This is a genomic window from Arthrobacter crusticola, assembly GCF_004357995.1.
In the GTDB taxonomy this organism is placed as follows: domain Bacteria; phylum Actinomycetota; class Actinomycetes; order Actinomycetales; family Micrococcaceae; genus Arthrobacter_D; species Arthrobacter_D crusticola.
Window position 1 is genome coordinate 112,605 of sequence record NZ_SMTK01000001.1, and the last position, 115,343, is coordinate 227,947.

Consider the following 115,343-nt stretch of genomic DNA (forward strand, 5'->3'; position numbering starts at 1 on the left):
CTCACGGCGCTCGGCATCCCCGGCACCCGGGTCTCCATCGCACCCTGCGGGGTCGACCTTGACCTGTTCTCCCCCTCCGGCCCAGCGGCACCCCGCGGGCGCACGCACCGGATCGTGTCGGTCGGGCGCCTCGTCCCGCGCAAGGGCATGGACCTGGTGATCCGCGCCCTGCGGATCCTCGCCGACGGCGGGTACGACGTCGAGCTCGTGCTCGTCGGCGGCCCCGGGAACGCTGCCCGGCTTGAGGAGGATCCGGAGGCACGGCGGCTGAAGGCCTTGGCCGCCGACCTGGGGGTCGAGGACCGGGTGGTGTTCGCCGGCCAGGTGGGGCGGGAGGAGATGCCCCCGGTGCTGCGCAGCGCCGATGCCGTCGTCTGCGCCCCCTGGTATGAGCCCTTCGGCATCGTCCCCCTCGAGGCCATGGCGTGCGGGGTGCCGGTTGTCGCCGCGGCCGTCGGGGGACTTGTCGACACGGTGGTCGATGGACGCACCGGCAGGCACGTTCCGCCGCAGGACCCCGGTGCCATCGCGGGTGCGGTGGGGGAAATCCTCGACAGCCCCGATTGGGGCGCCGAACTCGGCCGGAACGGCTACCGGCGGGTCCGGGCCCGGTATTCCTGGAACCGGATTGCCGCGGACACCGAAAAGGCATACCTGCTGACGCTGCGCAGCTCACGCCTGACCGATGAGGCGCAGGGGCTTCCCCTGCCGCGCCCGCTGGAGAGCACGGGAGGGAGGGCGCTGTGACCGCCGAATACCTCAACACCGGCCGGCCCCTCGGAACCCTGCCGGCCCACGACCGGGACCTTCCGGCCGGACTCGACGGATTCTCGGACGAGCGGCACGCGCATTCCCTCAAGGCCGTCGTGGACCACCTCGCGGCGGTCCTTCCCGCCCTCGAATCCCTGCGCGCCGAGGCGGACCACCTCGCCCGCTGGGGCGTGGAGCTGGCCGGGCGCCTGCTGGCCGGGAGCCGGCTGCTCGCCGCAGGAAACGGAGGGTCGGCTGCTGAGGCACAGCACCTCACCGCCGAGCTGGTGGGACGGTTCGACGGCGAGCGCGAGCCGTTCTCGGCGATTTCCCTCCATGCCGAGAGTTCGGCGGTGACCGCGATCGCCAACGACTACGGGTACGACCAGCTTTTTGCCCGCCAGGTGCGCGCCCACGGCCGTCGGGGCGACGTGCTGATCCTGTTGAGCACGAGCGGGAAGAGCCCGAACCTGCTGCACGCGGTGGAGGCGGCCCGGGCGGCGGGCATCACCACCTGGGCCCTCACCGGTCCGGCGCCCAACCCGCTCAGCTGCTGCGTCGACGACTACGTTGCGGTGGAGGCGGCCTCAGCCAACGCCCAGGAGGGGCACCTGATCGCCCTGCACGCGCTCTGCCGGGCGTTCGATTCGGAAGTGCGCCGGTACCGGGAGGAGCGGCCATGAGGATCCTGGTGATCGGCGATGTCCTCCTCGACGCCGACCTGTCCGGGGCGGCCGAACGCCTCTCCCCAGACGCCCCCGTGCCGGTCGTCGACGTCGACAGCGTGCAGCGGCGGGCCGGCGGCGCCGGGCTGGTGGCGCGGATGCTCCAGCGCGACGGCCACGACGCCGAACTGGTCACGGTGCTCTCCGATGATGACGCCGCGGTCCTCCTGCGCGCCGAACTCGAGGGGATCACCGTGACCGCCGGTCCGTCCGGGGCCCCCACCCCGGTGAAGACCCGGGTCCGGGCCGCCGGGCACCCCGTGGTGCGCTTTGATGAGGGGTGCGCGCCGGCGCCGGTGCCGGCCTGCACCCCGGAGATGGTGGCCGCCCTGGAGCGCGCCGAGGCGATTGTGGTGGCCGACTACGGCCGGGGGCTGCTGCTCAACGAGGACCTGCGCCGGGCCCTGGCGCGGCAGGTGGGGCGGGTCCCGGTGGTCTGGGACCCCCACCCATCGGGGGCCGACCCGCTGCCCGGAACCACCGCGGTGACGCCCAATTTGGCCGAGGCGCTCCGGTTCGCCGGGGTCGACGGCGAGCGGACCGCCGCGGCGGCCGAGGCCGCCGACCGCCTGCGCACGCGGTGGAAGGCCCGGGCGGTGGTGGTGACCCTGGGGGAACGGGGTGCGCTGGTCTCGGCGGAGAATGCCCTGCCCCAGGCCGTGCCCGCCCCGAAGGTCACCGCCCCCGACCCCTGCGGCGCAGGGGACCGGTTCGCCGCCACCCTCGCTGTCGCCCTGGCCCGCGGGTACCCCCTTGATGCCGCCGCGCAGGAGGCGGTGGCGGCCGCGGCCTCCTTCCTGGGCGCCGGCGGGGTCTCCTCCCTCCGCGCCGTCCGGGAACCGGAGGTACTTTCAGTCCCCGGCGCGGACGCCCTCGACACGGCCCGGCGGACGCGCGAAGCGGGCGGCACGGTGGTGGCCACCGGCGGCTGCTTCGACCTGCTCCACGCCGGCCATGCCCGCACCCTCGCCGCCGCCCGCGGGCTGGGTGACTGCCTCATTGTGTGCCTGAACTCGGATGCCTCCGTGCGCCGCCTCAAGGGCGAAAGCCGGCCGATCATGGAGCTTCAGGACCGGGTGGAGCTGCTCCTTGCCCTTGAGTGCGTCGACGCGGTGCTGGTCTTCGAGGAATCGACCCCGGAAAACGCCTTGGAACGCCTGCGGCCCGACATCTGGGTCAAGGGCGGCGACTACGCCGCCGCCGACCTGCCGGAGGCGCGCCTCGTCGCCGGCTGGGGCGGCAGGACCGTCACCGTTCCCTACATTCCGGCCCGTTCCACCACGAAACTCGCGGCCGCGCTGGCCCGCGTGGGCTGAGCAGGCCCCGCTCCAATGACGGCCCGGTCGAACCGCCGGGCCGGGAGCACCTCCGCAGCAACCGAAAGGAAGAAATGACACCTCCAACAACCGACCAGCGGTCCCCGATTGCGTTCAACCCCGGACGGGTGCTCGTCACCGGGGGAGGCTCCGGCCTCGGAGCCGCCGTCGTCGAGGCCGTCCTCGCCGCCGGCGGCACCCCGGTCGTGCTCGACCTCGACGTCAGCCGGGTCTCCGGGGTCAAGGCCTTCGAAGTCGATGTGGCCGACCGGAACGCGGTCGAGGCCGCGGTCCGGGAGGCGGGCGAGACGCTCGGCGGCCTCGACGCCGTGGTGACCGCCGCCGGCATCGACCGCTGCGGAAAGCTCGAAGAGGTCCCGGCCGAGCAGTGGGAGAAGGTCCTGGGCGTCAACCTGCTCGGCACCGTCTCCACCGTCCGGGCCGCCCTGCCCTACCTCCTGCCCGTCCACGGGCGGGTGGTGACGATCGCCTCGACCCTCGGCATCCGTGCGGTGGCCGACGCCACCGCCTACTGCGCCTCGAAGTTCGGCGTCGTCGGCTTCTCCCACGCCCTCGCGGCCGAAACCGCCGGCCGGATCGGGGTCACCACCATCATCCCGGGCGGCATGAAGACCCGCTTCTTCGACGACCGCGACGAACAGTACAAGCCGCAGGACGACTCACGGCTCAACGACCCCGAGCGGGTGGCGGCCGCCATCCTGTTCGCCCTCTCTCAGCCGCGGGGCTGCGAGGTGCGCCAGATGCTCATCTGCCACGAAGAGGAAGGGTCGTGGCCATAAGCTGCCGCACATCCTCGTAGACGGCCTCGGGCCGGACGGACCCGACCAGCGAGTCGTCGTGCTCGCACCGTTCGGCCGTCCAGCCCACCTGGGTCACGTCCACCCCGCAGGTGGAGCAGGCGATGACCCAGGCGAGGTGGACCCGGTGCAGCGTGCGGCCGATGGCGCCGGCGTTGATGACGTTGCCGATCCAGTAGACCCCGACGGTCGGGGTTCCCACGGCCTGGGCGAGGTGGCGTGGTCCGCTGTCGTTGCCGACGACCACGGTGCTCGCGGCGAGCACCCCGGCCAGCTGGCCCAGGTCGAGGTCTCCGGCAAGTGAGGTGATCGAGGCGCCCGGCGCCTGCCGGCGTACGAGCCGAAGGATCTCCCGTGCGGCCGGAAGGTCGGTTTCATCCCCGACGACGAGGACCCGGGCGCCGTCGGCGGCCGCGAGGGCGGCCACTGCGGCGAAGGATTCCGCCGGCCAGCGCCGACGGGGATCGGTCGCGCCCGGATGGAGGGTCACCAGCGGGGCGTCCCCGGGCACGAGCCGGGCGGCGCCGTCGAGTTCGTCCGCCCGTACCGCGATCCGCGGCTCGAGGATCCGCGGTTCGGCCCCCGCGAGGCCGGCAACCTCAAGGGCACGGAAGACCTCGTGCTGGTAGTACACGTAGGGAATGGTGCGCTCGAGCGCCACGGCGTCGGGGGTCCGGGTTCCGATTGTGTGCCGGGCGCCGAGGCGGAGCAGGAACGGATTCGAGTTGCGCCCGCCGCCGTGGATCTGGACGGCCAGGTCGAAGTTCAGCACAGCCATCCGGTCGAAAAACTTCTCTACCGCCAGCGGGTCGGCCGTCCCCTCGCGGATGCCCGGCGCCACCGGAACGATCTCGACGTCGGACACCGGGCCGGGGCGGTCCCTGAGCAGCGCGGCGGCGAGCGGGGTGCCCAGCAGGGTGATGCGTGCCTGGGGATACCGGGCCTTGAGGGCGTCGATGGCGGGCACGGCGAACATGAGGTCTCCGAGGCCTCCACCGCGCAGTACCGCGATGCGCTGGACATCCTCGAAGGCCGGACCCACCCGTCCGACTCCCCGGGCGGTCGCTTCAATGTTTTCGGCCACCGCCGGTAGGGCGTGGTTCATGATCCCCTCCTGATTCGACTCCGGGCCATATCCCGGGTCCGTCCCGGCGCCGACGCACCGTCTCCACCCGGCCGTGTTGAGGAAACCATAGGGTCCGGCAGGGACGCAGGACAATTTCTAAATCCCCCGCGCCGGGGCTGTGTAAATGCATGGACGCCGGGGTATTGGTCTAGCTACCCGCCGGATTTCGAGAGACGCCGCGGGCCGACCGGAGAACCTGCCAAGGAGCGCGATGTCCACCAATTCCCACGTCGATTCGCCCCCAGGGGCCGACGCGATCACCGTGCTGGATCCCCGGGACGGGACGGTTGTTGGAACCCTCGAACCCTCAACGCCGGAGCAGGTGGAGATCGCCCTGTCACTGGCCCGCACCGTCCACCCCGAGTGGGCAGCCACCGCCCCGGCGGTCCGAGGCCGGCACCTGCGTTCGGCCGCCGATGCCCTGCGGGCCGCGGCCCCGGAGCTTGCGGAGCTGAACGCCCGCGAGACGGGACGGCCCGTGGAGGAGGCGTTGGCCGGGGTGCACGCAGGGGTGTCGGCCCTTGAGCAGTACGCCGAACTGGGGCCGGTGCACCGGGGTCGTGCCCTGCGCGGGGCGGTGCTCGCGGCGGACTACACCGTGGCAGAGCCCCGTGGAGTCGCCGTCCTGCTGACCCCCTGGAACGATCCGGTGGCCGTCGCCGTGGGGTTGATCGCGGCGGCGCTGGTGACGGGCAACACCGTGGTGCATAAACCCAGCGAGCGCTGCCCCCACCTCGGCGTTCGGCTCGGGGAGGTCCTCTCTCAGGCCTTCCCCTACGGGGTGCTCATCACCCTCACCGGCGGAGCCGAGGTAGGGGCCCTCCTGACCCGGCAGAGCGGGGTCGACGTCTTCGCCCACGTCGGCTCAAGCGCCACGGGGGAGCGCATCGCCCGGGTCGCCGCACTGACCGGAACGCATGTGCTGCGGGAGAACGGCGGCAATGATCCGCTCGTCATCGACGCCGACGTAGACCCGGTGTGGGCCGCGGAGCAGGCCGCGGTCGGTGCCTTCGCCAACAGCGGGCAGATCTGCACGGCGGTTGAGCGGATCTACGTGCACCGCGAAATATCCGGGCGCTTCGCCGAGGCGCTCGTCGAGCAGGCCCGGCGCCGCAACGACACTGGAGCGTTCGCCCCCCTCGTTGACACGAAGCTGCGCGAGGAGGTTCACGCCCAGGTTTCCGAGGCGATCACCTTCGGCGCGGTGCGGGCCATCGGGGGGAGGATCCCGGAAGGCCCGGGGGCACACTACCCGGCCACGGTGCTCCTGGGCTGCACCGAGGTGATGCGGGTGATGACCGAGGAGACCTTCGGCCCGGTCGCCCCGGTGACCGTGGTCGAGAGTTTCGAGGAGGGCCTTGCCCGCGCCGCCGCCGGCCGGTACGGCCTGGCCGCGACCGTGCTGACCGGCAGCATCGCCAATGCCCAGCGGGCCGTCGCCACCCTTCCGGTGGGCACCGTGAAGGTCAACGCCGTCTTCGGCGGCGCCCCCGGCGGCTCGGCCCAACCGCGGGGCATCAGCGGCGAGGGGTTCGGCTACGGGCCTGAACTGCTCGACGAATTCACCCGGGTCAAGGTGGTGCACATCAGTTCCCCTTCGGCGCGGACACGCTGATGGGCGGCCTCGAGGAGGTCCGGGGCCTGGCGGGCTGGGTTCCGCTGCGCATCGCCGCGATGTCGCCGGTCATCACGGTGGTGGGCGATGTGATGCTCGACGGCTGGTTCAGCGGCACCATTGAGCGGCTCTGCCGGGAGGCACCGGCGCCGGTGGTGGAGCTCGACCGCCGGGACTACGCGCCGGGCGGCGCGGCCAATACCGCGATGAACCTCGCCGCCCTCGGAGCGCGGGTGCGCCTATGCGGGCTTACGGGCGCCGACGACGCCGGCGCTCGACTGCGCCGACTGCTCACCGAGGCGGGCGTTGACGTCACCCACCTCGTCGAGGATCCGGCCATCACCACGACCACCAAGTACCGCATCCTCGGCGGCGACCAGGTGCTGCTGCGCCTCGATGAAACCCCCCGGAGCGTGCCGGCTGGTGCCGCTGCGCGGGTGGCCGCCGAGGCCGCCGCCGCCATCGCCGGCAGCGACGCCGTCATCGTATGCGACTACGGCTCCGGCGTCCTCGACGGGCAGGTCCGCGATGCCCTCGCCGCCGCCCAGGGTGACCGGCTGACCCTCGTGGACGCCCACGACCCGGCCGCGTGGGCCGCACTGCGCCCCGACCTGGTCACGCCCAACGCCCGCGAGGCGGCGGGACTGCTCGGGGAGCGGCTCGACCCTCGGGGAGACCGGGCCCGGGCGGTGCGCCAGCGCAGCGCCGACCTGCTCGAGGCGAGTGGAGCGGCCGCCGTCGTGGTCACCCTCGACCGCGACGGCACGGTACTGCTGACCGCCGACGGCGAGTTCCACCGCACCTGGGCGAGGCCTGCGACCGAGAAGCAGGCCTCCGGCGCGGGGGACACCTTTGTGGCATGCCTGGCCGCCGCCCGCGCCGCCGGGCTGCCGCTGACCACCAGCCTCGACCTCGCCCAGGCAGGCGCCGACATCGTGGTGCACCGCGCCGGCACCTCGGTCTGTTCGGCCGCGGACCTGGCCCAGCACCTCGGCAGCTTCGCGGGAACGGCGCTTGAACCGGACGAGCTGCTGCAGGCCATCCGGCGGGAGCGGGCCGAGGGGCGGAGGATCGTGCTCACCAACGGCTGTTTCGACGTACTCCACCGCGGCCACACTGCCTACCTCAACCAGGCCAAGCAGCTCGGCGACGTGCTCGTCGTCGCCGTGAACGACGACGACGGGGTGCGGCGGCTCAAGGGCCCCGACCGCCCCATCAACCCCGCCGCCGACCGGGCCGGCGTGCTGGCCGCCCTCAGTTGCGTCGACTATGTCACCGTGTTCAGCACCGACACCCCGGTGCCCCTGATCGAGGCCCTGCGCCCGGACATCTACGCCAAGGGCGGCGACTACTCCGAGCAGATGCTCGCCGAGACACCGGCCGTTGAGGCGTGCGGCGGGACGGTGCGGATCCTCGACTACGTTCCCGAACGGTCCACCTCGGCGGTGGTGCGGAAGATCCGCGGGCCGGGTCCGGTGGTGGAGGGCGCGTCGTGACCCGGCGCTGGTCGGCGGACTGGGGTGTGCCGGCCAAACCCGCCGACCCGGAAATCGACGTCCTCATCCCTTCCTTTGCCCGGCCCGCCGAGCTGGCCGTGACCCTCGCCGGCCTGGCCGCGCAGGACACCCCCGACTTCCGGGTCATCATCAGTGACCAGACCGAGGGCGCCCCGGCGTGGGAGCACCCCGCGGTGCAGGCGATGGTGCGGGTGCTCCGCGCCCAGGGCCGCGCCGTGCAGTGCGGGCGCCACTTGCCCCGCCGGGGCCTGGCCGAACACCGCAGCCATCTCCTCGGCCTTGCGGAGGCACCCTGCGTGCTGTTCCTGGACAACGACGTGTGGCTCGAACCGGGGACGCTGCAGCGGATGCACGCTGCACTCGCCGCCTCCGGCGCCGGGTTCGTCGGCTCCGCCGTCCAGGGCCTGTCCCACCTTACGGACGACCGCCCGCAGGAACGCGCGCCCCTTGAGTTCTGGGAGGACGGCCGGGTGGTTCCGGAACGGGTGCGGCCCTCGAGCCCCGGCTTTGCCAGATGGCCGCTCCATAACGCCGCGAACCTCGCCCATGCCGCCGCCGGGCTGGACGTCGAACCGGGAGCCTGGCTGCTCTACAAGGTCGCGTGGGTCGGCGGGTGCGTCCTGTTCGACCGGAGGGCGCTGCAGCAGTGCGGCGGGTTCGATTTCTGGGAGGACCTTCCGCCCGCCCACGCCGGTGAGGATGTCACGGCGCAGTGGCGCGTCATGGAGCGCCACGGTGGAGCCGGCCTGCTGCCCTCCGGGGCGGTGCATCTTGAGTCACCGACGACGGTCATCGACCGCGCCATAGACGCTGCCGGGGTGATCCTCGGCCAGTGAATCGATCCATCAACAGAAGGGACGCACGCAATGGCCAATCCAAGCCCGATCGATATCCAGAAAGCACTCGGGGGAATCGACTACCCCGTATCCAAGGACGACCTGGTGAAGCACGCCGAGGGCTCAGGCGCCGGTGACGACGTGATGGAGACCCTGCGGGGGCTGCCCGACCGGGAGTATGACTCCCCAACGGACGTCAACAAGGAGGCCTCCAACTCCTGAGCGCCCGCTCCGGTCCGGGCCTCGACCGGCCACGGCCGGGGGACGGGCACGGTCCGGCCACCGGCCGGACCGGAGTGGAACGGTGTGCTTACGGTGCCCGGGAGCCGCGGCGTCATGCTGGCCGGTTCCCGGGCACCTTCCTTGTTTGGCTTTCCGGTCGATGGGACACTGACTGTTGGCAGCGGCCGGGAGGCCTGCCGGGAGGCAGATGATTCATGAACGAGGTTGTACGGTTCGGGTCGGCGTCAGGCCGCTGGCTGTTGCTGGCATCCATTCTGGGGTCGGCAATCGCGGGGATCGACGCCACAGTCGTCAACGTGGCGCTTCCCGCGATCGGCGAGGAATTCAATGCGCCCTTCGAGGTCCTGCAGTGGACGATCACGGCCTATACGCTGACCCTGGCCGCCTTCATCCTGCTGGGCGGATCGCTGGGCGACCGGTACGGCCGCAAGCGCGTGTTCGTCATCGGCGTCGTATGGTTCGCCGTGGCTTCGCTGCTGTGCGGGCTGGCCCCCAACGCCGGCACCCTGATCGCCGCGCGTGCCCTGCAGGGGATCGGAGGGGCCCTGCTGACCCCGGGCAGCCTGGCCATGATCCAGGCATCATTCGTCTGGGAGGACCGCGCGCGGGCCATCGGCGCCTGGTCGGGACTCGGAGGTGTGGCGACGGCCATCGGGCCCTTCCTGGGCGGCTGGCTCGTCGAAAGCGTCTCCTGGCGGTGGATCTTCCTCATCAACGTGCCGATCGCCGCCGTCGTCGTCATCATCTCCCACCGCCACGTCCCGGAAACCCGAAACCCCTCGGCCACCGGTGCCCCGGACTACCTCGGCGGTCTGCTGGGGGCGGGGGCGCTGGGCGGCTGGACCTACGCGCTGATCGACATCCCCACCGCCGGGCCTCTGGCCGCGCCGGTGGTCACCGCGGCCGCATTCGGCACGGTGTGCATCATCGCTTTCTTCATCACGGAGAGCAGGCTGGCCCGGCCCATGCTGCCGCTGGGCATCTTCGCGGTGCGCCAGTTCAGTGCCACGAACGCCGTCACCTTCCTCATCTACGGCGCCTTCGGGGGCATCTTCTTCCTGCTCGTCGTCCACCTGCAGGTCGTCGCCGGCTTCTCTCCGCTTGCGGCGGGAATCGCGCTGCTGCCGGTGACCGTGCTGATGCTCCTGCTGTCCTCTCGGGCCGGTGCGCTGAGTGTACGCATCGGGCCGCGGTTTCCCATGGCGGCGGGCCCGGCCATCTGCGCGGTAGCCGCGCTGATGATGCTGGGCATCGGCGAGGGCGCGTCCTACTGGGTCGACGTCCTTCCCTCGGTTGTCGTCCTTGGGCTCGGACTTTCCCTGCTGGTCGCACCGCTGACCTCCACGGCGCTGTCCTCCGTGCCCGACGCGCAGGCCGGCCTCGCCTCCGGCGTCAACAACGCTGTCGCCCGCGCCGCAGGCCTTCTCGCCATCGCGGTGCTTCCGGCCCTCGCCGGACTGTCAGGGGACGCCTACACGGATCCGCCGGTCTTCGCCGAGGGGTTCCGGTTCGCGGCGATGGCGTGCGCCGGGGTCCTTGCCGCCGCGGCGGTCCTGGCCGCAGTCACGATCCGCAACCCCGCACTGCCCGAAGGGGCGGATCGCTCGGCACAGCCGGAGTCGAAGGCGCCGATGCCCACAGACGCCACCGGTGCTGGAACCGCCGACACCAGCGGTGCCGGGGCCGGCCGCGCTGCCGGTGCATGGACTACCGGGTCCGCTGTGACCGGTGCCGCGACCCTGCGCCACTGCGCGGTGGACGGCCCGCCGGCGGCTGTGTGCGCGGCGGTCCAGGAGTTGCGCCACCACCCCGACGACTAGCGCCGCACTACCGGTCCGGCTGCTGCGGACGCTCGCGCCTCATCCAGATGACCACGACGTACAGGACGATGCAGGCGACGATGATGCGGCCGAGGTTAGGCCCGGACAGGGCCGTGTCGATAACGATGATGGCGAGGATGATGCTGCCGATCAGGAGCCGTGCCGTGGAGCGCCCGCCGGAGCGCGGCAGCTGCGGCCAGGGATGGAAGTCGAACCGCTGCGGGTCATCGGCGTTGGATTTCACGCGGAGCTCCTGAAGGCCGGGAGGAGTCGGTTGCGGCCCCACGGGTTGCGCTGTGGCGTCGCACCTACCTTACAACGAACGGAACCCGGCAGCTGGCGAGAGCTTGCCGGGTTCCTCGAAGCCCGCTGGGAGCTTCTGTCTTAAGCATAGACCCAGCCAGGTCCCGCCTCTTACCACCGGCCGCGGGCCCCCGCGACCCCCGCGGGCCGGGCAGGGCAGGGCGGCGGCACCGACTACCTGACTTCTCCGCTGCGGGAACGGGTAGCGCCTACCCGGGACCCCAAACCTTCGGCACTCGTAGCGTTGTTTTATGGAATACAGGGAGCATAGGTGTCAGTGTTGCGGGGAACTGGCGGAGACGGTGTTCTGCGAGGACTGCTCCGATCACGCCTAGGAGACGTCCTCTGGGAACCAAAGGGTCACATAGCCGGCCTGTTCTTCCATTTCGGATTGACCGCATCGACACTCATCGTCATCGCGCGGGTGGTGCCAGCAACCTACGTTGTCCGTGGTTGCGGTGTAGACGGCGCGGCGCCCGCCCATGCGCTCACCAAGTTCGAGCGCGCGTGGTCGCACCAATTCTGACCTCGGTGGTCAGCCTGAAACTCAGAGTGAGCCCGATCTGAGGCAAAAGAGAAGCGGCCCCCACCCGACATGATGTCGAGTAGGAGCCGCTTTCCTCCCTGTGCACCCCACCGGGACTTGAACCCGGAACCCATCGATGGAGATTTTATAGGGGTTTGACAGTTTCAGGATTGAAACTTCTGTGCGCAGAGTTCCTTGATCTGACGCGGATTTTGGCTGCGGGGGCGCCATTCCCCTCGGAATGTTTCATTCAGAGAACAGGTGTTGCAAGAATAAGCGTGCAGCGGAGGGGCGTTTTCCCCTCATCCGTCCCGGTGGAGGTTGCGCTGCGGGATCTCCCGGCGCCGGCACGCGCCCGCCTCCACCCCTGCATGCCTGGGCTTGGAGTGCTCGATCCACTGCATCCACACCAGCTCCTTCGTCCATGCCATGGCGATGCCCTTCACCGTCTGCTTGGACTTGTTTTCGTAGGCGAGATCCGCCCACAGTGGTGGCGCCTTCTCCCTCGTCCAGTGGACACCCTCGGCGGGCTGCTCGAGCTGGACCGAGGGAGTGAAGCGGTCAGCCGGCGGCGGGATGCCGTGCCAGGAGCTGTGCGAAGCGCTCATCCGTTACGCGGCGAGGAGTTTTGGTTCGTGCAGGTGTATCTCTCCGCCGGAGCGGGGGGTGATTCTCACCCGCAGGCGTGCGGTGTCGCGTAAGGGCAGAGTCAGGTAGTGGTTGATGTCGGCGAAGTTCGCACTTTTCGGCAGTGTGGCGTCACGGGTGATCAGCAGGCGAGACGGGGATGCTGCATCGAGGATCTCGATTCGGACCGATGCCCCTGTAGTGGACCGCAATGGGATGCGTAGTTGCCGGGTCGAGCCAGCATAGGAGCCGACATTGACGTCCTTGGAGAGACTCGTGGATCCTGATCCCCGTCTGGCGTACCTGGTCCCACCCTCGGTAAGCAGTGCCCAGTTCGCCGTGGACCCGTTCCAACCGTTCCAGCCGCCACTGAAGCTGGCAGTGGAGGAGAGCATATTGTGGCGCTGAGCGCTGCCGAATTTGGCGGCCATCATGCCGGTGCTTGAAAGGACCTCCAGCCTTCCAACTCGTCTCTCAGCGGCGCACCAGGCGAAGAACCCTTCGATTGCGTGCAGATCGATGGGATCTATCAAGTTGGGGTGGTACATGAAGTTCACCCCTCGGCCCGATTGCGCAGCGGCCCGCACGAAGTCCGGCCCGCGGTTCGCATAGGGGGCGTTCTCTATGTTGATGTGCACTGCTCCAACCGCGCTCATCGGGTCGCCGTTCATTGGCCACGCGCCAGGGATGTAGCCGGTGGACACCGCGTGGTTGGCGATGATCACCCGGCCCGCCAGATACCGCTGGTAATCGGACTGGATCCGGCCTCCGTCAAAACCTCCATACCGTGTACCGCCGACGCCCGGTGGAACGAACATTTCCACGGGCAGCTTCGGCATGGCCTCCTCCAAGTCCCACTTGGAGTGGACGATCTCGGCTCGGAGCTCCGTACTCGTGGCGGCATCCCGGTGGGTCGCGCCGTGGTTACCGATCTCGAAGCCGTTCTCAAGGGCGAGTTTCTGGATGCCCGGGAAGGTCAGTAGGTGGCTTCCGTCAGCCCCTACTTCGCGTTGGAGCGATTTCGATCCGAAGGCGAGGGTGACTGGTATGTCGTATTTGCGGTGCAGCGGGAGGAGCAAAGACTGGAACTTGTTCAGGTGGTGATCACACCGGAAGGACACCGCTGGCTTTCCGCCCGTGCCGATCGGGCCTCCACGGCGTGCAAGGAACGCGTCCACCAGTGCCTGGTTCGGAACGAACGGATACGCCTGGGCCCGCGCCTTGGCGGCGTGGAATTGGCCACCGGCGGCGGCAAGGACCACGGCGAGGGCCGAGGACTTGAGCAGAGTCCGGCGCGAAGTTGTGGCGGAAGCTTGCAAGCTGGAACTCCTGGTGCACTGACGGCGGGTGACTGCCGCGCCGCGTCATGCACTGTGGGTTGGCTCCGTCAGCCTAACCGGCGCCTTCCTGAAAATCCACGCCCGACTCCCCGAACCGCGGTCGCAGGGTTATGCGCTGACCGTCCGTCTCGTCGTGTAGCCCTTGTATTTCTCCATATCGGTGCTGATGATCCGGGCTGGGACTCCTGCGACCACGCAGTTGTCGGGCACTTCAGAGGTGACGACAGCGTTGGCACCGCCCACGACGTTGCCGATCTTCCCGCCTAGGCATTTGGCGCCCGATGTAGACCTTGTTACCAACGACCGGGGTGCTGTCGCCGCGGGATCCGAGCGTAACGTTCTGGCCGGTCAGGCAGTTTTTGCCGATGATGGTGTCCGGGTGCAGGACCGTGCCCAGGCTGCTGTAGCCAAGCCGGGTTCCTTCGCCGATCTTCACCTTGAACGGGATGCGGGCGCTGTATTGGTTGAAGATGAAGCGTTGGATGCAGTAGGCGCCCACGGTTGGCCCTTCGAGGTGCGCGGTGTGGGACATGCGGTACAGGTCCATCACTCCGAAGCGGTGCAATTCCTTGGAGAGCGCGTCGACCGAGCCGTTGTCGATCGTGAAAGTCTCCACGCCGGGGGTGCTGGCCGGCATGGGCCTTATGTCCGATCGGGAGCGTTCCGGCGGGGATTTCCGTTGGTCCGAAGATGGGCAGGTCGAAGAAGGTGCCGCCGGCATGCTGGCCGGTTGGGTCGATGAAGCAGTGCACGGTGTGCTTGACGGCGAGGACCTGTGCGGCGAAGGCGATCAAGAGGGCATCGTTGGTTTCGCGGCGCTTGTCAGCCCGCCGGATGAAGTAGGCGATGACCGGGCCGATGACACCGCAGACGGCGACGAACGCCGCGCTGGCCGCGCTGATGAGTCCAGAATCCACACGTCTTGTCCTCCCCATCGCGGGCAATAAACAAGCACCCACGGTGTGTGCTTCTCTGGAGGGGCCTAGAAGGCCCCTAGTATTTCGTCTCGCATCCACTCATAGGCCGGCGGAGCGTAGTGGTAGGGCTCCGGGCCCCACTTGTGAGTTAACGAGGACACCGCCAGTTTGTCGGGGAGCCTCTTTGAGAGGAGGCCTCGCCGACGAAGGTGTGTGTAGTAGGGGCGGTAAAGCTCTCCTGCTTCAGAGGCGGACATCCCTCGGAAGGACACGACCTCTTCGCCGGTGTCAGTGCGCGAGGCCCACGGTGTCTCCATAACCAGGGTGCGTTCCCTCAACCCGACTTCATTGATGGACGCGACGAGCTTGTCGGCCGCCCGCTTCCACAGGTTGAAGTGCTTCTCGGTGCCGAACTTGATGAGGGACGGGCCCTTCTCCAACGAGCCAAGGCGCCCGCTTGCTCGGAGTTCCCGCGAGTTGGTGATGTAGGTCTTGTCGGGCAGCGCATAGACGCCGAGGCGGTCGCTGAGAAGATCAATCAGAAAGATGTCAGCGGAGGGGCCCAGCTCGCGGACCTGCCGAAACAGAGTGGAGTTGATGTCCCCGTCGAGTGAACGATTTTGGAAAGCCGAGGCTAGCTTTCCTTCCCCAAGAAGGGCTGTCGGTGGTGACGCTGCACTGATCAGTGACTGCCGGGCGACGTAGCCGGTGAGGGTATGGCCCTCACCGAGATAGTCGAACGTGTCCCTCATGACGCATCCGCCATAAATCAGTACGTTCCTCAAATGATCTCCCTCGTTCTACAGTAAGTGCTTTCCGCCTGGCGGCACGATTAGAAGTGCTTGCCGATTTCTCCCGCCAGCAGGGTGGCAAACTTCCCGTGCCCATACTGGTTCAGGTGGAGCTCGTCATAGAACCAGGTCGGATCGCCCCCGACAAGGGAGTGGAAGTCGATCACCCGTGTCCCCGTTGCGGCGGCTACCTTCACGACCGATTCGACTACGCCGAGGCGCCGCTCCCGCTGCTCTTGGAAGAAGACCCTGTCGCGGCGGTACAGGTGCCGCAGGAGCTCATCGGTGTTGAAGTCGCCCTCGCGGAACGGGCTCACGGCGAGGACGAGATCCAAGTCGAGCGACTGCGCGGCGTGGACCACCATGCGCAGCAGCCGCTCCGTGGCGTCGGTTCCCTGCGGGAGCGTCCCGGAAGGTTCTTTGCCGGGAACGATGGGCGTGCCCCGGAAGTGGGATGTCCAGTAATTCGCCGTCTTGCTGAGGTGGTCCACGTCGGACTGCCCGACGAAGAACAGAACCTTCCCGCCGAGGCCGACGATTGGGTAGACCTTGTTCACGAGGACATTGAGCAGCTGGAGTGTGGTCGATCCGGAGTACCCACCGTTGAGGATCCGGTAGTGGGGTAGCGCCCTTTCAACGACCGAGGAGAACCGGGCGTCCTCATCAACGAAATTGGCCTCCACGAAGGAATCTCCAAGGAAGACCAGCGGGGTCGCGGCCGGGTCGATAGGATTGCCGGTCATCTGGAAGCCATCTTCGTCCATGCGGGCGCGGAAGGGGCCGGCGCCCAGGGTCCCATCTGAGCGGTCCAGGAACTCCTCTGTGGGGACCTGCATGACGTCCTTGTTGGGATCCGATTCTTTCAGCCGGATACTCCGAAGTCTGCCCACGCCACGTCCCCCAAATCAGTCCAACACTTCTTATGGAGGATACCGCAGGGGTGAATGCTAGACCGCCACCCCTGGGGCATCAACCCATACGCCAGTTGCTTCGGCCCAGATGAGCTTGAGCATGGTTTCATCAAGGTATTGGTCTGCGACGACGTTGGCGGGCCGGTTCGCTGCGGTGCCCGCGGCGTTCTGCGTTTTCCATCTGCCGCTCATCTTCAGGTAGCTGAGGCCCGGGCTGTGATCGGACCACTTCGACCCGTTTTTGAAGGACGTAGCCGACTTCAGACTTCACCCATGCACGCCCTCCCGCGCCGCTGTCGGCGCCGGAGGGGTGCGTCGAGGATGACACCATGCCGGGTCTATGGTGGGGGAGTCCGATCACTGCGGGAGGGCGGCTCACCGTCGAGCCGTCCTGGTCCGCCGAGGAGGGGCACAAGGGGGCCCATCTCGGCCCCGGATGCGTTGACCCCGATGGATGCCGGCGCGCTCATCCAGGCGCTGACGAAGTTCTAGTAAGACTCGTGGAGTAACAAGCAAGCGTGCAGTAAGTGTGCACCTGCCCCTGAAAGGGGGACAAACGAAAGCGGCTCCGACCGGGCGTTTTGCCTGGTCGGAGCCGCCTTCTTCCCTGTGCACCCCCCGGGACTTGAACCCGGAACCCATTGATTAAGAGTCAATTGCTCTGCCAATTGAGCTAGAGGTGCGTGGCGTCGAGACGGTCGTTTTTTGCAAGTCCGTGTCATCCGCAACAGCATGAAACTCTACCAGCACTCCTGCGGAATCGAAAAATCGAGGGGACCGGCCGTTCAGCTCACGCTCAGGGCCGGCTGCTTCAGGGGCAGGCAGAAGACCATGGACGTACCCTCGCCGAGCCGGCTCCGGCACTCGATTCCGCCATCGTGCTGTTCGATAATTTCCTTCACAATGGCCAGGCCGAGTCCCACGCCCGGAATCGCCGCACGCACCGCCTCCGGGCTTCGGAAAAACCGGGTGAACACGTTGCGGCAATCGGCCTCGCTCATTCCCATCCCGGTGTCGGCCACGGTGCACAGCAGCCGGCCGTCCGCGGATCGTGCGGAGACCGTGACAGTCCCGCCGCGCGGAGAGTACTTAATCGCGTTTGAGATGAGGTTATCGAGCACCTGCCCGATCTTCCCGGGGTCACACACGACGCGCAGGCCGTCCGCCAGTTCGGTGTCGAGCAGTACTCCCGCCTCGATGGCGCGGGGTGTCGCCGACGCGATGGCCTGGGAGACCACCTGCACAAAGTCGATGGGGGAGGGATCGAGGGCCGTCGGGCCGTCGGCGGTCCCCAGCAGGTCGTTAACCAGGCCGAGCAGCCGCTGGGCGTTGCGGGAGACGACGTCGAGCCCGGCCACCATCGGCGCGGGCGCGCCGTCGACGCCCGAGAGCATTTCGACATACCCGACGATCGACGTCAGAGGGGTGCGCAGTTCGTGCGTGATGTTGGAGATGAAGGCCTGCTTGGCGTTCAGCGCCGACATCAGTTCGGTCACGTCGCTGAAGGTGACAACCGTGCCGTCGTGGCGACCGTCGTCGGACCTCATCCGGGCAGCGGACGCCGAGAGGGTCTTCTGCTCGGGGCCGGTGCCGATCCGCACCACTTCCTTCGAGAAGGTCTCGCCCCCGACCGCCCGGTACAGCGGACGCCGTTCCGGCGGCAGGACGGTGGTTCCATCCTCCTCGAACATGGGGGCGGCGGCCTCGCCGTGGACGGCGCCGGCCGGCGCCGCGGTCGAGGGCATCAGCCGCCGGTGCTTCTGATTGGCGAGAATCTCCTTGCCTGAGGAGTCGACGGCGAGCACCCCGACGTCGACGGCGTTCACCACGGTGTGGAGCAGCCGTTCGCGCCGGGCGCTGGCCTGAAGGAGCGAGCGGAGTTCCGCATCCTTGCTCTCAAGTATCCTCCGCTGGCTCCTGAAGCCCCCGGTGATGGCGCTGATGGTGATGCCGATGGCCAGCATCATGATGGGCAGGAGCATGGGCCGGGCCAGTTCCTCGGCGGTGACGGGCCCACGCAGGAACTGCGGCAGCCACACCACGGCCAGGGAGCCAAGAACTCCGGTGAGGATCGCGGCGCGGGGGTGGATTCCCGAGGCTGTCAACCAGATGACAGGGAAGGCGGCGAGGAGTCCGAGGGCCGTGAATTCGGTGCCCGCTCCTTCGCGCATCAGGGCGATCGGGATGAATTCGAGGACCGGTATGGCGAGCGTCGCGGCCGGGGGGAGGCGGTGCCAGGGAACGGCGGCGCAGAGCACGAGCAGCAGCAGGTGCATCAGCATGCACAACTGCAGCAGGGTCCCTGCAAGGAGAGCCGGCGCGAAGACGGCCACCACGGCCAGGAGGATCAGGGCCGTCGCGGTCAGGGGTACCTGGCTGAGCAGCATCCGACGGCGGGGGGAGAGCCGCTCGAAGTGCTCCGGGTTGAACGTGAGGTACGACAGGGCTCGATCCAAGCTGCGGCTCCGGAGGTGGCTGAACGGCGGTGGGCAGGCGGCAGCTCATTCGCAGGCGGCGCCGGTCCTTGTATGATCACACACGCCTGAGCGGCGGCGGCGCCGCCGCACCGTGCGGTGCACTCCGGCCGGCGGCGCCGTTAGGCTGGCCCGATGGAGACCAGCGGCAGGCCCGGCCACGCGATTCGAACCCTCACCGTCCCCTCGGAGGACCTGCGGGAGGCCCTCGCTCCCGCCGCAGGCGCCATCCGGCTGGCGGTCTGGGACTTCGACGGCGCCCCGGCCGGGGTTGACCCGGCAGAGGTCGACGCCGTGGTCCTTCCCTACACGGGCAGTCCCGACCTGCGATCCGCCCTGCCCGCGGCGCCGGGCCTAAAGCTCGTCCAGACCCAGACCACCGGCTACGACGGGGTGACCGACCTCGTCGGGCCCGGGGTCGGCATCGCCACCGCGTCGGGAGTCCACGCCGCCGCGACAGCTGAACTCGCCGTCGGCCTGGCCCTGGCCTCGCTGCGCGGGATCGACGACGCCGTTCGTAATCAGCGCGAGGGCCGGTGGCGCCCCCGGCGGTACCCGGGACTCGCCGACCGGCGCGTCCTCCTGGTCGGCGTGGGCGGCATCGGCCGGGAGATCAAGCGCCGCCTCGACGCCTTCGACGTCGTTCTCACCCGGGTCGGCAGCTCAGCCCGCGACGACGAGTCCGGGCATGTCCACGCGGCCTCCGAGCTCGTGGCACTGGCGCCCGACCACGATGTCGTCATCGTCATCACTCCGCTGACCGAGGCGACCCAGGGGCTGATCGGGGCCGAGGTGCTCGCTGCGCTTCCGGACGGCGCCCTGGTGGTCAATGTTGCCCGCGGCCCGGTGGTCGACACCGAAGCGCTGACGCGGGAGGTGGTGGCGGGCAGGCTTCGGGCCGCCCTCGACGTCGTGGATCCCGAGCCGCTGCCGGCGGAGCACCCATTGTGGCGGGCCCCCGGTGCGCTGATCACCCCGCACGTCGGAGGCAACTCCGGGGCATTCTGGCCCCGCATCGTCCGGCTCCTTGAGCGCCAGCTTCACCTGCTGGGCGCCGGCGCCGCCCCTGAGAACCTGGTCCAGCGCGGTCCGTGGTCCTAGGGCCTAGGCGAGCCCGATGAAGGCCTCCATGAAGGCGTCGAAATCGATCCGGTCGACGTCCTGCTCGAGGACGATGCCGTTGCCCGGACCGACATCCAGCACGGGTTGGTCCTCGACGGCGAAACGGAAGACCTTTCCCGTGCTGGTGCCGACCTCGTAGGTGTTGTCGTCCCACATAGTCGCATGCGCCAGGTTCGTCATATTGACCTCCACCGGTGACCCTGCGCTGCTGAGGTCCGCAACCCGCACCGGCGCGATCATCAGCTCGGCCGGCTTCCAGCGGTAACCGAGCACGTAGGACGTCCCGTCAGGCGCTGGAGCCTCGCCCTGCTCCGGTTCCTCCGGTGCGGCAAAGACGAGGTTGTAGGCGCCGTAGTTCGGGATCTGTGAGTCGAAGATCCGGCGGAGGGCGTTCTTTAGCCCCTGGCCGCCGGAAAGATGCTCTGGGGACGATGCGGGCTCGGACGTCATGTTCCGCCAAGGAGTTAGGGTGCCAGCTGGTGGGTCGGCCGCGGGATCGAACCCCCGGGCCGCGGGCGCTCGCCCGCTGCGGCCGATTGTACCGGAGGCAACCTTCCGGATCGAAGGTTGCCCGGCGCGAATCGCCATGCGGTAACAGCCCGGAAACAGAAAACAGGAACCCGCGACTGTTACCCATAGACTTTCAGGCATGACCGTGACTACCCCTGACATCAAGCCAAGAAGCCGTGCGGTAACCGATGGAATCGAGCGGGCGCCGGCGCGCGGAATGCTTCGGGCCGTCGGCATGGGCGACGACGATTTCGTCAAGCCGCAGATCGGCGTTGCCAGTTCCTGGAACGAAATCACCCCCTGCAACCTCTCACTCAACCGGCTCGCCCAGGGTGCCAAGGAGGGCGTGCACGCAGGCGGCGGATTCCCCATGCAGTTCGGCACCATCTCCGTGTCCGACGGCATCTCCATGGGCCACGAGGGCATGCACTTCTCCCTCGTCTCCCGCGAAGTCATCGCCGACTCGGTCGAGACGGTCATGGAAGCCGAGCGCATCGACGGCTCGGTCCTCCTTGCCGGCTGCGACAAGTCCCTGCCCGGGATGCTCATGGCCGCCGCCCGCCTCGACCTGGCCAGCGTCTTCCTCTACGCCGGCACGATCATGCCCGGCTGGGTCAAGCTCGAGGACGGCACCGAAAAGGAAGTCACCCTGATCGACGCCTTCGAAGCCGTCGGTGCCTGCGCCGCCGGGAAGATGTCGGTGGGGGACCTCACCCGCATTGAGAAGGCGATCTGTCCCGGTGAGGGTGCCTGCGGCGGCATGTACACCGCGAACACCATGGCCTGTATCGGTGAGGCCCTCGGCATGTCCCTTCCCGGCTCCGCCGCCCCGCCCTCCGCGGACCGCCGCCGCGACCACTTCGCCCGCCAGTCCGGCGAAGCCGTTGTGAACCTGCTGCGCCTCGGCATCACCGCCCGCGACATCATGACCCGCAAGGCCTTCGAAAACGCCATCGCCGTCACCATGGCCTTCGGCGGCTCGACCAACGCAGTCCTTCACCTTCTCGCCATCGCACGTGAGGCCGAGGTCGACCTCACCCTCGACGACTTCAACCGCATCGGGGACCGCATTCCCCACCTGGGCGACCTCAAGCCCTTCGGCCGGTACGTCATGACCGACGTCGACAGGGTCGGCGGCGTCCCCGTCATCATGCGTGCACTGCTCGACGCAGGGCTCATCCACGGCGACGCACTGACCGTCACCGGCAAGACCGTGGCCGAGAACCTCGCGGAGATCAACCCGCCGGACCTCGACGGGAAGATCCTGCGGGCCATGGACAACCCCGTCCACAAGACCGGCGGCATCAGCATCCTCAAGGGATCCCTCGCCCCCGAAGGCGCCGTAGTGAAAACCGCAGGGTTCGATGCCTCCATCTTCGAAGGAACCGCCCGCGTGTTCGAACGCGAGCAGGGAGCCCTCGCCGCACTCGCAGAAGGCACCATCAAGGCCGGCGACGTCGTCGTCATCCGCTACGAAGGACCCAAGGGCGGCCCGGGCATGCGTGAGATGCTCGCCATCACCGGGGCCATCAAGGGCGCAGGGCTCGGCAAGGACGTCCTCCTGGTCACCGACGGGCGCTTCTCCGGGGGAACCACCGGCCTGTGCATCGGGCACGTGGCCCCCGAGGCGGTCGACGGCGGTCCCATAGCGTTCATCCGCGACGGCGACCGCATCCGCGTCGACATCCCCAACAAGAGCTTCGAGCTGCTCGTTGACGAAGCCGAGCTTGAGGCCCGCAAGGTCGGTTGGGAGCCACTGCCGGCCCGTTACACCAAGGGCGTCCTGGCCAAGTACGCCAAGCTCGTCCACTCGGCCTCCGAAGGGGCATACTGCGGCTAGAACCTCCCAGGGGTGCCACGCGCTAAGCGCATGGCACCCCTGGGGCCCTCGGTTCGACGCCTTATTGTGGGTGGCTGGCTTCCTGCCTTCCTCACCAGCCACGCGCTAAGCGCATGGCACCCCTGGGGTCCTCGGTTCGACGCCTTATTGTGGTGGCTGGCTTCCTGCCTTCCTCACCAGCCACGCGCTAAGCGCGTGGCAACCCTGGGGCCCTCGGTTCGACGCCTTATTGTGGCGGCCGGCCCAGTGCCTCTGGCGCCAGCCGCGCGCCCCGGGCGCACGGCTTCCCGAATCAGTTAGTGTCCACTAACCGGACGCCTTGTCCAGCATATGAGACAGCGGGGAGTGCTGTTGACACTGCACAACCCGTACGAGGAGACTTCCAATATGCAGTCAGTGAACGTAATCGTCGTCCTTACCAAGCGCGTGGCTTAAAGCCCGACCGGTAGACCCTACGTCACGCGCAACCCCTCACCAGCCCACCAGGCGGAGGGGTTTTTTGTTTCCACAGGACAAATCGCGCACCAACTGTCCAGCACGTCAATGCAGTACACGTTCCGAAGGAAGTTTCAGATGTCCAAGGGATCGCCCATCAGCCCGGCGCTGATGGCAGCAAGGCCGGCCGCTCCTGCAGCCCCGGGCAGGGACACCGCCCAGACGGCGCCGGTGAGCGCAGTCCGGGGACCCAACAACGTTGTGCCCCCCACCGAAATGCTCGGCTCCTCGGCGATCGTCCGGTCCCTCGAAGAGCTCGGCGTCGACGACATCTTCGGACTTCCCGGCGGAGCCATTCTGCCGACCTACGACCCGCTGATGGCCTCCACGAAGCTGCGCCACATCCTGGTCCGGCATGAGCAGGGCGCGGGGCACGCCGCCCAGGGCTACGCCATGGTCACCGGCCGCCCGGGAGTCTGCATCGCCACTTCCGGCCCCGGCGCGACAAATCTGGTTACCGCGATCGCCGACGCCCACATGGATTCGGTGCCCCTCGTCGCCATCACCGGTCAGGTCGCGAGCGGGGTCATCGGCTCGGACGCCTTCCAGGAGGCGGACATCGTCGGCATCACCATGCCGATCACCAAGCACTCCTACCTGGTGACCAATGCCAACGACATCCCCCGCGTGCTCGCCGAGGCCTTCCACATCGCCTCGACCGGCCGCCCGGGACCGGTACTCGTGGATATCGCCAAGGACGCCCAGCAGGGCAAAATGACCTTCTCCTGGCCGCCGAAAATCGACATCCCCGGCTACCGCACGGTGGTGCGCGGTCACTCGAAGCAGGTCCGCGAGGCCGCCCGCCTGATTGCCGGCTCCACCCGGCCGGTCTTCTACGTCGGTGGCGGAGTCATCAAGGCACACGCCGCCGCGGAACTGAAGGAGCTCGCCGAACTGGTCGGCGCGCCGGTCGTCACTACGCTCATGGCCCGCGGTGTGTTCCCGGATTCCCACCCCCAGCACGTCGGGATGCCCGGCATGCACGGCTCCGTCTCGGCCGTCACCGCCCTGCAGCAGTCCGACCTGCTGATCACCCTGGGCGCACGCTTCGATGACCGGGTCACCGGGGTGCTCTCCAGCTTCGCGCCGGGCGCCAAGGTCATCCACGCGGACATCGACCCCGCGGAAATCTCCAAGAACCGCACCGCCGACGTGCCCATCGTGGGATCGGTCAAGGAGATCATCCCCGAACTCATCTCCGCCGTCCGTGAGCAGTACGACGCCGGGGCAACTCCCGACATCTCGGCCTGGTGGAACACCATCAACCGGCTCCGTGAAACGTACCCCATCGGCTTCACCCAGCCCGACGACGGACTCTCGGCGCCGCAGCAGGTCATCAAGCGCATCGGTGAGCTCACCGGCCCCGAGGGGGTCTATGTTGCGGGCGTCGGCCAGCACCAGATGTGGGCAGCCCAGTTCATCCAGTACGAGCGCCCGCACGCCTGGCTCAACTCGGGCGGGCTCGGCACCATGGGTTATTCGGTTCCGGCCGCCATGGGTGCCAAGGTCGGCAATCCCGACCGAGTGGTCTGGGCCATCGACGGCGACGGCTGCTTCCAGATGACCAACCAGGAACTCGCGACCTGCGTCATCAACAACATCCCGATCAAGGTCGCCGTCATCAACAACTCATCCCTCGGCATGGTCCGGCAGTGGCAGACCCTGTTCTACGAGGGCCGGTACTCCAACACCGACCTGAACACCGGGCACGACACCGTGCGCGTGCCCGACTTCGTCAAACTCGCCGACGCCTACGGGTGCGCCGGCCTGCGCTGCGAGCGTGACGAGGACATCGACGCCACCATCCAGCAGGCCCTGGCGATCAACGACCGGCCCGTCGTCGTCGACTTCGTCGTGAGCCGCGATTCGATGGTGTGGCCGATGGTGCCCTCCGGAGTGAGCAACGACCTCATCCAGATCGCCCGCAATATGACCCCCGTCTGGGAACAGGAGGACTAGCCATGACCCGTCACACGCTCTCCGTACTCGTCGAGGACGTCCCCGGTGTCCTGACCCGCGTCGCGAGCCTCTTCGCCCGCCGGGCCTTCAACATCAACTCCCTCGCGGTCGGCCCCACCGAGATTCCCGGCATGTCCAGGATGACCGTCGTGGTCGAGGCGGAAGGTGATCTGCTCGAGCAGGTCACCAAACAGTTGAACAAGCTCATCAATGTCATCAAGATTGTCGAGCTCACCTCCGAACAGTCGGTGCAGCGTGACCACATCCTGGTCAAGGTGCGCGCCGATGCGGCAACCAGGCTGCAGGTCACCCAGGCCGCCGACCTGTTCCGGGCCTCCGTCGTCGACGTGTCCACCGACTCGTTGATCATCGAGGCCACAGGCACCCCCGAAAAGCTCAGCGCCCTCCTGTCGGTGCTCGAGCCGTTCGGGGTGCGGGAGATCGTCCAGTCCGGCACCCTCGCAATCAGCCGCGGGGCGAAGTCGATGAGCGACCGGGCGCTCCGCAGCGCCTGAGCCCGCACCGCCCTTTTCACCCATCAAGTTTTCCAGGTAATCCACTAGAGGAGATATCCACGTGACCGAGTTGTTCTACGACGACGATGCCGACCTTTCCATCATCCAGGGCCGCACCGTGGCCGTCATTGGATACGGCAGCCAGGGCCACGCCCACGCGCTCAGCCTGCGCGACTCCGGCGTCGATGTGCGCGTCGGGCTGAAGGAAGGATCGAAGTCACGTGCCAAGGCCGAGGCGGAGGGCCTCCGGGTCCTTTCCGTCGCCGAGGCCACCGCCGAAGCCGACCTCATCATGATCCTCACCCCGGACCAGGTGCAGCGCCACGTGTACGCGGAGGACATCGCGCCGAACCTCCAGGCCGGCGACGCCCTGTTCTTCGGCCACGGCTTCAACATCCGCTACGGCTACATCCAGCCGCCGGCCGACGTCGACGTCGCTCTCGTCGCACCCAAGGGCCCCGGGCACATCGTGCGCCGCGAGTTCGAAGCCGGGCGCGGGGTTCCCGACCTGATCGCCGTCGAGCAGGATGCCTCGGGCAAGGCCCGTGAGCTCGCGCTGTCCTATGCCAAGGCCATCGGCGGTACGCGTGCCGGCGTCATCGAGACCACCTTCACCGAGGAGACCGAGACCGACCTCTTCGGTGAGCAGGCGGTGCTCTGCGGCGGCGCGTCGCAGCTCATCATGTACGGCTTCGAGACCCTCACCGAGGCCGGGTACAAGCCCGAGGTCGCCTACTTCGAAGTGCTCCACGAACTGAAGCTCATCGTCGACCTGATGGTCGAGGGCGGCATCGCCAAGCAGCGCTGGAGCGTGTCCGACACCGCCGAGTACGGTGACTACGTCTCGGGCCCGCGGGTCATCGACCCGTCGGTGAAGGAAAACATGAAGGCGGTGCTGGCCGACATCCAGAGCGGTGCCTTCGCCAAGCGGTTCATCGATGACCAGGATGCGGGAGCCCCCGAGTTCGCCGCCCTGCGCAAGAAGGGCGAGGACCACCCGATCGAGAAGACCGGACGGGAACTGAGGAAGCTGTTCTCCTGGATCCAGACCAACGACGACTACACCGAAGGTTCGGTCGCCCGCTAGGCGCCGGGGCAGCACCACGCTGCCCAGCCCCCGCTGGGGAACAATCAGGACACGAAGGCCGGGCTCACTGCTGAGTAACATAGCGGGCCCGGCCTTTCCTGCACCCTAAGCTGGCCGTACACTCCACCCGCCCCGCATTGCAGCAGTGAAGGATCATTCCTGTGGAAAAACCCGTAGTTCTCCTCGCCGAAGAACTCTCGCCCGCCACCGTCGAGGCCCTCGGCCCGGACTTCGAAATCCGGAGCACCGACGGTGCCGACCGCACCCAGCTCCTCGCGGCCCTGGGCGACGTCGACGCCGTCCTGGTCCGCTCGGCCACGCAGATGGACGCCGAAGCCATCGCGGCTGCGCCGAAGCTCAAGGTGATCGCCAGGGCCGGGGTGGGCCTGGACAACGTGGACATCAAGGCGGCCACGCACGCCGGAGTCATGGTGGTGAATGCTCCAACCTCGAACATCATTTCGGCCGCGGAGCTGACAGTGGGGCATATCCTCAGCCTCGCCCGGAACATCCCGCAGGCCAGTGCAGCGCTCAAGGCGGGGGAGTGGAAGCGCTCCCGCTACTCCGGCATCGAGCTTTATGAGAAGAAGATCGGCATCATCGGCCTCGGCCGGATCGGGGCCCTCGTTGCCGCGCGCCTGCAGGGATTCGGGACCGAGATCCTCGCATACGACCCCTATGTGACCTCCGCGCGGGCCGCGCAGCTGAACGTGCGGCTCGTGACCCTCGACGAGCTCCTCACCGAAGCCGATTTCGTCACCATCCACATGCCCAAGACGCCCGAAACCGTCGGCATGCTCGGCGAGGAGGCGTTTGCGAAGATGAAGGCCAGCGCGTACGTCGTCAATGTCGCGCGGGGCGGGCTGATCGACGAGCCGGCGCTCCATGCGGCGCTGGAGCGCGGCGAGATCGCAGGCGCCGCCGTCGACGTGTTCGTCACCGAGCCGAGCACCGACCTCCCCTTCTTCAAGCTCGACAATGTGGTCGTCACCCCGCACCTTGGTGCCTCCACCGCCGAGGCCCAGGAAAAGGCAGGCATCTCCGTTGCGAAGTCGGTCCGGCTCGCCCTCGCCGGGGAGCTCGTGCCCGATGCCGTCAACGTCGCTGGCGGCATCATCGACCCAGCCGTCCGCCCCGGTATCCCGCTCATGGAAAAGCTCGGTCGGATCTTTACGGCACTGACCCATGACTCGCTCACCCAGATCGAGGTCGAGGTCGCCGGCGAAATCGCCTCGCTGGATGTGAAGGCCCTTGAACTCGCGGCGCTCAAGGGGGTGTTCACCGACGTCGTCTCGGATCAGGTCTCCTACGTGAACGCCCCGGTGCTCGCGGAGCAGCGCGGAATCGCCACCCGGCTGACGACGACGCCGGAATCGGAGGAATACCGCAACGTCCTGCGGATCCGCGGCGCGCTCTCGGATGGATCACAGATCTCGGTCGCGGGAACCCTCACCGGCCCCAAGCAGATCGAGAAGCTCGTCGGCGTCAACGGGTACGACCTGGAGATTCCGATCAGCGAGCATCTCCTGGTGCTGCTGTACACCGACCGCCCCGGCGTGATCGGCGCCCTCGGCCGGCTGCTGGGCGAGAAGGACATCAATATCGCGGGCATGCAGGTGGCGCGGAACAAGGAGGGCGGCCAGGCGCTGTCACTGCTCACGCTCGACAGCGCGGTTCCCCAGGACGTGCTCGACGCCGTCAAGGCCGAGATCGGCGCGACAGTGGCACGCGAGGTCGACCTGCAGTCCTAATCCGCGCACCGTCGGCCCTCAGCCGTCCCGAAAGGAGACCGATGGCGGTCCACACCCTGCCCGCCGGGCGGAGCACGGTCCTTCAGTCGTTCAACCGATCGGTTCCTCCCGTGCTCGAAGTCCACCCGGGCGACACGGTCGTGGTGTCCTCTCTCGACGCCTCGGGCCACCTGGAGGCCCCGACGTCGCCGGGGGAGGCGAAACCCCTGATGTTCCCCGACCGCCTGGGCCACTGCCTGACCGGGCCCATCGCGGTCAGGGGCGCGGTGCCGGGTGACGTGCTCGCCGTGTCCTTCACCGCCCTGACGCCGGGGGAGTGGGGATGGACGATTGCCGGCCACCGCCGGGACGCCCTCGCCAGTGCCCTCGGGATGGACGAGGCCGAGCCCCAGTGGCTCCTGTGGGACCTCGATCCCGCACAGGGCACGGGAGTGAACCAGCTGGGGCACGCGGTCGGGCTGAGCCCGTTCCTCGGCGTCGTCGGCATGCCACCCAACGAGCCGGGGGAGTTCCAGACTGTCCCGCCGCGGGCCGCCGGCGGTGGCAATATCGACTGCCGCGAACTCACCGCCGGGTCGGTCCTCTACCTGCCGGTGACCGTGCCGGGGGCGATGCTCTGCGTGGGCGACGGGCACGCCCGCCAGGGGGACGGGGAAGTGGGCGGTACGGCGATCGAGTGTCCCATGACCTCGGAGCTGGTGCTGGACCTGGCGGCGGATCCGGCGCTGCAGTCGATCCATGCGGTTACACCCACCGCGCGGATCACTTTCGGTTTCGATTCCGATCTGAACGCCGCCAGCGCAGAAGCCCTTGGCGCCATGCTGACGTGGATGCAGGCCATGTATGGGCTGGATCGCACGAGAGCCCTGGCCCTGGCGAGCACCGTCGTTGACCTGCGCGTTACGCAGATTGCCAACGAGGTGTGGGGCGTCCACGCCGTGCTCGGCCGGGACGCGCTGCGGTGAGCAGCCCCACCCGGGGCACGCCCGGAACGGAATCGGGTTTCGACGGCGGACAGGGTAATTTCGTAGAGTGACTTCTCCCGGTTCAAACACTCCGTTCTACATCACCACGGCGATCTCCTACCCCAACGGCGTCCCGCACATCGGCCACGCCTACGAGACGATCGCCACCGACACCATGGCCCGGTTCAAGCGGCTTGACGGCTATGACGTCCGCTTCCTCACCGGTACGGACGAGCACGGGCTGAAGATGCAGCAGACGGCGGACAAGGAAGGTATTCCGGTCCGGGAACTGGCAACGCGAAACGCGAAGGCCTTCCGGGCGATGAACGACTCCCTCGGGATTTCCTATACGCGCTTCATCCGCACCACCGACGAGGACCACTATGCGGCCGCCTCGGAGATTTGGCGCCGGATGGAGGCGAACGGGGACATCTACCTGGATAAGTATTCGGGCTGGTACTCCGTGCGGGACGAGGCCTTCTGGCCGGAGGACGAGACCGAACTGCGCGAGGACGGCATCCGCTACGCCACGGAGACCGACACCGAGGTCACGTGGACCGAGGAAGAAAGCTACTTCTTCCGGCTGGGCTCCTACCAGCAGCGGCTCCTCGACTTCTATGAGAAGAACCCCGAGTTTGGTGCGCCCCAGTCCCGCTTCAATGAGGTCATCAGCTTCGTGCGGGGCGGCCTGCAGGACCTCTCGATCAGCCGCACCACCTTCGAGTGGGGAGTGCCGGTACCCGGCAGTGAGAAGCACGTCATGTACGTCTGGGTGGACGCCCTCACCAACTACCTGACCGGTGTCGGGTTCCCGGATACGGAGTCGGAGTCCTTCCGTAGGTACTGGCCCGCCGACGTCCATGTTATCGGCAAGGACATCTCGCGCTTCCACGCCGTGTACTGGCCGGCGTTTCTCATGTCGGCAGGGCTCGAGCTGCCCAAGCGCGTCATGATTCACGGCCACCTCCACAACAAGGGGGTCAAGATGTCCAAGTCGCTGGGCAACGTCGTCGCACCGCAGGACTGGGTGGAGCAGTACGGCCTGGACCAGGTCCGTTTCTTCCTCCTGCGCGAGGTTCCCTTCGGCGCGGACGGCTCCTACAGCCACGAGGCTGTGGTGGGCCGGATGAACTCGGACCTGGCGAACAACTTCGGCAACCTCGCGCAGCGCTCCCTGTCGATGGTGGCCAAGAACTGCGCCGGGATGGTGCCCTCACCCGGTTCCTTCACGGAGCCCGACGCCGCGCTGCTTGCCGACGCCGGGGCGCTCCTGGAAACGTGCCGATCGGCCTTCGAGAAGCAGGAGTTCTCCCGCGCGCTGGAGGCGATGTGGACCGTGCTGGGGGACACCAACGCCTACTTCGCCGAGCAGCAGCCGTGGGTGCTCCGCAAGACCGACCCAGAGCGCATGAACACCGTTCTCTATGTGACCCTTGAAGTGCTGCGCATCGTCGCGGTGCTGTCCCAGCCGGTGATGCCGACGAGCGCCGCCCAGCTCCTCACGGTGCTGGGACAGGGCACTTCTGACGGCGACCCGCTGCGGGCCTTCTCGGCACTCGATACGGCGCTGCAGCCGGGCACCGAACTGCCTGCCCCGACCCCGATCTTCCCGAAGTACGAGGAGCCGAGCGAGGGGTAGCAGCCGGCCAGCACGGTCCTAGTTCGAGAAGAACCGCTCGACGGCCGTTTCGCGCATGAGGCGGGCCACCGTCTGTTGCTGCTCCCGGGCCGCCGTGAGGAGCCGCTTGAGTTCGGTTGGATCAAGGGCGGGCTCACGCCTGCCGGCGGGCGTGTCAGCCACGAACAGCAGAGTGTCCCAGAGCGCTTCTTTGCCACGCAGGAGCGACTGCAGCGCTTCAAACTCCAGCTGGGCTCCCTCACCGGATTTCCGCCGCAGGAGATTGATGGGGTTCACCGAGGAGATCAGGGCGCCGCTGTGGGCTGCCGCCATCTTCAGCCTGCCCGGACGGTGTCCTAGCGCGTAGATGAGCCGTACGAGCGTGTCCCGTTCTCCGGAGATACCGCGTGCCAGTTCGGCGAGCTCAGCACCGCTTGCCGTGCCGTCCCAGGAACGGCTGGCCGCTTCGAAGAGTCGAACTCCGTTGGTCGCGCCCAGCAGATGGGTGTCGAGGTAACCGAACAGCGTTTCCTTATCGAGGCGCGTCCGGAGGGGCGCCTGCTCGTGATCGTTCATATTCCTATCCTTGTTGTTCCATCGCAGGGTGCAAATCGGAGGCAACGGCAATGCGGGCCGCTAGCTGCGGGCGGCAGCCGGGGATGAAGCCTTCAACGGCAGTTCGATGCGCACAGTGGTCCCTTCGCCGACGGTGGAGTCGACGGTGATCGAACCGTTGTGGGCAGTCATCGTCCGTTGGGCTATCGCCAGTCCGACTCCCGCGCCGGGAACTGCGCCGTCGGTCGCGTTCGAGGCGCGGAAGAAGCTTTCGAAGAGGCGGGGGATATCGGCTTCGGGGATACCGATGCCGGTGTCGCGCACCACCACTTCGGCCGGGCCCGCTTCCGAGCTGCAGAGGGTGTTGACCTCGACCACACCGCCCGGTCCGGTGAACTTCACCGCATTGGAGATGACCAGCCCAACTGCTTCCTTGAGCTGGTCGTAATGTCCGGCGACGAGGATGCTTTCTTCACTGGGCGGGCAGAGAAGGGACACGTTTTTCGCCGCAGCAGCGGCAGAAAGGTCCCCGGCGGCTGAGACAACGACATGGCCAAGGTCCACGGAGAGGTGGCCGTGCGGCTCATCAAGCGTGGGCGAGAGGGCCGTGATGTTCTCAATCAGGTCGCGGAGCCGGGTTGTGTTGCGCTCGACCGTTTCAAGCATGCGCCGGGCCCCTTCGGGCAACGGACCGCCTGAGCCGTCGAGGATCATCTCAAGGTAGCCTGCCATTGACGCGAGCGGTGTCCGCAGCTCGTGGTTCACCGTACCTACGAAGTCGCTTTTGGCCTTATTGAGGCGCCGGAGTTTCTCGACGGCCTGCTGCTGCCGGGCGATCAGCTGACCCTGGATCAAGCCGTGGGCGAAGTTGCCGAGCACGTGCTGGGTCAGCGAGTTCTCGACCGGGGTCCACTCAAGGGGTCGGTGGTTATTGATTAGCCAGACAAGCCCGAACGGTGTGGTGCCTTCCCCGAGGGCGACGACGACGCCGCTCGTAATGCCGGACAGATCGGCGAGATCCTCGAAGACTGACATGCCCGCCGATACAGAGTCCGTTGCGGGAGGGAAGCGTTCGCCGGTGGAGCTTTCCCACAGTCGGAGCGCCAGGGCCTTGGCCCTTCCCGAGTGGGCCAGGGATGGAACCTCCATGGGGTCAGCATCCGAACTTGACCAGTGCGAACTCAGGTCCGCCACGCGGTCGTCGGGGAAAATCTGGAGGTAGACGGAGTCGGAGCCGAGTGCGCGGCCGAGCCCGGCGAGGAAGTTTCCAACCATGGTTTCGAGGCTGTTGGCGGCGCGGATGCCTGCGGAAATTTCACGCATCCGTTCGCGGAGCAGGGACGCAGATTCGCGCTGGACCCGGTGCTGGCGGCGTCGGGCGATGGCGGACGCGGCGCGCTGGATAATCTCGCGCTCCTGGTACGGCCGAAAAACGAAATCGGTGATCGGATTCTCGAGCAATCCTCCGGGCTCCAGCGGCGAACTGTCGGGCAGGAGGAGGATGACCGGAAGCCCAGCGAAGCGGGAATCGGATTCAAGGACACCAAGGAGTGCCCGACTGCTTTCGTCGGCCAATTGAAGGTCAAGGAAAACAATGTCGGGTGTGCTTTGACGGAGGGTGCCCAGAAGTGCCGAACCTGAACTGACAGAGACTGCGGCGTAACCTGCCTGCTGCAAAATGGCACACAGATCTTGGCCGTCCTCACCGCTTGGCGATGCGACGACGGCCGTGCCGCCGAACCCGGCCCAGCTAACGTCTTGCTTGCTCACGGCGTCCCTTCCGCATGTCGCTTGCGCTCACCCTATCCGAAGGCCTGTCCGGTGTCAGGTTCATGGGCACCCGATCGATGGGTCTATTTCCAACTCCGGCTGAAAATACACGCTCACGAACCGCCACGTATTTTCAGCAACGCCGAGCGTAGCGATGCGAGTAAATACCCGGAGTCCTCCGAAACAGTCGAGTATTGCTCACTCGCGACTATCCCTCGGGCCATTTCTAGCCTGAGTAAGTAATCAAAAACTGATGATTCTGCTGGGGAAACATCAAGGTTTTGAGTCGGTCTCACACGGCATTCGAGCGTTCTCTTGCAACGCCATGCGTCACCGGATTTCAGCCCCCAGGAGTGGTCAGTAAAGCCCCCATCTGGTTGGAGAGCTGCCATGAAGTCAATCCTTACAACTGTCGGGCTCGTAGGCTTCGCCTTCGCAGCCAGCACCGCTCCCGCCTACGCGGCGCCTCCTCCGAAGAGTAATCCCTGCCAATCGGCAGGCATCACGGGCGTCGGCGCCCAGGCCACAGCGGGGAACGGGGCGAGGTGTTCTGGCGGCGGCCAAGGGGGAGTGCCGGAACAGCCGGCTACGCCCGCTCCGCCCGCAAGTCCAGCGGCCCCGGCCGAGCCCGCCGTTCCCGTGGTGCCGGCGATTCCTGCCGTCCCAGCGGTTCCTGCTACGCCGGTCGAACCCGTCGTTCCCGCGGCCCCGGTTGAGGTTGTTGCTCCGACGGTGCCGACCATTCCCGTTTCTCCGGACCAGGTAGGCAATGCGGCCGGTAGCAAACCGAACGCGGGAAATCCCGGCGGTGGCGGCAACGGCAACCCAGGCGGCGGGGGCAACGGCAATCCCGGCAACGGTGACCCCGGCAACGGCGGCGGCAACAGTGACAGCGGTGGCGGTGACAACGGCAATCCCGGCAACGGTGACCCCGGCAACGGTGACTCCGGCAACGGTGACCCCGGCCACGGCGGCGGCAACGGCAATCCCGGCAACGGTGACCCCGGCAACGGTGACCCCGGCCCCGGCGGCGGCAACGGGAACAACCCCGGCAACGGCGGTGGGGACAGCGGAAATCCCGGCAACGGCGGCGGCGACGGCGGCAACGGGAACAACCCCGGCAACGGCGGTGGGGACAACGGCAACCCCGGCAACGGCGGTGGGGACAACGGCAACCCCGGCAACGGTGACCCTGGCAACGGTGACCCTGGCAACGGGAACAACCCCGGCAACGGCGGTGACAACGGCGGCGGCGACGGCGGCAACGGGAACAACCCCGGCAACGGCGGTGACAACGGCGGCGGCGACGGCGGCAACGGGAACAACCCCGGCAACGGCGGTGACAACGGCGGCGGCAACGGCGGCAACGGCAACCCCGGCAACGGTGACCCCGGCAACGGCAACCCCGGCAACGGCGGTGACAACGGCGGCGGCAACGGCAACCCCGGCAACGGCGGCGGCAATGGGAACAACCCCGGCAACGGTGGTGGGGACAGCGGAAATTCCGGCAACGGCGGTGGGGACAACGGCAACCCCGGCAACGGCGGCGGCAACGGTGGTGGGGACAGCGGAAATTCCGGCAACGGCGGTGACAACGGCGGCGGCAACGGGAACAACCCCGGCAACGGGGACAACCCCGGCAACGGCGGTGACAACGGCGGCGGCAACGGGAACAACCCCGGCAACGGCGGTGACAACGGCGGTGACAACGGCGGCGGCAACGGCGGCGGCGACGGCGGGAACGGCAACCCCGGCAACGGCGGCGGCAACCCCGGCAACGGCGGTGGGGACAGCGGAAATCCCGGCAACGGCGGTGGGGACAACGGCAACCCCGGCAACGGCGGCGGCGACGGCGGCAACGGGAACAACCCCGGCAACGGCGGCGACGGCAACGGCGGTGACAACGGCGGCGGCAACAACGGCGGCGGCAACGGGGACAACCCCGGCAACGGCGGTGACAACGGCGGCGGCAACAACGGCGGCGGCAACGGGGACAACCCCGGCAACGGCGGTGACAACGGCGGCGGCAACGGTGACGGCTGCGGCGACAACAACGGCGGCGATAACAACACCGGTGAGGGCAACAACGGTGGCGGCAACAACACCGGTGAGGGCAAGAACGACTGTGGGGAGAACCCCGGTGGGGAGAACCCCGGTGGGGAGAACCCCGGTGGGGAGAACCCCGGTGGGGAGAACCCCGGTGGGGAGAACCCCGGTGGGGAGAACCCCGGTGGGGAGAACCCCGGTGGGGAGAACCCGCAGCTTCCCGGAACTCCGGAGTCGCCCTCCGTACCCGAAGCTCCTGAAGTGCCGCAGGCCCCTCAGTCCCCAACCAAGCCAGGAAAAACCGTCGTGATCACGAAGGTCCCAGTGAAGACTCCGGGCACCGTCACGGTGCGGACTGTGGTCGTGCCCGTTTCAACTGGGACGGTTCGCACCAACCGGGGCCTCAATGTTCAGTCGGCTGCGATTGCGGCATCGGATGACCCGGGTCAGGTGTGGTTGGGAGGGCTTGTCGTGGCGGGCCTGACCGGTGCGGGCCTCGTGGCCGGCCGAGTCGTTGAGCGGAAGCGGAACGCTAGCTTCTAGCAGGCACGAACCAGTCAGTACGAATGGGGACGGGCACCCGAAAGGGGCCCGTCCTCATGTCTGCAACGAGAGCGGCATCGTGGGGGACCCGGTAGCCCCCTATGCCGATGTCTCACAAAATGAGACTGATTGTCCGCAGGGCGGCCCGCTTCGTAATCTGGGTCGATGGACCCCTCAACTGCTCGTATCGACCTCGCGATCATCCCCGGAGACGGCATCGGCCCGGAAGTCACGGCGGAAGCGGTGAAGGTGCTCTCGGCGGTACTGGCCGATGAGGTGGAACTTGCGCTTACCGAGTACTCCCTCGGAGCCCAGCACTGGCTCGCCACCGGGGAAACGCTCCCAGAGGAAACCCTCACCCGGCTGCGTGCCCACGATGCGATCCTCTTTGGAGCGGTGGGTGCGGCACCGGGGGATAAGCGGATCCCCTCGGGGCTGATCGAACGCGAACTGCTGCTCAAACTGCGATTCGAACTCGATCACTACGTCAATCTGCGCCCCTCCAAGCTGTACCCGGGGGTGGGCTCGCCCTTGGCTGCCCCAGGAGCCGTCGACTTCATCGTGGTGCGGGAGGGCACTGAGGGCCCCTACGCCGGCAATGGGGGCACCCTGCGCGGCGGGACGAATCATGAGATTGCCACGGAGGTTTCGCTCAATACGGCACACGGGGTGGAACGGGTTGTGCGTGACGCCTTCCGCCGTGCGAGCGAGCGCCCGCGCCGGAAGCTGACCCTGGTCCACAAACACAATGTGCTGGTCTTCGCAGGCCACCTCTGGAAGCGGACGGTGGAAGCTGTCGCGCTGGAGTTCCCCGAAGTCACCCACGACTACCTGCACGTCGATGCGGCGACGATTTTTCTTGTCACCGATCCGTCACGGTTTGACGTCATCGTGACCGACAATCTCTTCGGCGACATCCTGACCGATCTCGCCGCGGCCATTAGTGGAGGGATCGGCCTAGCGGCCTCAGGAAACCTCAACATGGACCGCACGGCGCCCTCAATGTTCGAGCCGGTCCACGGTTCCGCCCCTGACATCGCAGGTCAGCAGAAGGCGGATCCCACGGCCGCTATCCTCTCGGCGGCGCTCCTGCTGCGGCACCTGGGCCAGAATGCCGCGGCCGAGCGCATCGAGCGTGCGGTTGAAGCCGACATCGCGGGCCGCACTGGAGCACCGCGCACGACGTCGGCGGTGGGCGATGCGATTGCCGCCGCGGTGTCCTAAGGTGGTTAGGAACCATTAACCCAGCGTCGGCGAAGCAGCCGGCACTGATCACTGACCGAATAGCCTCCCGGAGCGCCGCTCCGCACGGAGCAGGTCACGCGCGGAGGAATCATGACAGCCACCGATCTGGAGTTCGCCCAGCATCTCTCCACCACTCCCAAAACCGTGGAGCAGCGCGAGGCCATCCTCGCCGATCCGGGGTTCGGCAACCACTTCACCGACCACACAGCGATCGTGGATTTTTCGGTCGACGCCGATGGAAAGGGCGGATGGAGCAATGCGCGGGTCGAACCCTACGGACCCATCGCACTCGACCCCGCCGCCGCCGTTCTGCACTACGGCCAGGAAATATTCGAGGGCATGAAGGCGTACCGCCATGCCGATGGTTCAATCTGGACCTTCCGTGCGGACGCCAACGCCGCACGCCTCAACAGGTCGGCGGCTCGACTCGCCCTTCCCCAGCTTCCGGAACCGATCTTCCTCGAATCTCTGCGCCAGCTGGTTTCAGCCGACCGTGATTGGATTCCGACCGGTGAGGGAGAGAGCCTGTACCTGCGACCCTTCATGATTGCCACGGAGGCGTTCCTCGGGGTCCGGCCCGCACGGGAAGTTTCGTTCCGCGTCATCGCCTCGCCCGCAGGAAACTACTTCGGAGGAGAGCTGAAGCCGGTTTCGATCTGGGTATCCCGGAACTTCGCCCGCGCCGGACGGGGCGGAACCGGCGCGGCGAAATGCGGAGGCAACTACGCGGCTTCCCTCGCGGCCCAGCTCGAGGCGGAAGCCAATGATTGCAAGCAGGTGCTCTTCCTTGATCAATTCAACGACAACGCCGTCGAAGAGCTCGGCGGCATGAACGTGTTCTTCGTGTTCAAGGACGGCTCACTCGTCACTCCGGCGTTGTCCGGCACCATCCTGGAGGGCGTGACGCGCTCCTCGGTGATTCAACTGGGCCGGGACCGCGGGATGAACGTCGTCGAGCGCAAGATCACTCTCGACGAGTGGCGCGACGGTGTTGCCACCGGCGACATCACCGAAGTCTTCGCCTGCGGCACGGCAGCGGTGATCACCCCAATTGGGCAGCTGAAGGACGGCGACGAGATTATCGGCGCACCTGATGCCCGTCCCGGTGAGGTGACCATGTCCATCCGCAGTCAGCTGCTAGGAATCCAGACCGGCACCGCCGAGGATGTCCACGGCTGGTTGACCAGGCTGGTTTAGATCCCGCTTCTTGGGCGGCGCAGCTTCACAGTTGTGCCGCCCAGGGCCTGCGCCCGCGGCGGAGGCTCAATGCTGCCTCGTCGGCTAGGCCGGCAGGCTGAGATACCGGTGGGTGGCGAGCAGGGCTTTGATCTCCTCGATCGGCAGCGGCCTGCTGAAGTAGAACCCCTGGCCGCTGGCGCATCCCATGGCCCGCAGCTGGTCGGCCTGTTCCTTTGATTCGATGCCCTCACAGACAGCCTCAAGTCCGGCTGCCCGGATCAACTGAAGCACTGCAGAGACGAATCCGAACTGGCCGGGTTTGGTATCAAGATCGACAAGAAGCGAGCGGTCGACCTTCACCATACTGACGGGCAGCTCGCGCAGGTAGCTGATTGAGGAATAGCCTGTCCCAAAATCGTCGATCTCGATCCCCACCCCAAGCTGCTGGAGGCTGAGAAGCGAGTACATCTCCACTTCGCCCCGCGTCACGATCGCCGATTCGGTGATCTCAATGACCAGGCAGGAGGCAGGGACCCCTGTTTCCCGCAGGAGGCCGCGCACATAGTCGACCAGGTCGAGCTGCTTCAGCTCAACAGCGGAGAGGTTCACCTGAAGCTGGAAGTCGTCGTCAAGCTGGAGCTCACGGCGCCATTCGGCAAGGTGGCGCAGAGACGTCGACATCACCCACCGGTCGAGGTCATGAATGACTCCGATTTCCTCGGCGAGGGGGATGAAGACGTCCGGTGGGATGAGCCCGCGCACCGGGTGCTGCCAACGCACCAGCACCTCAAGCCCGATAATGCGGCTTGTCGCAAGTTCAACCAGCGGCTGGAAGTGAAGAACCAGTTCTTCCCGACGGATGGCGGCCCGGAGTTCTGCCGCCATCTGGCTACGGAGCTGCCGCGAATACTGCATCACCGGTTCGAACACCTTAATGATGTTGCGGCCTTCGCGCTTGGCGGCGTACATCGCGGTGTCTGCATCGAGCAGCAGGTCATCCGCACTCTGCTGGGGGTCTCCAAGCCGTACCCCGATGCTCGCTCTCGGATGAACCTGCAGGTCCTCCAGCTCGATGATCTCGCCAAGGACTTCGAGGGCGCGTCGTGCCACGCGCATGCAGATCTCCATGCTGGCGGCCGGGAGGAGAATCGCGAACTCGTCACCGCCGAGACGCGCGACGACGTCGCTCGCACGCACAACGCCGTTGAGCCGGACGCCGACTTCCTGGAGTACGCGGTCACCCGCGTCATGCCCGAAGCGGTCGTTGACGTTCTTGAAGGAATCGAGGTCAAGGAGGATCAGCGCCGGCGGGGGCGCCCCGTTCGCCGTCTCGGCTAGCGCGTTTTCAAGGGCTTCCATCAGGGCCACCCGGTTCGCGAGGCCGGTGAGGGCATCGGACATCGCCATTTTCTTCATATCCCGGTGTGCCTGGCGAAGCATCGCCGTACGGCTCTCAACCCGCTTCTCGAACTGGTCGTAGACCTGTTCGAGCTCCTCCGCAAGGAGGTTGAAGCCGGTGATCACCGCATCAACTTCATCCCTTGCATCCGAGGGCTCGATCCGGCTGCTCAACTCGCCGCGCGAAAGTCGGACGATGCTGTCAACCAGCTGGCCTAGCCGCGGATCCTTGTTTTCGGCGTTCATCTTTTTCAGGGTACCGGCAGGAAGCCCGCGAGCCATGCAAGCGCTTCGCTCCGCGATGCGAAGAAGGCGACAGGACTTTTGGCATCCTTGCCTCCCATGAGGAAGTTGCCAAGCACTCGGTCGACAGGGCTCGATCCCAGGACTGCAACGGCCACGGATACATGCGCTGCACCCAAGACCACGCGGGCATTCCGATCAATAGATTTCACTCCGCGGATATCGATGAGCAGCGGCCGCGGTACGCCCGCGGCGAGCGCCCGCGCCTGCTCCGCCTTGGATTCCGCGAGGCGCCGGGAGATATGCTCACCGGCCGGTAGCGTTATCACCGTAATCCCCTCCGCGGACATGGTTTGCGCTCCGGCCCGTGGCGCATCAGCGCCAACGTCGTCACCGTCGCCGAGCTTGTCGGCAACATTGTCGATTGTTATCCCATCGGTCATCGGTCCCCCAACCTTTCCCGTGCTTGAATTCAGCGAACCGAGGCGCGCCTACGGCGGTCCTTGCCGTCACGCATGTCGCGGTTCAGCCGCCGGTCGCCGTGATACAGGATTGACGCCCAATCGGCGTCTCCCTCCTCCCTGGCAGGGATGGTCGGTGCTGCTGTTGGAACTGACTTGGGTTTGACGTACAGCCAGTTCAACACTCCCAGCCCGACGTCGACGGCCGAGTTCTTGATGCCAATGTAAGCGCGTATGGCACCTGCGGCGAGTACCGCATTCAGGCCGGCGAATACGGCGTTACCCCAGTGTCCCTGACTCGTGTCCCTGACCAGCGTCAGTATCGAGAACGCGACGATCAGGTAGGGGACAAGGACGTAGAGCCCCGGCGCCGCGGTACGGTTCTTTACCTTGGGCGTGCGGACGAACGGGATCTTGTCACCGGTGAATGCCTGCTGGATCGACTTCAGGACGCCGGCGAGATTTACCGGGAGAAGGACGAGGTTGAACCCGTAGATTCTGAAGATATCGGAGAAGCGGTGGCCACAATCACGTAGATCGCTGCCCATCGCCAGGAAATAGGGGAGGGCGGCAAGGAAAACGACGGGGCTGAGCAGCCTGCTGTCGTAGGGATAGGCAAGGAGGAACAGGAGGCCGAAGCTTGCCCAGGAAATGGATGCCATGTAGTTCACCCGCAGGAGGATCTCCCTCAGAAGGACCGGCTCGCGTTTGAAGCGGCGTCCCCTTACCTGGTCCCACAGCTTGGGAAGGATCAGCAGCCCACCGTTGGCCCAGCGGCGGCGCTGCACCACCAGCGAACCGAAGTCCGGGGGCGTGGCACTGTAGCTCAGACGTTCGGGATAGTTCATCAGGGTCCATCCGTGGGACCCGAGGTCGACGCTTGACTCGGTGTCCTCGATGACCGTCCGGTCCTGAATGTAGGTCTTGATGTCGAATCCGCCGACGTTTTCGACCTCGACGATGTCCTCGACAGCCTTTTTCCGGATCACGGCGTTGGCGCCGACCCAGAAGGTCGCCCCGTAGTAGGACATGCCCTGGTGGAGGATGTGCTGGATATCCGTGGTTGCACCGGCCACCCGCTCGATGCGGGTCGGTGCGCCGCGGAAGGAGGAGTATGGGGTTTGGGTCACCGCGACACGTTCATTGCCCGGCGATTCCAGCAGGTACACCAGGCGCAGGCAGTAATCGCGCAGCAGGAGCGAATCGGCATCGAGGGTCAGCAGGTAGGTGGTGTCAGGAATGTCGAGATCGGCTGGGCCGCCGGCCGGTGCGGGCCGGAGCACTGTGCCGTTTGCGGCTTTTTCCTCAACCCACCGCTGGCCCATCAGGGAGATGTAGGCGTTCAGGTTCATCGCCTTGTTGGCCTCGTGGGACAGGGAGGCGTACCGCTTGCGTTCGAACGTCGCCAGCTGGGTGGTGAAGATGCGGACAAGCCGCAGGTAGAGCTCGCGGGTCCGCTCCGGTTCGGGGGCCTCGTTCTGGCTAAGCGCGGCGTTGAGGGCGAGGATGGTCAGCCGCAGTTCGCGTGCGAGGCCCATCAGGACGAGATCCACGAAAAACTCGTCGACGTGGTCATCCACGCGCTCGGACTCCGCCATTCCCTCGAGCCACGCCGCCGCGGCCTCATACTCGGCGATCAGCGCGGGCAGCTCTCCGGCGCCCGTGGACCCGGCGCCGTGTCGGCTGTCGAAGTCTGCGAGGACCTGGGTAGCCCGCGCCGCTGGTTCAATAAGGCTCGCCTCGATATCCACCGTCAGGGCGCGGGTAGCCTCCAGCTTTCCGCGCGCGGCCGGGTCTGTCGGGTTCGTCGGGTCATCCACCAGCAGGACAACCCGCAGATCGGGGAATTCCTGCAGGGCCGCGGACCACAATGTGGCGCGGACTACGCGCGGTTCCTCGGCGTAGGACGGAACGAGGACGGTGATGCCGTGCTCGTATGAAGCGAAGTGGCGGTCAAGCTCCCCGCGGGGAACCCGCCGGTGGTCGCGGAACCGGTACAGGGCGCCCTGGCGGGCAAGCAGGTACATGAGGGCCGAAAACGTCAGGAAGGTTACGACGATGAGGTAGGAAACCGCTTCGAACTGGAAACGGAATCCCGCGTCGGGGTTTTCGGCAAACTGCCGGAGGATCGTGGTGACGACATAGGTGAGCCAGGCGAGAACCGTCACCACAATGCCCAGCCGGCCGAGGGCGATCTTCCGGTTCGATGGAGTCGGATGAACGATCGACAAAGGCTCGGACCGTCGTTCCGCTCCCCACTGGCGCCGTCGCACGGGGCCTTGATCCGGCTCTGTGGAGCGCGGAACGGTAATTGAATTAGACATATGCTCCCCAGCATCCATACAGCAACAGCAGCGTCCTTCAGCAGGCGCATGATCGTTGCAAGACTTGTCCATAGGAGGACAGGATCCTTGTTATACCAGAGATCACTGACAGCGTACTCGTTGGATGGCGCTGTCCCGGATCCGGTGCCCGCGAAGCAGTTCCACCTGTGTGACGTGCGTAACAATAGCACCGATGGCGTCCCCTCTCCGACGGCGCTACACTTCACTGTCGGCCTTCGCTGGGGAGGCCATCATATTGGGGGCACGTTGTCCAAGCGTTTTCCAGGCCGCCGGCTTTCCGCCCTGCGGCTCCTCTTCCTTGTGTGTGTCTCAGGTGCCCTCGTGACCGCATCCGTCGTGGGTTGGACCCGCTTCGATGATGCCCGCGCCGCTGCGAGCGGCAAGCCGTTCTTCGCCGGATATGTCGACGCGACGGCCACACCCTTTTATGCCTTCGAGAAGCCGCCGACCAGGCAGGGCAGGAATATCGTGCTCTCCTTTGTCGTAGCTGATCCGGCCGATGACTGCGAACCGTCCTGGGGCGCCGCGTACTCCCTTGACGAAGCCGAATCGACGCTGGATCTGGACCGCCGGATCGCCCACCTATCCCGCAGCGGCGGGGAGGTGTCGGTGTCCTTCGGCGGCCTGCTCAACACCGAGCTCGCTGCCTCGTGCACCGACGTCCGGAAGCTCACCGCCGCCTACGAAGCCGTCATCGACCGGTACGACATCACCACGATCGACCTGGATGTTGAGGGCGGAAACCTCGCCAACACTGAAGCAGGAAAACGCCGTGCCGAGGCCGTCGCAGCGCTTCAGGAGGACCGGGCAAAGAGTGGCGCCCCGCTCAACGTCTGGCTCACTCTTCCCGTGGCGCCTTCGGGCCTCACGGCTGAAGGGACGGACGCCGTCGCCCAGATGCTTGCGGCGAAGGTCGATCTCGCCGGCGTGAATGTCATGACCATGGACTACGGGGCATCCAGGACCGAAGGTACGAGCATGCTCGAGGCGTCGGTCGCAGCAGCGAGGGCAACCCACAGCCAACTGGGCACGCTGTACGGGCGGGCCGGTATCGATCTGGGGCCGCAGACCCTCTGGCGCAAGATCGGCCTGACGCCGATGATCGGTCAGAACGACGTTGTCGGCGAGGTGTTCGACACCGATGCGGCCGTGGACTTCAACCGGTTCGCCAAGGAGAACGGCATCGGCCGGATGTCGATGTGGTCTCTGAACCGGGATGGAAACTGCAGCGCCAATTATGCGGATCTCACGGTGGTATCCGACGGGTGCAGCGGGATCGACCAGAACGGACTCCAGTTCGCGGAGCTCCTGGGTGACGGGTTCGAGGGCCGTGCATCGACGCTCGTGAAGGGCCCCACTGTGTCGGAGCCCATTGCGACGCCGGTAGCGGACGACCCCGAGACGAGCCCCTACCCGATCTGGGAGGAGGAGGGCACCTACACGGAGGATGACCGCGTTGTCTGGCACGGGAACGTCTATGTTGCCAAGTACTGGACGCGGGGAGACATTCCCGACAACCCCGTGCTGCAAGCTGAGGAAACTCCGTGGACGATCCTCGGGCCGGTGCTCCCGGGGGAGAAACCTCTGCCGCAGGTGACGGCACCGGCCGGAACCTACCCCGTCTGGAACCCCAAGACCGTGTACCTCAAGGGCGAGCGCATTCTCCTCGACGGCGACGTCTTCGAAGCGAAATGGTGGACTCAAGGGGACAGCCCTGAGGCTGCTATGCAGGGCTCGGACGGGTCACCCTGGAACAAGTTGAGCAGCAGCGAGCTCGCCGAACTACTGAAGAAGGACCCCGGCGGCGTGGCCGGAGGATAGGGCCCCGTCCGCGGATGCCCTTGTGGCCGGTCGACGACACCCCTGAGGCTCGCTCGGCGTGCCGGGGCACCGTAGCCAGCGGCAGGGGAGCCGGGGCGGGGCTCAGGGGAGTCACCTCCCCGTTCGGCATGCCGGCGCAGAGTGGAATGCGGACCAGAAACGGCAGTGACGCGCAGTGAAGCAGTTAACGTAGAAGGCCCCGACCGGGGTGGGAGTAATGGGGGGAAACGCCCAGCCCGGCCAGGGCTTAGATAAGACTCTACACAACTAGCTACCCTCAACCGCAAGTCCGCTTCGCTCAGAGGGGAATTCGTAACGCTGGACGGCGGCCGGCGGCCGTGCTGTGTCGGGAGCCGGCCGGCTCAATCAAAGCCCTGGACCTTGTGGATAAGTTGTCGTGCAGCGGCGGCCCGGTCATTGGCGCCGGACTGGACGAAGAGCTCCTCGCTCGCTTCGAGGTTCAGCAAGGCTTCAAGCTCGATGTGCCGGGCGTTATAAGCCTGGCCCAGCAGGAAGCGCGCCTCGGCGGCGGTGTGGGTAGCGAGCAGAGACTCCTGCGAGGTCACTGCCCTCAGGCGTTCGATCGCTGCATCGAACTGGCCGGTCAGTACGAGCCAATGCGCACGGGTCAATGCCAATTCAAGCCGGTCCCGTTCACTGCCGCCGACAATCGAGCTGGCCATTTCGGCGCGGTCAATGCATTCAAGTGTCTCAGGCTCAACGACTCCCGCGGCCAGGCGCAGCGCAGCAGAAGCACGGTTGAAGCGGGCCCACAGATCAAGATCGTTGGTCGGCGACAGGTTCTCAGCTGCGAGGCGGTGATACTTGGTTCCGTCTTCAACGCGCTGAAGGAGGAATGCCACGTTGCCGATGGCCCAGTAGCTCATCCCCGACGTCTGCTTGCTGGGGTTGTCCTCAAGAAGCTCGGCAAGGACGAGGCATTCGGTCCAGGCGTCGTTCAGCTGGTCGCTGTCGGCAAGCGCCGCGATCAACGCATTCTGCGCCTCGATGTGCAGTTCCTGTTGCCCCGGAATGCGCGCGGCGCTTTCGGCCGCACGACGGGCTTCCACGACCGCATCGGCGAGGTCGCCGGAGCCCTGCAGCGCCAGCGAGGTCATTGTGCACACTCGCGCGACGAGAGCCGCTGATTGCCCGGTCATAGGGTGATGCTGGAGGGTGCGGGCAACCATTGCTGATTCTCTGACGAGTCCCTGTTTCCGGAGACTTTCGGCCTGCAGGAAGGTCATGTTCCACCAGGCGTTGTCGTCTTTTAGCTCGGCGGCCATGGCAGCCGCCTGCTCGGCGATCCGCTGCGTCTGCTCGTAATCCCGCTGGTTCCATGCACTGCGTGCTTGCAGTTCGAGGAGGACCTGCTCTCCTGTTATTTCCTGCAGGACCTTCACCACCTTCAGCTCGCGGACGGGGCCTGGCGGCACCGTCCAACAACGTGGGCCACACGCGGCCGGGCGCCCCGTGATGGCCAGCATGGACCCCTGAAATTAAATAGTCAAAAATTGTTACGATTGTGACTGGTGTGGCGGAACAACATTTCGTAGACTGAATCTGCTATAGCAAGGCAGAAGACCGCTTATGTCTTTTGCTTCCATCTCACCTTGAGGACAAATTATGAAGAAGCTCACCTCCGCACTCCTGCTGTCGGTACTTTTCGTCGCCGCAGGAAGCTCGGCAGCCGTTGCCGCCGACTCCACGTCGACGAAGTCGGGCTCGACCACCGTCAGCACCGATCGCATCAACAACTGGCCGTACTGATTCTTTCTCCAGTCGGTTCCAAAGGGAACCGATTGAAAGTAAAGAAAGACCCTAGCCGGACCTGTCCGGCAGTGTGATAAGGGCCGTGAACCCGCCTCCTGGGGGGCGAGTTCACGGCCTTTCCGCTGCCCGGGGTCGGCTGGAATGAACCTGTAGCCTAGGACAATGCGTATAGCCCGCTTTGTTGTAGATAACGATCCAATGTTCGGCGTCGTCGAAGGCCCAGACGGCAGCGAAGAGCTCGCGGTGATCAACGGTGACCCCTTCTACTCCGGCATCCAACTCACTGGCGCGCGTCACCTGCTGGCCGATGTCCGCCTGCTGGCCCCGGTGATTCCCCGCAGCAAGGTGGTTGGCATTGGCAGGAATTACGCGGACCACGCCGCCGAACTAGGCAATGAGGTTCCGCCGGCTCCACTGATGTTCCTCAAGCCCAACACCTCCGTCATCGGGCCCGGCGACCCCATCCTGCTCCCTTCCTTCTCGGATGAAATCTCCTACGAAGCGGAACTGGCCATCGTCATCGGGCGGATCTGCAAAGACGTACCCCTCGAACGGGTCGACGACGTCGTCTTCGGCTACACCTGTGCCAACGACCTCACCGCGCGTGATGCCCAGCGCACCGACGACCAGTGGGCGAGGGCCAAGGGCTTCGACACCTCCTGCCCCATCGGGCCCTGGATCGAGACCGAGCTTGACCCCGAAAACCTCGCGGTCAAGGGAAGCCTGGACGGTGAGCTGCGCCAGGACGGGTCCACCAGCCAGATGATCTGGGGGGCGAAGGAACTCGTTTCCTACGTATCCCAGGCCTTCACCCTGCTTCCCGGCGACATCATCCTCACCGGGACGCCGGCCGGAGTGGGACTCATCAGCGAGGGCCAGCGTTACGAAGTCGAGGTCGAGGGAATCGGGCGGCTTTCAAACCCGGCCCGCCGCTGACTCCGGTGCCCGCCGGGCCCGGTGGCCGGGGGAGAAGGGGCCGGCTACTAGAATTGGGCCATCATGACTACTGCAGCCGAAATCCCTACTGTCAATGACTCAACCCCGGTCCGCGTGCGGTTCTGCCCGTCACCCACGGGCACGCCTCACGTCGGGTTGATCCGTACCGCCCTCTTCAACTGGGCGTATGCCCGGCACACCGGCGGCAAACTGGTCTTCCGGATCGAAGACACCGACGCCGCCCGCGACAGTGAGGAAAGCTACAACCAGCTTCTCGACGCAATGCGGTGGCTCGGGATCGACTGGGATGAGGGCGTGGAGGTTGGCGGCCCCCATGGGCCGTACCGGCAGTCACAGCGCGGCGACCTCTACCAGGACGTGATCGCGAAACTCGTGGAGGCCGGACACCTCTATGAGTCCTTCTCGACGCCAGAAGAGGTCGAGGACCGTCACCGGTCTGCCGGGCGCGACGTCAAGCTCGGCTACGACAACTTCGACCGCACCCTCACCGAGGTTCAGCGCGAGGCGTTCCGCAGCGAGGGCCGGGGCGCGGTGCTCCGGCTGCGGATGCCCGATGAGGACATCACTTTCACTGACCTGGTGCGCGGCGAGATCACCTTCAGGGCCGGAAGCGTTCCCGATTTCGCCGTCGTCCGCGCGAATGGCGCGCCGCTCTACACGCTGGTCAATCCTGTCGACGACGCCCTGATGGGAATCACCCATGTGCTGCGCGGGGAGGACCTCCTCTCCTCCACCCCGCGGCAGATCGCCCTCTACCGTGCCCTGATCGATATCGGTGTCGCACGCTACATGCCGCTGTTCGGGCATCTGCCGTACGTCATGGGCCAGGGCAACAAGAAGTTGTCCAAGCGCGATCCGGAGTCGAACCTGTTCCTCCACCGCGACCGCGGGTTCATTCGGGAAGGGCTGCTCAACTACCTCTCCCTGCTGGGATGGAGTCTCTCCGCTGATGAGGACATCTTCAGCGTCGAGCAGCTGGTGGAGAAGTTCGACGTCCGCGACGTCCTGGCCAACCCCGCCCGCTTCGACCTGAAGAAGGCAGAGGCGATCAACGGCACCCACGTCCGGCTGCTCGACCCGGCGGATTTCCGCGCGCGCCTCGTTCCCTACCTCCAGGCCGCCGGACTGGTGGGAGAACCGGTGACGGAGCGGGAGGAACGAATCATCGCCGAGGCCGCGCCGCTGGTCCAGGAACGGATCACCCTGCTCGGCGAGGCCCCCGAAATGCTTGGTTTCCTCTTCAAGGACGACAATGCCATCGACGTCGCCGACGACGCACGGAAGGGCCTGCCGGAAAACCTCGCCGAGGTCCTTGCCAAGACGCTCGAGGCTCTCGAAGCCGTGACCGACTGGGATGCGGAGTCAATCCAGGGTGCCCTGCGGGCTGCCCTGGTGGACGACCTCGGCCTCAAACCCCGCCTTGCTTTCGGTCCGGTGCGCACCGCCGTGTCAGGCCGCCGCATCTCCCCGCCCCTGTTCGAGTCAATGGTCATTCTCGGCCGCGACTCCTCGCTGGCGCGGATCCGCGCCTTCGCCGGGGCGGGCGACTAATGAGCAAGGGTCCGGGGGAGGGGACGCCGGACATCGAGGGAGTGCTCTTCGACATCGATGACACGCTGGTCGACCTTGAGACGGCCATGGGCAGGACCCTCCACCACATCGCAGGGGATGCCTTCGGCCACCTGAGCGATGATGACTGGGCCGAATACAAGCGGCTCTTCACCACGGACCCCCAGGGCCACTATGACGCCTTCCTGTCCGGTCAGTTGACGTTTGCCGAGCAGCGGCTTCGACGCGCCCGCCACGCCCAGGCCGCCTTCATCGCGGATCCACTCGAGGGGGAGGCCGCCCACCGGTGGACCAGCGCCTACGAGGCGACGCTGCCGCTGCATTTCCGGCCGTACGACGACGTGATGCCCCTCCTCGACGAGCTCCAGGCCCGGGGCGTCCCGTACGGCGCGGTGAGCAACAATGTGCACGACTACCAGCGGGCCAAGCTTGACCGGTCCGGGCTCAGCCGGATCCGGGTGCTGGTGGGGATCGATGCCGTCGGAGTCGCGAAACCCGACCCGGCCATCTTTCATGAGGGTGCCCGCCGCCTAGGCACGGACCCTGCCCGCACCCTCTATGTCGGCGACAACCCTGCCATCGACGCCCGGGCTGCGGATGCCGCGGGTCTGGTCGGCGTCTGGCTGGACCGGCGTGCCGCCGGTTCACCCGCCACTTCCGGGGCGTCCGACGCCCCGGAAGCGGGGGCGGATGAGGCCGGAACGGCGGCGGAGGGGCTGCGCAGGATCACTTCCCTCGACGCCGTTTTGCAGTTCCTGCCATCTTTCCGGTAGAGTTATTTCTCGGCGCGGAGCGGTAACGCGGCCCGGAGGCCTGTACCACTGGGCTTCGGGGAGTGCCATTGGGGTATGGTGTAATTGGCAACACACTGGTTTCTGGTACCAACATTCTAGGTTCGAGTCCTGGTACCCCAGCGCAGTAAAATGCAAGCAGCAAGACAAAAGTAGGATAAAGTAGTACAGCAGTAAAAGCAGTTTGAAGTAAAGCAAGATCAAAGTACTGGCCCCATCGTATAGCGGCCTAGTACGCCGCCCTCTCACGGCGGTAACGCGGGTTCGAATCCCGCTGGGGTCACAAGCGTCCTTATTCAAGGACATCGGAAGAGACGCCCCGGACATTCCCCGAATGTCCGGGGCGTTTTTGCGTCCGGGGGTCATTCTGTTTGCTCCAGCAGGAAAGTAAGCAAGCTGGCAGAATGGAAAGATGAATGCATCCCTCACCGCCGCCGACGCCCGCGGGGTGGCGGGATTCCTCCGCGAAGTACATGGTGCGCTGCTGGGCGCCGGGTTTCCGCTCTCCCTGGCAGGAGCCCCCGCAGCGCGCGCAGCGGCGGCTGCGGCCGCCGCGCAGCTGGACGACTACATCCTTCCGCGGCTCGACCGGCTCGACGCTCCGCTTCTTGCCGTCATCGGAGGATCGACAGGGGCCGGCAAGTCCACGCTCGTCAACGCCCTTATCGGGCGGCCGGTGACCCGAACCGGAGCGGTGCGGCCAACGACGCGGCAGCCCATCCTGCTCCACCACCCCGCCGAAGCCGAATGGTTCACCTCCCAGCGGGTGCTGCCCTCGCTCAGCCGGGTCCAGGCAGGCGCTGGCGAACTCGCCCCCCAAGACGCCGCCGGAGCCGCTGCAGGAACCCTCCTCCTGCAGGGTGAGGCAACCGTTCCGCGGGGGCTGGCGATCCTTGACGCCCCCGACATCGACTCAATCGCAGACGAGAACCGACGGCTCGCCGGGCAGCTGCTTGCCGCGGCCGACCTGTGGATTTTCGTCACCACAGCCAACCGCTACGCCGACGCCGTACCGTGGAAGCTCCTGGCTGAGGCGGCCCGGCGCGACATCCTCCTGGCCGTGGTGCTCGACCGGGTGCCGCCGGGGGTCGAGGAGGAGGTCCGCGAAGACCTCATGACCCTCCTCACGGCCGAGTCCCTCGGGCACGCCCCGATCTTCGTCGTGCAGGAGTCGGGCCTCGATGAGGATGGAATGCTGCCCGCTGGGTCGGTCGATCCCATCCGCCGCTGGCTCGGGGCCTTGGCCGCCGACGCGGAGGGGCGCACCGACATCGCGCGCCGCACCCTGGCCGGAGCGGTGCGCGCCCTTGCCGGACGCGTCGAGGAGGTCGCTGAGGCCGCCGAGGCCCAGCAGGCGACCGCTGACCGCCTCTCCGGGGCGGCGGAGGCCGCCTATTCGGAGGCCCTCGCTGCGATCCTCCGCTCGACCGAGGATGGAACAATGCTGCGCGGGGAGGTCCTCGCCCGCTGGCAGGACTTCGTCGGCACCGGTGAGTTCATGCGCGGCATCGAGACCCGGGTGGGATGGCTGCGGGACCGGATCACCGCGTTCTTCACCGGCCAGCCTGCCCCGGCGACCACGGTCGCAGCGGCGATCGAGACCGGGCTGCACTCGGTCATTGTCGAAGAGTCGGCGAAGGCGTTCGAGCAGACCGAGCAGTGGTGGCGCAGCGACGACGCCGGCCGGGCCCTCCTTGCCGGGCGGGGCGCCTATGTCAGCGACGAATTTTCCGCCGAGGCCGCACGGCAGGTGAGGGAGTGGCAACAGGATCTGCTCGAGCTGGTCAGTACCGAAGGCTCCGACAAGCGCTTCGCCGCACGGATGCTTTCCTTCGGCGTTAACGGGGTGGCGGTGGCGCTGATGGTGGTCGTCTTCGCCTCCACCGGTGGCCTGTCCGGTGCCGAGATCGGCATCGCCGGCGGCTCGGCCGTCGTCGGCCAGAAACTCCTTGAGGCCGTGTTCGGCGAGGACGCGGTCCGCAGGCTGGCCAAGACCGCGCGCGACAACCTTGAGCGCCGGTGCCGTGCCCTGCTCGACGAGGAGAAGGACAAGTTCATCGTCCTCCTCGCCCCGGTGGCAGGGCAGACACCGCCTGAAGCGCTTTTCGCCTATGCGCGCCGGCTCGCCGGAACCGACCTCACCGGTGCCCCGGGCCCCACGGCCGGTGGCAGCCGGTGAGCCGGCACCGCGGTGCGGGGTCCACGAGCGGTCTGCATAAGCAACTTGAGGCACTCGACACTGTGCGCGGGCTCGCCGAAGGGCGGCTTCCCGACGAGAACGTACAGGACCTCTTCGGCGTGCTCGACCGGGCCAGCAGCCGCCGCTCGTTGTCGGCAGACCACACTGTCATCGGAATCTTCGGTCCCACAGGGAGCGGCAAATCGTCGCTGATCAACGCACTCAGCGGCACCGAGGTGGCGCGGGTCGCTGCCCGCCGTCCGACCACCTCGAAACCGCTGGCTGTGGTGTGGGGCGCCGCGGGAAGCGGCCCGCTCCTTGACTGGCTGGAAGTCGACGAGCGCCACGAGATGCCGGCGGACTCCGCGCTGCTTGGCGCGGACACCGGCGGGCTGATCCTGCTTGACCTTCCCGACTTCGACTCGACCGCCGCAGCCCACCGGACCATCGTCGAACGCATGTCGGGCCAAGTGGACGTGCTGCTGTGGGTGGTCGATCCGCAAAAATACGCCGACGCGGCACTTCATCATGACTTCCTCGCCCCGCTGGCCTCCCACGGCGCGGTGACCCTCGTCGCACTGAATCAGGCGGACCGGCTTTCCGGCCGCCAGCAGGAGCAGGTGACGGCCTCACTCTCCGGCATCCTGGCAGAGGAAGGTCTTCGCGGCGTGCGGGTCTTTCCTGTCTCCGCCCGGACCCGGGACGGCCTCGAAGACCTCGCCGGCGCCATCCGGCAGATCGCCGGACGGAAGCAGGCTGCCAACGCCCGGCTGGCAGCCGATGTCGCCGCGGCCTCCTCGCAGCTTGCCCCGTTCGTCGGGCCGGAGGACCTGCCCGTACCCGGCAAGGCGGCCCAGGCGGACCTTTCGACTCGCCTCGCCGCAGCCGCCGGGGTTGACGCCGTCGTTGACGCCGTCGTGCGTTCCTACCGCCGTGATGCCCACGCAGCGACGGGTTGGCCCGTGACCCGCTGGTTGGGTTCCTTCCGCTCGGATCCGCTCCGGCGGCTCAACCTGCGCCGGAGCGACGTCGACGCGGCCCTGCGCCGGACCTCGATGCCCGCGGGAGCGCCGGCCCAGCGGGCACGGGTCGATCAGGCGCTGCGGACCTTCGCTGACACCGCAGCGGGATCGGCGGTTGAGCCTTGGCGCTCCGCCATCCGCTCGGCAGCGCGCGCGACTGTGCCCACGCTCCTCGACGGACTCGACCAGGCCCTCGCCGGGACCAACCTCGATACCGGTCGAAGGTCGTGGTGGTGGCCGCTGGTGGGCCTGCTCCAGTGGCTGGCGCTGGCCGCCCTCGTCGTCGGCATCGGCTGGCTGGGGGTCATGGCCGCGATGGGGTTCCTTCAGTTCGACGTCCCGGACGCTCCCTCAATCGAGGGCTTCCCCGTGCCCACCCTGCTGATCGCGGGTGGTGTTGCCGCGGGAATCCTCCTGGCAATACTCGCCTCGGTCATCGCCCGCTTTGCGGCCAAGGCCCGCGGACGCAAGGCGCGGCGCCGGCTCCGGGCCGCCTGCGCGAAGGTGGCCGAGTCGGTGGTCGCCCAGCCGGTGAGCGCCGAAATCCGCAGGTACAACGACTTCCGGGCGGCGCTCGAGACGGCGGGGCGCGCGAAATGACCGGGCAGCGGCACACCTGACGGGCCGGATGCGGCGATGACGGCCAGCGCGGGCTGCGGCCGCAGCGCTTCAGGGGGACGCAGGCGCGGTGGGTGCGGCGACGCAGGGATCAGGACGGGGGTCAGCTCGCCATCGCGGCTGAGACCTTCACCAGCGTCCGCAGGTTGCGGGTGGTCGTCACCGCCTTGAAGCGGCCCCGGGCCGTGATCTTCCCCAGTTCCGAGTCGAGGGTTCCTCCCCGCGCGGCCTGCCAGGCGACGGCGTCGGGTCCTAGCACCGTGAGCGCCTCGCCGGCGGCCCGGGCCGCGGCGGCGAGCTCCTCCACTGCCGCGGGATCCGAGCTCAGGGTGACGTAGGCGTGCACCGCGGGGTCGTCGGCGGGGAAGGGGCAGGCCTCAATGATCTCGGTGAGCCGTCCCGCCGGCAGAACCACGACCCAGGCGTCGTAGCCGAAAGCCAAGCGCAGGCGCTGTTCGATCGCGTCCTTGAGTTCCTGCGCCCCGAGGGCCGAGGAGCAGACGAGATTTCCGGAGGCCAGCAGGGTGCGCGGATGGGAAAGCGGAAGCCCTTCAAGCGCCTTGAGCAGGTCCGCCATCCGGATGGTGGTGCCCTGTACGTTGACGCCCCGAAGGAAAACGGCCCAGGGCACGGCCGCCCCGGCGGAGCCGGCCGTCACTCGTTGGCCGCTTTGCTGACGGCGAGGGTGAGTTGCTGCGCCGCTTCGGTAACGACCTCGGCGTGGATCCGTCCAGGCTGGCGGGTCAGCCGTTCCATCGGCCCCGAGATTGAGACAGCGGCCACCACGCGGCCCGACGGACCCCGCACGGGTGCGGAGACCGAAGCGACGCCCGGCTCGCGTTCACCAAGGCTCTGAGCCCAGCCGCGCCGGCGCACGCCCGCGAGCACCGTCGGGGTGAAGCGCGCATTCTGCAGCCCTTTGAGGAGCCGGTCGTGGTCCTCCCAGGCGAGCAGGCACTGGGCGGCCGAGCCGGCCCTCATCGAAAGCTGGGTTCCAACCGGAATGGTGTCGCGGAGTCCGGCCGGGCGCTCGGCGGAGGCGACGCAGACACGCCATTCGCCCTGCCTCCGGAACAACTGGGCACTCTCGCCGGTGGCATCGCGGAGCTGCTGCAGGACCGGGCCCGCCGCGGCGATGAGGCGGTCTTCACCGGCCGCGCTGGCCAGCTCCACCAGGCGGCTGCCGAGGACGAACCGCCCCTGGATGTCTCGGCTGACCAGCCGGTGGTGCACGAGGGCGAGGGCAAGCCGGTGCACCGTGGGCCGGGCGAGTCCCGTTGAAGCCACAAGCTGCGCCAGCGTCGTCGGACCGGCCTCAAGGGCGTCCAGGACGGTTGCCGCTTTATCAATGACTCCCACACCACTAGAATTGTCCATAGACTGATATTGCCGTCTCAGTATCTGAGACGCAAGTCGATCCGCTGGCGTGTCGGGCGGCGTCACTGGAACAGTTGGGATCGAAGGCTCCGCAGGGCAGGCGAACAGCAGGTTCGCGCCAATGCGGACGAGCGGTGGAGGGAACACCATGGGCAAAACACTGGCAGAGAAGGTCTGGGACTCGCACGTCGTCCGCAAGGGCGAGGTCGTCGGCGCCGAGGCGCAGCCCGACCTCCTGTACATCGACCTCCACCTCATTCACGAGGTGACCTCGCCTCAGGCCTTCGAGGGCCTGCGGCTGGCCGGACGGCGGCTCCGCCGGCCCGACCTCACCATCGCCACCGAGGACCACAACACCCCGACCCTGGATATCGATAAGCCGATCGCCGACCCCACCAGCCGGACACAGATCGAAACCCTAAGGGCGAACTGCCGCGAATTCGGGGTCCGCCTTCACTCCCTGGGCGACGCCGAGCAGGGCATCGTTCACGTCGTCGGCCCGCAGCTCGGCCTCACCCAGCCGGGCCTGACGGTCGTCTGCGGAGATTCCCACACCTCCACCCATGGCGCCTTCGGGGCCCTGGCCATGGGCATCGGCACCTCCGAGGTGGAGCACGTCATGGCCACGCAGACGCTGTCGCTGCGGCCCTTCAAGACGATGGCCATCACAGTCGAGGGCACCCTTAAGCCCGGAGTCACGGCGAAGGACATCATCCTGGCCGTGATCGCGAAGATCGGCACCGGCGGCGGGCAGGGCTACGTCCTCGAATACCGCGGCTCGGCGATCCGTGCGCTCTCCATGGAAGCACGCATGACCATCTGCAATATGTCGATCGAGGCCGGGGCCCGTGCCGGCATGGTCGCCCCCGACGAGACCACGTTTGCATACCTCAAGGGGCGTCCGCACGCCCCCGAAGGTGCCGACTGGGACGCCGCCGTCGAGAACTGGCGCGGGCTGGTCACCGACGACGACGCGGTGTTCGACGCCGAGGTGTACCTCGACGCCGACGACCTCGAACCGTTCGTCACCTGGGGCACGAACCCCGGCCAGGGAGTCTCGCTGTCCCAGGCCGTGCCCGCGCCCGCGGACTTCGCCGACGAAAACGACCGCGCCGCCTGTGAACGTGCCCTTGAGTACATGGCGCTCGAGGCCGGTACCCCGATGAAGGAGATCCGGGTCGATACGGTGTTCCTCGGCTCGTGCACCAACAGCCGGATCGAGGACCTCCGCATCGCCGCCGACATCATCCGCGGACGCGTTAAGGACCCGGACGTCCGCATGATGGTCGTTCCAGGTTCCGCCCGGGTCCGCCTTGAGGCCGAGGCGGAGGGCCTGGACCGGGTATTCAAGGACTTCGGGGCCGAATGGCGGTTCGCGGGCTGCTCGATGTGCCTGGGCATGAACCCGGACCAGCTGGCGCCGGGGGAGCGGTGCGCCTCCACCTCGAACCGGAACTTCGAGGGACGGCAGGGCAAGGGCGGACGCACACACCTCGTCTCACCCGTCGTCGCCGCCGCGACGGCGGTGCGCGGGACCCTCAGCTCGCCGTCCGACCTCGGCCCAGTCCCGCCGTCGGGCAGCGGACTGGGCGCCCCTGGCGCCTTCGCGACCACCCCGTCCGCCACCCCAGCCGCCTAGGAGCGCCGCCATGGAAAAAATCACCACGCACACCGGCATCGGTGTTCCGCTGCGCCAGAGCAATGTGGACACCGACCAGATCATCCCCGCCGTCTACCTCAAGCGGATCACCCGGACCGGCTTCGAGGATGCGCTCTTCGCGGCTTGGCGCAAGGATGAGAACTTCATCCTCAACCGGGAGCCGTACACGCGAGGTTCGGTGCTCGTCGCGGGCCCCGACTTCGGCACGGGTTCATCCCGGGAGCACGCCGTGTGGGCGCTCAAGGATTTCGGCTTCCGGGCCGTGCTCTCCTCCCGCTTCGCCGACATCTTCCGGGGCAACTCGGGCAAGCAGGGACTCGTTGCCGCCCAGGTCGCCCAGGACGACATTGAACTGATCTGGAAGGTGCTCGAGAACGAGCCCGGTGCCACGGTGACCGTTGACCTCCAGGCCCGAACGGCCGTGTGCGGTCCGGTGAGCGCGCCGTTCCAGATCGACGACTACACGCGCTGGCGGCTGCTTGAAGGGCTTGACGACATCGGGCTGACCCTTCGCCATGAGCCCGATATCACCGCATTTGAGGCCACCCGGCCGAGCTTCCGGCCCACTACCCTTCCGGTGCGCACCTAGCTCCGGCCCGGCGCGCCGCCTCCTCTTCCAGGGAGGAAAAATGCTCAGTGCACCCGTTCCGGACCGCCTGCGGAACGGGTGTGATCCTGATTGCGTTAAGGAATCTTCCCTGTCGATCCGCGGTTCCAACCGTTGGGCAAGGCAAGAATGAACTAGCCTTGCATTTCAGTTCGGTTCGACAAGCTCCTATGCTGTACACGGGCAATCACGTTCTGCGGGGGCATATTTGTATGAGGAAATTAGGTATTCATGGGTAACGTTCTGACCATCCGCGGTGGGGTTCCTCTGAACGGAAAGGTCTCCGTTCGCGGAGCGAAAAACCTCGTGCCGAAGGCCATGGTGGCGTCCCTGCTGGGAAACACCCCGTCAGTGCTGCGCAACGTCCCCGAAATCAAGGATGTTGAGGTGGTGACCAGCCTGCTGCGCCTCCACGGCGTGGAGGTCACGAAGGACCCGGTGACCGGTGACCTCACCATGGATCCCAGCGCCGCGAAGATGGCGCAGTCGAAGGACATCGACGCGCACGCCGGCGACTCGCGCATCCCCATCCTCTTCTGCGGCCCCCTGATGCACAGCATCGGCGAGGCGTTCATCCCCGACCTCGGCGGGTGCAAGATCGGCGACCGGCCCATTGATTACCACCTCCAGGTGCTGCGCAACTTCGGCGCCGTCGTTGACAAGCGCCCGGGCGGCATCTCCATCTCCGCACCCAAGGGCCTCCACGGCGCCAAGCTGTCTCTTCCCTACCCCAGCGTCGGAGCCACCGAGCAGGTACTGCTGACCGCCATCCGCGCCGAAGGCATCACCGAACTGTCCGGTGCCGCAGTCGAGCCCGAAATCATGGATCTCATCGCGGTGCTGCAGAAGATGGGCGCCATCATCACGGTCCAGACCGACCGCGTCATCCGCATCGAAGGCGTCCGGGAACTGACCGGCTACAACCATAAGGCCATCTCCGACCGCAATGAGACCGCCTCGTGGGCCTCTGCGGCACTGGTCACCCAGGGGGACATCTACGTCGAAGGTGCCCGCCAGCTCGACCTCACCGCCTTCCTCAACACCTACCGGAAGGTCGGCGGCGCCTTTGACGTCGACGACGACGGGATTCGCTTCTACCACCCCGGCGGCCCGCTCAAGCCTTTGGTCCTTGAGACGGACGTGCACCCCGGGTTCATGACCGATTGGCAGCAGCCCCTCGTGGTCGCGCTCACCCAGGCCTCGGGCGTCTCCATCGTCCACGAGACCGTCTACGAGAACCGGTTCGGCTTCACGGAGGCTCTGATCCGCATGGGTGCGAACATCCAGGTCCACCGCGAGTGCCTCGGCAGTGTGCCGTGCCGCTTCGGCCAGCGGAACTTCCTCCACTCCGCCGTCATCTCGGGTCCGACGCAGCTGCGCGGGGCCGACATCGACATCCCCGACCTGCGGGGCGGCTTCAGCCACCTCATCGCGGCCCTCGCGGCCGAAGGCACCTCCCGGGTGACGGGCATCGAGCTCATCAATCGCGGGTACGAGCGCTTCCAGGACAAGCTCGAGGGCCTTGGCGCCGATTTCGACATCACGGAGGAAGCCCCGGTCTTCGCCGCGGGACTCCTCTAGGCCCGGGGCGCACCAGCCATGGGTGAGACAGGCACGTCACGGGCCGCTTTTGGCGTGCTCGCCGGAATCCTGCGCCCGGTCATGAATCTGCTGATGAGCAAGCAGTGGACTGACGCGCAGAAACTGCCGCGGGATTCCGGTTTTATCCTGTGCCCGAACCACGTCACCGAGATCGACCCGGTGGTCGTGGGGCACTTCCTCTACAACAACAAGGTGATGCCCCACTTCCTGGCCAAGGCGTCCCTGTTCAAAGTGCCCGTGCTGGGAGGTGCGCTGCGCGCCACCGGGCAGATCCCGGTCGAGCGCACCACCGCGGGAGCGAACCGGTCCCTCGAGGCGGCCCAGCAGGCCATCGCCGACGGCGGCGGAGTGATCGTGTATCCCGAAGGCACCCTCACCCGCGATCCGGGGATGTGGCCGATGAAGGGCCGGACCGGTGCCGCCCGCCTGGCCCTGCAGACCGGCGCGCCCGTGGTGCCCATGGCGCACTGGGGAGCGCATGAGGTGTTTCCCCGGTACGCCCGGCGCCTCTATCTCTTCCCTCGGAAGACCTCACGGGTCATTGTCGGGGATCCCGTGGACCTCAGCGACTTCCGCGACCGTCCGGTCACCCGGGACACCCTGAACGAGGCGACAGACCGCATCCTTGACGCCGTCACGGCCCTGCTGGCCGAGCTGCGCGGCGAGCAGCCGCCGGCGGAGCGCTGGGATCCGGCCGCAAAACGCCAGAAACGGACAGGCCGCGACTTCGACGCGGCGGAGGAGGACAACGCGTGAGTGCTGGAACGTCCCGGATGGGACGCCCGGTGCCCACCCGTGTCGCCGTCCTTGGAGCGGGGAGCTGGGGAACCACCTTCGCGAAGGTCCTCGCCGACTCCTCGAAGGAGGTGGCGGTGCGGCTCTGGGCCCGACGTGAAGAGGTCACCCTCGAGATCAACGGCTCCCACCGCAACAGCAGGTACCTCGGTGACGTCGTCCTGCCCGGGAACATCACCGCGTCAAGCGATGTCAGCGCCGTCCTAGCGGATGCCCAGCTCGTCGTCCTGGCTGTTCCGGCGCAGACCCTGCGCCCCCAGCTGGCCGGCTGGAAGGCCCTGATTCCCGATGGCGCCGTCGTGGTCTCGCTCATGAAGGGCCTCGAGGTCGGCACCGATGCGCGCATGAGCGAAGTCATCGCCGCCGAGCTCAGCCTTCCCGCCGACCGCGTCGCCGTGGTGTCCGGACCGAACTTGGCAATGGAAATCGCCCGCCAGGAGCCCACGGCCTCGGTCGTGGCCTGCTCGGACCACGACGTCGCCGCCTGGATCGCCGCAGCCTGCACCGCCTCCTACTTCCGGCCCTACACCACGACGGACGTCGTGGGCGTGGAGATCGGGGGCATCGTCAAGAACGTCATCGCCCTCGCCGTGGGCATCTGCGAGGGACGGAGGATGGGGGACAACACCAAGGCCTCGGTCATCACCCGCGGCCTTGCCGAAACGACCCGGTTGGCCGTGGCGCTGGGCGCGCGGGCGGAGACCCTCGCCGGACTCGCCGGAATGGGCGACCTCATCGCCACCTGCTCCTCCGCGCTGTCCCGCAACCACACCGCCGGACACCTGCTTGGCCAGGGCCTCACCCTGGAGCAGGTCACGGTGCGCATGAACCAGACCGCCGAGGGCATCAAGTCGGCCCAGGCCGTGCTCGACCTCGCCACCCAGCTCGGCGTCGACATGCCGATCACCGATAATGTTGTGGCAGTGCTCCAAGGGAGTATTTCAGTTAACGATCTGGGACCGCGCCTTCTGGCCCGCGACCTCAAACCGGAAGGCGAACATACTTCGTGACAAGTGAATCCACTCCGGGGCGCAGGCCCCGCGTCCTTGTCCTGTTTGGGGGGCGCTCCAGCGAGCACTCGGTCAGCTGCGTCACCGCCGCCGGAGTACTCAATGCGATCGACCGGTCGAAGTACGACGTCGTTCCGGTGGGCATCGCCAAGAACGGGCAGTGGGCGCTGGTGTCCGAAGATCCCTCCCAGTGGTCGCTGAGTTCCGGCACCCTCCCCGAGGTGACGGCATCCTCCGAGTCCGTTGCCATCTCCTCGGCGGCCTTCCCCGGCGCTGCCCGCGGCCAGGAACTGATGGTGACCGCACCGGATTCGATGCCACGCAGCCTCGGCGGTGTCGACGTCGTCCTGCCCCTGCTGCACGGGCCGTTCGGTGAGGACGGGACGATCCAGGGAATGCTGGAGATGGCGGACATCCGCTACGTCGGCGCGGGCGTCCTGGCTTCGGCCGTCGGCATGGACAAGCACTACATGAAGGTCGTGTTCGCCTCGGCCGGACTGAACGTGGGCCCCTACGCCGTGTTCACCAACCGGCAGTGGGAGAAGGACAGCGAGGAGTGCCTGCGGCGCGCCGCGGACCTCGACTTCCCGGTGTTCGTGAAGCCGGCGCGCGCGGGATCCTCAATGGGGATCAGCCGGGTCGACACCCCGGCTGGCCTGCGGCAGGCCATCGAGGCCGCACGGGTCTTCGACCCCAAGGTCATCGTCGAGGCGGGCATCGACGGACGCGAAATCGAGGTCGCCGTCCTGCAGGGTCGGGGAACCCAGGAGCCACGGACGTCGCTGCCCGGGGAGATCGCGGTGCAGCCGGGTGGCCGTGACTGGTATGACTTCGAGGCCAAGTACGTTGACGGGAACGCGGCGCAGCTGAGCTGCCCCGCGGACCTTCCGCCGCACGTCACCGACTCGGTCCGTGACCTGGCCGCGCAGGCCTTCGACGCCGTGGGCGCCGAAGGGCTGTCCCGGGTCGACTTCTTCTACACCCTGGCAGGCGAGCTGATCATCAATGAGATCAACACCATGCCCGGATTCACCCCGATCAGCATGTACCCGCAGATGTGGGCCAAGTCGGGTCTCACCTACACCGACCTCATCGACGAATTGATCGAACTGGCACTCGAGCGCAGGACCGGCCTGCGCTGACGGGCCCGCCGTAGCCGGCTGCGGCTGGCTGCGGCCGCCCGCAGAGTTCATATTCGGTCCTGAACGCAGAAGCGCCCCTCCCTGGATCGGGGAGGGGCGCTTCTGGTTTGGGCCTGTCCCGGCTAGATCAGGCCCACCGAGAGCTCGTTCTTGGTGCCGAACCGGTGGGCGGTGATGCTGACGGCCTGCTCGTGCAGGAAGGGCAGCATTTCGACCCGGCCGGCCTCGGTGACGGGCTGGGAGTACACGGCCAGGTCGGGGCGGCCGCCGGTTGCCTTGGCCAGGGCAGCGGGGTCGCCGCCGATGAGGCGGATGCGCCCGGCTTCGTGGCGGGCAACGGACACCAGCCACTCCTCGTCGGTTTCGGTGGTGACCGACGCCGCGAAGGTGCGGACCGCCGTCGAGAGCGCGCTGGTCAGCTCCACGGCCGAGGACACGCGCACGGTTGAACCGGCGGCCGCCGCGGCGGCCAGGACGCGGATCAGCTTGACGACCGGCTCACCTTCGGCGAGGCGGACGGTCACGGGGACCGGGAGGTAGCGGAACACGTTCCGCTCCGCCGTGAGCGCCGAAACGTCCTTGGCCGCACCGAACTCGTCCGCCCAAGCCGCTGCGTCGGAGGCCGCCGCGCGCTGGAGCATCGCGAAGTCGCCCTCGCGCAGCTCGGATCCGGCATCGGGTGCCACGGCGGCCAGCAGCGGCTGTGCAGCCGGAACCGGCTCGGCGGACGCCGTTGACTCGCGCGTGCTCCAGTTGCCCAGCCCGACCAGGTAGTTCGGTCCGCCGGCCTTGGTGCCCGCACCGACGGCGGACTTCTTCCACCCGCCGAACGGCTGACGCTGGACGATCGCTCCGGTGGTGCTGCGGTTTACGTACAGGTTGCCGGCCTGGATGGAGTCGATCCAGGTGCCGATCTCCTCCGGGTTGAGCGAGTGCAGCCCGGCGGTCAGGCCGTAGTCGACCTGGTTGGCGATCTCGATTGCCTCTTCGATCGTCTCTGCGGTCATGACGCCGAGGATCGGGCCGAAGTACTCGGTGAGGTGGTACTCGGAGCCGCGCTTGACGCCGGCGCGGACGCCGGGGCTCCACAGCCTGCCCGTGTCGTCGAGCTTGCGGGGCTGGATCAGCCAGTTCTCGTCCTCGCCGAGCTTCGTCAGGCCGTCGAGCAGCTTGCCGGAGGCGGGCTCGATGACCGGACCCATCTGCGTGGCCGGATCCGAGGGGTAGCCGACCTTCAGGGAGGTGACCGCATCGACGAGCTGGTTGCGGAAGCGCTGGGAGTGCCGCACGCTGCCCACAAGGATCACCAGGGACGCCGCAGAGCACTTCTGGCCCGCATGGCCGAAGGCCGAGTACGCCACGTCCTTGGCCGCGAGGTCGAAGTCCGCGCTCGGGGTGACGATGATCGAGTTCTTGCCCGAGGTCTCCGCCAGCAGGGGCAGGTCCTGGCGGAAGGAACGGAACAGCTGGGCCGTCTCGTATCCACCGGTCAGGATGACCCGGTCGACGCGTGCGTCGGAGATCAGCTTGGTGCCCAGGGAACGCTCATCGAGGTGGACCAGCTGCAGGACGCCGCGCGGAACGCCGGCCTCCCACAGCGCCTCCACCATCACCGAGCCGCTGCGCGGGGCCTGCCCTGCGGGCTTGATGATCACCGAGGAACCGGCAGCGAGGGCTGCCAGGGTCGAGCCGGCCGGAATGGCCACCGGGAAGTTCCACGGGGGAGTGACGACGGTGAGCTTTGCCGGGGTGTAGACGGCGCCGTCGACGTCGTCGAGCCCGCGGGCAAGCTCGGCGTAGTAGTGCGCGAAGTCGATCGCCTCGGAGATCTCGGGGTCGGACTGGTCGAGGGTCTTGCCGGTCTCGGCCGCCATGACCTCCATCAGGTCGGCCCGGCGGGCCGCCAGGGCGTCGCCGGCGCGGTGCAGGATCTCCGCACGCTCGGCGCCGCTCAGGGCACCCCAGGCGTCTGCCTCGGCGATGGCCTCGGAAATGACGCGCTCGAGGGCCTCGGGATCCCTCAGGGTGGTCGCGGCGACCGTCGCTTCGCCCAGGCCGGAACTCTCAACCCGCTTGAGCACCGCGCGGCCCCAGCGGCGGTTGGCCGGCAGAGACGGATCGGTGTCAGGGGTATTGGTGAAGCCGGTGGTCGGCGCGGGAGGCTCGGGCTGGTTGCGGTCCTGCGTGCGGTTCGGGCCGGGCACCGTGTCGTCGAGGGCCTCGAGCGAGCGGAGGAACCGGTCCTCCTCACGGGCGAACAGGGCCTCGTTGGAGGAAAGCTCGAACACCGCCGACATGAAGTTTTCCTGGCTGGCGCCCTCTTCGAGGCGGCGGATCAGGTAGGCGATGGCGACGTCGAACTCCCGGGGGTGCACCACCGGGGTGTAGAGCAGCAGGGAGCCGACGTCCTTCTTGACCGCCTCGGCCTGGCCCTGGGCCATGCCGAGGAGCATCTCGAACTCGATGCCCTCGCGCACGCCGCGCTCACCGGCGAGGAGCCAGGCGAAGGCGAGGTCGAACAGGTTGTGGCCGGCGACGCCGATGCGCACGTTGCCGATGCGGTCGGGGTGCAGGGCGTAGTTGAGCACCCGCTTGTAGTGGGTGTCGGATTCCTGCTTGGAGCCCCAGGTGGCCAGCGGCCAGTCGTGAAGGGATGCCTCGACCTGTTCCATGGGCAGGTTGGCGCCCTTGACGACGCGGACCTTGATCGCGGCACCGCCTTCGGCGCGGCGCTTGGCCGCCCATTCCTGCAGGCGGATCATCGCTGCGAGGGAGTCCGGCAGGTAGGCCTGCAGCACGATGCCGGCCTCGAGGTGCTTGAATTCGGGGCGGTCAAGGATCGCTGTAAAGACTGCGATCGTCAGGTCCAGGTCCTTGTACTCCTCCATGTCCAGGTTGATGAACTTGGCAGGGGAGGTGGACGCGGCGAGCGTGTACAGCGGCGTCAGCTTCTCGGTGACGTGCTGCACGGCTTCCTCGAACGCCCAGGGGGAGTGGGGGGAGACGGTCGAGGAGACCTTGATGGAGACGTAGTCGACATCCGGGCGGGCGAGGAGCTTCATGGTGCCCTCAAGGCGGCGCTCGGCTTCGTGCTCGCCGAGGACGGCCTCACCCAGGAGGTTGACGTTCAGCCGGGTGTCGTCCTTGCGGATCTTGCTGATCGACTTGCCCAGCTTCTGGTCCGAGGCGTCGATAATCAGGTGACCGACCATTTCACGCAACACCCGCCGCGCCACCGGAATGACGACCTGCGGCAGGACCGGGGCCACGGTGGCGCCCAGGCGCACGGCGGAGCGCATGTACCAGGGGAGGAAGGCCGGCACCTTGGGGGCGATGGCCGCAAGGTTGCGCGCGGCGACCGACAGATCCTCGGGGCGGATCACGCCGTCGACGAATCCCACGGTGAACTCGAGGCCGTGCGGGTCCTTGAGGACGCCGGCCAACTGCTCGGCGGAGGCGTCGACCGGTACTTTGGCCGCTTCGGTGAGCCAGCGGCGCACCAGCGCCGTAGCCTCGGCCGCGAGGTGCTCAGGAATTGGACCGGAGCCTGCGGCGTCCGGACCGGTGGCGCCGGCGGCGCCCGTTCCGCCGTCGGAGATGATGTCTCCGCGGTCGGACAGTGAGCTAGTCATGATTTCTGTATCCATTCAACTGTTACTGGCGCCGCCCTGGTGGGCGGAGCGGGAGCCGGTGGCGCCTGGTCAGGCGTTCCGGACATCTTGGGTGTGACGCGGGCTGTTCGGATTCATCAGGGAGTGCTTGCGGCCGTAGAACCAGTAGATGATCAGGCCGATGATCAGCCAGATACCGAACCGCATCCAGGTTTCGAATTCGAGCTGGAGCATCAGGAAACCGGACGCCAGCACGCCGAAGGCCGGAACAACCGGCATCCAGGGGAGGCGGAAGGTGCGGGGAGCATCAGGTGCCTTGCGGCGCAGGACGATGACGGCGACACAGACGACGACGAACGCTGCGAGGATGCCGATGTTGGTGAGGTCGGCGACGGCGCGGATCGGGAACACCCCGGCGAGCAGGGCGGCCGCAATGCCGGCGATCCAGGTGACGCGCTGCGGGGTGCCGTGGCGGTCGGTGCCGGAGAACCAGGCGGGAAGCAGGCCGTCGCGGCTCATGGAGAACCAGACCCGGGTGACTCCGAGGAGGAAGGTCAGCATGACCGTGAGGATCGAGATCACGGCGAACGCCGAGATGATGGTGGCGATCACGGGCAGGCCGACCGACTGGAAGGCGGAGGCGAAGCCTGCGGTGGGGCTGATCTCGGTGTAGTTCTGCATTCCGGTGAGCACGAGGGTGGCCAGGACGTAGAGGAACATGGCGATGGCCAGGGAGAGCAGGATCGCCTTTGGCATGTGCTTCTTGCCGTCGGTCGCCTCTTCTGCGGCGGTGCTCATGGCGTCGTAGCCGAACACCGCGAAGAATACGGTGGCCGCACCAGCGAAGATGGCGCCGAAGCCGGAGGGTAGGAACGGCGTGTAGTTGTCGACGTTGACGTAGAAGAAGCCGAGCCCGACGATGCCGATGATCAGCAGGATCTTCAGCCCGACGGCGATCAGTTCGAAGCGGCCGAAGGTCTTGGTGCCGCGGCTGAGGATGAAGGTGATGAGCAGGCACACGACGATGGCGGGCAGGTTGATGAGCCCGCCCTCTATGGTGTCCGGTGTTCCCTGCATCCAGACCGGGACCTGGATTCCGATGCCGGACATGAATTCGGTGAAGTACCCGGAGATGCCGATGGCGACGACGGCCACGATGGCGATGTACTCAAGGAGCAGGTCCCAGCCGATGAACCAGCCAATGATCTCGCCCAGGGCGACATAGCCGTAGGTGTAGGCGGACCCGGCTCGCGGGATCATCCCCGCGAACTCTGCGTAGGACAGGGCTGCCGCCGCGCTGGCCAGGCCGGCGACGAGGAAGGAGATCAGCACGGCGGGCCCCACGGGCTGTCCGTCCTCACCGCCGTTCGCCACAAGGCCGGCCAGGGTGAAGATGCCGACGCCGATAATTCCGCCGACGCCGATGGCCGTCAGCTGCCACAGTCCCAGGCTCTTGAAAAGCTTGGTTCCGCCCTTCTCATCCTCGACATCGTCGATCGGCTTCCGCCGAAGAATGGAGGTTGAAGAGCCGCCCGTTGGAGGCAGGCTTCGATCCGATGCGTTTGTCATAACGGTCCATCCTGGAGAGAAGGGAGGGTCGGCCACGCGGGTGTCGCACGAAAAACACAGTGGTGTCCGCCACTTTGGGAACTGATCCATTATGGTGCCGATTTTCATTTAGCAAAAGCTAGGTTTTGCGAATAATATTGTTCAGATTCCCTAAAGTATCGGTGGCACAATGCTCGACGTTCGACGGCTGCGCCTGCTCCGCGAGTTGAAGATCCGCGGGACCCTGAGCGAGGTGGCCTCGGCTCTCCGCTACAGTCCGTCCTCCGTATCCCAGCAGTTGGCCCTGCTTGAGAAGGAGGTAGGGGTCGAACTGCTTCGCAAATCCGGGCGCGGGGTGACGCTGACACCCCAGGCGGAGGTCCTCGTGGTGCACACGGCCGAACTTCTCGAGATCCTCGAGCGCGCCGAGGCCGACCTCGCGGCTTCCCTCACCACGGTCACCGGGACGGTGCGCGTTGCCGTGTTCCAGTCCGCCGCGCTGGCGCTGATGCCCGATGCGCTGACCATCATGACGAAGGAGTATCCGGAGGTTCGGATCGAGATGGTGCAGCGCGAACCGGAGACGGCGCTCTATGAAACCTTCGCCCGTGACTTCGACCTCGTGATTGCCGAGCAGTACCCCGGCCATGCCGCGCCCCGGCATCCGGAGCTTGACCAGATCGCCCTCACGACGGACGCGATCCGGCTCGCCGTGCCGCCCGATCCGCTCAACCACCTGCGGATCAGTACTGTCGCCGGGGCCGCCGATGCGGCTTGGGTGATGGAGCCCCGGGGCGCGGCTTCCCGCCACTGGGCCGAGCAGGCCTGCCGCCGCGCGGGTTTCGAGCCCGACGTCCGGTACGAGACGGCGGACCTGCAGGCGCAGATCCGCCTGATCGAGTCAGGCAATGCGGTGGCGCTGATGCCGGACCTCGTCTGGACCGGAAGGCAAACGACCGTGAAGCTCTATGACCTTCCCGACAATCCACGGAGGTCGGTTTTCACCTCGGCACGACGAGCCAGCACCAACCGTCCGGCGCTGCTGGCCTGCAGGGAGGTCCTGGCGCGTTCGGCCGCAATGGTCGCAGCCGGACCCGAGGATCACGCAGGGCCGGGAACGGGGGCAGCAGCGGGCGATCCTGCCGGCAGGCAATAAAGCGCACCCTGTGGACGTTCTTCCTATGAGGAGCCGGCGGAATATCCCGTCGGCTCCGTTCAGTGTGCCCCCTGCCCCCGACTAAGGTTGATTCATGGCTTTTTCGTTCGATCCGCTTCTGATTCCTTCAACGGTTGAGCGGGTCACCGAGACGGTGCTACCCACACGGCACGGTCTCTTTCGTATGGTCGGATATCGAGACGCCGAAAACACCGAGCACGTGGCGTTGGTGCGGGGGATCGACGATGTGACGACTGCGACCGGGGAGCCGTTGCCTGCCGGTGCAGCGCCGCTGGTCCGGGTCCACTCCGAATGCCTGACCGGGGACGCGTTTGGTTCCTTCCGCTGCGACTGCGGCGAGCAGCTTGATGCGGCACTCGCAGCGATCAGTGACGAAGGCAGGGGAGTGGTCGTCTACGTCCGGGGCCATGAAGGCCGGGGGATCGGGCTGCTCGCAAAGCTCAAGGCCTACGCCCTTCAGGACCAGGGCGTCGACACGGTTGACGCCAACACATCGCTCGGCCTGCCGGTCGACTCGCGCAGCTACCACCAGGCGGCCGAAATTCTCCAGGACCTCGGCGTGGACCGGATCCGGTTGCTCTCCGGGAACCCCGCTAAGCAGGAGGCGCTGGAGGACCTTGGAATCTCCGTCGCCGAGCGCCTGAACCTCGCAGTGCCCGACCGTGCTGAGAACGCGGCCTATCTCGCCACGAAGCGGTTGCGGATGCGCCACGATCCCGCTCCGGCCAGCGACACGTGGGGCGAGCTCGTATCCGGCAGGGTGCCGGCTGCCCCGCTCACCGGGGAGCCTGAGGACCTGGTCCACCGCTACGGGTATCTCGCTGCAGCTGATGGTCCGGTCGTCCTCGCCCAGCTCAGGCAGAGCCTGGACGGCTTCATTGCCTCGCGCAGCGGCGACGGCACTGTCGCCGATGCCCGCGAAGACCGCACCCACCTGCACCGTCTCCGGGCTCTGGTCGACGCCGTCGTCATCGGTGCCGGCGCCGTAGCCGCCGACGACTCCCAACTGACCGTAAGGGACGTTCCGGGAACAAACCCGACCCGGGTGGTGCTCGACCCCACGGCGCGCGTCGGGGCCGGATCCCGAATCCTGACCGACGGCGCCGCTCCCACCCTGTGGCTCGTTGGACCCGACGCGCAGGTGCCGGACGAAGTGGCCGCCCATGTCCGGATCCTTCGCCTGCAGCCCCAGCAGTTTGAGCCGGTCGAACTCCTCAAGCTGCTGCGCGGACAGGGGCTGGACAGGGTGCTCGTCGAAGGCGGAGGTCGCACCGTGTCCGCCTTCCTCGCGGCGGGCGCATTGGATCGTCTCTACCTGACGACGGCGCCCCTGCTCGTCGGTGACGGCGTGCCCGGCGTGCGGTTCGAGGGGTCGGATGCGCTCGCCGAGGCACGCACCGCACCGGTGCGGAGATTCGTCTTCGGCCAGGACATCTGCACGGAGTTCAACTTCGCCGCAGCACGGGATCAGGCCGGGGCCACGGTCCGCTCGTAGGCGAACCCCCAGGCTGCGGTCTGCCCGGCTGTCTCTGCGCCGGAGAGCTATGAGTCGGAGAGGCGCTTGCTCTTCTGCTGCAGGCGGTCGATATGCTCGGACGCCTCCGCCTTGGTGATGTCCGCCGGAATCTCCTCGCCGGCCTCCCGGGCGAGGGTATCGAGGTAGCTTCGCTGCGCATCGGTCATCGGTTCGTCGCCGGTGACCCAGTCGGAGGGGTCGCGTTCAAAGTTGCCGGCCGGTTCAGGGGTGGAGCTTCCCAAGGTGTCTGACATGTCAGTTCCTTTCGTGGTGTCCCTCGTGACTGCTCGATCGTTACTCAGTCTACTGAGCTTCGGCTCCTTGTCGCCGTCGGGAGTGTGCTTGCGCATGACGGCGGGTCAGCCATGCCTCCGAGTGTGCGGCGAGCTTCATCCGGCCTCCGGCGTAGGGCACGCCGCCCCTTAACCTGCTCAGGACGGCCAGCCAAATGCAGACCCCCCGCTCGAGCGCCCACAGCGGTGCCCACAGGGCGGAGGTTGGAGGGAAGACCTGCCGTCCGCCCTGCCGCCTGCGCCCCACCTCCGTCAGCACAACCAGGGCACCGATGCCCGCCACAAGGCGGCGGGGGCGTCCCGCGGCGTACCCCACGAGCGGCAGGATGGCCAGTTCGGCGGCGAGGCGGCCCGGTTGGGCAAAGCTGTCATACGCCTGACGGATCCGCTGGCCCAGGAAATGCCGTGCCGTTGGCGGGATGCGTGCAACGAACACGTCGTCGGCCCTTGCTTCCCGACCGCCTGCGGCGTGGACCGTGCGGATCAGCTCGAGGTTCTCGAACAGCGCTTCGCTGCTGTAACCGCAGGTCGTCTCAAGGATGCTCCGGCGGACCGCTAGCGTTCCGGGGTAATCCGAGCCGAAGGCCCTGTTGATGAGGGAGCGTGCCGTATCCCAGCGGGCGTGCCAGGGGAGCTCGCGGAAGTAGTTCTGTGGACGCACGAGGTCGGCGCCGTCGAGCCGGTTCACCACTTCGCGAAGCTGCTCGGCGCTGTAGCGGACGTCGTCGTCGGCCAGAACCAGCCGCTCATGGCGTGCGGCCCTCACGCCGGTGAGCACGCCGACCACCTTCCCGTTGCCGGTTTCGAAGGCATCAGGGCGGAGCACGCGGAGCCGTGGCGGAAGGGCCCGCATATGTCGTTCAAAGCAGTTCGCCGGGGAACCGTCGACAACAGTGATTTCGACCCAGTCCGGAAGCATTGCCAGGTAGTCGGCCAATTCAGTGATCGGCCCCTCCTGGGTCCACTTCAGGGGAAGGATGTACTCCACTGTCGACGCCACGCGGCTGCCTCCTCCTGTCGATTGGGTCACTTGTAAATACTAAGTGTGCTTCCAAATATCCGGTGGTAGTGCCTAGGGTTGTTCTGCGACCGATCTTGGAAACGCCACCGATCAGCGAGGAGCACCAATGAGCCAGCCAGCCCAGCAGCAGACGCCTCCCGGCACCACCGCCGCGATGGATCCCAGGCCGGACCACGGTGAGGAGAGCTACCGGGGGTCGGGAAGGCTCGAAGGGAAGGCTGCCGTCATCACCGGCGGGGACAGCGGCATTGGGAGGGCCGTGGCCATCGCCTATGCCCGCGAGGGTGCGGACGTGCTCATCAGCTACCTCGAAGAGGAGGAGGAAGACGCAAGGGACACCGCCCGGTGGGTGGAGGAAGCGGGCCGGAAAGCAGTGCTCTTCCCGGGCGACCTCGCCGATCCTGCCTACTGCAGGGCCGTCATCGCCAGGGCTGTGAAGGAGTTCGGCCGGGTGGACGTGCTCGTCAATAACGCGGCTTTCCAGATGAGCCACGAGTCTCTAGAGGAGATCCCTGACGAGGAGTGGGATCGGACCATCGCCATCAACCTCAGCGCCTTCTTCCACCTGACGAAGGCGGCGCTGCCTCACATGAAGCCGGGAGCATCCATCATCGGTTCAAGTTCGATAAATTCCGACAACCCGGTGCCGACCCTCGTTCCGTACTCAGTGACGAAGGCAGGGATCGCCAATATGACGGCGTCGTTGGCGCAGCTGCTGGCCGAGCGTGGGATCCGGGCAAACAGTGTGGCGCCCGGACCGATCTGGACGCCGTTGATCCCCGCCACCATGCCGGAGGACGAGGTGGAAAGCTTCGGCCAGCAGGTGCCGATGCAACGGGCCGGGCAGCCGGTGGAACTGGCTCCGGTCTACGTGATGCTGGCCTCCGATGAGGCGTCCTACGTCTCAGGTGCTCGTATCGCGGTGACCGGCGGTCAGCCGATCCTGTAAGTGGCTTGTGTCGGCGGAGGCGGACCAGCGGTCCGCCTCCGGTGGCTTGTACCTTCCCGGAAACCCCTAACCGGGCTACCTAATCTCTCCGCAGACCGCTGTCCGCACTGCCCCGGTGGCGTGGTGCCCACTACTCTGAAAGTGCTTGCCCCTGTACGGCCAAACGGCGGCCGCCACAGGTACATCCGAGTCAGAGCTGGAGGTTGCGGTGCGCCCACTGCGATCATTGCAGGGCATGCGGATGCAGCGCATGGGGACCGTCGTCGTTGCCGCCCTGCTCCTGGCAGGCTGTCAGGGCTCGGAAGCCGGCAATTCGCCGCCTGCCAGTGGTGAAGCGGCCCGTCCGTCGGTGTCCTCGACGTCCGGCACTGCCCCATCGCCTGGTCCCCCTGCGGACCTCCAGCCGCCTGAGAAGCCCCTAGGGGCCGACGCCGAGACGCAGGAAGGGCTGGAGGCCTTTACCCGGTACTGGTTTGAGCTGTTGAGCTATGGATACGAATCAAATGACTGGACGCCCCTGCAGGCGGTTACCGACAGGGGGTGCGATACCTGCACCAATGTGATCGGTGAGGTGCGTAAGCACTACGAAAGTGGCGGATGGATCACCGGTGGCAGGATCACCGTCAATTCGATATCCACAACGGGTAACCCGGGTGCTCGGGGACATATCTCGTCAAACGTTGAACTCGAGCAGGCCGAGCTGAAGTACCTTGATCAGTCCGGTCGGGAGGCGGCCGTTTCAGATGCGCTTCCGCCCACGCGCAGCGTCATCATTGCAGTGCACAAGAACAACCGCTGGGTGATGCTCGATTTCGGCTCTCCCAGCTCCACTTAGTCGAATGATCTGTGGATATCGGGACCACCCTGGCATCCACGGATTAGGCTGATTATGCGTTATCGGCCATTGCCCGCACCACTTCGGGGGCTTACATGAAGCGGACTTCAACCGCCTACCGCTTCCGGTTCCGTGTGCTCCTGGTGCTTGTCGCTGGAACAGTGTTGCTGAGTGGCTGTCAGAGCGACCCGAACGAGGAGCGGACCACTTCTCCTGCCACCTCTTCTCCTCCACCTTCGGCTGCTGTTTCGGCACCGCCGACGGCGTCGGTTGGTCCCTCGGATGGTGCATCCACTGCTGCACCGGAGCCTACGCCTGCGTCCTCGAATGGCCCGGCTGCCAATATTCCTGTGCCGACGAAGCCGGCGCTCGCGGATGAGAACAGCAAGGAGGGTCTTGAGGCCTTCACGAGGTACTGGTTCGAGCTGTTCAACTACGGGTATGCGACCAACGATTGGAAAGCTTTCGACCAAGTGACGGACCCCGCCTGCGGGACGTGCCGGAACGTCCTCACCGCCGTGAATGACCACTACAAGTCTGGTGGATGGATTGTTGGAGGCGAGGCTGAGGTGCGCAGTTTTACTACTGACTTCGTTCCGAACATTGAGGGATCGATCAGCTCCTTTGTCGAGGTGGACCAAGCCGCAGCCATGACCATTTCTCAGGACGGCACAATGGAAGGTCAAACTAAGGCCCGGCAGGAATCGATAGACGTCGTTATCGCTCTTTGGGAAGACGGCCGGTGGGTGATGCTCGATTTCGGTCCTCCGGAGGGAACATGACTGCCTTCAAGGTGTTGGCAGGGGTGGGGTTCGCTGCACTCGGGTTCCTACTCGCCCATCCCGCAAGCGCTTCTGCGGATGGGTCGGGGGTAACTTTCGATGAGAATGAAGTTGGAGCGAGGAACATCTCCCGGAGCGAAGCCGACGGGACTATGCCACGCAGAGGATCATCCGGAACCTCCGCGGAACAATCCGCCGCACTCCCTGTCGACGATGGCATCGATTACTACTATGAGCGCGTCTGCACCAGTCGGACCGGTGAATCTCTCGATCCCGCCCGATGCGTCCTGCTCAACGCTCAATGTGATGCCAAGCCGGATGGAGTCTTCGTCGAATGGATTCAGGTCGATCGCCGTACCGACCCACCCCGCGAGACGAGGACCGGCCGCAACGCGTGTATCTATCCCGGCGAAGCACCCGAACCACCGACGGCCGGTGAGCCCGCCGCTGAACCCGTCGTCATCACGATTGCTGAATTCCAAAGTCAGCCAATAGCTCCCTCCGTGGTCTTTTCCCAGCCACGCAACTTCGGGCTCAAAAACGCGCATTCGAATGTGTACGCCGAGGCACAGGAACAGGAATTCACGTTCGCCTTCCGCAACGCCGAGGTCCGCCTGCGTGCCTGGCCCGTCTCGTACCGATGGGATTATGGCGATGGAACCAGCGCCACCACAACCGTTCCCGGCAGCTCAGCAGAAGGCGACGCCTTCAACACTGAGACCCCAACAAGCCACCAATACCTCGACACGGGCGACTACAACGTCACACTCACTACGTTCTTCGCTGGTGACTACTCGGTCGACGGTGGTCCGTTCCAGCCCATAGCTGGACAGGCGGAAGTCCCATCGGCTCCGCATCTCATGAGCATCTGGCGCACCGAAGCACACTCTGTAGCTGATGATTGCCTTGAGAATCCCTCAGGCATCGGTTGCACGACACCGCTGGATCGTTAGGAGTACTGGGTCCGGCCGGCAAGGTGAGGCCACCTGGTCCTACTAGCCACCCTCATCCGTGAGTTCGACTCATCCGACCTCATCCGCGTGAGTTCTACTCGGCTGACCTCAACCGCTGCGACCGACGAGGCCAGATTCACCCGTCGGGTCCGAACTGGCCATCCCTATCGACTGGGTCTTCATTAGCCGGGGGCGGGTTCGGGCAGGGTCTGGTATGTGCGGCCGGCCGGGGAGGTGGCGGTGATGTTGCCGGGTTGGGGTTGTTCGTAGTGCCACAGGCCCTGGCTTTTGAGCATGTGGTGCCTGCGGCACAGGTGGGCGAGGTTGTTGTGGGCGGTGGTCCCGGCCCGGGACCAGGGGAGGGTGTGGTCGAGTTCGGCGGCGGCCGCGGAGCGGTTGCAGCCGGGGTGGCGGCAGGTGCGGTCCCGCACCCGCAGCCATTTCTTCAGATCCGCCGGCACCGTGTAGGTGTCCCGGCCGACGCTGAGCACGGCCCCGGTTTCGGGGTGGGTCAGCAGCCGGGTGAAGGAGGGGGCGTGGGCGGCCAGCCGGCGGGCCAGGTCCGGGGCGATGGGCCCGTAGCCTTCGAGTTCGCCGGGGGCGTCATCGACATCGAGCAGGGTCAGCACCGGGACGGTGACGTGGACCTGGGCCTGGATCCCGTTCCAGCCGTGGGGCTCGACCGGCCGGCCCGGACCCCTCCCCGCACCGGCCGCGCCCGCACCGCCAGGGGTCGCACCGGCGGCACCCGCACCGGCGGGGGCGATGCCCGGGCCGCCGGGGGCGGTGTGTGCGGGGCAGGTGTGGGTGAGCAGGTCGGTGAGCACGTCGGTGCGCAGCTGGGTCAGGGTCCGGGCTTCCCCGGGGCACTGCAGGGCCCGTGAGAGCCGGGTCAGGCGCCCGTCGATGGCCACGGCCTGCTCCGCCGGCAGGTACACGTTCAGCCAGGCCATGCCGTCGTCGTCGGGGCGGTAGTCCACCCGGCGGTTCTTCTGCGCCGACTCGGTCCGCTTGCTGAGGGGCTCCGGGTGCATTTCCGTGCGCAGCCGGCGGGCCCGGTGGGCCAGTCTGGCGGCGGTGGTGTCCTGGGCGAGGGGTATCAGCTTTTGTTCGAAGTAGGGCAGGGCGAAGTCCGGGATCCCGGCGCACTCCTCGACAATGGTGGCCGCGTGCCGCCAGGAGATGGTCCCGGTGTCCAGGGCGGTGAGGGTGGCCGGGAGGTGCCCGGTGAGCAGGTAGGCGTGCTGGACCAGGGTCCCGGCGGTGCGTTCGGGGATCCGCAGGGCGCAGGCGACCTCGGAGGCGGTCAGGGTGTCGGCCAGGGAACCGGGATGCATGCCGCGCTGCTCGAGGCGTTCTGCGGTAAGGACACGCACCCGCTCGGTGAACCTCACGGTCTGGGCATCGGCCCAGTTCTTCAGCCGCGCCATCGCCTCCAGCCCGCCGAGCGCCTCCTCAAGGGAGGCCGTTTCCGCCGGCCCCCCGGCGAGGAACCCGGCACCGAGGATCCCGGCGGCCGCCTCAAGCCACAGGGCCCCTTGCCGCTGCGTGGGATCGACCCCGGCATCGGGGGTTCCTGCCCTGTCCATGACCCAACAATGCCATCTCCCACCGACATTCTTCGGCCGGAGAACCAGCAGAAAAACAGGCAGGAAAACCAGCCAAGAAACGAGCTGGAAAACTAGCCAGTGAAGAGAGGCAGCGGCGCGCCCTTCACGCCGGGTTCCACCGCGAACAGCGCACCCGCCGCCGGCTCCGCGCCGGTCTCAACGTTCTGGCGCGACGTGGTGATGTAGAGGGTGCGGAGATCGTCTCCGCCGAAGGCACACGCCGTCACCTGGGAGGCGGCGACTTCGACGGTTCCACGGAGCACGCCACGGGAGTCGTAGTGCGCCACGGCCGAACCGCCGTAGAGGGCAACCCACAGTCCGCCGTCCTCGTCGATGGCCATGCCATCGGGGGAGCCCAGCTCCGGGTCAACTTCGGCGAAGGTGCGCCGGCCAGTGATCCGGCCCAATTCAAGGTCATAATCCAGCGCGTCGATGCGCTGGGTTGGGGTATCAGAATAGAAGGCGGTGTCGCCCGCTAAATTCCAGTGCAGTCCGTTTGAGGTGGTGACCCCGCGCAGCACCGTCGAAACCGAGTGATTTGTATCAAGGCTGAACAAGGTTCCGGCCCCGAAATCGCCCTCCCAGGCCATTGAGCCGCAGAGGAAGCGCCCGCGGGGGTCGCAGCCGCCTTCGTTCATTCGAAGTGCCGGGTCATCAAACGCGACCGGGCCCGGAGTGATCTCGGTGAAATCCCGGTCGGCGAAGGCAAACCCCTTCTCCACGCCGAGGACATATCCGCCGGACCGCCGCCCACGGATCGCCGCCGCCACCTTCGCGTCGACCGAATGGCGCGTTAGGGAGCCGTCGGCGCTCCGCACGAGCACGTCTCCTTCCAACATGTCGACGAATAACAGCGACCGGCTTCGGGCGTCCCAGTAGGGCCCTTCACCGTGGTAAGTGCAGGGCTCGGTGAGCTGTTCGGCCTTCATTGCCACCCCGTCATCCTCAGCCGTCAGCCGGCAGGTCGAGTTGGTCGGAAATGCTGATGCACTTCCGCGTCTGGTCAATCTTCGACACGGGGTCTCCGAGTTGTACCAGGACGGTGCTTGAGGCGACCTGCTCGGGATCGAAAAGCACCTCGACGGCAGGTTCTCGCCCGTATGTGGTCGCTGTCCATGCGGTGTCGCCCTCACTGAGCACCCAGTCGATGTCGTTGACCGAGACGCACGCATCGGTGGTGGGTCCGGGAACTTCGACGCCGCAGCGGAGGACCACCTTTGACGGGTCGCCCCAAGCGGAGGTTGCCTGGCTATTGGTTTCCCGCTGCGAGTGCTCGGCCACCTCCGGCGGAAGCGCGACCATCACCTCCGCGCACGCAGGGTTTTGGGCGTCGGCGGCAGGATCGACATCAACGACGGGCGCACAGGCGGCCGTTCCTGCGAGCACCGCCGCAAGCGGCACCGCACTGCGCAGGAACCGGGTAAGAGAAGGCATGGTTCAACCCTAATAGCTCCTTCGCCGACACGCGGCACGGCGGCCCGGGCGGGGGACCGGCGGGCAGTAGGATTCGTTCAGGGACGGACGGCGCCACCGGTTCCGGCACGGCAGCGGCGGGCCCGTCCAAGCAATCAGGAAAGTCAGATGGTCTCAAAAACAGTTATGCGCCGTTCAGCGACAGCAGCCCTCGCACTCGGACTGGTGGCAGGCTTGGGGAGCACCCCCGCCCTGGCCACCTCCCAGCAGCAGTCACCGCCCGACGGTCAGTTTCATGAGCCTGCCCCTCCGGTTCCCGCACCGAATCCATCGCCAATGATCGACCCGGCCACCGGTTTCGCCATCGACAGCTACACGGGCTACCTGATCCATCCGCCCACCGGCTACTTGATTGAACCGACCTCCGGTTATCTGCTGCTTCCGGGATCGCTCATCTACACGAATCTCGTGTACGACAAGACCACCGGCAAGGTATCCGAGGTCGGTAATCAAGCCCCCGTTTCGCCGGAACCGACGCCGACGCCGTCAGCATCCCCGACGCCGACGTCGACCGCGTCCGCGAGCCCCGCCCCGGCCACGCCTTCTGCTTCCGCCCCGGCGGCTGAGGCGCCCGCGCCGTCGACCTCGCCGACACCGGCGGAAACACCGACGAGCAGGCCGACGCCCTCGGCATCAGCTGAGGCCGTAGAGGCGGAGCTTGCCTCATCGCCCGCACCCCTGGTGTGGGCGGTCGGGGCGCTGGTGCTTCTTGCGGCAATCGCAACGATCGTCCTCGGAGTGCGACGGCGCCGGGCGGGGTCCTGAGACTTCCGCTGAGCCGGCACGGCGGCTCCTAGGACTGTGACCGCAGGCAAGGAAAAGACATCAATCTGGGCCTCAAGTGTTGTGGCCCGTGCCTCACCTGTCACCTCGTTCACATGTCTACCCGGTAGCATGAGGGCTGGTCTTGAGGATGAGGGGATGTGCGGTGTCCGAGTACAACTATGGGAACGAGCCAGTTATTTCGAGGGTTCGGCCGGACAAGAAGCACCCCGTCCGGGTCACCCTTCTGGTGATGATCACGTTCGTAGCGGTCGCTGCGATCGTTGCTGGCGCGTATGTCTTCAATCTTGCAAATACCTTCAACTCGAAGACCACGACCATTGAGACGGCCTTTCCCAGCGGTGATCGCCCTGCGCTTGAACCCACGGCCGAAGGATCGCTCAATATTCTGCTCCTTGGCAGCGATTCCCGCGCCCATACTGATGCACCGGGCGAAGCCGGCGCCGACAGCCGCTCGGACACGATGATGCTGATGCATATTCCCGCCGACCGGGATGCAATCTTCGTCACGTCGATCCTGCGCGACACGTGGACTGAGATACCAGGACATGGCGAGAGCAAGATCAACTCGGCAATTGCACTGGGCGGGATCCCACTGGTCGTTCAAACTGTCGAGACCCTTTTCGAGGCTCCAGTGGACCACGTCGCCATTATCGACTTTGAGGGGTTCAAGGGACTGACCGACGCCCTCGGCGGCGTCGAGGTCAACAATTCTTCAGCGTTCCAGTCCAGCGGTGCCAACGGTGAATACTTCGCGCAGGGACCGGTCAGACTGCAGGGCGAATCGGCGCTCAAGTTCGTCCGCGAACGGTATGCCTTCTCCGACGGTGATTACCAGCGTGTCAAGAATCAACAGCTCTTCGTGAAGGCAGTACTTTCCAAGGTCCTCAGCGCCGACACGCTGACCGATCCCGGCAAAGTCGCCAACGTCGTCTCCAAGATTTCGCCGTACGTGAGCGTTGACGAGAATCTGGATGCGGCGGCCGTCGGCGGCCTTGCCGTATCACTTCGCAACGTCCGTTCGGGAGACGTGCAGTTCGCAACCCTCCCGACTCTCGGCGTTGGAACCTCGGCCGATGGGCAGTCAATCGTAGTCAAGGATGAAGCCGGCATCGCCCAGGTTGTCGAAGCACTGGACAAGGATTCCCTTGAATCCCTCCCGCTCTTCTCCGGTTCGCCGGAGTAGCCGTGGGATCTCCGGAAAAGCGGCTTGCGGCGGCCGCTATCGTCGCACTCCTTGGGCTGGGGCCGTCCCTTCCGCATGAACCTGCCCGGGCCGCGGAAATTCCCAAAAGTCCGCTCATTGGGCCCGGCTTTCCCTGGCAGCCCGCGCCGGGAACCCCGGCACCGACTCCGGCACCGCCCGCGCCGGCCCCCACTGAGCCGGCGCCTGCACCCCCACCCGCACCGGCTCCCGCTCCCGCACCCGCCCCTGCGCCTCCACCGCCGGCGGAACCCGCAGCGCCGGTGGAGCAGGCACCCGGCATCGATCCGGTGACCGGTTTCGCCATCGACCCTGCTACCGGGTGGCTCATCCACCCTCCCACTGGCTACCTCATCGAACCCGGCACGACTGTCCTCGTGCTGCCGGGCTCTTTCGAGTACACCAACTTCCGGTGGGATCCCCTGACCGGTGCCGTCACCGATCTTCCCACCGACGATCCCTCAGAGGAGCCGAGCGCGGCTCCGTCGGCGACACCCTCGGCGAGCCCGTCGCAGTCAGCGTCACCCACGGCCGGACCGACGACGTCGGCGCCCACCAACGCGCCCGAGGCGGTCAGCGCGAGCGAGCCGGTGTCAACGCAGCAATCCATTGGTACCCACCCGGTGACCAGAGTTTTGGTGATCCTTCTGCTGATCGGGCTCGGTATTGCGTACTACGCCAGACTGCGCTCCAGCGGCTCGCCTCAGCGGCGCACTGATTGACCGGCCGAGCGCTGTAGGCTGTGTAGGTTGTTCGTGCCAAAGAAGATGGCTGGGGGTCATTTGTGCGTGTCCTATTGCTGACGCATTCCTATGCGCCGGAGCACAGTCCGCCTCAACGGCGGTGGACCCAGCTCATCCGCTCGTTCCGCTTGGAAGGGTGGGCCGTCGACGTCGTCACGCCCATCGCCCACGCGCCCTACGGGCGGCGGATCCTGCCCAAGCGGGCCGCGGGACGGCCCTTCGTCGTATCGTCCGGGGAATTCGGGGAAAGAATCCGCCGGGTCCCGTTCCTGTGGCACCGAACCACACGCAAGGGGCGGCTCGCCAGCCACCTTTTTTCAGCGGCCTGCAGTGTTCCGGCGGCCCTGATGTCTGCCAAGCCCGACGTCGTCATTGTCACGGTTCCGAGCCTGCCCATCCTCGGCACCGGGTACGTGGTTGCAAGGCTCCTCAAGCGGCCGCTCGTGGTCGACATGCGGGACGCCTGGCCAGACCTCGCCAGGGACGCCCGCATCGTTGAGGGAAGTGCCAAGAGCCTGGTGGAAACCGCGATTATGGCCATCCAGGCCCGCGCGGACCTGGTGGTGACCGTCACGCGTGGTTTCGCCCAGACGCTGCGCGACCGCGGCTTAAAGAACGTTGCGACAGTCACCAACGGCGTCGATATTTCCACCCTGCGCCACCTTGCGGCCCCGCCGGCGAAGCAGGACCGGCTGGAAGTCCTCTACCTCGGCAACCACGGCGAGAGCCAGCGCCTCGACGTCGTCATCCGTGCGGCGGCCCTGGTCGGCGACCGGATGCGCCTCACCATGGTGGGGCATGGCGTGGAGCGCAGGAAACTGATGGACCTCGCAAAGGAACTGAACGCGCCGGTCGAGTTCCATGCCTCGGTCCATGGTTCGCCCATCCTCGATTTTTACGAGCGCTCCGATAGCTGCATCGTCTCCCTTCGCGATGACTGGAAGTCCTTCGAGACGACGATCCCCTCGAAAACCTACGAAGTGCTTTCCGTTGGACGGCACGTAACCGGCATCGTGCGCGGTGAGGCGCGGAACATCCTTGAGGAAGCCCGTGCCGGACACATTGTGCGGGCCGACCCTGCCGAGATTGCCGAACTGTGGAACCGTCTTGCGGATGATCGGGACCAGCTGCGGATCGGGCAGCACGGCCGCGAGTGGGTCGAAAACAACGCGAACGTCGAGGCGCTTGGAGCGGCGTATATCGAGCTTCTCGAGCAGGTAGTCGGCGGTCCCGCCCGGTGAGTGCGTCCGGCATCCTTCGCAACACCCGGCTCGCCGCCTCAACTGTTGCGACACATCTGGGGGATGACCCTGTCCTCCTTCTGCTTCAGGTGGGCCGGCGCATGCCGTACAGCATGGTCCGGCGCATCGCCCGCGCGGCCGCCCGGCTTCCAGTGAGGGGCCCGGGTGTCCTGCCAATCCTGGCTGCGCACCTTCTTGGAAACACCACGCAAGTGACGGACCTGCTCGATGCGGCACAGGAGAATCGCCCCGGGGGAGCGCAGGCCCGCTGGATGGCCGAGATCGCCCTCGCCACGGGGAACCCCGAGGCGGCAGATGGGCTCCTGGAGAGCGAGCGAGGTAGGACCGCCGAAGGAAGGACCGCCGGCACGCTGGCTCGGCGGGCCTGGTACGACGGTGACATGAGCGGAGCCGTCCGCATCCTCCAGGAAGCAGGCGACGGTCGGTATGCCGCCAGGCTCTCCGCTGAACTGCAGGTGTTCCGCGGGTGGAACCCTGCGGTCGACCCGGCTACCGGCTACGTTCCCCGCAGGAAGACCGTTCTCCACGTCCTGACGAACTCACTGCCCCACACCCACAGCGGGTATGCCCAGCGGTCGCATTCCATCCTGAAGGCCCAGCAGGAGCAGGGGTGGGACGTACATGCCGTGACCCGCGTGGGTTACCCGGTACAGGTAGGCAAAATCCTGGCTGACGACGTCGACGTCGTTGACGGCGTGACCTACCACCGGCTGCTGCCTGCCCGGCTGGCTCCCGGCTTCGATGGCCGCCTGCAACAGCAGGCCGAGGACCTTCTGGCACTTGCCCTGAAGCTCCGGCCGTCGGTTCTCCACACTACGACGCACTTCGTGAACGGCCTGGTTACCGGAGAGGTGGCGGGTGCACTCGGCATCCCCTGGGTGTACGAAGTGCGCGGCCAGTTGGCCGACACGTGGGCGTCGTCGCGCCATGAACGGGCGAAGTCGAGTGAGCGCTATAAGCTTTTCACTGATCGTGAAGCACAGGTGATGCGCAATGCCAGCCTCGTGGTGACACTGGGTGAGGCCATGAAACAAGAAATTATGCGCGCCGGCGTGCCGGAGGACCGGATCCTGCTCGGCCCGAACGCGGTGGGCGAGGAGTACCTCGCCGAACCAGTCGCATCGACTGAAGCGCGCCGCCAGCTGGGCCTTCCCGAGGACGGCGTCTTCGTTGGTACGGTCAGCAGCCTCGTGGAGTACGAGGGCCTCGATCACCTCCTACGAGCCGTTGCGCTGCTCGAGCCGACCCATCCACAACTTCGGTGCCTCATCGTCGGAGACGGCGTGGCGCGGCCTGCGCTCGAATCGCTCGCGGTGGAACTGGGCATCTCAGGCAAGGTTCTATTCACCGGGCGTGTGCCGCGCGCCCGGGCCCGGCTGCATCATCTGGCCCTCGATATCTTCGCAGTTCCGCGGCGGGACTTCGACGTGACCCGATCTGTAACCCCGCTGAAGCCGGTTGAAGCGATGGCCTGCGCGCGTCCCGTCATCGCGAGCGACCTGCCGGCGCTGCGTGAGATTGTCACCGTCGGCACCACCGGGATCCTCGTGGAGCCTTCAAACCCGGACGCGTTGGCCGCAGCCATCAGCGGGCTCCTTGCAGGCGGCTCAGTCGATCAGTCCGCCGTGCGGATGGGCCGTGAAGGTCGACGTACGGTGCTGGAGCAGCGCACCTGGGCCGGCAACGCGGCGGCGTACCAGAAAGCCTATGCAGCCGTGGGGGCGGGGGAATGAACATCGAACGCCCCAAGAACACAACCGCAGGAGCGACAACCGTGCCGACATCGGTGGACCTACGGGGGCTGACGAGGGTAGGGGCAAAGCCGGTCTTCCTGGACTACCTTGTCGCTCTGTGGGACTACCGCCACTTCATCTACTTCAATGCCCGAGCGAGCGTTCAGACGAGCAACAGCCGCGACCGGCTTGGCAACGTTTGGTTGATCCTCAACCCGGTCCTCAACGGCATCACCTTCTACCTGATCTTCGGAGTGCTCCTGCATGTCAGCCGTGGAATGGAGAACTTCCTTGGGTTTCTTCTGATTGGTGTCTTCCTATTCCAGATGAGCAGCCGATCGATCTCCGCCGGTGCGCGGGCCATCCGGACGAACCTCAAGGTGATTCAGGCGTTCAACTTCCCGCGCGCCGCGTTGCTCTTCGCGGTCAATCTGCGCGAGCTCCTGGCGAGTGTGCCTGTCGTCATCTCTCTGCTCCTGCTGATTCTGCTGTTCCCTCCCACCGAACCGGTCAGCCTGCTCTGGCTGCTGGTCCTTCCCGCGTTGCTCCTGCAGACCCTGTTCAATCTCGGAGTGGGCCTGATCCTCGCGCGGGTCGTCGCGCGGGTCAGCGACGTAGGAAATATCCTGAGTTTCGCCATCCGGTTCTGGATGTACGGCTCGTGCGTTATTTTCCCGATCACCCTGTTCGGTGCCTTCCCGCTGTTGAAGGGACTGATCGAAATCAACCCCTTGTATCAGCTCCTGACCATTGTGAGGACGGCGGTCCTCGACAATCAGTTCCCTCAATGGCAGTCGTGGGCGGTTCTGACCGCCTGGGCGCTCGGGGTTTTGGCTGTGGGGCTCGTTTACTTCTGGCAAGGGGAGGAGAGCTACGGCCGTGACGAGTGAGGTGGAGTTTGTTGAAGGACAGCCCGCCGTCGTCCTCGATGGCGTGAGCATGACCTACCAGGTGCCAACGACGGCGCAGGATTCGGCGTCGCCGCGGAAGCCCCGTGGCCTGCGCCGCTTACTCGGGCGGCAGCGCAATGTGTCCGTGATCGCGTTGAAAGACATTTCGCTTGTCGTCAACCGGGGTGAATCCGTCGGGATCATTGGCCGTAACGGGTCGGGCAAGAGCACCCTCATGAAGCTGATCAACGGGCGCGTGCCGCCGACGGCCGGTGCCGTCTACGCGTCGTCGAGGCCGACCCTCCTCGGGGTCAGTGCCGCACTGGTTCCGGACCTTTCGGGCCATGAGAACATCGTCCTCGGTTGCCTGGCGATGGGGATGACTCGGGCGGAGATCGACCGCAAATATGAGGACATCGTTTCGGTGTCCGGGTTGGCGGAGTCCATCGGCCTTCCCATGCGGACCTACTCGTCCGGGATGGCGGCGAGGCTGCAGTTCGCCATCGCCACTGCTGTGGATACCGAAATCCTGTTGATCGATGAGGCGCTCAATACCGGAGATGACCAGTTCAAGGACCGCACTAAGGCCAAGATGGACGAGCTGCGGGAGAAGGCCGGTTGCGTCTTCCTTGTGAGCCACAGCCTCGACACCATCCGGGAGATGTGCAGCCGGGTGCTGTGGCTGGACGACGGCGAGATCATCATGGACGGTGACCCGGTCGAGGTCATCAAGTGGTACCGCACCTTCACGAAGTACTTGTCGGCCGGCGACAGGGTACTGGCACTGAAGACCCGACGGCGCATGATCAACAACCTGAAGGTCCCCGCCGTGCTGGCCCGGGAATCAGGTCGACGGAGCTCGGCGTGAGGCTACCAGGCGGCGCCGCGCGCCTGCAGAAACTCCGCACCCAGCTTTGGCATCTGCGACACGGTGGCCGCGCGCAGTTGCGCACCTACCGCATCCGCACGAATGCGGAGCGCGGCGTGGTCCGGCTCGAGAACGCACGAGGGGCGGAAGGTGGCTGGACCGGGCGCGGGCACCGTAGGCGTCTCCTATTCGCCGACGCCGAACTTCCCGCGGTTCCGGCCCGCCGCTCCGACGTCACCGTCGGAGTAATTCTCGATGAGTTCTCGGCGCTTGGATTCCAGTATGAGTGGAACACTATGCCGCTTCGGCGCAGCTCGTGGAAGGAGCAGCTGCGTGATCAGGGTATCGACCTCCTCTTTGTCGAATCCGCGTGGGCCGGCAACGGAGGCGACTGGAAGTACCAGCTCACCGGGACTTCCGGGCCGAAGCCGGATTTCGTCGAATTGCTACGTTGGTGCAGGGAACAGGGCATCCCAACCGTGTTCTGGAACAAGGAAGATCCACCGCATTACGACGATTTCCTTCCCGCTGCGCGCCTTTTCGACCACGTCTTCACGAGCGACTCGAACATGATCGAAAGCTACCGGCGGGATCTGGGACACGACCGGGTATCCTCTTTGTCCTTCGCAGCACAGCCGGTTCTCCATAGTCCGGTGCGTCCGACACGGGGGTGGCACCGACGCGATGTCGCGTTTGCTGGGATGTACTTCGCACACAAGTACCCGGAGCGCCGGGCGCAGATGGAGTTGCTGCTTGGGGGAGCGGGAGACGCGTCGGCGGGCATGGAACTCGGACTCGAGGTGTTCTCCCGGCAGCTTCAGGGGAACCCCGAGTACCAGTTCCCGTCTCCGCTGGCCGAGCGCGTGGTCGGTTCCCTGTCCTACCGCCAGATGCTGACCGCCTACAAGGCGTACAAAGTCTTCCTGAACGTCAATTCCGTTGTCGATTCTCCGAGCATGTGCGCGCGGCGGATATTCGAGATTTCGGCCTCGGGGACCCCGGTGGTGTCCACGCCGAGCAGGGCATTGGAAGACCTCTTCCCGCCGGACGAGGTGGCGGTTGCGGCCAGCCGGGAGCAGGCCCGGGACACCGTCCGCTCCCTGGTGGAGCACTCCATGCTGGCGGAACGACAGGCCCACAGGGCCCAGCGGCGGATCTGGGCCGAGCACACCTATGCGCACCGGGCCGAGCAGGTGCTTCTGGCTGCCGTGCCCGAGCGTGCGGACCCGGTCGCACTTCCGTCCCTGTCCGTCCTTCTATCGACCAACCGGCCGAACCAACTCGAGCATGTCTTCAGGACGGTCTCCAGCCAGCGGGGCGTCACACCCGAACTAATCCTCCTGACGCATGGTTTCACCGCCGAAAAGTCAGCGCTCGCCGAGCTCCGGGATAAGTACCCCCTCGAGTCCGTCACAGTCCTCCGCGCGGGCACGGAGAAGAGTCTCGGGGACTGTTTGAACGCCTGTGTCGGGGCCGCATCCGGCACCGTGGCGACGAAAATGGACGACGATGACTTCTACGGTGAGAACTATCTGCTGGATCAGGTGAATTCCCTGAGCTTTTCCCGCGCCGAGGTAGTCGGAAAACAGGCACATTACATGTACCTCCGTAACTACAACGCGACACTTCTTCGGTTCGCCCATCGGGAACACCGCTTCACCAATATGCTTATGGGGCCAACACTTATGGCCGCATTGAGCACCTTCCGTGAGTTCCCGTTTGAGTCGCTCACCAAGGGAGAGGATACGGCGTTCCTACGCGCCGTCACGGCCGCGTCGGGACGGCTCTACTCCGCGGATAGATTCAATTACTACCAACAAAGAAACGGCGCCGGTCACACCTGGCAGGCGACGGACCAATCCCTTTTGTCGACCGGTGAGATCCAGTTTTTCGGGCCGCCAAACAACCATGTATCAATCTAAAGGATTTTCGTGAACACGATTGAAAAAGTAGCAGTCATCGGGCTGGGCTACATCGGTTTGCCCACTGCCGCAATTCTGGCCACCAATGGTCTGGATGTGGTCGGCGTAGACATCAAGCAGGACAACGTCGACGCGATCAACCGCGGCGAGGTCCCCTTCGTCGAGCCGGACCTGAACATCCACGTTGCCGGCGCCGTCAGCCAGGGGAACCTCCGGGCGGCGACCCGCACGCCGTCGGCCCAGGCCTATATTCTCGCGGTGCCCACGCCCTTCAACGAGGATAAGACGGCGGACCTTAGTTACATCGAGGCCGCCGCCACAGGTATTGCCCCGCAGCTTGTCGGCGGCGAACTGATCATCCTTGAATCCACCTCGCCTCCGGGAACCACCCGTCACCTCGCCGAATTTCTCATCGCGCTTCGGCCGGACCTCAGCCTTACCGGTGACGGCGGCAAGCCCGTGCTGCATGTGGCGCACTGCCCCGAGCGGGTGCTCCCGGGCCGCGTCATGATCGAACTCGTCACCAATGACCGCATCATTGGGGGTATCACCCCCGAGGCAGCGGAGATGGCGCGCAAGCTGTACAACGTGTTCTGCCAGGGCGAGATCCACCTTACCGACGCAGCGACTGCCGAAATGGCGAAGCTGGTGGAGAACTCCTACCGGGACGTCAACATCGCATTCGCCAACGAACTCTCGGTCATCAGCGAGAAGGTCGGTATCGACGTATGGGAGCTCATTGAGCTTGCCAACCATCACCCGCGCGTCAACATCCTCCAGCCCGGTCCGGGCGTTGGCGGCCACTGCATCGCGGTCGACCCGTGGTTCATCGTTTCCGCGGCGCCGGAGGAATCCCAGCTCATTCGGCAGGCACGCATGACGAACGACGCGAAGCCGGGCTGGGTGGTGAGCCGGGTACGCGATGCCTTGGAACAGGCCGGCACCGGTGCCACTGTCGCCGCCCTCGGGCTGGCATTCAAGGCGAACATTGACGACCTGCGCGAATCCCCCTCCGTTGGCATCGTCAAGGAGCTCGGCACCGCACTCCACGGCAGCCGCATCCTTGTGGCAGAACCCCACGTGGCGGAGCTCCCGGGGTCCCTGCTGAATCTGCGCAACGTTGAACTGACCGAAATCGAACTGGCCATCAAGTCGGCGGACGTCGTGCTGCTCCTGGTGGACCACGACGACTTCAGGGAGCTCGACCGGTCACTGCTCGATGGCAAGATCGTCATCGATACCCGCGGCATTTGGCGCTGAAGAACAACCCTGCATCAAAGGCCCGTACGATCAGTTGAAGGAATGACCTTGAAATACGAAGACGAGCGGCGCGAAGTACCACCGGTGGATATGGCTCGCCGTGCCCAGTTTGCCGCCGATATCGACAGGTTCATTCAAGAGTTCGACACACTGGCGAAAAAGGAAAGAACGGCCGAGTCGAAGCTGGCGGCAATTTCCAAGGAGTTTTCCGCAAGCCGATCCCGGGCGGAGCGCCTGCGGCGGGAGGCCGATGACCTACGCCGGGAGAGGGATTCCCTCAAAAGGATGCTTGCAGCCCTGCGGGGCTCGTGGCGTTACCGGATCGGAACGGCAGCAACCGCTCCGGCCAGGACCGCGGCCGAAGCGCGGGGAGCGCTGTCGGAATACTTCAGGTCCTTGCGTCCGGGAACCGAGCTTGGGCACCCCGTCGGAGGTCAGCGGGCGCTCCTTCCCCATATTGCCCAGTCAGGCGTGGGGGCCCAAGCGAGGAAGAAGGGGGCCGACGAACGCCGGCAGGACTTGCTGGCGTTGGTGAAGGCGGACCCCTCCAAAGCGAACGTCCTTGCCCTAATTTCGCACTGTTACTTCGTGCTTGGAGAGGTCTTGGCGCCGGCATCGCTCATCGCTGACCATTCCGGTGTCCTAGTTGAGCTCGCTCCGAAGGAAATTCAGCTTCTAGACGCTGTAAAGGGACAATCCGCCCTCCTTGCACGGCCGGTCCTGTTGCCTCCCCGACAGCCGAACGCCGGATACCAGACGGAACGTGGACGCCTCATGTACTGCGCCCACAGCGTGTCCCCATACAACTCCAATGGATACTCCACAAGAACCGCAGGACTCATCGGGGGATTGAAAAACGCTGGCGCGAATCTTGTCGTTGCCGCACGACCGGGATACCCGTGGGATGTCAAGACGGACAAGCCTCCGTCCTCGCCCCGCAGCTATGAAGAAACTCTGGACGGAGTTCCCCACTTTTTTACTGCTGGACCAACCTGGACCCAGAGCCGTCTCGACCAATACGTTCAGGAAGCCGCTGACCAGTATGTTCAGCTCGCCACCCGGAACCGCGTTGAGAGGATCCACGCTGCCTCCAACCATGTGACGGCGCTGCCGGCGCTTATCGCTGCTCGCCGTCTGGGCCTGCCGTTCACCTACGAAGTACGTGGGCTTTGGGAGATCACTGAGTCATCAACCAAGCCACGGTGGGAACATTCCGAGCGATTCAAGCTGGCGAAGACGCTAGAGACCTTGGTGGCATCCGAAGCCGACGCAGTGTTGGCGATTACCCGGCAGGTCAAGGAGGAGTTAGTACGGCGCGGTGTGCGGCCCGAGTTGATTACGATTCTGCCGAATGCGGTGGACACTGATGAATTCACTGAAATGCCGCCGCACGCGACCACCCTCGCCGAGCTGGGCCTCGCCCCCGGGCGGACCGTTATCGGTTACGCAGGAAGCCTCGTGGAGTACGAGGGGCTCGAAACATTGCTTTCGGCTGTCCGTCTGCTGCAGGACCGTGGAACTAGAACGAGCACTGTCATCGTGGGCGACGGCCCGGCGCTGCCTCAGCTCAAGGCCACAGCAGACCGGCTTGGCATCGCCGATGCGGTGGTGTTCACCGGCCGGGTGCCGGCCGCCGATGTCCCGCGCTACGTCAGTGTTTTCGACATCATGCCGTGTCCCCGTCTCCCGCTGCCGGTCACCGAGATGGTTCCGCCGCTCAAACCCCTCGAAGCCATGGCCGCGGCCAAGGCCGTGGTGCTCTCGGACCTCCCGCCTCTTCGTGACCTTGCGGGGACCGACGGCGAGCGTGCCCGGCTCTTTGAGGCCGGCAACCCGGAGCAGCTTGCCGATGTCCTCGAAGAACTGGCCAATGATCCCGATCAGCGTCGCGTCCTGGGACGTCGAGCCCGCCTTTGGGCGCTGCGGGAACGCACTTGGGACAAGGTCGGCTCGTCTGCCTTTGCCTCGGTCACCCAAGTCCGGATTGATCCACTCGTTGATGGTGCCGAGCTGAAGCACTTGACCCTTGGGGTTATCGCTGATGAATTTACACGCACAGGGCTCGTCCCCGACATCAATCTGCTGGCGTTGGAGCCGGCCCAGTGGAAGGAACAACTCGAGTCAACGCCCATTGACGCCCTCTTCGTCGAATCGGCGTGGGAGGGCAACAACGGCCTCTGGAAGGGCAAAGTCGGTTACTACGATGACGAGTCGTTTGCCGACCTTTCAGCGCTCGTGAGCCACTGCCGTAAGCTTTCGATACCCACCATCTTCTGGAACAAGGAAGACCCGGTGCACACTAACCGGTTCCTGCGTACTGCTCAGGAGTTCGACCATGTTTTCACAAGCGACGACGGGTCCATCCCGGCCTACCTCAAATCGGCGGGACCGTTCCTCAAGTCCGTCGCCTCGCTGCCCTTCTACGCCCAACCAGTTCTCCATAACCCTCTCGCCAGGGACCGTGAATACACCCATACCGTGTGCTACGCCGGCTCCTACTATGGCGATCGTTACAAGAAGCGCTCGGACGAGCTCAACCGGCTCTTGACAGCGGCCTTGCCGTCCGGTCTCACGATTTACGACCGGCAGCATGCCAACCCGGACAGTCCGTACCGGTTCCCCGCCGGCTTGGCCCGCTATGTAGAGGGCGGGCTCACCTACCCGGAAATGATTGAGGCATACAAGGCGCATCCGGTACACGTTAATGTGAACTCGGTCGAGAATTCAGGGACGATGTTTTCCCGGCGCGTATTCGAGATCGCCGCAAGCGGAAACGCCGTCGTGAGCGGACCAGGCCGGGGAGTCGAGCAGCTTTTCGACGGCGCAATCCCCGTTGTTGCCGACCCACGGGGCGCTCGAGTGCTGGTCGACTACTGGATGACCAACGAGGCCGCGAGGATCGCCGACGCCTGGGTGGCGACGCGGGCAGTGCTCCGCTCCCACACCGCGGCCCACCGCCTTGCCTATGTGCTGCGCGCAGCGGGGCTCAGCCTTCAGGCGCCTCGGCTCGAAAAGTACGCCCTCGTGGTCCCCGAGCTGACCCCTGCAATCCTCAGGCGGATCACCGACCAAAGCGAGCGGCCCTCGGTGGTGCTCGTTGAAAGGGGCATCGGCACCGTCCGAGAAGCTGGAGTTGGGCATGCGGGCTTTCGGATCGAAGCCTTCACTCCTGACAAGGTGGAGCACCTCCCCCCGGCCGGTATATCACTCCTGGGCCACCTCCCGGAGGGCGTCATCGATCGCACGTACTATGAGGATCTACTGCATTCGCGCAAGTACAGCCGCTGGAGCGCAGCGGGCTACTCTAGGGAGGCAATCGAGGTCCCGGGAAGGGGGCTGGCTTATCTGGACGACGGCGGGGACACCTCCCTGTCCCCGGACCTCATCGACCTCAACGCTTTACCTGCCGCGCCCCGCGTTGTGCTGCAGCGGGAAATCCAATCCCACAGCGTGCACCGGCAATGGGCCACTTCGGCCGCGGTGTTGGAGCCGCTGAGCATTTTGGTGGCCGGTCACGACCTGAAGTTCGCAACGGGAATCGTGGAGGAACTCGAGGGGAGCGGGCACCGGGTCCTGCTTGACCAGTGGAAGGGACACTCCCAGCACGATGAGGAGGAAAGCCTCCGGAAGCTGAACGAGGCCGACGTCGTCTTTTGTGAATGGACACTTGGCAATGCCGTCTGGTTCTCCCGGAATAAACTCCCCGGGCAGAGACTGGTGTGCAGGGTGCACCTGCAGGAGATTCACACCCCGTACCTGAACCAACTCGATCTGGAGGCGGTCGACCAGTTCATCTTCGTGGGGCAGCACATCGCTGACATCGCACAACGGGACTTCGGGGTGCCGCGGGAGAAGTCTCTCGTGATCCCGAACTACGTGGATGTGGACGGGCTGTACCGGCGGAAGTCGGCCGACGCCCGGTGGAACCTGGGCTTCGTCGGCATGGTCCCGCAGCGGAAGCGGATCGATCTGGCACTGGACGTCCTACGCGACCTGCGCTCGAACGACGACCGCTTCTTGTTGTTCATCAAGGGAAAACAGCCCGAGGAGTACCCCTGGATGGCCCAGCGGGAGGACGAGCTTGCGTACTTCAATGCACAGTACCGCCGGATCGAGGAGGACCCCCTGCTGGCGGGCGCAGTCATCTTCGATCCACAGGGCAGCGACATGCCCTCGTGGTACAGCAAGATCGGAACCGTGCTGTCCGTGAGCGATTTCGAGTCATTCCATCTCACCCTGGCGGACGGGGCCGCGTCCGGCGCGTGGCCGGCCTCCCTGGCCTGGGCAGGAGCAGACCGGATCTACCCGGGGGAGTGGCTGCATGCCGATACTTCAAGCCTCACTGCGCGCGTGCTCGAGGTGACGTCCTCTCCTGAGTTGTGGGCCGACGCCGGAGAACAAGCCCGCCGCTATGCAAGGGAGCGCTTCGACAGCAAGCATGTGTTGGCGCAGCTTACCGGGGTCATCACCGGGCGGCGAAACCTGCCGTCAGACCTTCCGTAAACCGACCCAGCGGGTCGTGAAGGCGGTCGGCTCGGTTCCGTCGGGTGCCTGAAGGTACACTCGGATGCGGTACCTGCCGGGCGCGAGGTCTTCGAAGACCACCACCTGGCGGTCGGCATAACCGCGCTTGGCAACGACTTCCGCGTCGAGGTAAAGGCGGTACGCGAGACGGGTGCCAGCGGGTGCGTATACCTTGAGCCGCACACTGCCCGGGCTTTTGCCCGGACTGATAATGTAGGGCAGCGCTTCCTCACCCTTTCCACTGACGAACTGCTCGAGGTTGGCTGCGAGGAAAAACCGGAAAACCGATCCAATATCGGCGTGGGAGAGGTCAGGGAGAACTGTCACCGCCGGCCGTGGAAGGCCTTTTGACGCCATATCGTCCAGTAGGGGTTCAACATGACCCCGCAGGTGGTGGTCATTCGCTCCTACCAAAATGGAAGTGCGCGGGATACTGCCGGCGGTGAGCGCGGCCCGCTGGACAATCCCGTTGAGGTGTTCGATGTCCTGTTCCGAAGTTCCGCCGGCCATGAACTGCAGGATGTTCGGATGCGGACCGGCGACGAAGGTGCCGATGCGGGTCTGCGGCGCACCGACAATGATGCGACCGAAGGGCAGGGTCATCCCATGGATTAGGGCGGCTGTGCCTCCCTTGGATGAACCGACCGCGACGAGCTTGGATGCTTCGATGCCGTGCTTGTTAGCAATGCCCAGGATCAGGGCCTGAACCGAGCGGTAGATCGTCTCGGAGCGGTGGTCGGAATGGTAGTAGGCGCCTTGGTCGCCGAAGTCATCGAGGATGTAGAGGGCGCTGATGTCGACTTCATCGACTGTTGCCTTGTAGTTGTACGTGAAGTCGCCCGGCTGGTGGATGGCGCTGAAAACCACAGCCAGGTGCTCCCTGCCCCGAGCACTGGCTCCAGGTCTGAAAAGGTAATTCACGGGCACTTCACCGCTGTGGCGCGACCAGGCGGGATCCGCAGGGGAGAGACGTTCGGTATAGCTGAAGTCACTGAGCCGGATCTTGGTCCGGACCCGTGTGTTCTGCCCATTGAACGAGACCGTCACAACCTTGGCGGGAACCGCCTGGCCGAACTTTGGGAACCGCCAACCGAGTGGGCGCGGTTTTTCGACTCCCTCGCGGAGGGCGAGCGTGACGGGAACATCCGCATCGACCATCAAGTCCATAACTTTCAAACCGTCGCGGAACAGTTCGAACCCCTGGCCGTGCAGCACCACCGAGACCTCGGTGCCCAGGTTCCACAAGAGCTGGTAGGAATGTTGACTAGTACTAATGATCTCGTCGGTCAGATCGAAGAGGGGCTTTCCGTTCGCCTCCCGCACCTCCACGGTGCGCTCGTGGACGACGTCGTCGTACCGCCCGTTCGTCCCCACGACAGTGAAGCCGTCAGCGCGCTCCTCAACGGCACGGAGGGAAACTCGATCCGCGCGTCCATCGGTCCTCGGCAGGCTCGTGCCGTCCACCACTAGGCTGTTATGGGCGAACTGCGAGTAGGCGTACTTGGAGAACGGGTCCTTGTAGTCGTAGCTGTAGGGCCCGGACTCGCTCAGCAAGTCGATTCCCCCGCTGTGGAGGAAGAAGCTCAGGTCATCGGAGTGCTTGTGGTAATCGGCGTTGTAGGCCGCCGAGAAGAACGCGTAGGTCGCATCCGGGTCGCCCCAGGCACTCCGGTAGATGGCGTAGCCCGAATCGGGGAGGACTAGCGTCTTTTCTTGCGGTGGCTTGCCCCGAAGGCCCTGCGTTGTGGCATATAAAAACTCCGGGCCCGGGAAAACTCCTCTAGCTCCCGACTTCGCGATCTCATTCTGTTGGGTGTCGCTTATCGGTGGGTAGGTGCCGTTAGGCATGAGTGCATGGGTGGCATAACGCTCAGCACGGCGGATAAGATTGCTATAGAAGGCGGAATCGGTGTGCTCTGCGGCAACGGCTAAGTCCATTACATTCTTTGCCTGCCGGCTCACCATTAGATGATATGTGGGAGCGTTTTCCACATGGACACCGTCGGCGGTGAAACTTGCTTCAAAGTAGCGTCTGAGGCGCGACATGGCCAATGAGTAATATTCGGCATGATTCGAGTGCGGATTATCGGCGACGATTGACCAGTATAGAAGCGCTAGGTCTTGGAACATCCCGTGATTGTTACTTCCAGCATGAAATTCCTGACGTGCGAGAAGTGCTGCAGTAGAGGACATGAGCGGGGCCAAGACCTCTGCATCCTCGCGTGGCAGAACGGCTGCGATGGCAGGCCGAATAGCAATTAAACTGAGTAACCGTTGGGCCGTAGTTTCATCATGATATGCCATGTCCGATGCATGGGCCTGGTCGCCATGAAGCTTCGTCCATGTTTCCACGATTCCAACCGCCGCTCTCGCGGCGCGCACTTGGGTGGTGTCGTCGGCCAAGATAGTCTTCACCCAGTCACCGAAGAACAAGAAACCATGGTGGTATCGATCTCGGGCTCGACTGTCCGTTCCCTCCCAAACTGACCCAGCATCAAACGGGCAATCCCCAAAACCGGGCGAGGCGATAACCTCTTCATCTAAGAACCGCTGGGCGCGTGAACGCGCGGCTGGTGTTGAAGCCGTTGAAAGCTGCTCGTGCACCATCCGTTGTAAAGTCGACAGGCGACTAGGAGAAAACATCACGCTCCAGAATATGTCTGGTCAGCGTGGAAGACGAAAACGGAAGGACGTCTAGTCCTCAACTGAGGTCGTTCGAGTGACAGGCGCCACGGATAAGTATGGTCGTAGACAAGTCGTACTACGAGGTACGACTTCTTACTGTGCGGCGGGCATCCTCACCCCGAAGGCTTAAGTCACGGGGGGGGGGGGGGGGCGCGTGTCGCCGTCCGTGGTTCGCGCGTGTGTGGAACCCGCGTAAAATATCGAGAGATATACGATCCGGGGCAGCTCCCCGCAGAAAGCACTTAATAGAGAAGGACTGTCCCCGACATTGAGCATCGACGAAAATCTATACCTCCGGAAAGACCTGGAGCCGCAGTCTTTCCAAGGCTTGCTGGCTGAGCCGAAATGGAGTGGCACGTATAGCCTTCCGCCGGGTCCATTCGATGTATCAATCTACCTCGAAGCGCGTCAGAGGGCGTACGGAGCGAAGAGCGCAATAATGCTAGTCGAATTCATCAGTCCCGATGGTGAAAGCATTCCCGGACCCAGACCGTTGTATCGGGGCAAGCTCGGCGACTTCGTATATCTGGACGTTGACAAGTCGGGACAATACTCGTTCGCTCTTGAAGCGCCGCCTAGGTGTGTCGGGATAAGGTTCGGATTCGCGGCGTGGAAGTCCCTGCCGAAGGATATTCTCGTCCGAAACGAGATTCAGCTACGCCGCACTTCGCTTGCAGACCCAAAAAAAATTTCGTCCGACCCGAGCGGTGCACAGCCGTTTGATCCGGCTGTGATAACGGGGCGGGCAGCGGCGCAAGTCGACTCGGTCGACGTCTCCGGGGCCTTGCTCGAGGCCATCTATGGCGCTCACGGCTTCGAGGGTGACGGGCGGTCTAGGATGCACACCCGGGTGGCCGGGGTGCTGTCCGATCCGCTGCGTTCACAGCTCGCCGACTCCTTCACGGTTGACCCGTTGATGCCGTCCACTCTTCGTGCGTGGATTACAGCGCGTAAGCCAGACGTAGTCATAATCGACCAGGCGGCGCTGAGAAGCGGGCCGTGGGCTGGAGCGGAATCCACCCAAGGCGCGGCCCTGTATAGGGACATCCTGTGGTTACTCAAATGGGCGGATCGCTCCCAAACGCTCATCTACTTCCTGCAGACTCACAGGTCTCCAGATGTGCGTACACGAGAAATAGAAAAACTGGTCAGTTGGACCTTTCCCTCCGAAGTATTCGACGCCGGCGAGGCGGATCTTGAAGGAACGGAACTAACAAGGAAGTTGCAGAAATATGCTGCAGCCGCGCGAACTATGGAGGAAATAAATTGACTGTCGAGGCGTATCGAGGAGTTGAATCGACTAGCCGGGCAAAGCGCAGCATCTTGCTTTATGGTGACGTCGATTTGAACATCATCGATGGGTCAGCAATCTGGCTGGCTTCCATGGCTGAAGCGCTAAGCATGACGAATTCTTCGGTTACGGTTCTGCTGAAGGCCCAGGTCACTAACTCTCGCTTGTCAAAGAAGATTGAGGAACTCCCAGGGGTTACAGTCCTCAAACATTTCGAAGACATTAGTCGTCCCCATGACATCAAGCAGGCGCTCCATCCTCGACTGGCAGCGCAGATACTCGTGGGAATCGACGAGGCCAGCCCGTTCGATCTAATAATCGCTCGAGGCAGATCCATCGTCATACATCTGGCCAATAGCGGGAAGCTGAACGGCCGACTGTGGCCTTATATGACTGACATCCCCGACAAGGAAGGAGCTTGGAGTGATGAACTCCGAGCCCAACTTGCCCGCGTGATGGGAAGCTCGCGACGAGTGTTCGCGCAGACGGAGCAGTCGCGGGGGTATCTCGAATCGGCGATTCCCGCGGCTTCAGGCAAAGTCGTGCTGCTGCCGCCTATGATACCGGACGCGTTATTCGCGGGGGGTAAGGAAACCTCGAGGGTTGATAGTTCGGGTCCGTTGCGTCTGGTCTACTCGGGGAAGTTTGCACGGGACTGGCGAACGCTTGAGATGTGCGATGTTCCAGCCAAGCTCGCGGAACGTGGAGTCGAAACGTCGCTAACGTTGATTGGAGATAAGTTTCAAGACGATCCGAAAGATCCTAAATGGGCCCCAGCGATGCGGGCCGCCGCATCCGACTCCGCTGGCGTTAACTGGCTAGGGGGGCACGCCAGGGAACAAGCCCTAGAGATGGTTGCAGGTCATCACATCGGATTGAGCTGGAGAACTGCTGCGCTCGATGAGAGCCTTGAGTTGTCCACGAAACTCTTGGAATACGCAGCCCTGGGGGTCCCGCCTCTTATCAACCGGACCAAAGCTCATGAGGAGATTTTCGGGGAACAGTATCCGCTCTTCGTTGAGGATAATCTGCTTGAAGTCCTTGAATCTGTCTCGGCCGACCGCTCGCAGTTACTGGCGGCGGGCAAAGCCGCCCGTGAGGCGGTTCGAGAGTATTCCATCTCCCGGGCTGCTCAGCGCCTGGAGCAAAGCTTCGCAAGGTCCGAGCCGAATTACGCCACCACTGCCCGCTCTCAGACCGTGACCCGTGTCGTGCTGGCGGGACATGACCTCAAATTTGCAGGGGAGCTCATTGACGCGCTGGCGGCACGAGAAGATCTGGAGCTTCGGATTGACAAATGGAGCACCCTTCACACGCATGATGGCGCCACCTCGGAAGCATTGCTTGAGTGGGCCGATGTCGTTATTTGCGAATGGGCTGGACCGAACGCGGTTTATTACTCGCAGCGCGTGCGACCCGAGCAGAAACTCCTGGTGAGGTTGCATATGTTCGAGCTCAGCGGTCCGTGGTTGAAAGACATTGATTTCGATACTGTGGATACCGTGGTATGTGTTTCTGACCTTTACCGCGACGTCACAATAGAGCGAACGGGCTGCGCACCTAATAAGGTGGTTGTAATTGCAAATGGTATCGATGCGGCGGATCTCTCCCGGCCTAAGGTTGAGGGAAGCCGAAGTAGGATCGGTATTGTCGGAATCGTTCCGATTCGGAAACGACCGGACCGGGCCCTCGATCTCCTAGAAAGGTTGTCCGCAAAGAACCCTGATACGACCCTACATATTAAGGGTCGCATGCCCTGGGAGTATCCATGGGAGTGGAAGAAGGTTCCGCAGCGTGAATTGTATCGCGAGTTTTTCTCCCGAATTGGAAGCACGCCGGGTCTGAGGGACAAGGTGGTCTTCGAGCCTTTCGGTGCGGATATGGGCAACTGGTTGAGGAAAATAGGTTTCATATTGTCGCCAAGCTCTTCTGAAAGTTTTCATCTTGCTCCGGCGGAGGGAATGGCGTCAGGTGCGGTTCCGGTGTTTTGGAGGCGGCCAGGTGTGGAAGAGATTTTTGGAGAAGAGTTCGTCCATGAGTCAACAGATGCGGCTGCAGAGCATGTTTGGGCGCTCATGGACAACCCCTCCGCTTACGAACTAGCGAGCCAGTCGGCAAGAGAGTTCGCGCGCAGGTTTGATAGCCCAAATGTCGCGTCCAGTTGGTTGAGCCTCGTCCTCTCTGGTAGCGCTGGGCCTTCTGCCGAACACGTGGGCCGATTCGCCGTTACAGGTCAGTGAGACAATTGGGTGCCGGCGGACCTCAACGATGGACAATCGGCTTCAGCTCCGGTCTAGACGGATGGAACACGAATGAAGCGTTGGTGCAGGGTTCGCTCAAACTATTCACCCACCGACGGACCGAGCTCGACTGGAACGATATCCCGTGGTCTGGCGTCGGCAAGGGGGCGATAGACCACCCATCATGGCGGATGTGGCTGCATTCCCTTAAATGGGTGGACCAGTTGGTAGCTGGGTCCTTGCGCTCAGGCCCGGAGGGGGGATCTTCTTTCCGGGAGCTAGCTGTCAAGGTCGCTCAGTCGTGGATCGCATGGGATCAGTCACAGGGCGCGAAAACGCTTCCGGCCTGGGACGGTCATGCGAGCGGCCTGCGCCTCACCACGCTGGTGGGGCTGGCGGAGCTGGTCGACGAGCCCTGGATCCGCAACGCGGTTCGGGCTCATACCATTCATTGTCTGTCAGACGACTTCTTCGACGGACACTGGAACCACGGCGTTGTCCAATCTATCGGTGGCCTCGCCGGGGCGTTGCTGTTGAACCTCCCAGAGGAAATCAAACGGGCAAGGTCGCGCTTGATGGATAGTTTCTCGGTGATGATTGACAGTGAAGGGGCGGTCAATGAGCAAGCGACAGGATACGGGCGTTATGTGGCGCGACTACTCGAAACCGTTGTGAGTCTGTTCGATCAGAATGGATTTCAGGAGCACATACAGCTGCAAAAGTCACTGGCAAAACTCCGTCAGTTCATCTATCACTCCATCGAGCCCTCTGGAGACTACGTTCAACTAGGAGATAGTTACCCGAACGACGAGTCGTCGGGTGAGGGGAAACCTCGGTCCTGGTTTGATTCAGCCGATGACGCTGAGTTCCCGCCTGCAGCTCGGGTTAAGGTGTATCGCGAGGGATACGTCTTCGGTAGGAGCGGGTGGGGGGAAAGTCGTCCTTTTTCGGACGAGTCCTTTTATTCAGTCCGTTTTGGCCGTGGTCGGGTAATACATGGTCACAACGATCACATGAGTGTCACCTGGTACGACCATGGAAGAAATTTGATCATCGACTCAGGTCATTCTGGCTACGCCCCCGGTGTAGTGAGGGACCATTTACGGTCGCCTTCAGCGCATAACGTTCTGGAGATAGTCGGTCATCGCCACGATTGGTCGGTGGCGACAAGTCTCACATCCCACCAACAGCGCGAGCACTCCTCGTTTTATGAGTTCGAGGACTCGGCCTACGGCGTCAAGCGAACTCGCACTATGCTTGCCGTGGACAAAGGGCCCTTGATCTTCGTCGACCGGGCTGGACAGAACGGGCGGCAGTACCACTTTCGTCAGCTTTGGCACATCGCGCCCGAGTTTGAGCTTGCTGAATCGTCCCAAGACATGGTGCGTTTTTCCTCCGCGCGCGGTGATCTTGAATTGGTGTTGATTCGATTTCACGTGACGAGGGAAAACCTCCATGGACACAGCGGAATGAGTTATTGGAGGGGAAACTTGGAGCCCGTTCAAGGCATCGTCGCTCGCCGTGAGGGCGAGGCGTTGCCAGCGCCGTGCGTAGGGTTCGATGTGAAGGGAGAGCAGGTTTTTCTGCTGACAGCGGCGGTTGCAGTGCCCGCCGGAGAAGATCTTGGGTGGAGTCTTCGGAGCGACACAGACACGACATGCGTCCTGAGGATCCATGTAGGGCAAGATTCCTTCTCCATAGACGTCAATAGAATGACGGGTATGCTGTCGCTGCGATCGCGGCCAGGATTCCCTGCCGATTTGCAACGGAAATGGGACAAGCCTTAGAAGATTTTTGGGGTCGCAATGGATGGGTCGGCGTTTCAGAGAAGGACGAAGCAATTGCGCCCGGTCGTGGACAGAACTGGCTCTCGCCGATTGTCTCAATGCGGCTGGGGCGAGGAAGTGCCATGATCCCCTGCGGCAGTCGCCTCGAGTCGGGCGAGGGCTCAGCCGACCCAAATATTGATGGAGCAGGACGGACGGTGGCCCGGGGGTAGCAGTGTCCACAGTGGATGCTCGGCTACACATACCTGGTCCCCTGAGCTGAATGGGAGCGCTTGTGTGATCGCTTCAGCGTGTGCAGCGCGTTGAGGCAGCCCGGTGCGCGCTACCGGGAGCCACCTCCTCGTTGACCTATACGACCGCTGCGGGGACTTGCTGTGGGACTTCGAACTCACTGATCCGAACGCCGCATCCAAGCAGCTCTGCGATCGCATGCGTCGTTCGGTCGGCCGCCAGTCCGTCGCCGTACGGGTTAACGGCTTGTGCCATCGAGTCGAAGTGCTCCCGGTCATTTAGCAGGCGGTCCACCTCCTTGACGATACGGTCTTCATCGGTCCCTATGAGAAGCACGGTGCCAGCGAGCACCGCCTCGGGGCGCTCGGTGTTGTCGCGCATAACGAGCACCGGCTTCCCGAGACTTGGGGCTTCCTCTTGGACCCCGCCGGAGTCGGTGAGCACGAGGTGGGAGATCGACAGAAGCCGGGTGAACTCTCCGTAGGGTAATGGTTCGATGACCAATACGTTGGGCTTGCCTTCGAGGGCGGGCAACACGGCTTCACGGACGATGGGATTCTTGTGCGCGGGCAAAACAATCGTCACGCCAGGTTCTGCGTCGGCGATGCGGGCCAGAGCCCGACCGACGCCCTGCATGGCGTTGCCTTGATTCTCCCGGCGGTGCGTCGTCACGAGGAGGACACGGTGGCCCGAGGCGGCAAGATTCTCCAGCCGGGGATCCGAGAATGCCACCTCCTTTTGGGCGGTTTCAAGCAGGGCATCGATCACGGTGTTGCCGGTAACCACAATGTCCTCCTCCGCAATGTTTTCCGCGAGCAGGTTCGCCTTGCTCGTTGAGGTTGGAGCCAGGTGGAGGCTTGCGATTTGGGAGGTGAGCTTGCGGTTCGCCTCCTCCGGGAAGGGGGAAAGGGGATTGCCTGACCGCAGGCCTGCTTCGACATGGACCACCGGGATGCCGTGGTAGAACGCGGCGATGGCCGCGGCGGTGGAAGTCGTTGTGTCGCCCTGCACAATCACAGCGTCAGGTTTGTCAGTCTTGAAAAGCCGGTCCAGCCCGTCGATGGTCCGGGTCATGATTGCACTCAGCGACTGACCCGGCTTAAGGATATTTAGGTCGTGATCGGGAACAATCCCGAAAAGGTCGTTCACTTGGTCCAGCATCGCCCGATGCTGTCCGGTAACCGTCACGACGCAGGCAAACTGGTCGGATTCCTTGAGGGCGGCGACGATGGGTGCCATCTTAATGGCTTCGGGCCTGGTCCCGTAGATGGGCATGATGGTGGGCAAGCGGATCCCCTGACTGCTTAGAAGTTGCGGGATAAGACTATCCCACCAGAACCAGCGCAAGGATCAAACCCGGAACCACAAGAGAAACGAAAGTAACAACAGCGGCAGCAACAAGTTTTTTAACTTTGAGCCGCTGAGCCGATTTCAGCGGGGTCAGACGCGCTTGTGGTGTCCGTCGCTCGGCGTTTCGCCGGCGCTGAGGCATGGAGGCCCTTGTCCTCGAACGCCGCATATGCCGAGCCGCAGGCAGGAATGAATGCCCTGATTCTTCGTTCGTCATGACTACGCCTCTTTCGCGCCGACACTACCGTCCTGATCGACGGCATGGTGCGGTCGTACGGCCCGCTGCAGGCGCCTAATTGCTCGCGTCAACGCCTTGGGATTCGGCATAAACTATATCGCCTTGTAACGAAGGTACATACACTGGGTGCAACTCCAATAAATCCACTTTGGGGTGCCGGCGCTGGGGTCGGCTGAAGCTGGGGGTTTGTATCGTGTCTCGGAATTTTCGTTTGGGCCCCGTCGTCGTGGCCATTGGCTTGTTGTGCACCGGCCTCCCCGCCATTGTGGTCCCGCCCGCGGTGGCCCAGGTGCAGGTGAACTCTGTCATCGCTGGGACACTGAGCGAGCAGCGGGCCGTTCTGCGCTCCAGGATTACGGCGGCCAAAGCTCACTATGTGGAGTCACGCAACTTCATTTCGCTTCTGCCACGGGCCAATGGTTTGATTGTGAAAGATGCGATTGCCGCCGGAACCATCTCGCTCCAGAAAGCGGCAGATCTCGTTACTGCCGCGAACACCCAGACAGCTATGACGGCCGCTACGGTCGCGGTTGACAACGAGAAGCTTCGCGCCAGCACCGTTCTCGTCAGCGCGCGCCAGCTCAAGACGCTGTACGACCTCCGTGCCGTTCAGCAATCGGTTGCAAAGAATGCCCTTGTGGGGTCGCTGAACGGCTCGGTTACCCAGGCGGCTTATCAGTCCGCCAAGACGCGCGCTGCAGCCTTCACCACGCTCCTTGCCGCGGATTCCGCGAACCAGCTGGCAGTGATTGGAAAAGTCGCTAGGCCCCACACTCTCAAGTCGCCCGCGTGGAAAACCGCTTTGGAAACGGGATCTGCCACCATTCCTTCGGCCGCAGGGTGGGTTGGGTTCCCCGGAGGATGCGCGTTGCCCGCGGCAAGCTCCACTTTTGCCCCGAAGCTTCCAGCCGCAGGGCCCGGCGTTATCACTAACGGGGCAATGGTAGCGGCAACGAATGCACGAGGGGCCACGGACTCTATGCTGGCACCCATCCACCAACAGATGCTCCGGTCCGCTTCTGCGCAGGCAACCGAAGTCCTCACCCTTGATCAACTGCGGGCAGGCTACGCGCCCCGGGTCGCCAGACTGGGATACGGCTGGCTGCAGGCGAACAATGCTCAGGCGGGCGCAGCACTGAGATCCGATGCAAAAAAGGTTATTGAGGGTGGACCGGAGTCCATGAGCACGCTCAACTCCTCCCATCTCCTGCTGGCTGCGGGAACTGCGGCCGACTGGTCCTCGGCCACGGGCCTCGAGGAGTCGGTATTGATCCGCTGGATCGGTCCCCATACCTGCCTGCATGCCGACAAGGAGAACTTCGTCGACGCAGCCACAAATATCGCTGCAATCCACAACACCGCGACCTTCGTGGCCTCGGCTGTCTTTTTGGAAAAGTCACCCGTGCAGGCAGCAGCTCTTGCACGTGAGTCCCTCGTATCCATTCAGCCGGCGCTGCGGATGATTACCACCGACGGAGGTACACAGGAGGGGCCGGGGTACTGGACCTATCAGAGCCGGGCCCTGGCCACCCTCTACTCGACCCTTCCCAATGCCTACGCCACCCCGCCTATGGCCATGCCGTCCCCGGCGAAGATGTCCAACTACGTCTTGAACAGCACCGGGCCCGATAATCTCCCCGTACCCTTCGCCGACGCTGATCCGAACCCCCTTAGTCCGCTGATGCCGGCGTGGGACGCGTACGCACGCAAGGCCCCAGCAGTCGCTGCGTGGGTCGCCAGGGAACTGAAGGCAAAACCCGACGCACACCTCATGTGGTGGTGGACCCCGTCGACGTCCGTCCCTGCGAAGGTCTCGAGCCTGTATCCACAGACAGGCCTCGCTGCACTTCATCTGCCCGGCGGAACAGCCACCCTCAAGGGGGGGGACAACGCCGCCAACCACGCGCACCTTGACCTGGGCAGTGTCTCCTTCTACCGGCGCGGTGTGCAGTGGTCGGTAGACCCGGGAGGGGAAAAGGGCAGTCCGCCGGGTTACTACAGTGAGCCCACCCGCTGGAACTACTGGAAGACCAAAACCGCTTCCCACTCCACGTTGATGATCGGGGCGAATAACCAGCCGCGCAGCGCAAAGGCGGCGACAACGCTGGTCAACGCGACCACCGCATCCGTCAACCTGGTCGGTGCCCTTCCGGGGACGACGTCGGCCTCCAGAACCGTCGTCCACGGCAGCACCAGCATGGCGATCAAGGACGTTGTTCGTTCGGATTCCGCCCTGCCCCTGACCTGGCAGTGGGTGACGGATGCCGCGGTGAGCATCAACCCGGACACCAAACGGGTGGTCCTGAGGAAAAACGGCCAGACCGCCTACATTCGCTTCGAGGGAGTTCCGGCGGGTGCGGTGCTCACTGCCGCACCGGCTCCGGAAACGTCAAGTACTGGGGCCGTGCTGACAGTGGTGAAGCTGTCGATGCCGAACGTCACCAGCCTGAACCTCACCTCGATCGTCTGGTAGAGACTGCGGGAACGTCACCGTCACCCATTACGGTGGAACAGTGCCACTTACAGTCCGAGACCTGAGCGAATCAGCGCTGCTTGAGCGCATCTTCCCGCGCCTCGCACGGGCGGAAGCAGCGGTGGTCGGCCGCGGCGATGACGCGGCCGTGCTCGCCGCCCCCGACGGACGCACAGTGATCTCCATCGACACTTTGGTCCAGGACAAGGACTTTCGGCTGCTGCGCGAAAACGGCTTCGCGACGACCGGGTACGACGTCGGCTGGAAATGCGCCGCCCAGAACCTCAGCGACATCAACGCCATGGGCGCCCGGGCCACGTCCCTGCTCGTCAGCCTCACCCTGCCCGGCGAAACTCCGGTGGAGTGGGTCGAGGCCCTCGCCGACGGCCTCACCGATGCGATTGAGCAGCTTGGGGCCACGGGCTGCGGCGTGATCGGCGGCGACCTGGGCGGCGGCACCGAAATCGTGGTGACGGCAGCGGTGACCGGCACACTGGAGGGCCGCGCCCCGGTCCTGCGCTCGGGCGCCCGACCCGGCGACGTCGTCGCGCTCGCGGGGACCGCAGGCCGGGCCGCCGCCGGCCTTGCCCTGCTTGAATCGGGAACCGACATCGAAGACCTTGGCGAGGAGGAGCTCGGCCTCATCGCTACCCAGTGCCGCCCCGAGCCGCCCCTGGAGGCCGGACCCGAGGCCGCGCGGGCGGGTGCCCGCGCCATGCTCGACATTTCCGACGGTCTCATCCGCGACGCCGGCCGGATCGCCACGGCCAGTTCCGTCGCCATCGACTTCGACCCGGAGGCGCTGAGTGAGCTCGCCAGGCCCCTCCGGACAGCGGGGCGCCTGCTCGGAAAAAGTCCCCTGGAGTGGGTGCTTGGGGGAGGCGAGGATCACGGCCTGCTCGCGGTCTTCGGCCCGGAAATTACGCTTCCTCCCCGTTTTACTGCGGTAGGCTCGGTATCGGCAGGGACGCCCCGTGTGACGGTTGGGTCGCAGGCTCCGGCTTCGATCGGATGGGATCACTTTGCACACTAAGATCACCGCGAACGCGACAGCGATGAAGCGATGGTTAAGCAACGCCGAAGAGTCCCTCGGCAATCACAGCGACCGTCTCAACGCCATCAACATCTTCCCGGTCGCAGACGGCGACACCGGCACCAACCTGTACCTCACCGTGTGCGCTGCCGCCCGGGCGGTGCACGACGCCGAGACCACAGACCTGGGCGAGCTGCTGGCCATTGCAGGCCGGGCCGCCATGGAGGATGCCCGGGGCAACTCGGGGACCCTCATCGCCGTCTTCCTCAGTGCCATCGCCGAGCCGCTGAAGGGAACCACCCGGCTCACCTCCCGCCTCCTCGCCGCCGCGATGCACCGTGCGCAGATCCGCAGCTGGTCCGCCCTGAGCGACCCCGTACCCGGCACGATGCTCTCCGTGCTGGAGGCCGCGGCCCATGGTGCGGCCAAGACGGCAGGCGAGCATGAGACCGACGAGAGCAACCATGCGCTCGCCCTGACCCTGCAGGCCGCCGTCGAGTGCGCACTCGCAGCCGTGGTCGATACCGAAAGCCAGCTCGGAGCCCTCACCGAGGCGCGCGTGGTCGACGCCGGAGGGGTGGGCTTCCTGCTCATCCTCGACGCCCTGCGCGCCGCGTCCCTGGGCGAGGAACTGCAGGACGAACTGCTCGATGGACTCCACGGCTACAACATCCAGGCACCCCACATCCACCGCGGAGCGGACACTGACGGGGTGGAAATCATGTTCACGATGAACCTCAGCCCGCTCGACGCCGCCACGCTCCGGCTGCACCTCGACGAGCTGGGCGACTCCGTCATCATGAGCGCCGTCACCGAGGTCGAGGAGGGCTACCGTTGGCGCGTCCATGTGCACGTCGTCGATCCCGAGCCCGCCCTCAAGCTGATCCACGAGGCCGGGACCCCCGACAACATATCGCTCACCCAGCTCTCATCGTCGGAAGACGACGCCGCCGGAGCGCCGGTCCTTGAGGGCCATGGACAGTAGGTTGCAGGCGGAACTCGATGTTCCGCTGGATCGTCGCCTTGGGTCGCTGGCCAAGCTGCTGGCGAAGCACCTCAACCTCTTCACGGTGGGCCAGCTGCTCAACCACTTCCCGCGCAATTACCTGAAGCGCGGCGAACTCACCCCCATCGCCGACGTGCCCGTCGACGAGGAAGTCACCCTCATCGCGAGGGTCCAGTCGGCCAACTCCCGCAGGATGCACACCCGGAAGGGCATGCTGCTCGAGGTCGTCATCACGGATGACGCCGACGGCCGGCTCGGCGGCATGAATCTCACCTACTTCAACGGGTACAAGGCCGAGAAGGACCTGCGGCCCGGCGTCCGCGCCATGTTCTCGGGCAAGGTGACGGTGTACCGCAGCAAGCTTTCCCTCACCAATCCCCGCTACGTCCTGCTCGAGGACGACGACGACCCGGACTACATCAACAAGCCCATCCCGGTCTATCCCGCCGCCGAGAAGGTCAGCAGCGAACGGATCGCGCTTGCGGTGGGCACCATCCTCGACACCTTCGACAGCGAACAGCTCAACGATCCGATCCCCGAGGCCGTCGCCCGCAGGGAAAAGCTGATGACCCTGCCCCAGGCGTATGAGCTGATCCACCGGCCCACCGTCATAGAGGAGGCCTACCGCGCCCAGCACCGCTTCCGCTACCAGGAGGCGTTCGTGCTCCAGTCGGCCCTGGTGCGCCGCCGGGCCCTCACCGCCCGCGAGGAGGCGACCAGCAGGCCGCCGCAGGCGGGCGGCCTGCTTGATCAGTTCGATGCCCGCCTTCCGTTCACCCTCACCCGGGGCCAGCGGGAGGTGGGGGACACCCTCGCCGCGGAACTGGCGCGGGACCATCCGATGAACCGGCTCCTTCAGGGCGAGGTCGGTTCCGGCAAGACCCTCGTTGCGCTTCGGGCCATGCTCCAGGTCATCGACGCCGGGGGCCAGGCGGCGCTGCTGGCACCCACCGAGGTCCTCGCCGCGCAGCACTACCAGTCGATCACCCGGACGTTGGGCCCCCTCGCCGAGGGCGGGATGCTCGGCGGCGCCTCCGACGGCACCCGGGTGGCGCTGCTTACCGGATCCCTTCCCACCGCGCAGCGGCGTCGTGCACTGCTCGAGGCCGCCTCGGGGGAGGCGGGCATCATCATCGGCACCCACGCGCTCCTTTCGGAGAACGTGCAGTTCTTCGACCTTGGCCTGATCGTCGTCGATGAGCAGCACCGCTTCGGCGTGGAGCAGCGCGATTCCCTTCGCTCCAAGGCCTCCGCCTCACCCCACGTCCTCGTCATGACGGCCACGCCGATTCCCCGCACCGTCGCCATGACCGTCTTTGGGGACCTCGAGGTGTCGACACTCTCCGAGCTGCCCGCCGGCAGGTCTCCCATCACCACCCACGAGGTGGGCCTCGCGGAGCACCCTGCGTGGATCGACCGGATCTGGTCACGCGCCCGTGAGGAGATCGACGCCGGGCGGCAGGTCTACGTCGTGTGCTCGAAGATCGGGGACACCGCGGGCCAGGAGGACGATCCCACAGCATTGGAGCTGTACCAGCCGTCGGGCGCGGCGGCTCCGCCGTCGGACCTCACCAGCGTCACCGAACTCTTCGAGTCGCTCCAGGAGGCACCCCAGCTGCGCGGGGTCTCGATCGGGATGCTCCACGGGCGCATGGACCCGGCCGACAAGGCCGACATCATGGGCCGCTTCAACGACGGCGCCCTGCAGCTGCTGGTCGCCACCACCGTCATCGAAGTGGGCGTCGACGTGCCGAACGCGACCCTTATGGTCATCATGGACGCCGACCGATTCGGCATCTCCCAACTCCACCAGCTGCGTGGGCGGGTGGGCCGTGGCGGCCACGCGGGAACCTGCCTGCTGGTCACCCGGCTCGAGCCCGACCACCCGAGCAGGGAGCGCCTCGCCGCTGTCGCCTCGACAACGGACGGGTTCGAACTCTCGCAGAAGGACCTCGAACTCCGGCGCGAGGGCAATATCCTCGGCGCCTCCCAGTCCGGCGGCCACTCCGCGCTGCGGTTCCTGAAGGTGATCCAGCATGCCGCCCTGATCGAAAAGGCCCGCGCGGACGCGCAGGACGTCGTGCTCGCCGATCCGGACCTGACGGAGTACCCCGGGCTCGCCCTCGCCATCGAGCTGTACCTCAACCCGGAAAAGGAAGCCTTCCTGGAACGCGGTTAGAGTGAAAGCATGACGCGCATCATCGCCGGAGCCGCCGGCGGCTCAACCCTCACCAGCGTGCCGGGAACCGGGACCCGGCCCACCACGGACCGGGTCAAGGAAGCCCTGTTCTCGCGGCTTGAGGCGTACAACGCCATCCACGGTGCCCACGTGCTCGACCTCTTCGCGGGGTCGGGCTCCCTCGGCGTCGAAAGCGCGAGCAGGGGAGCGGCCACCGTGGATCTCGTGGAGTCCGCGGAAAAGCCCGCCGCGGTGGCGCAGCGGAACGCGGACCTGGTCAACCGTGTCCTGGGGTGGACCGCCGCCCGGGTGCACCGGACAAAGGTGGAAACCTACCTCGACCGGGCCGCGGAGGACCTCAGCTGGGATCTGGTATTCCTCGATCCGCCGTATCCGCTCCAGGACGCCCCGCTGGGGGCCATCCTCACTTCGCTCGTGCCGCACCTTTCGCAGGGCGCCGTCGTCGTGCTGGAACGCTCCGCCCGCTCCCCGGAACCGCAGTGGCCGGAGGGCCTGGAGCGGTTCGCTGAGAAGAAGTACGGCGAAACACGCCTCTGGTTCGCGGAACCGGCCTGAGTTAGAGGCGCCTCCTGCAGCACCTTCCGGTGCTGCAGGAAGCGGGTCCGGGCTTTGACGCCGGCGCGCCTACGGCGTCCTGCGGTCCTCCGTCAGCCGGCGGGTGCGCAGGAGCGCGGTTCCTCCGGCTGCCAGACCGAGCAGACCGGCGCCCAGCCCGACCCAGCCGGCGGCCGAGCCCGCCGAGGACCCGGCCGGGTCGGCCGAGGCCGCAGGCTCGAGCTCATCGTCACCCGATGCGCCGCCGGCTCCGGCAGAGTGCGCAGCACCATGCCCGGACCCTTCCTCGGCGGCCGTCGTGGTGAAGGCCGGGGCGGGACTCTCGGGCTCCTCCTCCCCTTCGGCGGTCGGCTCGTCCCAGGCCCGGATGGAGCCGTCGGTGTAGTGCTGCGTCGCGGGAAGGTTCACGACGGTCCCCGCCTCCGGAAGCTGCCCGACGGAGATGGAGAAGGTCTGGTATTCGTTCTGGGAGATCTCCGCCCCCTCTTCCGCGGTCCAGACGACGGAAAGCGGTGCCTCGGTGAGGGTGACGCCGTCCTCGGCCGTGACCGGCTCGGGAAGCTCACCCCGCACCACTTCGGCCGTCCAGCCCTCGAGCGGCTTCACCCGGACCGCAGTGAACGGGGTCTCGGCCGGAAGCGATACCTCGACCTTGTTGGTTCCGGCGGTTTCGGACTCGTTGGGAACGCTGAAGGTCAGCTGGGAGTACCCGCCTTCAGTGGTGTTGGTTGGCGCCACCGACACGTGGGCCAGTGCCGCACCCGCACCGAGGGCCATCAGGCCGGCGGTGGCCGTACCGGTGCAGAGTGCGCGCGTGAAAAAGGTAGAAGTTGTCATGATGTGCCTTTCGGGAGCCGGATGTCTGTCCGGCGGGGATGGAGGACGCTCGGGGCGCCGCGGCTCCAACCGCTCTTCAGGCAGGCAGGAGGGGCAGCGCGGCCGCCGCCGGGGGCCCTCGCAGCGGCGGCACCGACGCATCGCGGCGGCGCAGGCGCGGCACTGGCTGCGCGCAGACACTCCCGCGTGTGAGCGGGGGGACGACGGCGGACGCCTCGAGCATGCCGGCCAGCGGGCGCAGCCAGGCAGCCAGGAGGTCGAGTGCCGCCTCACCCTTTGAGATCAGGAGGGCAAGGATCACCGCCGCAACGGCGTGTGCCACCAGCATCAGAGTGCCGCCGGGCTCCGCCGACTCCGTCAGCTGCCCGGTCAGCGGCTGACAATCCACCGCTGCCGGTGCGTGGTGCTGCGCCGCCGATGCGCCCGCGCAGGCCGAACCGCCCGTCAGGGCGGTGAGTGCCGTATGCAGTGCCAGTTCGCCCGCGAGCAGCACACCGGCCAGCGCGGGGAAGGACAGGGGGCGTCCCGAGACGGACGTGACGGCCGCCAGGACAAGGGCGGCGAGCAGGAGGAGGATGGCGGGTTCGGGCAGGGTGCCTCCGCCGATCAGGTGGGAGGAGGTGCTCAACAACAGGATGAGCGATGCGACAACGGAGGAGCGAAGGAAGCGGAACCCGGCGGGTGTGCTCACTTTCCTCCTCCTTTGCTCGGACTGTCTGCTCGTTCTGCCTGGCCGTGCCACCTGCGGATGGGTTCTGACCTGTCGCCGGCCCGTGTGTGCGCCGGCTCTTAAGGGTCGGGCGGAGTGGAGACGGACCGCCGACCCTGCCTCTTCATCTTAAAGGCGCGCTCTCCGTCCCCTGACAAGGTCGATCTGTATTCGCGGTGGTCGGGCCCTGGGATGGGACCGCGGAGGATATTCGGAGGAAAAGAGGTCAGCAGAGGCGGGACCGACGGCGGAGGGAGGCGCCGGCGGAAGCGAGGTATCAGCGGCTGTGGAAGAACTGGAGTCGTCGGCTGAGAAGGAACCGGCGGGCGGCGCCGGCGGAAGCGAGGTACCAGCGGCTCTGGAAGGGCCGGTGAGGGGCGTCGCGGGCTGCTGGAGGACCGGGGGGACCTGAGAGGTGATGGGGCCGCGGGTGGATTACGCCGCTGAGCGGGGCCGGGCCTTGCTGCGGCTGAAGGGGCTGCGACGAAATGGGCTAGGGCGAAACAGCCGGCTTTCAGCCGGCTGACCGTGCGTCCATGCTGTCCGGGTAGTGACATCGGGGCCGCTGCTTGACCCTGATGTCGATCCCGGAGTGCCGGGTGGTGCTATTCTCCGGCGGCCTGGTCCTGCGCGGCCCGAGCCGTCCTGCCGCCGGTTTCGTCCCTGCGGTCGAGCTCTTCGGTCAACTCGGCCAGACGGGCCTGCGATTCGGGGTCGGGGAGGCCGAACTCGATGTACTCGGAGTCAATAGCGCGGTGGACCCTGCTGTTGAGGACTGCTACTTCACTGCTGTCGAGAAGGGTGAGGTCTTCCGGGAAGCTCTCCTCGGGAGCCATCCGGCTTGACTCATTGGCGTTTGCTTCATTCATATAGGTGGTTTCCTTCACTCGGGCTTTCGGGCATGCGTCCCTGAGGCTCCGATTGACGATCCATCACGACCGATTCTCCGTTGGAGGAAGTCAGGCTCGGATGGCAGCGGATCGCCCGCTTGCTCCATCAAACCATCTCGGGACACTTCTCGCCATTAACGCGCAAGGACCCGGGCGAAGCGCACCGTGAACCAAGAGGGGCACGCAAGCACTGCCCTTCTGGCGCTCAGCCGCCGGTCCCCGCGGCGAAGGCGTCGAGGTCCGGGCCGGTTAGCACAGCGGCGGGGTGGGGGCCTGCGGCGAGCAGCTTGTCCGTCCACTCCGCGGGCCAGGGCTCTCGAAGCGCGGCGAGGACGATGTTGCCCGGATAGCGGCCGGTGAACATGGCCGTTTCGCCCAATGCGGCGGTGCCCTGCGCCTCGCCGGCCAGGGTGCGCACCTGCCTCCGGGCGAAGGCGAGCGGCGGATCATCGCCCACATTGACCAGGACGACGCCGCCGGGTGCCGCAAGGTTCAGGAGCTGCCGGTAGAACGGTGCCTCGGTGAGGTGGGCGGGGGCATCCGCTCCGGCGAAGACGTCAAGAACAATGGCATCGAAGCCCGCCGTGGGCAACCCGTCGAGCGCCGCTGCGGCGTCGTCGAGGAGAAAACGGCACTTTGTCCCCGCGGGCAGGGGAAGGTGCTCGAGGACGAAGTCGAGAAGTTCACGCTCAAGCTCCACCGCGGTCTGCTCGGAGCTCGGGCGGGTTGCCTGAACGTAGCGCACGAGGGTCAGTGCACCGGCCCCGAGGTGGAGTACCCGCAGGGGTTCCCCGGGCGGACGGACCACATCGATCACATTGGCGATCCGGCGGAGGTATTCATAGAACACCTGGCGGGGCTCGGAGAGGTTGACGTGCGACTGCTGCGCCCCGCCGATGCTCAGGATGTAAGCGCCGTCGAGGAACGCATCCTCGTCGATTTCCGCGTGGGCGCCCACCCCGCGCAGCCAGCGGGTGGGCACCGAACCATCGGTGCTCACAGCTTTCCCTGCAGCGAGGCAAGCCGCCCGGCGGCATCTTCAAGGATTTCCGACGTCTTGCAGAAGGCAAAGCGGAGCAGCGACCGTGTGCGCTCGGCCCCCTCCGGGTGGCAGAACACCGGTACGGGAATGGCAGCGACACCCACCAGCGCCGGCAGCCGGCGGGCCAGGTCGGTCGCATCCACCACCCCGAGCGGTGCGCAGTCGGCGATTACGAAGTAGGTGCCCTGCGAGGCGTGGACCCGGAACCCGGCCGCCGCGAGCCCGGAGGACAGCTGGTCCTTCTTCCGCCGCAGGGTCTCGGCGATCCCCGTGAAGAAGGCATCGGGCAGGCCCAGCCCCAGGGCGACGGCGCCCTGGAACGGCATCCCGGAGCTATAGGTCAGGAAGGATTTGACGGTGCGCACGCGGGCCACGAGCTCTTCGGGACCGGTCAGCCAGCCGACCTTCCAGCCGGTGACGGAGAACGTCTTGCCCGCCGATGAGATGGTCAGGGTCCGCTCGGCTGCCCCCGGCAGGGACGCCACCGGAATATGCGCGCCGTCGAAGGTCAGGTGTTCATACACCTCGTCCGTCACCAGCAGTACGTCGTGCCGCACGGCCAGTTCGATGATCCGGGTGAGCGCCTCCCGGGTGAACACCGAGCCGGTGGGGTTGTGGGGGTTGTTGAGCAGCAGCATCCGGGTCCGGCTGCTCATTGCCGCCTCGAGGGCCTCGAGATCGGGCTGGAAGTCCGGGGCCCGCAGCGGCGCAGTGATGTGGTCTGCTCCGGCCAGGCCGATGACTGCTCCGTAGGAGTCATAGAAGGGTTCGAAGGTCAGGACCTCGTCGCCCGGTCCGGCGAAGGCGAGGACGGCAGCCGCAATGGCTTCCGTGGCGCCGGTGGTAACGAGGACGCCGGTCTCGGGGTCGGGCCTCAGCCCATAGAACCGCTCCTGGTGGGACGCGACCGCTGCGCGCAGTTCGGGCACGCCGCGTCCCGGGGCGTACTGGTTGGCGCCGGCGGCGATCGCCGCGCGGGCCGCCTCGAGGATTTCGGGCGGGCCGTCCTCATCGGGAAAGCCCTGCCCGAGGTTGATCGCCCCGTGGGCTGCGGCCAGGGCGGTGATCTCCTCGAAGATCGTGATACCCAGCGCGCCGTCCGGGCGGAGCAGGTTGGCGCCGAGCGCTGTCCGCTGCCAGGGTTCTGCCGCCTGCTGCGCGGAGCCGTCGGGGGAGGGAAAGGATGACCTCATAGGCACAAGTATTACCGCTCCAGCGTGGCGGGAGGCTCTAGGCAGCGAACCGGGTGGGTAGTTTAGGAGCATGCGCCGAGTCGTCTGCCCCGGATCCTTTGACCCCATCCACAACGGTCATGTGGAGGTGATCACGCGTGCCGCCGGTCTTTTTGACGAGGTGGTGGTGGCGGTGTCGACGAACTATGCGAAGAAGTACCGCTTCACGCTCGAGGAGCGGCTGGAGATCACGGGCGAGGTGCTGGCCCACCTGCCGGGGGTCACCGTCGAGTTCATGGGCCACGGCCTGTTGGCGGAGTTCTGCCGCGAGCGCGGAGCCGCCGCGATCGTCAAGGGTCTGCGCTCAAGCCACGATCTCGACTACGAGCTGCCCATGGCGACGATGAACCGACAGTTGACCGGCGTTGAAACCGTCTACCTGCCCGGAGAGAGCAGCTTCCTTCACCTGTCCTCAACATTGCTGAAGGAGGTCGCCGCCCTGGGAGGGGACATCTCCGCGTATGTGCCCGGTACCGTGCTGGACCGCCTGGCTCGACCCGCCGCCTCCTGACGGGCACGCGGAACGACGCGCGCAGAGGCACCCGGTCCGGGATCGGCCGCCGGGGCTCCTAGAGGGGGAACAGCGTCACTGCCGTCGCCTTGACGGTGAACCACACCTCGGAGCCGGGAACCAGGTCCAGTTCGGCTGCGGCGGAGGTGCTGATCTCCGCGCTGAGGTGCCCCGCCCGCACCGTGACGAACTCCCCGTGCGGCTCCAGGTCCGTCACCGCGACCCGAAGGACGTTCCGGGGGCTGCCGGCCGGCGCGGCGGGAAACACCGACACGGCGCGCGGGCTGAAGACCGCGGCGGCGGGAACCCCGGCGGGCAGCGGGGTCTCGGAGACCGCCTCCAACCGGCGTCCGGCGGCATCGACCAGCCCCAACGGCACTGAGGTGCCCGGAACGAAATTGAGGCCGGCCAGGCCTGCGGCGAAGGAACTGCGGGGCCGCTCCAACACCGACTGGGTGCTGCCTGCCTCGGCGACCCTGCCCTCCTGGAGCACCATGACGGTGTCCGCGAGGATCAACGCATCGAGGAGATCGTGGGTGACGATCACCGCGCTCCGCCCGGCCAGGACCCGCCGCAGCATCCGCCGCAGCCCGGGGGCGGCGGCGGCGTCGATGGCGGCAAGCGGTTCGTCAAGCAGCAGCAGCGACGGACGGGCCGCCAGGGCCCTGGCCACGGCCACCCTGTGTGCCTGGCCTCCCGAGAGCTGTCCCGGGCGCTTGTCGGCAAGTTCGGAGGCCTCGACCTCGGCGAGCCACTGAAGTGCCGACGCACGGGAAGCGGCCCTCGATTCCCCGGCACTCCGCGGCGCGAAGGCGACATTGTCGAGCACGCTCAGATGGGGGAAGAGCAGC

92 protein-coding genes and 3 tRNA genes (2 of these 95 cut by a window edge) are annotated in these 115,343 nt (G+C 65.9%); 61 read left to right on the forward strand and 34 right to left on the reverse strand.

Going from position 1 to position 115,343, the window contains the following annotated elements; all coding sequences use genetic code 11:
* From E2F48_RS00550 to E2F48_RS00565, 4 genes are all read left to right on the forward strand, one after another.
* Positions 1-747: the 3' portion of a glycosyltransferase gene (locus tag E2F48_RS00550; RefSeq protein ID WP_133402098.1), read on the forward strand. The gene continues 537 nt to the left of window position 1, outside the view; only the last 747 of its 1,284 coding nucleotides appear in the window; its start codon lies beyond the left edge, outside the window; the stop codon is at positions 745-747.
* A 119-nt stretch (positions 748-866) separates the two neighbouring features.
* Positions 867-1,433, forward strand: a complete 567-nt coding sequence (locus E2F48_RS00555; protein ID WP_246018503.1) for a D-sedoheptulose-7-phosphate isomerase — start codon at positions 867-869, stop codon at positions 1,431-1,433.
* Complete coding sequence (locus tag E2F48_RS00560; protein ID WP_133402099.1) at positions 1,430-2,791, forward strand: PfkB family carbohydrate kinase; 1,362 nt, start codon at positions 1,430-1,432, stop codon at positions 2,789-2,791. The genes E2F48_RS00555 and E2F48_RS00560 overlap by 4 nt, the downstream gene beginning before the upstream one ends.
* A 74-nt stretch (positions 2,792-2,865) precedes the next feature.
* Entirely contained in the window at positions 2,866-3,591 is a 726-nt protein-coding gene (locus tag E2F48_RS00565) for an SDR family oxidoreductase (protein WP_133402100.1), read from the forward strand.
* Here the strand turns inward: E2F48_RS00565 and E2F48_RS00570 are convergent.
* Positions 3,557-4,714, reverse strand: coding sequence for a glycosyltransferase family 9 protein (locus tag E2F48_RS00570; RefSeq protein ID WP_133402101.1), 1,158 nt, complete (start codon positions 4,712-4,714; stop codon positions 3,557-3,559). The two genes, E2F48_RS00565 and E2F48_RS00570, sit on opposite strands and share 35 nt — an antisense overlap.
* 232 nt (positions 4,715-4,946) lie before the next feature.
* Here E2F48_RS00570 and E2F48_RS00575 point away from each other — a divergent pair, with 232 nt between their 5' ends.
* From E2F48_RS00575 to E2F48_RS00595, 5 genes are all read left to right on the forward strand, one after another.
* Complete coding sequence (locus E2F48_RS00575; protein WP_133402102.1) at positions 4,947-6,350, forward strand: aldehyde dehydrogenase family protein; 1,404 nt, start codon at positions 4,947-4,949, stop codon at positions 6,348-6,350.
* Complete coding sequence (gene rfaE2, locus E2F48_RS00580) at positions 6,350-7,846, forward strand: D-glycero-beta-D-manno-heptose 1-phosphate adenylyltransferase (protein ID WP_133402103.1); 1,497 nt, start codon at positions 6,350-6,352, stop codon at positions 7,844-7,846. The genes E2F48_RS00575 and rfaE2 overlap by 1 nt, the downstream gene beginning before the upstream one ends.
* Positions 7,843-8,703: a glycosyltransferase gene (locus tag E2F48_RS00585; protein ID WP_133402104.1), complete on the forward strand. Its 861-nt coding sequence runs from the start codon at positions 7,843-7,845 to the stop codon at positions 8,701-8,703. The genes rfaE2 and E2F48_RS00585 overlap by 4 nt, the downstream gene beginning before the upstream one ends.
* 30 nt (positions 8,704-8,733) lie before the next feature.
* Positions 8,734-8,925 (forward strand): DUF2795 domain-containing protein, encoded by a 192-nt coding sequence (locus tag E2F48_RS00590; RefSeq protein ID WP_133402105.1) that lies wholly within the window; start codon positions 8,734-8,736, stop codon positions 8,923-8,925.
* Positions 8,926-9,140: 215 nt separating this feature from the next.
* Positions 9,141-10,766, forward strand: a complete 1,626-nt coding sequence (locus E2F48_RS00595) for an MFS transporter (RefSeq protein ID WP_133402106.1) — start codon at positions 9,141-9,143, stop codon at positions 10,764-10,766.
* Positions 10,767-10,773: 7 nt separating this feature from the next.
* Here the strand turns inward: E2F48_RS00595 and E2F48_RS00600 are convergent, their stop codons facing one another.
* The 4 genes from E2F48_RS00600 to E2F48_RS00615 form a co-directional block, all read right to left on the reverse strand.
* A complete protein-coding gene (locus tag E2F48_RS00600; RefSeq protein ID WP_133402107.1) occupies positions 10,774-11,010 on the reverse strand; it encodes a hypothetical protein in 237 nt (78 codons plus the stop codon).
* Positions 11,011-11,897: 887 nt separating this feature from the next.
* Positions 11,898-12,203 (reverse strand): hypothetical protein, encoded by a 306-nt coding sequence (locus E2F48_RS00605; RefSeq protein WP_133402108.1) that lies wholly within the window; start codon positions 12,201-12,203, stop codon positions 11,898-11,900.
* Between the two features lie 3 nt (positions 12,204-12,206).
* Positions 12,207-13,484 carry a polysaccharide deacetylase family protein gene (locus E2F48_RS00610; protein ID WP_165968654.1) on the reverse strand — a complete coding sequence of 426 codons (1,278 nt, stop codon included), beginning with the start codon at positions 13,482-13,484 and terminating at the stop codon, positions 12,207-12,209.
* Between the two features lie 289 nt (positions 13,485-13,773).
* The gene (locus E2F48_RS00615) at positions 13,774-14,178 is read right to left on the reverse strand and encodes an LbetaH domain-containing protein (protein ID WP_185149767.1); all 405 of its coding nucleotides are present in this window, start codon (positions 14,176-14,178) and stop codon (positions 13,774-13,776) included.
* Between E2F48_RS00615 and E2F48_RS17200 the strand changes: the two genes are divergently transcribed.
* Positions 14,156-14,509, forward strand: coding sequence for a hypothetical protein (locus E2F48_RS17200; RefSeq protein WP_165968655.1), 354 nt, complete (start codon positions 14,156-14,158; stop codon positions 14,507-14,509). The genes E2F48_RS00615 and E2F48_RS17200 overlap by 23 nt on opposite strands.
* Before the next feature lie 35 nt (positions 14,510-14,544).
* Here E2F48_RS17200 and E2F48_RS00620 read toward each other — a convergent pair whose 3' ends face one another.
* The 5 genes from E2F48_RS00620 to E2F48_RS00635 form a co-directional block, all read right to left on the reverse strand.
* The gene (locus tag E2F48_RS00620) at positions 14,545-15,264 is read right to left on the reverse strand and encodes a DUF6270 domain-containing protein (RefSeq protein WP_281274779.1); all 720 of its coding nucleotides are present in this window, start codon (positions 15,262-15,264) and stop codon (positions 14,545-14,547) included.
* Between the two features lie 47 nt (positions 15,265-15,311).
* The gene (locus tag E2F48_RS00625; protein ID WP_133402112.1) at positions 15,312-16,106 is read right to left on the reverse strand and encodes an SGNH/GDSL hydrolase family protein; all 795 of its coding nucleotides are present in this window, start codon (positions 16,104-16,106) and stop codon (positions 15,312-15,314) included.
* 111 nt (positions 16,107-16,217) lie between these two features.
* A complete protein-coding gene (locus E2F48_RS17205) occupies positions 16,218-16,373 on the reverse strand; it encodes a hypothetical protein (RefSeq protein WP_165968656.1) in 156 nt (51 codons plus the stop codon).
* Positions 16,374-16,791: 418 nt separating this feature from the next.
* Positions 16,792-16,864: transfer RNA gene (locus E2F48_RS00630), tRNA-Lys, on the reverse strand.
* Between the two features lie 102 nt (positions 16,865-16,966).
* The gene (locus E2F48_RS00635) at positions 16,967-18,637 is read right to left on the reverse strand and encodes a sensor histidine kinase (RefSeq protein ID WP_133402113.1); all 1,671 of its coding nucleotides are present in this window, start codon (positions 18,635-18,637) and stop codon (positions 16,967-16,969) included.
* A 153-nt stretch (positions 18,638-18,790) separates the two neighbouring features.
* Here E2F48_RS00635 and E2F48_RS00640 point away from each other — a divergent pair, with 153 nt between their 5' ends.
* Positions 18,791-19,756: a 2-hydroxyacid dehydrogenase gene (locus E2F48_RS00640; RefSeq protein WP_133402114.1), complete on the forward strand. Its 966-nt coding sequence runs from the start codon at positions 18,791-18,793 to the stop codon at positions 19,754-19,756.
* A gap of 3 nt (positions 19,757-19,759) precedes the next feature.
* Here the strand turns inward: E2F48_RS00640 and E2F48_RS00645 are convergent, their stop codons facing one another.
* Complete coding sequence (locus tag E2F48_RS00645; RefSeq protein ID WP_133402115.1) at positions 19,760-20,227, reverse strand: hypothetical protein; 468 nt, start codon at positions 20,225-20,227, stop codon at positions 19,760-19,762.
* A gap of 199 nt (positions 20,228-20,426) precedes the next feature.
* Between E2F48_RS00645 and ilvD the strand changes: the two genes are divergently transcribed.
* From ilvD to metG, 7 genes are all read left to right on the forward strand, one after another.
* Positions 20,427-22,127 carry a dihydroxy-acid dehydratase gene (gene ilvD / locus E2F48_RS00650; RefSeq protein ID WP_133402116.1) on the forward strand — a complete coding sequence of 567 codons (1,701 nt, stop codon included), beginning with the start codon at positions 20,427-20,429 and terminating at the stop codon, positions 22,125-22,127.
* 573 nt (positions 22,128-22,700) lie between these two features.
* Complete coding sequence (locus E2F48_RS00655; protein WP_133402117.1) at positions 22,701-24,581, forward strand: acetolactate synthase large subunit; 1,881 nt, start codon at positions 22,701-22,703, stop codon at positions 24,579-24,581.
* A gap of 2 nt (positions 24,582-24,583) precedes the next feature.
* Positions 24,584-25,096 carry an acetolactate synthase small subunit gene (gene ilvN / locus E2F48_RS00660; protein ID WP_120165272.1) on the forward strand — a complete coding sequence of 171 codons (513 nt, stop codon included), beginning with the start codon at positions 24,584-24,586 and terminating at the stop codon, positions 25,094-25,096.
* A 61-nt stretch (positions 25,097-25,157) separates the two neighbouring features.
* On the forward strand, positions 25,158-26,183 hold the full coding sequence (ilvC, locus tag E2F48_RS00665) for a ketol-acid reductoisomerase (protein WP_133402118.1): 1,026 nt from the start codon (positions 25,158-25,160) through the stop codon (positions 26,181-26,183).
* Between the two features lie 161 nt (positions 26,184-26,344).
* Positions 26,345-27,934, forward strand: coding sequence for a phosphoglycerate dehydrogenase (gene serA / locus E2F48_RS00670; protein WP_133402119.1), 1,590 nt, complete (start codon positions 26,345-26,347; stop codon positions 27,932-27,934).
* A gap of 41 nt (positions 27,935-27,975) precedes the next feature.
* Positions 27,976-28,899, forward strand: a complete 924-nt coding sequence (locus E2F48_RS00675) for an acetamidase/formamidase family protein (RefSeq protein WP_133402120.1) — start codon at positions 27,976-27,978, stop codon at positions 28,897-28,899.
* Positions 28,900-28,966: 67 nt separating this feature from the next.
* A complete protein-coding gene (metG, locus tag E2F48_RS00680; protein WP_133402121.1) occupies positions 28,967-30,538 on the forward strand; it encodes a methionine--tRNA ligase in 1,572 nt (523 codons plus the stop codon).
* Positions 30,539-30,556: 18 nt separating this feature from the next.
* Here the strand turns inward: metG and E2F48_RS00685 are convergent, their stop codons facing one another.
* Positions 30,557-31,093, reverse strand: a complete 537-nt coding sequence (locus tag E2F48_RS00685) for a hypothetical protein (RefSeq protein ID WP_133402122.1) — start codon at positions 31,091-31,093, stop codon at positions 30,557-30,559.
* Between the two features lie 60 nt (positions 31,094-31,153).
* The gene (locus E2F48_RS00690) at positions 31,154-32,842 is read right to left on the reverse strand and encodes an ATP-binding protein (protein ID WP_133402123.1); all 1,689 of its coding nucleotides are present in this window, start codon (positions 32,840-32,842) and stop codon (positions 31,154-31,156) included.
* A 732-nt stretch (positions 32,843-33,574) separates the two neighbouring features.
* Here E2F48_RS00690 and E2F48_RS00695 point away from each other — a divergent pair.
* The 3 genes from E2F48_RS00695 to E2F48_RS00705 all read left to right on the forward strand — a co-directional run bounded on the left by E2F48_RS00695 (position 33,575) and on the right by E2F48_RS00705 (position 37,873).
* Entirely contained in the window at positions 33,575-35,431 is a 1,857-nt protein-coding gene (locus tag E2F48_RS00695) for a hypothetical protein (protein ID WP_133402124.1), read from the forward strand.
* Positions 35,432-35,596: 165 nt separating this feature from the next.
* Positions 35,597-36,655, forward strand: a complete 1,059-nt coding sequence (locus E2F48_RS00700; protein ID WP_133402125.1) for a 3-isopropylmalate dehydrogenase — start codon at positions 35,597-35,599, stop codon at positions 36,653-36,655.
* Between the two features lie 111 nt (positions 36,656-36,766).
* Positions 36,767-37,873: a branched-chain amino acid aminotransferase gene (locus E2F48_RS00705; protein WP_133402126.1), complete on the forward strand. Its 1,107-nt coding sequence runs from the start codon at positions 36,767-36,769 to the stop codon at positions 37,871-37,873.
* Positions 37,874-37,957: 84 nt separating this feature from the next.
* On the opposite strand, the gene E2F48_RS00710 is transcribed toward E2F48_RS00705, so the two are convergent.
* From E2F48_RS00710 to E2F48_RS00720, 3 genes are read right to left on the reverse strand one after another with little or no spacing between them, the layout of a single operon-like run.
* Entirely contained in the window at positions 37,958-39,499 is a 1,542-nt protein-coding gene (locus E2F48_RS00710; RefSeq protein WP_133402127.1) for a putative bifunctional diguanylate cyclase/phosphodiesterase, read from the reverse strand.
* A 5-nt stretch (positions 39,500-39,504) separates the two neighbouring features.
* Complete coding sequence (locus E2F48_RS00715; protein WP_133402128.1) at positions 39,505-39,939, reverse strand: DUF7793 family protein; 435 nt, start codon at positions 39,937-39,939, stop codon at positions 39,505-39,507.
* 29 nt (positions 39,940-39,968) lie between these two features.
* Positions 39,969-42,281 (reverse strand): glycosyltransferase family 2 protein, encoded by a 2,313-nt coding sequence (locus E2F48_RS00720; RefSeq protein ID WP_133402129.1) that lies wholly within the window; start codon positions 42,279-42,281, stop codon positions 39,969-39,971.
* Between the two features lie 342 nt (positions 42,282-42,623).
* Between E2F48_RS00720 and E2F48_RS00725 the strand changes: the two genes are divergently transcribed.
* Positions 42,624-44,123, forward strand: coding sequence for a chitinase (locus E2F48_RS00725; protein WP_246018452.1), 1,500 nt, complete (start codon positions 42,624-42,626; stop codon positions 44,121-44,123).
* 362 nt (positions 44,124-44,485) lie between these two features.
* Here the strand turns inward: E2F48_RS00725 and E2F48_RS00730 are convergent, their stop codons facing one another.
* On the reverse strand, positions 44,486-45,610 hold the full coding sequence (locus tag E2F48_RS00730) for a hypothetical protein (protein ID WP_133402131.1): 1,125 nt from the start codon (positions 45,608-45,610) through the stop codon (positions 44,486-44,488).
* Positions 45,611-45,749: 139 nt separating this feature from the next.
* Between E2F48_RS00730 and E2F48_RS17210 the strand changes: the two genes are divergently transcribed.
* From E2F48_RS17210 to E2F48_RS00765, 8 genes are all read left to right on the forward strand, one after another.
* Positions 45,750-45,893, forward strand: a complete 144-nt coding sequence (locus tag E2F48_RS17210) for a hypothetical protein (RefSeq protein WP_165968657.1) — start codon at positions 45,750-45,752, stop codon at positions 45,891-45,893.
* A 165-nt stretch (positions 45,894-46,058) separates the two neighbouring features.
* Entirely contained in the window at positions 46,059-46,832 is a 774-nt protein-coding gene (locus E2F48_RS00735) for a fumarylacetoacetate hydrolase family protein (RefSeq protein ID WP_133402132.1), read from the forward strand.
* A gap of 63 nt (positions 46,833-46,895) precedes the next feature.
* A complete protein-coding gene (gene gltX / locus E2F48_RS00740) occupies positions 46,896-48,404 on the forward strand; it encodes a glutamate--tRNA ligase (protein ID WP_133402133.1) in 1,509 nt (502 codons plus the stop codon).
* Positions 48,404-49,195 carry an HAD family hydrolase gene (locus E2F48_RS00745; protein WP_133402134.1) on the forward strand — a complete coding sequence of 264 codons (792 nt, stop codon included), beginning with the start codon at positions 48,404-48,406 and terminating at the stop codon, positions 49,193-49,195. The genes gltX and E2F48_RS00745 overlap by 1 nt, the downstream gene beginning before the upstream one ends.
* 69 nt (positions 49,196-49,264) lie before the next feature.
* Positions 49,265-49,336, forward strand: a tRNA-Gln gene (locus E2F48_RS00750).
* 87 nt (positions 49,337-49,423) lie between these two features.
* Positions 49,424-49,496 (forward strand) — tRNA-Glu (locus E2F48_RS00755).
* Between the two features lie 129 nt (positions 49,497-49,625).
* Entirely contained in the window at positions 49,626-51,392 is a 1,767-nt protein-coding gene (locus E2F48_RS00760; protein ID WP_133402135.1) for a dynamin family protein, read from the forward strand.
* Entirely contained in the window at positions 51,389-53,014 is a 1,626-nt protein-coding gene (locus E2F48_RS00765) for a GTPase (RefSeq protein WP_133402136.1), read from the forward strand. The genes E2F48_RS00760 and E2F48_RS00765 overlap by 4 nt, the downstream gene beginning before the upstream one ends.
* Before the next feature lie 121 nt (positions 53,015-53,135).
* On the opposite strand, the gene E2F48_RS00770 is transcribed toward E2F48_RS00765, so the two are convergent.
* Together E2F48_RS00770 and E2F48_RS00775 are read right to left on the reverse strand one after the other, a co-directional pair.
* Positions 53,136-53,690: a DUF1697 domain-containing protein gene (locus tag E2F48_RS00770; RefSeq protein ID WP_281274780.1), complete on the reverse strand. Its 555-nt coding sequence runs from the start codon at positions 53,688-53,690 to the stop codon at positions 53,136-53,138.
* Positions 53,687-54,409 (reverse strand): IclR family transcriptional regulator, encoded by a 723-nt coding sequence (locus E2F48_RS00775; RefSeq protein ID WP_120165289.1) that lies wholly within the window; start codon positions 54,407-54,409, stop codon positions 53,687-53,689. The genes E2F48_RS00770 and E2F48_RS00775 overlap by 4 nt, the downstream gene beginning before the upstream one ends.
* A 148-nt stretch (positions 54,410-54,557) precedes the next feature.
* Between E2F48_RS00775 and leuC the strand changes: the two genes are divergently transcribed.
* From leuC to E2F48_RS00805, 6 genes are all read left to right on the forward strand, one after another.
* Positions 54,558-56,048: a 3-isopropylmalate dehydratase large subunit gene (gene leuC, locus E2F48_RS00780; protein WP_133402137.1), complete on the forward strand. Its 1,491-nt coding sequence runs from the start codon at positions 54,558-54,560 to the stop codon at positions 56,046-56,048.
* Positions 56,049-56,058: 10 nt separating this feature from the next.
* Entirely contained in the window at positions 56,059-56,658 is a 600-nt protein-coding gene (gene leuD, locus E2F48_RS00785; protein WP_133402138.1) for a 3-isopropylmalate dehydratase small subunit, read from the forward strand.
* 249 nt (positions 56,659-56,907) lie between these two features.
* Entirely contained in the window at positions 56,908-58,257 is a 1,350-nt protein-coding gene (gene murA, locus E2F48_RS00790; RefSeq protein ID WP_133402139.1) for a UDP-N-acetylglucosamine 1-carboxyvinyltransferase, read from the forward strand.
* An 18-nt stretch (positions 58,258-58,275) separates the two neighbouring features.
* On the forward strand, positions 58,276-59,034 hold the full coding sequence (locus E2F48_RS00795) for a lysophospholipid acyltransferase family protein (protein ID WP_133402140.1): 759 nt from the start codon (positions 58,276-58,278) through the stop codon (positions 59,032-59,034).
* A 17-nt stretch (positions 59,035-59,051) separates the two neighbouring features.
* On the forward strand, positions 59,052-60,083 hold the full coding sequence (locus E2F48_RS00800) for an NAD(P)H-dependent glycerol-3-phosphate dehydrogenase (RefSeq protein ID WP_133402660.1): 1,032 nt from the start codon (positions 59,052-59,054) through the stop codon (positions 60,081-60,083).
* The gene (locus tag E2F48_RS00805; RefSeq protein ID WP_133402141.1) at positions 60,080-61,225 is read left to right on the forward strand and encodes a D-alanine--D-alanine ligase family protein; all 1,146 of its coding nucleotides are present in this window, start codon (positions 60,080-60,082) and stop codon (positions 61,223-61,225) included. The genes E2F48_RS00800 and E2F48_RS00805 overlap by 4 nt, the downstream gene beginning before the upstream one ends.
* Positions 61,226-61,347: 122 nt before the next feature.
* On the opposite strand, the gene E2F48_RS00810 is transcribed toward E2F48_RS00805, so the two are convergent.
* Positions 61,348-64,857 (reverse strand): bifunctional proline dehydrogenase/L-glutamate gamma-semialdehyde dehydrogenase, encoded by a 3,510-nt coding sequence (locus E2F48_RS00810; protein ID WP_133402142.1) that lies wholly within the window; start codon positions 64,855-64,857, stop codon positions 61,348-61,350.
* 69 nt (positions 64,858-64,926) lie between these two features.
* Complete coding sequence (locus tag E2F48_RS00815) at positions 64,927-66,405, reverse strand: amino acid permease (RefSeq protein ID WP_133402143.1); 1,479 nt, start codon at positions 66,403-66,405, stop codon at positions 64,927-64,929.
* Positions 66,406-66,574: 169 nt separating this feature from the next.
* Between E2F48_RS00815 and E2F48_RS00820 the strand changes: the two genes are divergently transcribed.
* On the forward strand, positions 66,575-67,540 hold the full coding sequence (locus tag E2F48_RS00820) for a LysR substrate-binding domain-containing protein (RefSeq protein ID WP_133402144.1): 966 nt from the start codon (positions 66,575-66,577) through the stop codon (positions 67,538-67,540).
* 94 nt (positions 67,541-67,634) lie between these two features.
* Positions 67,635-69,056 carry a GTP cyclohydrolase II gene (gene ribA, locus E2F48_RS00825; protein ID WP_133402145.1) on the forward strand — a complete coding sequence of 474 codons (1,422 nt, stop codon included), beginning with the start codon at positions 67,635-67,637 and terminating at the stop codon, positions 69,054-69,056.
* Positions 69,057-69,103: 47 nt separating this feature from the next.
* On the opposite strand, the gene E2F48_RS00830 is transcribed toward ribA, so the two are convergent.
* Entirely contained in the window at positions 69,104-69,331 is a 228-nt protein-coding gene (locus tag E2F48_RS00830; RefSeq protein ID WP_120165300.1) for a DUF3072 domain-containing protein, read from the reverse strand.
* A gap of 49 nt (positions 69,332-69,380) precedes the next feature.
* Positions 69,381-70,400 (reverse strand): glycosyltransferase family 2 protein, encoded by a 1,020-nt coding sequence (locus tag E2F48_RS00835; RefSeq protein ID WP_246018454.1) that lies wholly within the window; start codon positions 70,398-70,400, stop codon positions 69,381-69,383.
* Between the two features lie 97 nt (positions 70,401-70,497).
* On the opposite strand from E2F48_RS00835, the gene E2F48_RS00840 reads away from it, so the two are divergent.
* The 4 genes from E2F48_RS00840 to E2F48_RS00855 all read left to right on the forward strand — a co-directional run bounded on the left by E2F48_RS00840 (position 70,498) and on the right by E2F48_RS00855 (position 73,910).
* Positions 70,498-71,340 (forward strand): SDR family oxidoreductase, encoded by an 843-nt coding sequence (locus tag E2F48_RS00840; RefSeq protein WP_133402146.1) that lies wholly within the window; start codon positions 70,498-70,500, stop codon positions 71,338-71,340.
* Between the two features lie 235 nt (positions 71,341-71,575).
* Positions 71,576-72,175, forward strand: a complete 600-nt coding sequence (locus E2F48_RS00845) for a DUF6318 family protein (protein ID WP_133402147.1) — start codon at positions 71,576-71,578, stop codon at positions 72,173-72,175.
* Between the two features lie 95 nt (positions 72,176-72,270).
* On the forward strand, positions 72,271-72,957 hold the full coding sequence (locus E2F48_RS17695) for a DUF6318 family protein (protein ID WP_221411593.1): 687 nt from the start codon (positions 72,271-72,273) through the stop codon (positions 72,955-72,957).
* Positions 72,954-73,910 carry a PKD domain-containing protein gene (locus E2F48_RS00855; RefSeq protein WP_133402149.1) on the forward strand — a complete coding sequence of 319 codons (957 nt, stop codon included), beginning with the start codon at positions 72,954-72,956 and terminating at the stop codon, positions 73,908-73,910. The genes E2F48_RS17695 and E2F48_RS00855 overlap by 4 nt, the downstream gene beginning before the upstream one ends.
* Before the next feature lie 182 nt (positions 73,911-74,092).
* Here the strand turns inward: E2F48_RS00855 and E2F48_RS00860 are convergent, their stop codons facing one another.
* From E2F48_RS00860 to E2F48_RS00870, 3 genes are all read right to left on the reverse strand, one after another.
* The gene (locus E2F48_RS00860) at positions 74,093-75,499 is read right to left on the reverse strand and encodes an HNH endonuclease (RefSeq protein ID WP_133402150.1); all 1,407 of its coding nucleotides are present in this window, start codon (positions 75,497-75,499) and stop codon (positions 74,093-74,095) included.
* Between the two features lie 92 nt (positions 75,500-75,591).
* Positions 75,592-76,449, reverse strand: a complete 858-nt coding sequence (locus E2F48_RS00865) for an SMP-30/gluconolactonase/LRE family protein (RefSeq protein WP_133402662.1) — start codon at positions 76,447-76,449, stop codon at positions 75,592-75,594.
* Between the two features lie 16 nt (positions 76,450-76,465).
* Entirely contained in the window at positions 76,466-76,954 is a 489-nt protein-coding gene (locus E2F48_RS00870; protein WP_133402151.1) for a DUF3515 domain-containing protein, read from the reverse strand.
* Between the two features lie 315 nt (positions 76,955-77,269).
* Here E2F48_RS00870 and E2F48_RS17215 point away from each other — a divergent pair, with 315 nt between their 5' ends.
* From E2F48_RS17215 to E2F48_RS00920, 10 genes are all read left to right on the forward strand, one after another.
* On the forward strand, positions 77,270-77,758 hold the full coding sequence (locus tag E2F48_RS17215; protein WP_165968658.1) for a hypothetical protein: 489 nt from the start codon (positions 77,270-77,272) through the stop codon (positions 77,756-77,758).
* A gap of 163 nt (positions 77,759-77,921) precedes the next feature.
* On the forward strand, positions 77,922-78,962 hold the full coding sequence (locus E2F48_RS00880) for an LCP family protein (RefSeq protein WP_246018455.1): 1,041 nt from the start codon (positions 77,922-77,924) through the stop codon (positions 78,960-78,962).
* A gap of 281 nt (positions 78,963-79,243) precedes the next feature.
* Positions 79,244-79,702, forward strand: coding sequence for a hypothetical protein (locus tag E2F48_RS17220; RefSeq protein ID WP_165968651.1), 459 nt, complete (start codon positions 79,244-79,246; stop codon positions 79,700-79,702).
* Between the two features lie 62 nt (positions 79,703-79,764).
* Positions 79,765-80,964, forward strand: coding sequence for a glycosyltransferase family 4 protein (locus E2F48_RS00890; protein WP_133402152.1), 1,200 nt, complete (start codon positions 79,765-79,767; stop codon positions 80,962-80,964).
* Positions 80,965-81,065: 101 nt separating this feature from the next.
* Positions 81,066-82,718 (forward strand): glycosyltransferase family 4 protein, encoded by a 1,653-nt coding sequence (locus E2F48_RS00895; RefSeq protein WP_246018457.1) that lies wholly within the window; start codon positions 81,066-81,068, stop codon positions 82,716-82,718.
* Positions 82,715-83,608, forward strand: a complete 894-nt coding sequence (locus E2F48_RS00900) for an ABC transporter permease (protein WP_133402153.1) — start codon at positions 82,715-82,717, stop codon at positions 83,606-83,608. The genes E2F48_RS00895 and E2F48_RS00900 overlap by 4 nt, the downstream gene beginning before the upstream one ends.
* The gene (locus E2F48_RS00905; RefSeq protein WP_246018458.1) at positions 83,598-84,476 is read left to right on the forward strand and encodes an ABC transporter ATP-binding protein; all 879 of its coding nucleotides are present in this window, start codon (positions 83,598-83,600) and stop codon (positions 84,474-84,476) included. The genes E2F48_RS00900 and E2F48_RS00905 overlap by 11 nt, the downstream gene beginning before the upstream one ends.
* Positions 84,473-86,398, forward strand: coding sequence for a glycosyltransferase (locus E2F48_RS00910; RefSeq protein WP_133402154.1), 1,926 nt, complete (start codon positions 84,473-84,475; stop codon positions 86,396-86,398). The genes E2F48_RS00905 and E2F48_RS00910 overlap by 4 nt, the downstream gene beginning before the upstream one ends.
* A gap of 9 nt (positions 86,399-86,407) precedes the next feature.
* On the forward strand, positions 86,408-87,658 hold the full coding sequence (wecC, locus tag E2F48_RS00915; protein ID WP_133402155.1) for a UDP-N-acetyl-D-mannosamine dehydrogenase: 1,251 nt from the start codon (positions 86,408-86,410) through the stop codon (positions 87,656-87,658).
* Positions 87,659-87,700: 42 nt separating this feature from the next.
* Positions 87,701-92,161 carry a glycosyltransferase gene (locus E2F48_RS00920; RefSeq protein ID WP_133402156.1) on the forward strand — a complete coding sequence of 1,487 codons (4,461 nt, stop codon included), beginning with the start codon at positions 87,701-87,703 and terminating at the stop codon, positions 92,159-92,161.
* On the opposite strand, the gene E2F48_RS00925 is transcribed toward E2F48_RS00920, so the two are convergent.
* Entirely contained in the window at positions 92,147-94,789 is a 2,643-nt protein-coding gene (locus E2F48_RS00925; RefSeq protein WP_165968659.1) for a heparinase II/III family protein, read from the reverse strand. The two genes, E2F48_RS00920 and E2F48_RS00925, sit on opposite strands and share 15 nt — an antisense overlap.
* A gap of 346 nt (positions 94,790-95,135) precedes the next feature.
* Here E2F48_RS00925 and E2F48_RS00930 point away from each other — a divergent pair, with 346 nt between their 5' ends.
* From E2F48_RS00930 to E2F48_RS00940, 3 genes are all read left to right on the forward strand, one after another.
* Positions 95,136-96,137 (forward strand): hypothetical protein, encoded by a 1,002-nt coding sequence (locus E2F48_RS00930; RefSeq protein WP_133402158.1) that lies wholly within the window; start codon positions 95,136-95,138, stop codon positions 96,135-96,137.
* A complete protein-coding gene (locus E2F48_RS00935; protein WP_133402159.1) occupies positions 96,134-98,398 on the forward strand; it encodes a glycosyltransferase in 2,265 nt (754 codons plus the stop codon). The genes E2F48_RS00930 and E2F48_RS00935 overlap by 4 nt, the downstream gene beginning before the upstream one ends.
* 83 nt (positions 98,399-98,481) lie before the next feature.
* Positions 98,482-100,185 (forward strand): heparinase II/III domain-containing protein, encoded by a 1,704-nt coding sequence (locus tag E2F48_RS00940; RefSeq protein ID WP_133402160.1) that lies wholly within the window; start codon positions 98,482-98,484, stop codon positions 100,183-100,185.
* Positions 100,186-100,533: 348 nt separating this feature from the next.
* Here E2F48_RS00940 and wecB read toward each other — a convergent pair whose 3' ends face one another.
* The gene (gene wecB / locus E2F48_RS00945; protein WP_133402161.1) at positions 100,534-101,703 is read right to left on the reverse strand and encodes a non-hydrolyzing UDP-N-acetylglucosamine 2-epimerase; all 1,170 of its coding nucleotides are present in this window, start codon (positions 101,701-101,703) and stop codon (positions 100,534-100,536) included.
* Between the two features lie 1,481 nt (positions 101,704-103,184).
* Between wecB and E2F48_RS17225 the strand changes: the two genes are divergently transcribed.
* The 5 genes from E2F48_RS17225 to rsmD are packed head-to-tail and all read left to right on the forward strand — an operon-like array spanning position 103,185 to position 109,271.
* A complete protein-coding gene (locus tag E2F48_RS17225; RefSeq protein WP_165968660.1) occupies positions 103,185-104,477 on the forward strand; it encodes a heparinase II/III domain-containing protein in 1,293 nt (430 codons plus the stop codon).
* A 40-nt stretch (positions 104,478-104,517) separates the two neighbouring features.
* On the forward strand, positions 104,518-105,510 hold the full coding sequence (locus E2F48_RS00955; protein ID WP_133402163.1) for a thiamine-phosphate kinase: 993 nt from the start codon (positions 104,518-104,520) through the stop codon (positions 105,508-105,510).
* A 22-nt stretch (positions 105,511-105,532) separates the two neighbouring features.
* Complete coding sequence (locus E2F48_RS00960) at positions 105,533-106,495, forward strand: DAK2 domain-containing protein (protein ID WP_133402164.1); 963 nt, start codon at positions 105,533-105,535, stop codon at positions 106,493-106,495.
* Positions 106,485-108,695 (forward strand): ATP-dependent DNA helicase RecG, encoded by a 2,211-nt coding sequence (locus E2F48_RS00965; protein WP_246018459.1) that lies wholly within the window; start codon positions 106,485-106,487, stop codon positions 108,693-108,695. The genes E2F48_RS00960 and E2F48_RS00965 overlap by 11 nt, the downstream gene beginning before the upstream one ends.
* A gap of 9 nt (positions 108,696-108,704) precedes the next feature.
* The gene (gene rsmD / locus E2F48_RS00970) at positions 108,705-109,271 is read left to right on the forward strand and encodes a 16S rRNA (guanine(966)-N(2))-methyltransferase RsmD (RefSeq protein ID WP_133402165.1); all 567 of its coding nucleotides are present in this window, start codon (positions 108,705-108,707) and stop codon (positions 109,269-109,271) included.
* Positions 109,272-109,340: 69 nt separating this feature from the next.
* Here rsmD and E2F48_RS00975 read toward each other — a convergent pair whose 3' ends face one another.
* The 5 genes from E2F48_RS00975 to E2F48_RS00995 all read right to left on the reverse strand — a co-directional run bounded on the left by E2F48_RS00975 (position 109,341) and on the right by E2F48_RS00995 (position 113,942).
* The gene (locus E2F48_RS00975) at positions 109,341-110,108 is read right to left on the reverse strand and encodes a YcnI family copper-binding membrane protein (protein ID WP_133402166.1); all 768 of its coding nucleotides are present in this window, start codon (positions 110,106-110,108) and stop codon (positions 109,341-109,343) included.
* Between the two features lie 76 nt (positions 110,109-110,184).
* Positions 110,185-110,799 carry a hypothetical protein gene (locus tag E2F48_RS00980; RefSeq protein WP_133402167.1) on the reverse strand — a complete coding sequence of 205 codons (615 nt, stop codon included), beginning with the start codon at positions 110,797-110,799 and terminating at the stop codon, positions 110,185-110,187.
* A gap of 623 nt (positions 110,800-111,422) precedes the next feature.
* On the reverse strand, positions 111,423-111,686 hold the full coding sequence (locus E2F48_RS00985; RefSeq protein WP_133402168.1) for a hypothetical protein: 264 nt from the start codon (positions 111,684-111,686) through the stop codon (positions 111,423-111,425).
* A gap of 226 nt (positions 111,687-111,912) precedes the next feature.
* Positions 111,913-112,707, reverse strand: a complete 795-nt coding sequence (locus tag E2F48_RS00990; protein ID WP_246018460.1) for a spermidine synthase — start codon at positions 112,705-112,707, stop codon at positions 111,913-111,915.
* On the reverse strand, positions 112,704-113,942 hold the full coding sequence (locus tag E2F48_RS00995) for an aminotransferase class I/II-fold pyridoxal phosphate-dependent enzyme (RefSeq protein ID WP_133402169.1): 1,239 nt from the start codon (positions 113,940-113,942) through the stop codon (positions 112,704-112,706). Before E2F48_RS00995 ends, E2F48_RS00990 begins: the two co-directional genes overlap by 4 nt.
* A gap of 70 nt (positions 113,943-114,012) precedes the next feature.
* Between E2F48_RS00995 and coaD the strand changes: the two genes are divergently transcribed.
* A complete protein-coding gene (gene coaD, locus E2F48_RS01000) occupies positions 114,013-114,492 on the forward strand; it encodes a pantetheine-phosphate adenylyltransferase (RefSeq protein ID WP_133402170.1) in 480 nt (159 codons plus the stop codon).
* A gap of 58 nt (positions 114,493-114,550) precedes the next feature.
* Here coaD and E2F48_RS01005 read toward each other — a convergent pair whose 3' ends face one another.
* Positions 114,551-115,343: the 3' portion of a sulfate/molybdate ABC transporter ATP-binding protein gene (locus tag E2F48_RS01005; RefSeq protein ID WP_133402171.1), read on the reverse strand. 245 nt of this gene lie beyond the right edge of the window; 793 of the gene's 1,038 nt are visible here — the last part of the coding sequence; its start codon lies beyond the right edge, outside the window; its stop codon occupies positions 114,551-114,553.

What these genes read in the sequence shown, in the direction of transcription:
- rsmD (WP_133402165.1), top strand. Translation starts at nt 108,705, where the DNA reads ATGACGCGCATCATCGCCGGAGCCGCCGGCGGCTCAACCCTCACCAGC.
- E2F48_RS00625 (WP_133402112.1), bottom strand. Translation starts at nt 16,106, where the DNA reads ATGCAGGTCCCCACAGAGGAGTTCCTGGACCGCTCAGATGGGACCCTG.
- E2F48_RS00815 (WP_133402143.1), bottom strand. Translation starts at nt 66,405, where the DNA reads ATGACAAACGCATCGGATCGAAGCCTGCCTCCAACGGGCGGCTCTTCA.
- E2F48_RS00745 (WP_133402134.1), top strand. Translation starts at nt 48,404, where the DNA reads ATGAGCAAGGGTCCGGGGGAGGGGACGCCGGACATCGAGGGAGTGCTC.
- E2F48_RS00645 (WP_133402115.1), bottom strand. Translation starts at nt 20,227, where the DNA reads ATGACGTCCGAGCCCGCATCGTCCCCAGAGCATCTTTCCGGCGGCCAG.
- E2F48_RS00820 (WP_133402144.1), top strand. Translation starts at nt 66,575, where the DNA reads ATGCTCGACGTTCGACGGCTGCGCCTGCTCCGCGAGTTGAAGATCCGC.
- murA (WP_133402139.1), top strand. Translation starts at nt 56,908, where the DNA reads ATGGGTAACGTTCTGACCATCCGCGGTGGGGTTCCTCTGAACGGAAAG.
- E2F48_RS00895 (WP_246018457.1), top strand. Translation starts at nt 81,066, where the DNA reads ATGCCGTACAGCATGGTCCGGCGCATCGCCCGCGCGGCCGCCCGGCTT.
- rfaE2 (WP_133402103.1), top strand. Translation starts at nt 6,350, where the DNA reads ATGGGCGGCCTCGAGGAGGTCCGGGGCCTGGCGGGCTGGGTTCCGCTG.
- E2F48_RS00655 (WP_133402117.1), top strand. Translation starts at nt 22,701, where the DNA reads ATGTCCAAGGGATCGCCCATCAGCCCGGCGCTGATGGCAGCAAGGCCG.
- E2F48_RS17205 (WP_165968656.1), bottom strand. Translation starts at nt 16,373, where the DNA reads ATGAGCGGCAGATGGAAAACGCAGAACGCCGCGGGCACCGCAGCGAAC.
- gltX (WP_133402133.1), top strand. Translation starts at nt 46,896, where the DNA reads ATGACTACTGCAGCCGAAATCCCTACTGTCAATGACTCAACCCCGGTC.
- ilvD (WP_133402116.1), top strand. Translation starts at nt 20,427, where the DNA reads ATGACCGTGACTACCCCTGACATCAAGCCAAGAAGCCGTGCGGTAACC.
- E2F48_RS17215 (WP_165968658.1), top strand. Translation starts at nt 77,270, where the DNA reads ATGATCGACCCGGCCACCGGTTTCGCCATCGACAGCTACACGGGCTAC.
- E2F48_RS00570 (WP_133402101.1), bottom strand. Translation starts at nt 4,714, where the DNA reads ATGAACCACGCCCTACCGGCGGTGGCCGAAAACATTGAAGCGACCGCC.
- E2F48_RS00675 (WP_133402120.1), top strand. Translation starts at nt 27,976, where the DNA reads ATGGCGGTCCACACCCTGCCCGCCGGGCGGAGCACGGTCCTTCAGTCG.
- E2F48_RS00715 (WP_133402128.1), bottom strand. Translation starts at nt 39,939, where the DNA reads ATGACCGATGGGATAACAATCGACAATGTTGCCGACAAGCTCGGCGAC.
- leuC (WP_133402137.1), top strand. Translation starts at nt 54,558, where the DNA reads ATGGGCAAAACACTGGCAGAGAAGGTCTGGGACTCGCACGTCGTCCGC.
- E2F48_RS00920 (WP_133402156.1), top strand. Translation starts at nt 87,701, where the DNA reads ATGACCTTGAAATACGAAGACGAGCGGCGCGAAGTACCACCGGTGGAT.
- E2F48_RS00900 (WP_133402153.1), top strand. Translation starts at nt 82,715, where the DNA reads ATGAACATCGAACGCCCCAAGAACACAACCGCAGGAGCGACAACCGTG.
- E2F48_RS00605 (WP_133402108.1), bottom strand. Translation starts at nt 12,203, where the DNA reads ATGAGCGCTTCGCACAGCTCCTGGCACGGCATCCCGCCGCCGGCTGAC.
- E2F48_RS00720 (WP_133402129.1), bottom strand. Translation starts at nt 42,281, where the DNA reads ATGTCTAATTCAATTACCGTTCCGCGCTCCACAGAGCCGGATCAAGGC.
- E2F48_RS00855 (WP_133402149.1), top strand. Translation starts at nt 72,954, where the DNA reads ATGACTGCCTTCAAGGTGTTGGCAGGGGTGGGGTTCGCTGCACTCGGG.
- E2F48_RS00595 (WP_133402106.1), top strand. Translation starts at nt 9,141, where the DNA reads ATGAACGAGGTTGTACGGTTCGGGTCGGCGTCAGGCCGCTGGCTGTTG.
- E2F48_RS00685 (WP_133402122.1), bottom strand. Translation starts at nt 31,093, where the DNA reads ATGAACGATCACGAGCAGGCGCCCCTCCGGACGCGCCTCGATAAGGAA.
- E2F48_RS00760 (WP_133402135.1), top strand. Translation starts at nt 49,626, where the DNA reads ATGAATGCATCCCTCACCGCCGCCGACGCCCGCGGGGTGGCGGGATTC.
- E2F48_RS00640 (WP_133402114.1), top strand. Translation starts at nt 18,791, where the DNA reads ATGGAGACCAGCGGCAGGCCCGGCCACGCGATTCGAACCCTCACCGTC.
- E2F48_RS00830 (WP_120165300.1), bottom strand. Translation starts at nt 69,331, where the DNA reads ATGTCAGACACCTTGGGAAGCTCCACCCCTGAACCGGCCGGCAACTTT.
- E2F48_RS00575 (WP_133402102.1), top strand. Translation starts at nt 4,947, where the DNA reads ATGTCCACCAATTCCCACGTCGATTCGCCCCCAGGGGCCGACGCGATC.
- E2F48_RS00565 (WP_133402100.1), top strand. Translation starts at nt 2,866, where the DNA reads ATGACACCTCCAACAACCGACCAGCGGTCCCCGATTGCGTTCAACCCC.
- ribA (WP_133402145.1), top strand. Translation starts at nt 67,635, where the DNA reads ATGGCTTTTTCGTTCGATCCGCTTCTGATTCCTTCAACGGTTGAGCGG.
- leuD (WP_133402138.1), top strand. Translation starts at nt 56,059, where the DNA reads ATGGAAAAAATCACCACGCACACCGGCATCGGTGTTCCGCTGCGCCAG.
- E2F48_RS00965 (WP_246018459.1), top strand. Translation starts at nt 106,485, where the DNA reads ATGGACAGTAGGTTGCAGGCGGAACTCGATGTTCCGCTGGATCGTCGC.
- E2F48_RS00730 (WP_133402131.1), bottom strand. Translation starts at nt 45,610, where the DNA reads ATGCTGGCCATCACGGGGCGCCCGGCCGCGTGTGGCCCACGTTGTTGG.
- E2F48_RS17210 (WP_165968657.1), top strand. Translation starts at nt 45,750, where the DNA reads ATGAAGAAGCTCACCTCCGCACTCCTGCTGTCGGTACTTTTCGTCGCC.
- E2F48_RS00795 (WP_133402140.1), top strand. Translation starts at nt 58,276, where the DNA reads ATGGGTGAGACAGGCACGTCACGGGCCGCTTTTGGCGTGCTCGCCGGA.
- E2F48_RS00700 (WP_133402125.1), top strand. Translation starts at nt 35,597, where the DNA reads ATGGACCCCTCAACTGCTCGTATCGACCTCGCGATCATCCCCGGAGAC.
- E2F48_RS00975 (WP_133402166.1), bottom strand. Translation starts at nt 110,108, where the DNA reads ATGACAACTTCTACCTTTTTCACGCGCGCACTCTGCACCGGTACGGCC.
- E2F48_RS00860 (WP_133402150.1), bottom strand. Translation starts at nt 75,499, where the DNA reads ATGGACAGGGCAGGAACCCCCGATGCCGGGGTCGATCCCACGCAGCGG.
- E2F48_RS00865 (WP_133402662.1), bottom strand. Translation starts at nt 76,449, where the DNA reads ATGAAGGCCGAACAGCTCACCGAGCCCTGCACTTACCACGGTGAAGGG.
- E2F48_RS17225 (WP_165968660.1), top strand. Translation starts at nt 103,185, where the DNA reads ATGAGCACGCTCAACTCCTCCCATCTCCTGCTGGCTGCGGGAACTGCG.
- E2F48_RS17695 (WP_221411593.1), top strand. Translation starts at nt 72,271, where the DNA reads ATGAAGCGGACTTCAACCGCCTACCGCTTCCGGTTCCGTGTGCTCCTG.
- E2F48_RS00925 (WP_165968659.1), bottom strand. Translation starts at nt 94,789, where the DNA reads ATGGTGCACGAGCAGCTTTCAACGGCTTCAACACCAGCCGCGCGTTCA.
- E2F48_RS00995 (WP_133402169.1), bottom strand. Translation starts at nt 113,942, where the DNA reads ATGAGGTCATCCTTTCCCTCCCCCGACGGCTCCGCGCAGCAGGCGGCA.
- E2F48_RS00735 (WP_133402132.1), top strand. Translation starts at nt 46,059, where the DNA reads ATGCGTATAGCCCGCTTTGTTGTAGATAACGATCCAATGTTCGGCGTC.
- E2F48_RS00800 (WP_133402660.1), top strand. Translation starts at nt 59,052, where the DNA reads ATGGGACGCCCGGTGCCCACCCGTGTCGCCGTCCTTGGAGCGGGGAGC.
- E2F48_RS00590 (WP_133402105.1), top strand. Translation starts at nt 8,734, where the DNA reads ATGGCCAATCCAAGCCCGATCGATATCCAGAAAGCACTCGGGGGAATC.
- E2F48_RS00775 (WP_120165289.1), bottom strand. Translation starts at nt 54,409, where the DNA reads ATGGACAATTCTAGTGGTGTGGGAGTCATTGATAAAGCGGCAACCGTC.
- E2F48_RS00870 (WP_133402151.1), bottom strand. Translation starts at nt 76,954, where the DNA reads ATGCCTTCTCTTACCCGGTTCCTGCGCAGTGCGGTGCCGCTTGCGGCG.
- E2F48_RS00960 (WP_133402164.1), top strand. Translation starts at nt 105,533, where the DNA reads ATGAAGCGATGGTTAAGCAACGCCGAAGAGTCCCTCGGCAATCACAGC.
- ilvN (WP_120165272.1), top strand. Translation starts at nt 24,584, where the DNA reads ATGACCCGTCACACGCTCTCCGTACTCGTCGAGGACGTCCCCGGTGTC.
- E2F48_RS00985 (WP_133402168.1), bottom strand. Translation starts at nt 111,686, where the DNA reads ATGAATGAAGCAAACGCCAATGAGTCAAGCCGGATGGCTCCCGAGGAG.
- coaD (WP_133402170.1), top strand. Translation starts at nt 114,013, where the DNA reads ATGCGCCGAGTCGTCTGCCCCGGATCCTTTGACCCCATCCACAACGGT.
- E2F48_RS00845 (WP_133402147.1), top strand. Translation starts at nt 71,576, where the DNA reads ATGCGGATGCAGCGCATGGGGACCGTCGTCGTTGCCGCCCTGCTCCTG.
- E2F48_RS00810 (WP_133402142.1), bottom strand. Translation starts at nt 64,857, where the DNA reads ATGACTAGCTCACTGTCCGACCGCGGAGACATCATCTCCGACGGCGGA.
- E2F48_RS00840 (WP_133402146.1), top strand. Translation starts at nt 70,498, where the DNA reads ATGAGCCAGCCAGCCCAGCAGCAGACGCCTCCCGGCACCACCGCCGCG.
- E2F48_RS00705 (WP_133402126.1), top strand. Translation starts at nt 36,767, where the DNA reads ATGACAGCCACCGATCTGGAGTTCGCCCAGCATCTCTCCACCACTCCC.
- E2F48_RS00560 (WP_133402099.1), top strand. Translation starts at nt 1,430, where the DNA reads ATGAGGATCCTGGTGATCGGCGATGTCCTCCTCGACGCCGACCTGTCC.
- E2F48_RS00710 (WP_133402127.1), bottom strand. Translation starts at nt 39,499, where the DNA reads ATGAACGCCGAAAACAAGGATCCGCGGCTAGGCCAGCTGGTTGACAGC.